General features: G+C 68.2%; 96 protein-coding genes and 1 pseudogene (1 of these 97 running past the window's edge). 49 read left to right on the plus strand and 48 right to left on the minus strand.

What is annotated here, in order from left to right; translation table 11 throughout:
- The 4 genes and pseudogenes from ACJ8AT_RS08655 to ACJ8AT_RS08670 all read left to right on the plus strand — a co-directional run.
- Positions 1–349 (plus strand): annotated as a pseudogene (locus tag ACJ8AT_RS08655) (hypothetical protein); the annotation flags it as partial.
- Between the two features lie 236 nt (positions 350–585).
- The gene (locus ACJ8AT_RS08660) at positions 586–1,602 is read left to right on the plus strand and encodes an FHA domain-containing protein (RefSeq protein ID WP_407737168.1); all 1,017 of its coding nucleotides are present in this window, start codon (positions 586–588) and stop codon (positions 1,600–1,602) included.
- Between the two features lie 169 nt (positions 1,603–1,771).
- A complete protein-coding gene (locus ACJ8AT_RS08665) occupies positions 1,772–3,610 on the plus strand; it encodes an HSP90 family protein (protein WP_407737169.1) in 1,839 nt (612 codons plus the stop codon).
- On the plus strand, positions 3,607–4,740 hold the full coding sequence (locus ACJ8AT_RS08670) for a hypothetical protein (protein ID WP_407737170.1): 1,134 nt from the start codon (positions 3,607–3,609) through the stop codon (positions 4,738–4,740). Before ACJ8AT_RS08665 ends, ACJ8AT_RS08670 begins: the two co-directional genes overlap by 4 nt.
- Here the strand turns inward: ACJ8AT_RS08670 and ACJ8AT_RS08675 are convergent.
- Positions 4,724–6,220: a serine/threonine protein kinase gene (locus tag ACJ8AT_RS08675; RefSeq protein WP_407737171.1), complete on the minus strand. Its 1,497-nt coding sequence runs from the start codon at positions 6,218–6,220 to the stop codon at positions 4,724–4,726. The genes ACJ8AT_RS08670 and ACJ8AT_RS08675 overlap by 17 nt on opposite strands.
- A 209-nt stretch (positions 6,221–6,429) precedes the next feature.
- On the opposite strand from ACJ8AT_RS08675, the gene ACJ8AT_RS08680 reads away from it, so the two are divergent.
- From ACJ8AT_RS08680 to ACJ8AT_RS08690, 3 genes are all read left to right on the plus strand, one after another.
- Entirely contained in the window at positions 6,430–6,861 is a 432-nt protein-coding gene (locus tag ACJ8AT_RS08680) for a universal stress protein (protein WP_407737172.1), read from the plus strand.
- Between the two features lie 91 nt (positions 6,862–6,952).
- A complete protein-coding gene (locus ACJ8AT_RS08685; protein WP_407737173.1) occupies positions 6,953–8,791 on the plus strand; it encodes a hypothetical protein in 1,839 nt (612 codons plus the stop codon).
- Between the two features lie 236 nt (positions 8,792–9,027).
- Positions 9,028–9,615: a hypothetical protein gene (locus ACJ8AT_RS08690; protein ID WP_407737174.1), complete on the plus strand. Its 588-nt coding sequence runs from the start codon at positions 9,028–9,030 to the stop codon at positions 9,613–9,615.
- A 25-nt stretch (positions 9,616–9,640) separates the two neighbouring features.
- Here ACJ8AT_RS08690 and gstA read toward each other — a convergent pair whose 3' ends face one another.
- From gstA to ACJ8AT_RS08735, 9 genes are all read right to left on the minus strand, one after another.
- Entirely contained in the window at positions 9,641–10,249 is a 609-nt protein-coding gene (gene gstA, locus ACJ8AT_RS08695; protein ID WP_407737175.1) for a glutathione transferase GstA, read from the minus strand.
- A 50-nt stretch (positions 10,250–10,299) separates the two neighbouring features.
- Positions 10,300–12,627 (minus strand): Tex family protein, encoded by a 2,328-nt coding sequence (locus ACJ8AT_RS08700; protein WP_407737176.1) that lies wholly within the window; start codon positions 12,625–12,627, stop codon positions 10,300–10,302.
- Between the two features lie 58 nt (positions 12,628–12,685).
- Positions 12,686–13,546: an SDR family oxidoreductase gene (locus tag ACJ8AT_RS08705; RefSeq protein ID WP_407737177.1), complete on the minus strand. Its 861-nt coding sequence runs from the start codon at positions 13,544–13,546 to the stop codon at positions 12,686–12,688.
- A 92-nt stretch (positions 13,547–13,638) separates the two neighbouring features.
- Complete coding sequence (locus ACJ8AT_RS08710) at positions 13,639–15,042, minus strand: hypothetical protein (protein WP_407737178.1); 1,404 nt, start codon at positions 15,040–15,042, stop codon at positions 13,639–13,641.
- Between the two features lie 105 nt (positions 15,043–15,147).
- Positions 15,148–15,693 carry a GNAT family N-acetyltransferase gene (locus tag ACJ8AT_RS08715; protein WP_407737179.1) on the minus strand — a complete coding sequence of 182 codons (546 nt, stop codon included), beginning with the start codon at positions 15,691–15,693 and terminating at the stop codon, positions 15,148–15,150.
- Positions 15,694–15,736: 43 nt separating this feature from the next.
- Complete coding sequence (locus tag ACJ8AT_RS08720) at positions 15,737–17,860, minus strand: alkaline phosphatase D family protein (RefSeq protein WP_407737180.1); 2,124 nt, start codon at positions 17,858–17,860, stop codon at positions 15,737–15,739.
- Positions 17,861–18,050: 190 nt separating this feature from the next.
- Entirely contained in the window at positions 18,051–19,247 is a 1,197-nt protein-coding gene (locus ACJ8AT_RS08725; protein ID WP_407737181.1) for a hypothetical protein, read from the minus strand.
- Positions 19,248–19,380: 133 nt separating this feature from the next.
- Positions 19,381–20,469, minus strand: a complete 1,089-nt coding sequence (gene recA / locus ACJ8AT_RS08730) for a recombinase RecA (RefSeq protein ID WP_407737182.1) — start codon at positions 20,467–20,469, stop codon at positions 19,381–19,383.
- 134 nt (positions 20,470–20,603) lie between these two features.
- Entirely contained in the window at positions 20,604–21,641 is a 1,038-nt protein-coding gene (locus tag ACJ8AT_RS08735; protein WP_407737183.1) for a hypothetical protein, read from the minus strand.
- 113 nt (positions 21,642–21,754) lie between these two features.
- Here ACJ8AT_RS08735 and ACJ8AT_RS08740 point away from each other — a divergent pair, with 113 nt between their 5' ends.
- The 5 genes from ACJ8AT_RS08740 to ACJ8AT_RS08760 are packed head-to-tail and all read left to right on the plus strand — an operon-like array spanning position 21,755 to position 24,541.
- Positions 21,755–22,327: an RNA polymerase sigma factor gene (locus ACJ8AT_RS08740; protein WP_407737184.1), complete on the plus strand. Its 573-nt coding sequence runs from the start codon at positions 21,755–21,757 to the stop codon at positions 22,325–22,327.
- Positions 22,324–22,794: an anti-sigma factor family protein gene (locus ACJ8AT_RS08745; protein ID WP_407737185.1), complete on the plus strand. Its 471-nt coding sequence runs from the start codon at positions 22,324–22,326 to the stop codon at positions 22,792–22,794. The genes ACJ8AT_RS08740 and ACJ8AT_RS08745 overlap by 4 nt, the downstream gene beginning before the upstream one ends.
- Positions 22,794–23,294 carry a DUF3106 domain-containing protein gene (locus tag ACJ8AT_RS08750; protein ID WP_407737186.1) on the plus strand — a complete coding sequence of 167 codons (501 nt, stop codon included), beginning with the start codon at positions 22,794–22,796 and terminating at the stop codon, positions 23,292–23,294. The genes ACJ8AT_RS08745 and ACJ8AT_RS08750 overlap by 1 nt, the downstream gene beginning before the upstream one ends.
- Entirely contained in the window at positions 23,291–23,557 is a 267-nt protein-coding gene (locus ACJ8AT_RS08755) for a hypothetical protein (RefSeq protein ID WP_407737187.1), read from the plus strand. Before ACJ8AT_RS08750 ends, ACJ8AT_RS08755 begins: the two co-directional genes overlap by 4 nt.
- A 48-nt stretch (positions 23,558–23,605) precedes the next feature.
- The gene (locus ACJ8AT_RS08760; protein WP_407737188.1) at positions 23,606–24,541 is read left to right on the plus strand and encodes a serine/threonine-protein kinase; all 936 of its coding nucleotides are present in this window, start codon (positions 23,606–23,608) and stop codon (positions 24,539–24,541) included.
- A 21-nt stretch (positions 24,542–24,562) separates the two neighbouring features.
- On the opposite strand, the gene ACJ8AT_RS08765 is transcribed toward ACJ8AT_RS08760, so the two are convergent.
- The 6 genes from ACJ8AT_RS08765 to ACJ8AT_RS08790 form a co-directional block, all read right to left on the minus strand.
- The gene (locus tag ACJ8AT_RS08765) at positions 24,563–25,567 is read right to left on the minus strand and encodes an NADP-dependent oxidoreductase (protein WP_407737189.1); all 1,005 of its coding nucleotides are present in this window, start codon (positions 25,565–25,567) and stop codon (positions 24,563–24,565) included.
- A gap of 30 nt (positions 25,568–25,597) precedes the next feature.
- The gene (locus tag ACJ8AT_RS08770; RefSeq protein WP_407737190.1) at positions 25,598–27,598 is read right to left on the minus strand and encodes a PAS domain S-box protein; all 2,001 of its coding nucleotides are present in this window, start codon (positions 27,596–27,598) and stop codon (positions 25,598–25,600) included.
- A 74-nt stretch (positions 27,599–27,672) separates the two neighbouring features.
- Complete coding sequence (locus tag ACJ8AT_RS08775) at positions 27,673–30,258, minus strand: aminotransferase class I/II-fold pyridoxal phosphate-dependent enzyme (RefSeq protein ID WP_407737191.1); 2,586 nt, start codon at positions 30,256–30,258, stop codon at positions 27,673–27,675.
- A 237-nt stretch (positions 30,259–30,495) separates the two neighbouring features.
- A complete protein-coding gene (glmS, locus tag ACJ8AT_RS08780) occupies positions 30,496–32,331 on the minus strand; it encodes a glutamine--fructose-6-phosphate transaminase (isomerizing) (RefSeq protein ID WP_407737192.1) in 1,836 nt (611 codons plus the stop codon).
- Between the two features lie 156 nt (positions 32,332–32,487).
- Entirely contained in the window at positions 32,488–33,876 is a 1,389-nt protein-coding gene (gene glmU, locus ACJ8AT_RS08785) for a bifunctional UDP-N-acetylglucosamine diphosphorylase/glucosamine-1-phosphate N-acetyltransferase GlmU (protein WP_407737193.1), read from the minus strand.
- A 33-nt stretch (positions 33,877–33,909) separates the two neighbouring features.
- Positions 33,910–34,110: a hypothetical protein gene (locus ACJ8AT_RS08790; RefSeq protein WP_407737194.1), complete on the minus strand. Its 201-nt coding sequence runs from the start codon at positions 34,108–34,110 to the stop codon at positions 33,910–33,912.
- Positions 34,111–34,455: 345 nt separating this feature from the next.
- On the opposite strand from ACJ8AT_RS08790, the gene ACJ8AT_RS08795 reads away from it, so the two are divergent.
- A complete protein-coding gene (locus ACJ8AT_RS08795) occupies positions 34,456–35,238 on the plus strand; it encodes a TatD family hydrolase (protein ID WP_407737195.1) in 783 nt (260 codons plus the stop codon).
- Between the two features lie 17 nt (positions 35,239–35,255).
- On the opposite strand, the gene ACJ8AT_RS08800 is transcribed toward ACJ8AT_RS08795, so the two are convergent.
- The gene (locus ACJ8AT_RS08800) at positions 35,256–35,852 is read right to left on the minus strand and encodes a DUF2378 family protein (RefSeq protein ID WP_407737196.1); all 597 of its coding nucleotides are present in this window, start codon (positions 35,850–35,852) and stop codon (positions 35,256–35,258) included.
- A gap of 214 nt (positions 35,853–36,066) precedes the next feature.
- On the opposite strand from ACJ8AT_RS08800, the gene ACJ8AT_RS08805 reads away from it, so the two are divergent.
- Entirely contained in the window at positions 36,067–38,154 is a 2,088-nt protein-coding gene (locus ACJ8AT_RS08805) for a M3 family metallopeptidase (RefSeq protein WP_407737197.1), read from the plus strand.
- Positions 38,155–38,264: 110 nt separating this feature from the next.
- Here ACJ8AT_RS08805 and ACJ8AT_RS08810 read toward each other — a convergent pair whose 3' ends face one another.
- On the minus strand, positions 38,265–38,534 hold the full coding sequence (locus tag ACJ8AT_RS08810; RefSeq protein WP_407737198.1) for a hypothetical protein: 270 nt from the start codon (positions 38,532–38,534) through the stop codon (positions 38,265–38,267).
- 315 nt (positions 38,535–38,849) lie between these two features.
- On the opposite strand from ACJ8AT_RS08810, the gene ACJ8AT_RS08815 reads away from it, so the two are divergent.
- From ACJ8AT_RS08815 to ACJ8AT_RS08830, 4 genes are all read left to right on the plus strand, one after another.
- A complete protein-coding gene (locus ACJ8AT_RS08815; protein WP_407737199.1) occupies positions 38,850–39,080 on the plus strand; it encodes a hypothetical protein in 231 nt (76 codons plus the stop codon).
- Between the two features lie 17 nt (positions 39,081–39,097).
- A complete protein-coding gene (locus tag ACJ8AT_RS08820; RefSeq protein WP_407737200.1) occupies positions 39,098–40,039 on the plus strand; it encodes an amidohydrolase family protein in 942 nt (313 codons plus the stop codon).
- Positions 40,040–40,169: 130 nt separating this feature from the next.
- Positions 40,170–40,547, plus strand: a complete 378-nt coding sequence (locus ACJ8AT_RS08825) for a response regulator (RefSeq protein WP_044190286.1) — start codon at positions 40,170–40,172, stop codon at positions 40,545–40,547.
- A 424-nt stretch (positions 40,548–40,971) separates the two neighbouring features.
- A complete protein-coding gene (locus ACJ8AT_RS08830) occupies positions 40,972–41,670 on the plus strand; it encodes a M23 family metallopeptidase (protein ID WP_407737201.1) in 699 nt (232 codons plus the stop codon).
- 22 nt (positions 41,671–41,692) lie between these two features.
- Here ACJ8AT_RS08830 and ACJ8AT_RS08835 read toward each other — a convergent pair whose 3' ends face one another.
- The 4 genes from ACJ8AT_RS08835 to ACJ8AT_RS08850 form a co-directional block, all read right to left on the minus strand.
- Positions 41,693–42,991: a hypothetical protein gene (locus tag ACJ8AT_RS08835; RefSeq protein WP_407737202.1), complete on the minus strand. Its 1,299-nt coding sequence runs from the start codon at positions 42,989–42,991 to the stop codon at positions 41,693–41,695.
- Positions 42,992–43,217: 226 nt separating this feature from the next.
- The gene (locus ACJ8AT_RS08840) at positions 43,218–44,777 is read right to left on the minus strand and encodes a phosphatase PAP2 family protein (protein WP_407737203.1); all 1,560 of its coding nucleotides are present in this window, start codon (positions 44,775–44,777) and stop codon (positions 43,218–43,220) included.
- 119 nt (positions 44,778–44,896) lie between these two features.
- A complete protein-coding gene (locus tag ACJ8AT_RS08845; RefSeq protein WP_407737204.1) occupies positions 44,897–46,492 on the minus strand; it encodes a GMC family oxidoreductase in 1,596 nt (531 codons plus the stop codon).
- Complete coding sequence (locus tag ACJ8AT_RS08850; RefSeq protein ID WP_407737205.1) at positions 46,476–46,901, minus strand: gluconate 2-dehydrogenase subunit 3 family protein; 426 nt, start codon at positions 46,899–46,901, stop codon at positions 46,476–46,478. The genes ACJ8AT_RS08845 and ACJ8AT_RS08850 overlap by 17 nt, the downstream gene beginning before the upstream one ends.
- A gap of 167 nt (positions 46,902–47,068) precedes the next feature.
- Here ACJ8AT_RS08850 and ACJ8AT_RS08855 point away from each other — a divergent pair, with 167 nt between their 5' ends.
- Positions 47,069–47,578 (plus strand): DUF427 domain-containing protein, encoded by a 510-nt coding sequence (locus tag ACJ8AT_RS08855; protein ID WP_407737206.1) that lies wholly within the window; start codon positions 47,069–47,071, stop codon positions 47,576–47,578.
- Positions 47,579–47,674: 96 nt separating this feature from the next.
- Here the strand turns inward: ACJ8AT_RS08855 and ACJ8AT_RS08860 are convergent, their stop codons facing one another.
- From ACJ8AT_RS08860 to ACJ8AT_RS08875, 4 genes are all read right to left on the minus strand, one after another.
- Positions 47,675–48,520, minus strand: a complete 846-nt coding sequence (locus ACJ8AT_RS08860; protein ID WP_407737207.1) for a hypothetical protein — start codon at positions 48,518–48,520, stop codon at positions 47,675–47,677.
- Positions 48,521–48,623: 103 nt separating this feature from the next.
- Positions 48,624–50,303 (minus strand): aminotransferase class I/II-fold pyridoxal phosphate-dependent enzyme, encoded by a 1,680-nt coding sequence (locus tag ACJ8AT_RS08865; protein WP_407737208.1) that lies wholly within the window; start codon positions 50,301–50,303, stop codon positions 48,624–48,626.
- Entirely contained in the window at positions 50,303–51,658 is a 1,356-nt protein-coding gene (locus ACJ8AT_RS08870; RefSeq protein ID WP_407737209.1) for an NAD(P)/FAD-dependent oxidoreductase, read from the minus strand. The genes ACJ8AT_RS08865 and ACJ8AT_RS08870 overlap by 1 nt, the downstream gene beginning before the upstream one ends.
- A gap of 90 nt (positions 51,659–51,748) precedes the next feature.
- Complete coding sequence (locus ACJ8AT_RS08875; protein ID WP_407737210.1) at positions 51,749–52,804, minus strand: type III polyketide synthase; 1,056 nt, start codon at positions 52,802–52,804, stop codon at positions 51,749–51,751.
- Positions 52,805–53,221: 417 nt separating this feature from the next.
- On the opposite strand from ACJ8AT_RS08875, the gene ACJ8AT_RS08880 reads away from it, so the two are divergent.
- From ACJ8AT_RS08880 to ACJ8AT_RS08890, 3 genes are all read left to right on the plus strand, one after another.
- Positions 53,222–53,707, plus strand: coding sequence for a DoxX family protein (locus ACJ8AT_RS08880; protein ID WP_407737211.1), 486 nt, complete (start codon positions 53,222–53,224; stop codon positions 53,705–53,707).
- Between the two features lie 123 nt (positions 53,708–53,830).
- Entirely contained in the window at positions 53,831–54,649 is an 819-nt protein-coding gene (locus ACJ8AT_RS08885; RefSeq protein WP_407737212.1) for an ABC transporter ATP-binding protein, read from the plus strand.
- Positions 54,646–56,304 carry a hypothetical protein gene (locus tag ACJ8AT_RS08890; protein WP_407737213.1) on the plus strand — a complete coding sequence of 553 codons (1,659 nt, stop codon included), beginning with the start codon at positions 54,646–54,648 and terminating at the stop codon, positions 56,302–56,304. The genes ACJ8AT_RS08885 and ACJ8AT_RS08890 overlap by 4 nt, the downstream gene beginning before the upstream one ends.
- Before the next feature lie 9 nt (positions 56,305–56,313).
- Here ACJ8AT_RS08890 and ACJ8AT_RS08895 read toward each other — a convergent pair whose 3' ends face one another.
- From ACJ8AT_RS08895 to ACJ8AT_RS08910, 4 genes are read right to left on the minus strand one after another with little or no spacing between them, the layout of a single operon-like run.
- Positions 56,314–57,450: a DUF819 family protein gene (locus ACJ8AT_RS08895; protein WP_407737214.1), complete on the minus strand. Its 1,137-nt coding sequence runs from the start codon at positions 57,448–57,450 to the stop codon at positions 56,314–56,316.
- 18 nt (positions 57,451–57,468) lie between these two features.
- Positions 57,469–58,785 (minus strand): pyridoxal phosphate-dependent decarboxylase family protein, encoded by a 1,317-nt coding sequence (locus ACJ8AT_RS08900; RefSeq protein ID WP_407737215.1) that lies wholly within the window; start codon positions 58,783–58,785, stop codon positions 57,469–57,471.
- 57 nt (positions 58,786–58,842) lie between these two features.
- Positions 58,843–59,055, minus strand: coding sequence for a hypothetical protein (locus tag ACJ8AT_RS08905; RefSeq protein WP_407737216.1), 213 nt, complete (start codon positions 59,053–59,055; stop codon positions 58,843–58,845).
- Entirely contained in the window at positions 59,052–59,327 is a 276-nt protein-coding gene (locus tag ACJ8AT_RS08910; protein ID WP_407737217.1) for a hypothetical protein, read from the minus strand. Before ACJ8AT_RS08910 ends, ACJ8AT_RS08905 begins: the two co-directional genes overlap by 4 nt.
- A 197-nt stretch (positions 59,328–59,524) precedes the next feature.
- Here ACJ8AT_RS08910 and ACJ8AT_RS08915 point away from each other — a divergent pair, with 197 nt between their 5' ends.
- The 7 genes from ACJ8AT_RS08915 (at position 59,525) to ACJ8AT_RS08945 (ending at position 68,387) form a co-directional block, all read left to right on the plus strand.
- Positions 59,525–60,013, plus strand: coding sequence for a PilZ domain-containing protein (locus ACJ8AT_RS08915; RefSeq protein ID WP_407737218.1), 489 nt, complete (start codon positions 59,525–59,527; stop codon positions 60,011–60,013).
- Between the two features lie 280 nt (positions 60,014–60,293).
- On the plus strand, positions 60,294–61,349 hold the full coding sequence (locus ACJ8AT_RS08920) for an alpha/beta fold hydrolase (protein WP_407737219.1): 1,056 nt from the start codon (positions 60,294–60,296) through the stop codon (positions 61,347–61,349).
- A gap of 18 nt (positions 61,350–61,367) precedes the next feature.
- On the plus strand, positions 61,368–62,351 hold the full coding sequence (locus ACJ8AT_RS08925) for an acetoacetate decarboxylase family protein (protein WP_407737220.1): 984 nt from the start codon (positions 61,368–61,370) through the stop codon (positions 62,349–62,351).
- Positions 62,348–62,899: a hypothetical protein gene (locus ACJ8AT_RS08930; RefSeq protein ID WP_407737221.1), complete on the plus strand. Its 552-nt coding sequence runs from the start codon at positions 62,348–62,350 to the stop codon at positions 62,897–62,899. Before ACJ8AT_RS08925 ends, ACJ8AT_RS08930 begins: the two co-directional genes overlap by 4 nt.
- Positions 62,896–64,914 (plus strand): patatin-like phospholipase family protein, encoded by a 2,019-nt coding sequence (locus ACJ8AT_RS08935; protein ID WP_407737222.1) that lies wholly within the window; start codon positions 62,896–62,898, stop codon positions 64,912–64,914. Before ACJ8AT_RS08930 ends, ACJ8AT_RS08935 begins: the two co-directional genes overlap by 4 nt.
- Positions 64,915–64,929: 15 nt before the next feature.
- Positions 64,930–66,693, plus strand: coding sequence for a GMC oxidoreductase (locus ACJ8AT_RS08940; protein WP_407737223.1), 1,764 nt, complete (start codon positions 64,930–64,932; stop codon positions 66,691–66,693).
- A gap of 80 nt (positions 66,694–66,773) precedes the next feature.
- Positions 66,774–68,387 (plus strand): hypothetical protein, encoded by a 1,614-nt coding sequence (locus ACJ8AT_RS08945; RefSeq protein WP_407737224.1) that lies wholly within the window; start codon positions 66,774–66,776, stop codon positions 68,385–68,387.
- Position 68,388: 1 nt separating this feature from the next.
- Here ACJ8AT_RS08945 and ACJ8AT_RS08950 read toward each other — a convergent pair whose 3' ends face one another.
- From ACJ8AT_RS08950 to ACJ8AT_RS08980, 7 genes are all read right to left on the minus strand, one after another.
- The gene (locus ACJ8AT_RS08950) at positions 68,389–71,088 is read right to left on the minus strand and encodes a hypothetical protein (protein WP_407737225.1); all 2,700 of its coding nucleotides are present in this window, start codon (positions 71,086–71,088) and stop codon (positions 68,389–68,391) included.
- A gap of 145 nt (positions 71,089–71,233) precedes the next feature.
- Positions 71,234–72,310: a hypothetical protein gene (locus ACJ8AT_RS08955; RefSeq protein WP_407737226.1), complete on the minus strand. Its 1,077-nt coding sequence runs from the start codon at positions 72,308–72,310 to the stop codon at positions 71,234–71,236.
- Entirely contained in the window at positions 72,208–73,515 is a 1,308-nt protein-coding gene (locus tag ACJ8AT_RS08960) for a DUF763 domain-containing protein (RefSeq protein WP_407737227.1), read from the minus strand. The genes ACJ8AT_RS08955 and ACJ8AT_RS08960 overlap by 103 nt, the downstream gene beginning before the upstream one ends.
- A 129-nt stretch (positions 73,516–73,644) precedes the next feature.
- Positions 73,645–76,044 carry a glutamine--tRNA ligase/YqeY domain fusion protein gene (locus tag ACJ8AT_RS08965; RefSeq protein ID WP_407737228.1) on the minus strand — a complete coding sequence of 800 codons (2,400 nt, stop codon included), beginning with the start codon at positions 76,042–76,044 and terminating at the stop codon, positions 73,645–73,647.
- A gap of 100 nt (positions 76,045–76,144) precedes the next feature.
- Entirely contained in the window at positions 76,145–76,747 is a 603-nt protein-coding gene (gene def / locus ACJ8AT_RS08970) for a peptide deformylase (protein WP_407737279.1), read from the minus strand.
- A gap of 10 nt (positions 76,748–76,757) precedes the next feature.
- Complete coding sequence (locus ACJ8AT_RS08975) at positions 76,758–76,919, minus strand: hypothetical protein (RefSeq protein WP_407737229.1); 162 nt, start codon at positions 76,917–76,919, stop codon at positions 76,758–76,760.
- 92 nt (positions 76,920–77,011) lie between these two features.
- Complete coding sequence (locus ACJ8AT_RS08980; RefSeq protein ID WP_407737230.1) at positions 77,012–78,226, minus strand: VWA domain-containing protein; 1,215 nt, start codon at positions 78,224–78,226, stop codon at positions 77,012–77,014.
- A 215-nt stretch (positions 78,227–78,441) separates the two neighbouring features.
- Between ACJ8AT_RS08980 and ACJ8AT_RS08985 the strand changes: the two genes are divergently transcribed.
- Together ACJ8AT_RS08985 and ACJ8AT_RS08990 are read left to right on the plus strand one after the other, a co-directional pair.
- Positions 78,442–79,686: an AAA family ATPase gene (locus tag ACJ8AT_RS08985; protein WP_407737231.1), complete on the plus strand. Its 1,245-nt coding sequence runs from the start codon at positions 78,442–78,444 to the stop codon at positions 79,684–79,686.
- Between the two features lie 7 nt (positions 79,687–79,693).
- Positions 79,694–80,335: a hypothetical protein gene (locus ACJ8AT_RS08990; RefSeq protein ID WP_407737232.1), complete on the plus strand. Its 642-nt coding sequence runs from the start codon at positions 79,694–79,696 to the stop codon at positions 80,333–80,335.
- A 34-nt stretch (positions 80,336–80,369) separates the two neighbouring features.
- On the opposite strand, the gene ACJ8AT_RS08995 is transcribed toward ACJ8AT_RS08990, so the two are convergent.
- Positions 80,370–81,065 (minus strand): pirin family protein, encoded by a 696-nt coding sequence (locus tag ACJ8AT_RS08995; protein WP_407737233.1) that lies wholly within the window; start codon positions 81,063–81,065, stop codon positions 80,370–80,372.
- A 361-nt stretch (positions 81,066–81,426) separates the two neighbouring features.
- On the opposite strand from ACJ8AT_RS08995, the gene ACJ8AT_RS09000 reads away from it, so the two are divergent.
- The 14 genes from ACJ8AT_RS09000 (at position 81,427) to ACJ8AT_RS09065 (ending at position 97,151) form a co-directional block, all read left to right on the plus strand.
- Positions 81,427–82,473: an NAD(P)-dependent alcohol dehydrogenase gene (locus ACJ8AT_RS09000; protein WP_407737234.1), complete on the plus strand. Its 1,047-nt coding sequence runs from the start codon at positions 81,427–81,429 to the stop codon at positions 82,471–82,473.
- Between the two features lie 102 nt (positions 82,474–82,575).
- The gene (locus ACJ8AT_RS09005; protein ID WP_407737235.1) at positions 82,576–82,992 is read left to right on the plus strand and encodes a group I truncated hemoglobin; all 417 of its coding nucleotides are present in this window, start codon (positions 82,576–82,578) and stop codon (positions 82,990–82,992) included.
- A gap of 144 nt (positions 82,993–83,136) precedes the next feature.
- Positions 83,137–83,514 (plus strand): peptide chain release factor-like protein, encoded by a 378-nt coding sequence (locus tag ACJ8AT_RS09010; protein ID WP_407737236.1) that lies wholly within the window; start codon positions 83,137–83,139, stop codon positions 83,512–83,514.
- A 44-nt stretch (positions 83,515–83,558) separates the two neighbouring features.
- A complete protein-coding gene (locus tag ACJ8AT_RS09015) occupies positions 83,559–83,981 on the plus strand; it encodes a GTP pyrophosphokinase (protein ID WP_407737237.1) in 423 nt (140 codons plus the stop codon).
- Between the two features lie 114 nt (positions 83,982–84,095).
- Positions 84,096–85,499, plus strand: coding sequence for an asparagine--tRNA ligase (gene asnS / locus ACJ8AT_RS09020; RefSeq protein ID WP_407737238.1), 1,404 nt, complete (start codon positions 84,096–84,098; stop codon positions 85,497–85,499).
- A gap of 76 nt (positions 85,500–85,575) precedes the next feature.
- Positions 85,576–88,278, plus strand: a complete 2,703-nt coding sequence (locus ACJ8AT_RS09025; protein WP_407737239.1) for a type VI secretion system Vgr family protein — start codon at positions 85,576–85,578, stop codon at positions 88,276–88,278.
- Positions 88,279–88,293: 15 nt separating this feature from the next.
- The gene (locus ACJ8AT_RS09030) at positions 88,294–88,863 is read left to right on the plus strand and encodes a hypothetical protein (protein ID WP_407737240.1); all 570 of its coding nucleotides are present in this window, start codon (positions 88,294–88,296) and stop codon (positions 88,861–88,863) included.
- A 19-nt stretch (positions 88,864–88,882) separates the two neighbouring features.
- Positions 88,883–91,156, plus strand: a complete 2,274-nt coding sequence (locus tag ACJ8AT_RS09035; protein WP_407737241.1) for a type VI secretion system Vgr family protein — start codon at positions 88,883–88,885, stop codon at positions 91,154–91,156.
- 76 nt (positions 91,157–91,232) lie between these two features.
- Positions 91,233–91,691, plus strand: coding sequence for a DUF6484 domain-containing protein (locus tag ACJ8AT_RS09040; RefSeq protein ID WP_407737280.1), 459 nt, complete (start codon positions 91,233–91,235; stop codon positions 91,689–91,691).
- A gap of 19 nt (positions 91,692–91,710) precedes the next feature.
- Positions 91,711–92,754: a DUF2169 domain-containing protein gene (locus ACJ8AT_RS09045; RefSeq protein ID WP_407737242.1), complete on the plus strand. Its 1,044-nt coding sequence runs from the start codon at positions 91,711–91,713 to the stop codon at positions 92,752–92,754.
- Complete coding sequence (locus ACJ8AT_RS09050) at positions 92,751–93,818, plus strand: 3-oxoacyl-ACP synthase (RefSeq protein ID WP_407737243.1); 1,068 nt, start codon at positions 92,751–92,753, stop codon at positions 93,816–93,818. The genes ACJ8AT_RS09045 and ACJ8AT_RS09050 overlap by 4 nt, the downstream gene beginning before the upstream one ends.
- Positions 93,815–95,056, plus strand: a complete 1,242-nt coding sequence (locus ACJ8AT_RS09055) for a DUF4150 domain-containing protein (RefSeq protein WP_407737244.1) — start codon at positions 93,815–93,817, stop codon at positions 95,054–95,056. The genes ACJ8AT_RS09050 and ACJ8AT_RS09055 overlap by 4 nt, the downstream gene beginning before the upstream one ends.
- Before the next feature lie 11 nt (positions 95,057–95,067).
- Entirely contained in the window at positions 95,068–95,811 is a 744-nt protein-coding gene (locus ACJ8AT_RS09060; protein WP_407737245.1) for an SMI1/KNR4 family protein, read from the plus strand.
- Positions 95,812–95,966: 155 nt separating this feature from the next.
- Complete coding sequence (locus ACJ8AT_RS09065; RefSeq protein ID WP_407737246.1) at positions 95,967–97,151, plus strand: HEAT repeat domain-containing protein; 1,185 nt, start codon at positions 95,967–95,969, stop codon at positions 97,149–97,151.
- A gap of 71 nt (positions 97,152–97,222) precedes the next feature.
- Here the strand turns inward: ACJ8AT_RS09065 and acnA are convergent, their stop codons facing one another.
- From acnA to ACJ8AT_RS09090, 5 genes are all read right to left on the minus strand, one after another.
- Positions 97,223–99,955 (minus strand): aconitate hydratase AcnA, encoded by a 2,733-nt coding sequence (gene acnA / locus ACJ8AT_RS09070; RefSeq protein ID WP_407737247.1) that lies wholly within the window; start codon positions 99,953–99,955, stop codon positions 97,223–97,225.
- Between the two features lie 158 nt (positions 99,956–100,113).
- Positions 100,114–101,430, minus strand: a complete 1,317-nt coding sequence (locus ACJ8AT_RS09075) for a phospholipase D-like domain-containing protein (RefSeq protein WP_407737248.1) — start codon at positions 101,428–101,430, stop codon at positions 100,114–100,116.
- Positions 101,431–101,529: 99 nt separating this feature from the next.
- Positions 101,530–103,143 carry an FHA domain-containing protein gene (locus tag ACJ8AT_RS09080; RefSeq protein WP_407737249.1) on the minus strand — a complete coding sequence of 538 codons (1,614 nt, stop codon included), beginning with the start codon at positions 103,141–103,143 and terminating at the stop codon, positions 101,530–101,532.
- A 7-nt stretch (positions 103,144–103,150) separates the two neighbouring features.
- Positions 103,151–104,074: a WYL domain-containing protein gene (locus tag ACJ8AT_RS09085; RefSeq protein WP_407737250.1), complete on the minus strand. Its 924-nt coding sequence runs from the start codon at positions 104,072–104,074 to the stop codon at positions 103,151–103,153.
- On the minus strand, positions 104,071–105,090 hold the full coding sequence (locus ACJ8AT_RS09090; RefSeq protein WP_407737251.1) for a helix-turn-helix transcriptional regulator: 1,020 nt from the start codon (positions 105,088–105,090) through the stop codon (positions 104,071–104,073). Before ACJ8AT_RS09090 ends, ACJ8AT_RS09085 begins: the two co-directional genes overlap by 4 nt.
- 314 nt (positions 105,091–105,404) lie before the next feature.
- Between ACJ8AT_RS09090 and ACJ8AT_RS09095 the strand changes: the two genes are divergently transcribed.
- On the plus strand, positions 105,405–105,872 hold the full coding sequence (locus ACJ8AT_RS09095; RefSeq protein WP_407737252.1) for a hypothetical protein: 468 nt from the start codon (positions 105,405–105,407) through the stop codon (positions 105,870–105,872).
- 93 nt (positions 105,873–105,965) lie between these two features.
- On the opposite strand, the gene proB is transcribed toward ACJ8AT_RS09095, so the two are convergent.
- Entirely contained in the window at positions 105,966–107,093 is a 1,128-nt protein-coding gene (proB, locus tag ACJ8AT_RS09100; protein ID WP_407737253.1) for a glutamate 5-kinase, read from the minus strand.
- Positions 107,094–107,245: 152 nt separating this feature from the next.
- Between proB and hflX the strand changes: the two genes are divergently transcribed.
- The gene (gene hflX / locus ACJ8AT_RS09105; RefSeq protein ID WP_407737254.1) at positions 107,246–108,910 is read left to right on the plus strand and encodes a GTPase HflX; all 1,665 of its coding nucleotides are present in this window, start codon (positions 107,246–107,248) and stop codon (positions 108,908–108,910) included.
- Positions 108,911–108,912: 2 nt separating this feature from the next.
- On the opposite strand, the gene ACJ8AT_RS09110 is transcribed toward hflX, so the two are convergent.
- Positions 108,913–109,695 (minus strand): S-adenosyl-l-methionine hydroxide adenosyltransferase family protein, encoded by a 783-nt coding sequence (locus tag ACJ8AT_RS09110; RefSeq protein WP_407737255.1) that lies wholly within the window; start codon positions 109,693–109,695, stop codon positions 108,913–108,915.
- 96 nt (positions 109,696–109,791) lie between these two features.
- Between ACJ8AT_RS09110 and ACJ8AT_RS09115 the strand changes: the two genes are divergently transcribed.
- Positions 109,792–110,262, plus strand: coding sequence for a hypothetical protein (locus ACJ8AT_RS09115; protein WP_407737256.1), 471 nt, complete (start codon positions 109,792–109,794; stop codon positions 110,260–110,262).
- Here the strand turns inward: ACJ8AT_RS09115 and ACJ8AT_RS09120 are convergent.
- From ACJ8AT_RS09120 to ACJ8AT_RS09130, 3 genes are read right to left on the minus strand one after another with little or no spacing between them, the layout of a single operon-like run.
- Positions 110,259–112,277: a PAS domain S-box protein gene (locus ACJ8AT_RS09120; protein WP_407737257.1), complete on the minus strand. Its 2,019-nt coding sequence runs from the start codon at positions 112,275–112,277 to the stop codon at positions 110,259–110,261. The genes ACJ8AT_RS09115 and ACJ8AT_RS09120 overlap by 4 nt on opposite strands.
- A 51-nt stretch (positions 112,278–112,328) precedes the next feature.
- The gene (locus tag ACJ8AT_RS09125; RefSeq protein WP_407737258.1) at positions 112,329–113,336 is read right to left on the minus strand and encodes an NAD(P)H-dependent glycerol-3-phosphate dehydrogenase; all 1,008 of its coding nucleotides are present in this window, start codon (positions 113,334–113,336) and stop codon (positions 112,329–112,331) included.
- A gap of 36 nt (positions 113,337–113,372) precedes the next feature.
- Entirely contained in the window at positions 113,373–114,218 is an 846-nt protein-coding gene (locus tag ACJ8AT_RS09130) for a hypothetical protein (protein ID WP_407737259.1), read from the minus strand.
- A gap of 277 nt (positions 114,219–114,495) precedes the next feature.
- Between ACJ8AT_RS09130 and ACJ8AT_RS09135 the strand changes: the two genes are divergently transcribed.
- Positions 114,496–114,521 carry the 5' portion of a hypothetical protein gene (locus tag ACJ8AT_RS09135; protein WP_407737260.1) on the plus strand. It continues 532 nt past the right edge of the window, so only the first 26 of its 558 coding nucleotides appear in the window; its start codon is at positions 114,496–114,498; its stop codon lies off the right edge, out of view.

The following is a 114,521-nucleotide window of genomic DNA, read 5'->3' on the forward strand; positions in this document are numbered from 1 at the left end:
CGGTCCCAACGCCCAGTGCAAGCCGGGCTCCGTCTTCTTCCTGTCGAACGATCACGGCTTCAACACCAGCATCAACCTGGGGGCCGCGGCTCCGCGAGGAAGCGACATCGGAGATCCCGACGCGTACCCGGATCCAGACGCTGAAGACGACTATGGCGATTACGGCGACGGCGATTCCGGCCTCTATGGGTTCGCGATGGGGACGTGCCCGTGCGACGGCGGTGTCTGTATGCCGCCGGATGCCGGCACTCCGCCGTCACCCGATGCCGGCACTCCTCCCCCACCGTGGCCCGATGCTGGCACCGCCCTCTCCTCGCCCGCTAATCCAGACGAAGCCTGGCTCCAATAGGAGCGCTGCTTGCCTCTGCTTGAGGTGGACCCCATCGGCGCGCCGCGCGAGTTGCTGGGCCGGGCTGGCTTGCTGCAACCTCGCCCTGCTTGAAATCTCGCCCACCCTAGCAGCGGCACTGCGGCGCGGCGTGTGAGGCCGGACAGCCCTCCGCCTCCTCGTGAGGACAACAGCCTCGGCTTCTGCGCTATCATCGCGGGTGGAAGCGCGTAGGCCCTTCGAGCAGGGGGAACAACTTGGGCTCATCTGATGAGACTCGCATCGTCCGGCTCCCTGATGGCGCCTCGCGCAAGGAGGCGGTCAATGAAGGCACCCGTGTGGCCAACCTGGCCCACCTCCTGAAGGACAGCGCCGAAGAGGTGTTCAACTCCCTTCACCCGCAGATGGCGGCCATTCATTCCAAGATTGATCGCCCAGGCGTCATCATCTTCGCCGCGTCCGCGCGGGGGCTGGATGGACACCTGTGGCTCGAGGCCGGACCGGAGCTGCGCGCGGGGAGTATCGGGCGTCACGGCGCCGCGGACCTCTACCTGCCAGGGGATGAGCAGCTCTCCCTGCGCCATCTGGTGGTGACAACGCGCGCCTCCGAGCGCGGTGTGCACACCCGCATCATCGATCTCCGGACCCCTGCCGGCTTCACTGATGATCACCACAAGCCCCTGAGAGCCATCGAGGCGGACGGCTGGGTGGTCGTGGGGATGGCCTCCTACTGGTTGTTCGTCTTCGTCACGGGCCAGCCGCTGCCCTGGGACACCTCGACCCGCAAGCCCTGGCGCACGCTGCCCCAGCGCGTCTACGTGGAGACCCAGAAAGCCCGGCGCCGCGCCCCGGAGGCCGCATCGCGTCTCCCGCGCTCCAACACGGAGATCACCAATATCACGAGCGTGCCAGGCCCGGTGGACACCAGCATCGAGCCGCTCCTGCTCCCGGGCGAGCCTGTCGCCGCGCGCCTCATGATCCATGCGCGAGGACCAGGGCAGCATCCGCTTGCCATCAGCGCGGCCTCATTGGCGAGAGGTGTGATCCTCGGACGCTACTCACGCTGCGATGGAAGCGCGCTGTTCACGGAAAGCACCGTGTCCCGAGTCCACGCGCTGATCATCACCGATGAAGACGACATGTACCTCATCGACGTGGGCTCTACCTGCGGGACGTGGGATGGGGAGCAACGGCTGCGCGCGCAACTCCTCACCACGGGGCGAGAACTCCGCCTGGGCGAGGCCGTGCGCCTCTCGTGGAATCCGGCTCACTGAGCGCGCCGGGAGTCGGCCGTGCTCCCACGCAGCAGTGTCGCACCGCACGTGGAGTGCAGCCTTCCAGGGGCTCCGGGGCCTGAGCCCCTCCTCGCTCGCGGGAATCTGTACTCCGGCCCGCACCTGACCCGCCAGTCAGGAGACGGGGTGCGCTACGCTGGCCCCGCACGTGGACCACCGATTCCAGATCAATCTCCGCGGGGTCATCGACCTCCTGTCGCACCACCTCTACAGCTCGCCCGACGTCTACGTGCGGGAACTGCTGCAGAACGCCACGGATGCCATCCGCGCCCGGCAGCTCCTGGAACCCGCCCACGAAGGCACCGTGCGCGTGGAGCTCATCGAGAAGCAGGACGGAGGCCCACCCACCCTGCTCTTCAGCGACGACGGGATCGGCCTGACGGAGGAGGAGATCCACCGCTTCCTGGCCACCATCGGCGAGAGCTCCAAGCGGGAAGCCCTCGCCGCGCGCCGCAACGACTTCATCGGCCAGTTCGGCATCGGCCTGCTCTCGTGCTTCATGGTGTGCGACGAGCTGCTCGTGGTGACACGCTCGGTGAAGGGCGATGGCCAGACCATGGAGTGGCGGGGACGGCATGACGGCACCTACTCCGTGCGGGCCTCCGCTCACCCGCTCGATCGCCCGGGGACTCAGGTCTTCCTCGTGGCCCGGCCGGATGCCGCCGAGCTCTTCACCGCCGAGCGCGTCCGCCAGCTCGCCCTCCACTATGGCGGGCTGCTGCCCTTCCCCATCCTGCTGACGGCGCAGGGCCACACCGCGCGCATCAACACCGAGGGAGCCCCCTGGCGCCGCAAGTACGAGAGCGCCAGCGAACGGCGAGCGGCCCTGCTGTCCTACGGGCGCGAGGTGTTCGGCTCGGACTTCATCGACTGCATCCCGCTGAAGTCCCCCGCCGGAGATGTGGAGGGTGTGGCCTTCGTGCTGCCCTTCAGCCCTCACTACAACGCCAAGCAGAAGCACCGCGTGTACCTGAAGAACATGCTCTTGTCCGAGAGCGCGGAGAACCTGCTCCCGGACTGGGCCTTCTTCGTCAAGTGCGTGGTGAACGCCAACGAGCTGCGCCCCACCGCCAGCCGCGAGTCCTTCTACGAGAACGACACCCTGGCCAAGGCCCGCGAGGCGCTCGGCCAGGCGCTGCGGCGCTACCTGATGGACCTGGCCAAAGACGACCCGCGCGCCCTGCAGCGCCTCATCTCCCTGCACGGCCTGTCGGTGAAGGCGCTGGCGCTGGATGACGATGACTTCTACCGGCTCGTCATCGGCTGGCTGCCCTTCGAGACCTCGCTCGGGGTGATGACGCTGCTGGACTACCGCCGCTCCAACCCCACCGTGCGCTACGTCTCCACGCTGGATGACTTCCGGCAGGTGGCGCGCGTGGCCGCCGCCCAGGGCCTGTGCGTGGTGAATGCCGCGTACACCTATGACTCGGACCTGATCGAGAAGCTGCCGCGCATCTTCCCGGACGCGCACGTGGAGCCCTTCTCCGCGGCGGAGCTGCCCCAGAGCTTCGAGGAGCTCACCCTGGACGAGCGCGAGGCCGTCTTCCCGCTCCTGCGGATGGCCGAGCTGGCGCTCCAGCCGTTCCGCTGCGACGTGGCGGTGAAGAAGTTCCGCCCCAAGGAGGTGCCCACCCTCTACAGCTCGGAGGCGGAGGGCGCCTTCCGGCGCGACGTGGAGCGCACCCGCGACGAGAGCGATGATCTGTACGGCGCCATGATGGACAACATGCTCGCCGGCGCGCAGGGCAATGACCGGCCGCTGCTGACCTTCAACTTCCTCAACCCCGTGGTGCGCAAGCTGGCGGGGGTGGCCGATCGCACCCTGATGAAGCTCTCGGTGGAGATGCTGTACGTGCAGGCGCTGCTGCTCGGCCACCGGCCGCTGAGCGCGAAGGAGATGGCGCTGCTCAACCAGGGGCTGCTGGGGCTCATCGCCGGGCGGCTGGAGGGCGGCGGTGAGGACTCGGGCTCGGGAGGCATGCATTGAGCTCGCGGGACTGGCGTGAGCAGCTCGACGAGCTGCGCGATCGCGCCGAGCGCCTGCGCCACGGCGAGGCCAAGGTCATGGCGCTCGAGGAGGCCGTGCGGCTGGCCGACACCCATGGCGATCTCGATCTCGCCTTCGAGGTGCGGGACGAGCTCATCGACGCGGCCACCTTCGGCGGCTTCCCGGACAAGGCGCTGGTGGCCTTCGCCTGGTGCCGCGCGCAGGCGAAGAAGAACCCGGAGCGCTTCGACTCGGACCAGCTCCTGTGGAAGCAGAAGTGGGTGGTGGGCCGGCTGGATGACTTCCCTCACATCACCCTCAAGCAGATCCGCGATGCGCTGGACGACATCGAGCAGACCTACGCGAAGGTGGATGCCGGCAAGCGGGCCGTCCTCAAGCTGCGCTACCAGACGGCCAGGGATCTGGGCGATGAGCGCTCGGCCCAGCTGTACTGGGATCAGTGGGTGGCCGCCCCGCGAGATCACCTCACCGACTGCCGCGCGTGCGACCTGGACGACGAGATCGACCACCACATCGACCTGGGCGAGTACGCGAAGGCGCTGGAGAAGGCCCGCCCCATCCTCGAGGGCCGCAGCGGCTGCGCGGAGATCCCCCACCTGACCTACGGCAGCGTGCTCTACCCGCTGCTCAAGCTCGGGCGGCTGGAGGAGGCTCGGGACTGTCACCTGCGCGGCTACCCGATGATCTCTCGCAACCGGGACTTCCTGGCCTGCGTGGGCGAGCACCTGGAGTTCCTGGTGCTCACCGACAACCTGGCCCGAGGCCTGTCGCTGTTCGAGCAGCACCTCGGCTGGGCGCTGGATCATTCGAGCTGGCGCGACCGGTTCACCTTCCACGTGGCGGCGGAGTTCCTGCTGTCCCGGCTGCTGGCCACGGGCCGCGACTCGGTGAGCCTGCGACTGCCCAAGGCCTTCCCCCTGCACCAGCGCCAGGACACCTACGACCCGCGGGAGCTGCACGGCTGGGTGGAGACCCAGGCAAAGGAGATCGCCGCGCGCTTCGACACGCGCAACGGCACCGATCGCTTCCAGAAGCTGCTGGAGCGCACGCGGGCGCTGGAGAAGGACGTGGTGCCCTTCCCCATCGAGGTGCCTACTCGTCCGAGGTAGGCCCGCGCGGCTTGGAGAGGACGGGGACATAGCAGCCGCCCCTCCACTCGTAAGCAATGTCTGGGCAGTCCGGAGGGCGGGCATCCTGCTTCATCCAGCACCCGCCTTGAATCTCGAGCTCTCCCGGACACGGTGGGCGCTGCTGGCCCGGCAAGGGGGTCTGAGGAAGCTCAGAACCGTACTGTCCCCGGTCACTCATGAGGGGGCCAACGGTCTCTGAAGAGGTGAGGACGCCGCCGCCCAAATCCACGGTGCCGACATCTCCCCTGCCCTCTTCGAACATCTCCTCGCGCGCCAGCTGCGGGGGATCGATGGGCTCCCAGGCACCGGACTCGAACCGGGGTGACTTCAAGGCCAACGGCATCACCACGGCGATGATGGCCAGGGTGAGCCCCAACCACCGCTTGTGCTCCGGTGGAGCAGGCGTGCTCTGCGGGGTGAGCTGCTGGGTGCGCGCCAGGGCGCGGCGCTGTTCCTCCAGCATCAATCGATCCAGCCGGATCCCCTCGCCTATCTCTCGCGGCACTTCGGCGTGGAGCTTCTCCATGTCCCGGCCGAACAGGGGCGCGCTGGCTTCCGGGCCCGCGCGCTCCGCGGCCTGCTCCAGCGCCTCGGCCATCTCTCGGGCCGTGCCGCGGACCTTGGGGTCCACGGAGAGCATCCGCAGGATCAGCGCGTCGAGCTGAGGGGCGACCCGCGGATTGAGCTCCCGGGGAGACTCCAGCTCCTCGCCCTCCACGTGCCACACCTCAGAGCCTTCCATGCTGGGCTCCGTCGGAGGCGGATACCGCTCCGTCACCCACCGGTAGGCCGTCACCCCCAACGCGAACAGATCATCCGCGGGCTGGGCGGTACCGTGTGCCTTCGGCTGGCGCCCATGACGGTGGGCGAATAGCCACGCCTCGGGACTGCGGTAGGCGGGCGTGCCCGGAGGCAGGGCGAACGGGGCCATCCTCTCGGCCCCCGTATGGTGGCCCGCGCCAAAGTCCGTCAGTACGGCGCGCTCTCCGTCCTTCTTCACCAGCAGGTTGTCTCCCTTGACGTCCCGGTGGACTCCACCCGCCGCGTGCGTGGCCGCGAGCGCCCCCGCCACCTGCGCCAGCAACCGGAGCACCTGTCTCGAGGAAGGGTTGCGCGTGGTTCCCCACTCGTAGAGGGGCACGCCCTCCACCCACTCCATGACGATGTACGGATAGACGCGGCCCCCGGGGGACCTCCAGAGCCCGTGGCCTCTCGGACGGGGGACGCTCGGGTGGTGGATGCGAGACAGCAGCTCCAGCTCGCGCTCGCAGCGCTCATCCCACTCCATCACCGCGATCTTCAGGGCCACCAGCCCCTCCGGCTCTCCGCCGTCCTTCACGGCACGGTAGATGACGCCATAGGTGCCTCGGCCTCGCCGACTCACCACACGCCAGGGCCCCACGGGCATTCCTGGCAGGAGGAAGGCGGGGTGCAGATCCGGTGCGTGGGGGAACTCCATCAGGTGCGAACTCTCAAGGAGAGGAGATCGGCCCCTTCGAGCCGGTGAGCACCCTACCCCATCAGTAGGCTCAAGTCAGCCCTCCTCGTTAGGTGGTCCTCCTGGGAGCCATCTGTCCAGTCGCGGAGACAGCGCCGCGGCCTCCCCTCGGGACACTTGCCAGCCTCCCTGGCCCCCCCTACGTAGGAGCCCCCTCGGAAGGAGCAGACGTGATCGGACACATCCTCGTCGCCATCGATGGCTCGGAGCACTCGCGCAGGGCGGCTCGCTTCGCCCATGATCTGGCGCAGCAGACCCGCGCCCGCATCACCCTGCTCTACGTGCTCGAGCCCCCGCGGGTGCTGCCCATCGCCTTCATGGAATCGGCGGCCTTCACCTCGCCCCACACGGACCCGAAGGACATGGAGAACGTGCAGCGGCTGCTCGAACAAGTGGCCGCGGACCTCCCCAAGGCCCAGGTGGAGAAGCAGGTGGAGCTGGGGCCACCGGCGGACACCATCGTGGCCGTGAGCCAGCGGCTCGCGGTGGACCTCATCGTCGTGGGCTCGCGCGGCCTTTCACTGGGAGGAAAGTGGCTGCTGGGCTCGGTGAGCGATCGGGTGGTGCAGCACGCTGGCCGCCCCGTCACCGTGGTGCACTGAGCCCCCGGGGGCTTCCCGTCCGGTGACGCACTGCGCCGGCTTCCCCTCCGGCCTGATCAGGTAGACTCCTTCCATACTCTTGGGAGGCGAGATGACGAAGAGCTGGGCATGGGTCTGGATCGCTGCGCTGGTGGTATCGGCGTGCGTGGCGCACGAGAAGGTCGGCGACCAGGCCGCGGCAGTGGGTGACTGGAAGTCCGCGTTGAACGAGTACGGGGAGGCGCTCTCCAAGGAGCCGGACTCGCCCGAGCTGAAGCAGAAGTTCGAGAACGCCAAGCGCCAGGCCATCGACAGCTCCTTCAAGAAGGCCCAGGCCTGCGCCACCACCGGAGACTGGGGCTGCGCGGTGGGCGAGGCGGACTTCGCCCTCCAGGTCGACAGCGGCAATCAGGAGATCGCCGCGTTCCGCGCCACCGCGGCCCGCTCGCTGGCGCTGCAGCAGATCGCCCAGTCGCACGATGTGGCCATGAAGGGTGATTTCCGAGGCGCGCTCCAGCTCATCGAGCGCTCCCAGGCCCTGTCCAGCGACGCCACCGTGGCCCAGGAGGCGGCGAAGGCTCGCACGGGCCTTGCCGCCATGGCGGACACCGAGGCGGAGCGCCTGCGCCAGAGCAAGTCCTACCCCCAGGCGGTGGAGGCCCTCTCCGTCGCCGTGTCCATTGACAGCTCCAAGCGGGGCAAGCTCGAGGCGCTGCAGCGCGAGTACGACACGTTCCGCGCCGCCGAGTACGAGCGGCTCGCCCAGCAGGGAGACCAGGCCCTGGCGCGCAGGGACTGGGCCGGGGCCGAGGCCAGCTACGTGGAAGCCCTGAAGATGAACCCGGGTGGCCGGGCCGAGCCGCTCGCGCGCTATGCGGGCGGAGTGGGCGCCGCCGAGACCGCGCTCGCCCGCCAGGACTACTTCACCGCGGCGAACGCCTACCGTCAGGCCATCGCCTCCGGCCAGGACACCAGCGGCTACGCCGCGGGACAGCTCGAGCTCGTGGAGGTGCGGCCCTATACGGTGCGGATCCGCTCGGTGCTGGCCCGGCCGATGCGCTCTGATGGCCGGCCCTGGGTGGGCAACATGAACCCGTACATGAGCCGGCTGCTCAACATGTTCACCGGGGATTACATGGACCCGCGGGGCCGGGGCGTCAACCGCCGCCTCATCGAGGCCGCCAGGAGCCTGCCTCCCGAGAACCGCCCGAATCTCTCCGTCCGGGTCTCCCTGCCGGATGGGACGCTGCTGTCCACGCCCTCCGTCAATGGCCTGTACGTGGCCTATGACTCGGAGTTCGTCGTGGCCACCAACTCCTTCGACGAGCGGAAGCTGAGCCTGCGCGTCGTCCACCAGAACGGCCAGTTCGCCGAGGACGTGGGCGTGGTGGAGTTCGCCCTGGGCGAGATCGTCCGCCGCCACGAGGCCCAGCTCAGCGGGCAGTCGGTCGCGGCGATTGATCTGTCCATCGAGCCCGCCGTGAACCGCCCTGACGGCATGTTCGCCAACATGTTCCCGCTGAACGACGGCTCGAACCTGGCGCAGGACTACTCGATGCCCACGCCCCGGTCCGTGGGGTACCGGCTGAGGGGAGTCCGGGCCGTGGTGCCGCAGCGCGCGCTCGCGATGAAGCAGCCGAACCGGGGCGCTGGCAAGCTCGTGGTCGAGATCGTCCAGGGTGGGCGCGTCGTCTACCACAGCCCTCAGCTGGACAACGTCTACGAGGCCCAGTGGGCCGTCTCGAACGTGAACCTCTACGTGCAGCCCGGCGAGCAGCTCCGGGTCCTGGTCTGGGACATGGCCCCCAGCCAGAAGGAGCTGATGCTGGATGCCATCCTCCCCGCGACCCAGGTCAGGCCGGGCATCGCGACGGTGAGCTCCCCGAACGGCATCTCCGCCTCGTTGAACCTCGAGACCCGGCAGGCCTGGGCCGGCGGCATGGCGCCCTAGCGCCGCGGAGCGGAGGCCCGCAGCGGCGGGAAGAGCAGGCCCCCCCTTGCCCTCACCCTGAAAGAGAGCGGGCGTCGATACGCGCGGTGCCTATCTTTTTTTCGAGGCGCCCCATGCGTATGCGAGGACTTGGAATCGGATTGGTTTTGGCAGGTGCAATCGCCGGGTGCATCCCCGAGACCCAGCTTCAACCCCGGCCGGATGCACGGTCTCTCGCGGGGGAGCCGAGCGCCGCCGTGGCCGAGGCCCAGGGCGTGCGGCTCATCGCGGATGGCGCCGCGTGGAAGGGCCACCCCTCGGACCTGGAGCGCCGCCTGACGCCCGTGGAAGTCCAACTGGAGAACCACAGCGGCAGGACGCTGAGCATTCGCGCCAGCTCCTTTGATCTGCTCGGAGGGTCGCGCTTCCAGTACGCCGCGCTGGAGCCCATGAAGCTGAAGGACACCGCGGAGGCGCAGCCCCGCTGCATCGCCGACTACACGCCGGGGTACTGGAGCCTGGGCGCCGGCTGGGCCTGGGGGCCTGGCCCCTGGGGGCACTACGGCTATCCCGGGTGGTCGAGCCCCTTCTACTATCCGTTCCATGATCCGTTCTACGGCCCCACGCCCTACGTGCGGTGCGACGAGCCGCTGCCGACTCGGGACATGATGCAGCGGGCGCTGCCCGAGGGCACGCTGGCGAACGGAGGCACCATCTCTGGCTTCCTCTACTTCCAGGGGGTGGGTGAGCGCGAGCGCCAGGTCAACCTTCAGGCCCGCCTCGTGGATGCCACCACGGGCGGGCCCATCGGCCAGCTGAGCATCCCATTCCAGGTGCACAATTGAATCGCGGTGGCGCGCTCGGCGCGGGCTAGCGGGCAGCGTTCTCGGCGTCGAGCGCGGCCTTCACCGCGGGCCGGGCGGTGATGCGCTCATGGTAGCTCTTCAGGATGGGGAACCGGCTGGTGTCCACCTTGAGGGACTGGGCCCACTGGAGCATCACGAACAGGTAGGAGTCCGCCGCGGTGAACTGGTCCCCCATGAGGTACTGCTTGCCCTCGAGGTTCTTGGCGACGAACTCGAAGCGCTTGCCGAGCCTGTCGTGCACCGCCTTCTTGTCGGCCTCGGGGAGGTCAGGGTTGAAGAGCGCGCCAAAGGTCTTGTGGAGCTCGGTGCCGATGAAGCCCAGCCACTCCTGCAGGCGGTAGCGCTCGAGCGTCCCGTTCGCGGGCGCCAGCTTCTTGTCCGGCTTCTGGTCCGCGATGTACTGCGCGATCGCCGGGTTCTCGGTGAGCAGCTGGCCGTTGTCCAGCTCCAGCGCCGGCACATAGCCCTTGGGGTTGATGCTGTAGTAGTCCGCGCCCGTCGCGGTCTTGTGCGCACGCAGGTCGACCTTCACCATGTCGAACTTCAGGCCCGACTCCCTCAGCAGGATGTGCGGGTTCAGCGAGCAGGCGCCAGGAGCAAAGTAGAGCTTCATCGTGAGTCTCCAGGGTTTGGGTTTGGCGCGCGTATACAGCCGCCCTGGCTTCAGCGCTTGAGGTTGCGGAACGGATTGTTGAATGGCTCGGGGCCCTTCTTCTCCGCAGGGGCGGGTTTGCTCGCTGGCGGACGTCCGGACTGCGCCCCTCTTCCTCCCGAGGGACTCGCCGTCATGCGGCCCGCGTTCCCCGCCGGAGCCCGGCCCGGAGACGGTGCGGGCGCCCCGCCCTCCTGCACCGCTCGCACCGAGAGCGCCAGCCGCTTGCGCGGCAGATCCACGGAGAGGACCTTCACCGTGAGCCGGTCGCCCACCTTCACCACCTCGGAAGGATCCTTCACGAAGCGCGTGGCGAGCTGGGACACGTGGACGAGCCCATCCTGGTGCACGCCCACGTCCACGAAGGCGCCGAACGCGGTGACGTTGGTCACCACGCCCTGCAGCACCATGCCCTCCTTCACGTCCTCCAGCGTCTTCAAGTCCTCGCGCAGCGCGGGCGCGGAGAAGTCTCCCCGCGGATCGCGGCTGGGCTTCTCCAGCTCGGCGAGGATGTCCCGGAGCGTCAGCTCTCCCAGGTCCGGCCCGAGGTAGCGCTTCGGATCAATCTTCTTCACCAGCTCCGCGTTGCCCACCAGCGCGCCCACCTCCACGCCCAGATCCTTCGCCATGCGCTCGACGACGGCGTAGCGCTCGGGGTGGACGGCGCTCGCGTCGAGCGGCTCGGGGCCTCGCACGCGCAGGAAGCCCGCGGCCTGCTCGAAGGTCTTCGGTCCCAGGCCGCTCACCTTGAGCAGCTCGCGCCGCGTGGAGAACGCGCCCTTCTTGCTGCGGTGGGCCACCAGCTTCTTCGCCAGCGAGGGCCCCACGCCGGACACGTGCTCCAGGAGCTGCGGGGACGCGGTGTTCACGTCCACGCCCACCGCGTTCACGCACGAGTCCACCACCTCGCCCAGCTTCTTCTTGAGCAGCCCCGGATCCACGTCGTGCTGGTACTGCCCCACGCCGATGCTCTTGGGATCGATCTTCACCAGCTCGGCCAGCGGATCCTGCAGCCGGCGGCCGATGGACACCGCGCCGCGCAGGGACACGTCCAGCTCGGGGAACTCCTCGCGCGCCAGCTCGGAGGCCGAGTACACCGAGGCGCCCTGCTCGCTCACGGAGACCACGGGCACCTTCGTCCCGAGCTTCTCGAGCACCTCGCGCACGAAGCCCTCCGCCTCGCGGCTGCCGGTGCCGTTGCCCACGGCGATCAGCTCGGGGTGGTGCTTCTGGAGCACCGTGGCGAGCTGCCGGGCCGCCCGGGCGCGCTCGTCCGGGGAGCGCTCGGTGTAGAGGGTGCCCGTCTCCACCACGCTGCCGGTGGCGTCCAGCATCACCATCTTCACGCCGGTGCGCAGGCCCGGATCCAACGCCACCACGGGCCGCGTGCCCGCCGGAGGCGCCAACAGCAGGTGGCGCAGGTTCTCTCCGAACACGCCAATGGCCTGCCTGTCCGCGCGCTCCTTGAGCTCGGCGCGCAGCTCCGACTCCAGCGACGGGCCCAGCAGCCGCTCCCAGGCGTCCTCCGCCGCCGCGCGCAGCTCCGAGGCGAACAGCGCCTGCGGCTTCGTCACCACGCGGGAAGTGAGGAGCCCCTTGGCCTCGTCATCCGGGAAGAGGACCTTCACCCGGAGCACCTGCTCGGCCTCGCCTCGCAGCAGCGCCAGCACGCGGTGGGAGGGCGCCTGGGCGAGCGGCTCCTCGTGCTCGTAGTAGGACTCGAACTTGGTGGGCTCGTTCTTCTTCGCGGGGGCCACCTCCGAGTGCAGGCGCCCCTTCTGGACGCACAGCTCGCGAGCGGCCCGGCGCAGGGGAGCGTCCTCGGCGACACGCTCGGCGCAGATGTCCCGCGCGCCCGCGAGCGCCGCATCCAGGTCCGGCACGCCCTTCTCCGCGTCCACGAAGGGGCGCACGCGAGCTTCGCGGTTCTCTCCGCGGGGGAGCTCCTGCTTCCAGATGAGCTCCGCGAGCGGCTCCAGCCCGCGCTCCCGAGCAATCGCCGCGCGGGTGCGCCGCTTGGGCTTGTAGGGGAGGTACAGATCCTCCAGCTCGGTGCGCGTCTTGGCGCGCTGGATGGCCCGCGCCAGCTCCGGCGTCAGCTTCCCCTGGCCCTCGATGGTGCGGAGGATGGTGTCGCGCCGGGAGTCGAACTCGGTGCGCTCGGAGGCGCGATCGAGGATGGTCTGGATCTGCACCTCATCCAGGCCGCCGGTGGCTTCCTTGCGGTAGCGAGCGATGAAGGGGACGGTGGCACCCTCGGCATTGAGCGCGAGGGTCTTGTCCACCTGCTCGGGCTTGAGACCCAGCTCCTGGGACAGCTCGATGGCGTAGGCGTGCATGGCGAGGGGAACCTATCACCTGTTGCCCGTGGCGCCTACTTCCACCTACACCCAAGCTTCAGACGTTGAGTCCGCACAGCTCGGCGCTCACCTTCCACAGCCGAGCGGCCAGCTCCTTGTCATGGGACTGGGCCGAGGACTTCGCCGGCTTGCGCTTGACGTAATAGCCGCTGACACCCTCCATCTCCGGAGACGAGGCGAGCCACACCAGCGTGTCGGCGCCCTTCTCCGGCGTGTCCATGAGGGGGCGCATCATCCACATCGCGAAGCCGAACAAGCCACCCTGGCCCTTGCCCAGTTCCGTCTTCACTCCGCCCGGATGCATGATGGTCGCCGTGACGCCCGTGCCCTCCAGCCGCCGGGCCAGCTCGTAGGTGAACAGGAAGTTGCCCAGCTTGGACTGGGCGATCGACTTCATCGCGCTGAACTTCTTCTCTCCCTGCAGATCATCGAAGTGGATCTTCGCGATGGCCTCGATGCCGCCCGAGCCGTTGACCACGCGCGACGGCGCCCCCGCCTTCAGCGCGGGCAGCAGCAGGTTCGTCAGCAGGAAGTAGGACAGGTGGTTGACGGCGAACATCGTCTCCAGCCCGTCCGGGGTGACGACGCGCTGGTTCAGGAACAGGCCCGCCTGGTTCACCAGCACGTTCAGCTTCGGGTAGCGCGCCAGGAAGTCCGCGGCTCCCTTCTTCGTGGACTCGATGGAGGCCAGGTCCGCCACCATCAAGTCCAACGAGTTGTTGCCAGTGGCGCGGGCGATCTCCTGCTTCACCGCCTCGCCCTTCTCGCGGCTGCGGCAGCCGATGACGACGGTGGCGCCCTGCGCGGCGAGCCCGGTGGCGGTGGCCTTGCCAATCCCGGACGTGGCGCCCGTGACCAGACAAACCTTGCCCTTCATCGCTTCATTGGACGGCGGCATGGGGAACAACCTCCGAGACGCCCGGGGGGAGGAGCGCTCCCCCCGACCATCTCCCGCCACCTCCCTCCCCGTCCAGCCCTCACTCCGTTGCGCTACTGCAGGCGGAAGGAGCCCTCAGCCACCAGCAGGATGTCCACCGCCGGAGTCGCCTTCGTCCCGAACGCCGCGAGCGCCGTGGACTGGGCCTTCACCGCGGTGGCATAAGCGGCGTAGGCATCCGCGATGCCCGTGGCCAGCTTCGTGGTGTCCGTCTGGCTGCTGGTGACGGCCGCCTTCACCGCCGTGTCCAGCGCCGCATCCAGCGTGGCCGCCGCCGTCACCGTGGCCTGCACCGCCCCCGAGACGACCAGCTGGTTGGTCACGTTGACGCCCAGGTACGAGCCCAGCACCGTGCTCTTCACGTCCGCGCCCGTGGCCACGCTCGCCGAGAAGCTCTGGAACGCCTGCACCGCTGCCGCCGTAGTCGTCGAGGCGCTCACGCTGGAGTGCAGCGCCGTCGCCGCGGTCCCCGCCTGCGTGGACGTCTCGCTCGCGGCCGCGGAGGCCTGGAGGATCGCCGTGAGCGCTGCCCCCGAGGTCCTCGCCTCGGCCGACGCCGCCGCGCGCAGGGACGCGTCCACCAGCGGCTGCGCATCCTGCGCGGACAGGCGCGCCTTCACCGTCGCGCGGAAGGCCACGCTCGCCGAGCTCTCACCCTGAGCCTGCTCCTGCGCCTGGGCGCCCTGCTTCTCGGCCGCCGCGGCCAGCTCCGTGTAGAACTCCTGGTAGGCCGCCTCGACGCCGGTGCCCGCATCGAGCGCCGCGTTCAGCTTCGCCGAGGCGCTCAGCTCCGCCGAGAACAGCGCGGACTGGCTCGTCTGCACGCCGGCCTTCGAGTAGGCGCGGACCTCCGCCTCTTGAGCGGCGCGCACGGCCTCGGCCAGCGCCTTCACCCGGGCCTTGATCGTCTCGGCCGAGCTGGCGCCCTGCTTCGCCGCCGCCGCCATGTTCGCGTTGATGCGGGCGCGCAGGTCCACCGTGTCCGTCTGCGCGGCCTGGGCCCCGTCCACCACCATCTGCGTGAAGACCTCCGCCTCCAGCGAGCTCTCGCTGTCCATCGGCGGCGCGGCGGTGGAGCTGCCCACCTCTCCGCTCGCGTCGAGCAGCGCCGAGGCCACCACGGCGCCGGAGCTGTCCACCGCCTGGAGCACCAGCCGCTCCTGGCCCGCGGGCACCTCGATCGTATAGCTGCCCTGGGCGGAGACGGCCGCCTCACTCACCAGCGTCAGCGAGCCATTGGGGCCCACCGAGCTCGCGCGGACCTTCGAGGCCGCGGACACCGAGCCCGAGCCTCCCAGTCCCTCTCCGGCGAACGCCCGGACATTCTGGATGTCCTGCTTCTGGGTCCCATCCTGATCCGTCACCTTGCCACGGACCTGGACGTTGTCACTGCCACCACAAGCCGCGAGGACGAGCGTCGCCACGGCCACCCACAACTGCTTCTTCATCGCTGCCACGTCACACCTCGTTGGAGTCACGCAGGCGCCCCCGGCCAGGGCGCCCCGTGTAGAGCTTCTTGAGGGTGGCGCGGCGGATTGGATCGCCGGGCGAGCGGCTGTCTCCTACTGAACTTTCAGGGGGCGACGCGCCTCCCACTCGGGCCGCAGCAGGCCCCAGAGTTGCTGATCGATGCGCCGGCCCTGGACGACCGTGTGCTCGCGCAGCACCCCCTCCAGGACAAACCCCAGCTTGCGCGCCAGCGCCTGCGAGGGGAGGTTCTCCGCTGTCGTCGTCAGCCAGATCCGGTGCAGCCCGGGGATGGAGAAGAGGCGCTCCAGCATCAGCGTCACCGCCCGGGTGCCAATGCCGCGGCCCAGGCACTCCTCGGCCAGCATGTAGCCCACCTCGAGACGGCCCTGCACGCGGGAGAACTCACGCGCGGACACGGTGCCCACCACGCGCCCGTCCGCCTCCACCATCCACCGGAAGCTCTTGGCGCGGGGATCCGTCACGTCACTGCTCGCCTCGCGCAGCCGCTTCAGCAGCGCCTCGCGGCTGTCCTCCTCCATCGACACGAGGCGGCGCGCGGTGGCTCCCGCGCGGATGGCGATCCAGTCGTCCAGATGCTCGGGGAGCGCGGGGACGAGCCGCACTTCAAGAGTGCCCATGGGAGGCGCAGCCTACCGCCTGCGCCTCCCGGACCGGAACGGCCTAGGCGGGGGTGATGGCGCCGTTCTGGATGCGGAAGTTCTGCGTGCTGAACTGCGACTTCAGCTGCGCCTCGGCCCGCACCGAGTAGTCCTTGTGAATCTCACTGCTGGGGATGAGGTGGAAGGTGGCCAGCGCCTGATCCGCGCGCAGCTCCACCATCAGGAAGCCGTGGGCCGTCGCATTGGAGAAGACCATGCCCGGATTGCCGGCCTTGAGCGTGGCGTCCATCTCGGCGACGGCGTAGCGGTAGATGGCGCTATTCTGCGTGTAGCCCGCGCCCATCACCGCCGTGCCCGCCAGCTCCTGCACCGTGCCCGAGGAGATGGCCGGCGCCGTCAGCGTGGGGATGCCGCCCTCCACCGACGCGAACGAGGCGTGGATGTCTCCGGAGAGCACCAGCGCGTTCACGTTGCTGGCCTTCAGCGAGCCCAGCAGCTCCTTCTTCTTCGTCGGGAACCCGTCCCACTGGTCCACGTTGAAGTAGAAGCGCTGGCGCAGCGTGGGATCCGGGATGTCCATCTTGGTCCGCAAGTCCCACACCAGCGACGAGAACGACACGGAGCTGATGATCACCTTCCAGGTGTTGGTGGCCTTCACCTTCTCCTGGAACCAGGCCTCCTGCGTGGCGCCATACGCGTTCTCGCTGGCCTTGGCCGTGGTGGCGTAGTGGTACTGGGCATACAGATCGAACGTGTCCTTCACCACGACGTAGCGCGAGCCGCGGATGCCGAACAGATCCACCTTGCCCATGTGCAGGTAGGCCATGCCGTGCGGCATGCCCGCGGTGGGAAGGGCCGGCTTGCCCAGCGCGGCCAGCACCTGGTTGACATAGGCCAGCGCCAGCTTGCCCTTCACCAGGGTGGCCGCCTTCTCCGTGGCCTCTTGCTGCGTCAGCCCTGCCTTCATGGCCTGCGCCACGTAGGCCTGCTGCAGCCCACCCTTCACCGGGGCGAGCTCGGGCGCGTCCACGTCGACGTACGTGAAGGTGTCCGAGTTGAAGGCCGGCAGCGCGCCGAGCGCCGTCAGCGTCGGCTCGTCCATCACCACCGCGCCAGGGTAGGCATCCTCGGGGATGATGTGATCCGGCCGGTAGGAGCGGTAGTCCGTGGCGATGAGCCGCACGTGCTTGCCAAACTCGAAGTCCCGGTAGATGTGCGCGTTGGGGTACTTCGGCTCGGCGTCCACGTCGATGGCGCCCGCGGCCGTGCTGCCCAAGCTGTCGATGGGGATGAACTCGAAGAAGGCCTGCTCCGCGTTGCGGCGGCGATCCGGCTCGAGCTCCTGGTGGAGGCCGTCCTCGTACGTGGCGTTGGCGCCCCAGCAGTCGTCGGAGAACTCGTGGTCATCCCACACGACGATGAAGGGGTAGCGCTCGTGGACCTTCTGGATCATCGGATCCGAGCGCAGGTTCTTGTAGATGTCGCGGTAGTTGGAGAGCGCGTTGGCGGCCAGGTACTGGAACACGCCGGTCTTCTGCACGAGGGCCTTCTCGGGCTCGGAGAAGGAGACGCCGCGCAGCGTGTTGGTGGACTGGAAGGACGGATCGCCCGTGGTCTCGTAGATGTAGTCGCCGAGGAAGATGACCGCGTCCACGCTGTCATCGTTGAGCTGCAGCAGGCGCTGCCAGGCGTTGTAGTAGCGGCCCACGTAGTCCTGGCAGTTGCCGACCACGAACTTCACCGGCACGTCGTCGCCCGCGGCGGGCGCCGTCTTGGTGCGGCCCACCGGAGAGATGAACGTCTCGCCGTCATGCTGGTAGATGAAGCGGTAGTAGTACGTGGTGCGGGCCGCGAGGTTGGTCACCTTCACCTTGATGGAGTTGTCGTGCGCGGCCAGCGCGGACAACCCATCCTGCTTCAGCATGAGCTGGCCGAAGCTCTCGTCGGCGGACACCTCGAGCGACAGCGTGGCGTCCTCGCCAGCGTGCTCCTCGTTGAACACGCGCGTCCACAGCACCACGCTGTCGGGGCGCGGATCTCCGGAGGCCACGGACTGAGGGAAGTACTTGCGGCTGGCCTCCGCCTGGGTGGCGGTCGTCTCTTCCTCGCTGCAGCCAAGCGCAGTCGACGCCGCGACGGCGACGATGGACTGCAGGATGGTGCGGCGGTGCAGTTTCTGGGACAAAGAACCCTCCAATGGGCCGGGCCTTCGGGCCTGCGGCGCGCGCGGAGTCTATGGCGGCGGCCCTCGCTCGGGGAAATCATCATCTTGACGCGCCGCGCCTGAGGCCCACCGAGCGAGCAGCGACCCGCGGTCAGCGCGGCTTTCTCCCACGGTGAAGAAGGCACGAGAGACCGGAGTGGCGACGCTCCCGTCAGAGGACCAGCTCCTTCACCTGGCCGCGCAGGCAGTGGTCACTGGCCATGCTGGCGCCGTAGGCCCCGGCCGGCAGCAGGGCCAGGAAGTCCCCCTCTCGCACCTCCGGGAGCCGGCAGCCGCGGGCCCAGATGTCCACGGACTCGTTGATGTGGCCGGCCACGGTGTACTCGTGGACTGGCGGCGCCAGCGGGGTACGCAGGTGGACGATCTCGAGCGGAATGCCATAGAGCGCCGGGCAGGGATTGATGGCATGACCGGCGTCAACCCCGAGCCAGCACGTGCCTCGGCGTTCCTCTACCGTGTTCACTTGTACGAGCAGCACGCCCGCGGAGGCGGCGATGAAGGTGCCTGGCTCGCAGGCAATCGTCACGCCTAGCGGGACGAGGTGCCGCTCGAGCATCCCGCTCCACGTGGACAGCATGAGCGGCCGATCCTCGGCTCGGTAGCGGCCGCCCAGCCCGCCGCCGACGTTGACAGTCTGAAGCTCCGGCACTTGCCGGGCGACGGCGGCCAGACGCGCGAAGGCGCCCTCGATCTCCGCGGCGCTCTCCTCGGGCAGCCCCCAGCCCACGTGCATGTGGACGCTATCGACTCGCAAGCCCGCCTCGCGCGCCGCATCGAGCGCTCGCTGGCAGTCAGAGAGCTCGAAGCCGAACTTGCCGCCGCCGTACGCCGTCTTCTGCCTGCCGCCGTAAGCGTCGATGACGCCAGGATCGAAGCGCAGGCCGACCGGCGTATCCCGCGGTACGAGCGCGCCGTAGCGCCGTAGCGCGGAGAAGGTGTCCAGCGTGCAGTGCACCCCCCGCGAGGCGACCCGGGCCAGATCGCCATCGGAGAGCATCCCAGCGTTGAACGAGATCAACTCAGTGGGAAAGTCACTCTCGAGCGCAAGCTCCAGCTCGCGCGGAGAGCAGGTGTCCACCCCGATGCCCAGGACATCATGCACGGCCCGGAGGACTCCCGAGCAGCGGTTGGCCTTGACCGCATAGTAGATGCGATAGCGCTGAGTGATCGCCGCCAGCGCCGCCTGCATCCGGCCGAGCTGCCGCTGGAGCGTGGCACGGCTGTAGACATAGAGCGGCGTGCCGTGCTGCCGCGCCAGCTCATCGAGCGCGGAGCCGTCGAGGCAAACGCGCTCCTGTTGGATCCTCAGGCTCTCATGCTCCCACCAGCGGGGGTCTCGTTCTGGCATCGTGGGCTCCTTTTCCCACAGTGGGCGGACTCACGAAACCGGGCAACTCCACCACCGCCCATCCCCTGAAAACAAACGGGGCTGCCCACCTCGCGGCGAGCAGCCCCAGGACTTCCATCTCAGGCGCGGAGAGCTACTTCACGGCCTTCACGCGGGGACGCTTCTCGCCCTCCGCCGGAGCCTCGGGCTCGGCCGGAGCCGCCGCCACCGCCTGCGGCCCCTTGAGCACGCCGTACTTCTCCAGCACGCGCGTTTCGATCTCCTTGTACGTGTCCGGGTGCTCGCGCAGGTAGTCCTTCGCGTTCTCCCGGCCCTGGCCGATGCGCTCGCCCTTGAAGGCGAACCAGCTGCCGCTCTTCTCGACGATGCCGTCGTTGGAGGCCAGATCGATCAGGTCTCCCTCGCGGGAGATGCCCGTGCCGTACATGATGTCGAACTCCACCTCCTTGAAGGGAGGCGCCACCTTGTTCTTCACCACCTTCACGCGGGTGCGGCTGCCCACCACCGCCTCGCCGTTCTTGATGGCGCCAATCCGGCGGATGTCCAGACGCTGCGACGCGTAGAACTTCAGCGCGTTACCGCCCGTCGTCGTCTCCGGGTTGCCGAACATCACGCCGATCTTCATGCGGATCTGGTTGATGAAGATGACGCACGTCTGGCTCTTCGAGATGGTGCCCGTGAGCTTGCGCAGCGCCTGGCTCATCAGTCGCGCCTGCACGCCCATGTGCGCGTCGCCCATCTCGCCCTCGAGCTCGGCCTTGGGCACCAGCGCCGCCACCGAGTCCACCACCAGCACGTCGATGGCTCCGGAGCGCACCAGCATCTCGGCGATCTCCAGCCCCTGCTCGCCGGTGTCCGGCTGGCTCAAGAGCAGATCATCCGTGCGCACCCCCAGCTTGCGCGCGTAGCCCACGTCCATCGCGTGCTCCGCGTCGATGTAGCCGCAGATGCCGCCGCGCTTCTGCGCCTCGGCGACGATATGGAGGCACAGCGTCGTCTTACCGGAGGACTCCGGCCCGAAGATCTCGACGATACGCCCCTTGGGCACCCCGCCCACGCCCAACGCGATGTCGAGCGAGATCGAGCCCGTCGAAATGGCCTGGATGTCCCGGACCAGCGGCTCCTCGTTGCCGAGCCGCATGATCGAACCCTTACCGAACTGGCGCTCGACAGCGGACATCGCCAACTCGATCGCCTTTTCCTTCTCCTGATTCACGGCCATTTCTCTACTCCTCCAGTCGTATGCGGTGAGCCACCCCGGCCCACCTGAACCCGCGTTCAGAACGCGGTTCGTATTACTACGCGACGGGTAGCTCCTAGTCCACCCCTCTGACATACCTGTAGCGGCCGGGCTCCTCAGCTCCGATGGAGAGCGAACAAGAGGACAGCCAGAAGCCCCGCCAGTCCGGACACCAAGCCAGCGTAACCGCCCATGACTCCTAGGAAAAAGGAGAGCAGCGAGGCCACCAGCAGCACCGCCAGCGACACGTTGCGCAAAGCAGTGCCCGGCTTGCTGAAGAGCAGCGACACCAGGGCCAGCGCCACCAAGATGACCTCCGCCGTCAGGGTCCCCGCCACGTGCCTGGCACGCAGCAGGTTGAGGAGGACCTCCCCCAGCATCCCCCCCAGCACGACGCCCGCGCCGGTGCCCTTCAGGTTGGTCTCGCGCCGCCGGAACTTGCGCTGCTCCTGGCGCGGCTTCACCCGCTCGAGATCCTCGGGCCGGACCTCCAGCGCGTAGGGGAAGCCCATGGCGAGCAGCCCCAGCACGGCCGTCTCGTGGCAGCCGTGGCCCGCGGCATCCTCCAGCCCTTCCAGCCGGCCGCTCTCGATGAGGTGGTGGAACCAGTCCGCCACGTGCCGTGAACCTCCCTCGCGCACCATCTTGTCCAGCCAACGGTTGATGCGCCGGGAGAGTTCCTGCCGCTCCTCGCCCGAGGCCTGCTGGGCCTGATCCACCAGCACCAGCACGGGCAGCGGGCTCCCGGGGGGCGGCGTGTGGACGCCGGGAAGCGGCTGGGAGCTCTGGTGCGCGGTGAGCTGCGCCGGATCGACAATCACGGACGCGCTGGAGTCCTCCACCGAGGGCAGCGGCTCCACCGGCGCGGGCGGAGCGGGGCGCTCCAGCACCGGCACCGAGGAGAGGGCGGGGAAATCCACCAGGGAGCGCGTGCCAGGGCTCGCCTTCGCGGCAGCCACCGGCGGGCCGGCTTGCACCGGGGGAGGAACGGAAGAGGTGGCTGCTCCCTCGGGTGCCGCCGCCTGGGGCTGCTGCGCGAGGACCTGCTCCCAATCCGCCACGTCCGCGGTGGGGACATCGCTCGCGGGCTCGCCCTCCGCGGCGTGGGGAACCTCACCCTGGGTGGGTGGACGTGTGCTGGAGGTGGTCGCCACGCCGAAAACTGTACCCAGGAGTGCGGGTGCGCTTCAAAGCGCATGAGGCCCGCAACTTCTTGCAGCCAACGGGGTTCATGGCACCTGTGGACGCGGAATCGGACGCACAAATCATGCAGAGGGTGGCGGCGGGCGACCGGAAGGCCTTCGCCCTGCTGTTCGACCGCTACCACGCGAGCGTGGCGCGGTTCGCGTTCCGCTTCGTGGGAGATCAAGCCCGGGCGGAGGAGCTGACGCAGGACATCTTCGTGAAGCTCTACCGGAACGCGAAGGCCTACAAGCCGACGGCCCAGTTCAAGACGTTCCTGTTCCGGGTGGCCACCAACCACTGCCTCAACGAGGTGCGACGCGGGGAGTATCGGGTGACGCACACGACGACCTCACCCACGGAAGAGGAAGAGAGCGGAGTGGACGTAGCGGGACCTGAAGGAGAGCGCCCGGATGAAGCCGTGGCCGGGCGCGAGCTGGAGCGGGCCGTAGGCGAGGCGCTCCAGGGGTTGAGCGAGCGGGAGCGGGCGGCCTTCACCATGTGCCGCTTCGAGGGCATGGCGTACCGCGACATCGCGGACGCGCTGGAGGCCAGCGAGGCGGCGGTGAAGAGCCTCATCCACCGGGCCACGCTCGCGGTGGCGCGGAAGATCGAAGAGTTGCAGGCGGGCGGTCTGCCCGCGAGGAGCAGGGCATGAGCTGCGCGTTCGAAGAAGAGCTGACGGCGTACATCGACGGGGAGCTACCGGCCCCGCGCCGCACGGAGGTGGAGGCCCACCTGGGAACGTGCGCGGAGTGCCGGAGCACGGAGGCGCTGCTGCGGCGCACGCTGTCCCAGCTGGCGCTGCTGCCCGAGTTCAAGCCCTCGCCCGACACCCGCCGCGCGGTGCTGGCGAAGGTGGACGCGCTGCCGCCTCCGCTCCGGGAGCGGTTGAAGGCGCTGCTGCGGCCCTCGGTGCTAATGCCCTCTCTGGGGATGGTGGCGGCGGTGGGGCTGGCCGTCATCTACAGCGGCCACGAGTCGCGGGGCCTGGACGTGACGGACGCGGGAACGCTGGAGCTGGCGGCCAACCTGGAGCTGGTGGAGGACTACGACGTGGTGGGCCTGGACAGCGCCGAAGACATGGAGGTCATCGAGCACCTCCACGAGCTGGAGGTGAAGTGATGAGACGCAACCTGGCGATCATCGGCGCGGTGGTGGCGCTGCTGCTGGGAGCGCCCTCGCGGGCCCTGGCCCAAGAGGCCGAGCAGGGACAGTCGGCGGCCGAGCGCTTCGAGAAGCTCTCGCCCGAGCAGAAGGAGGCGCTGCGCGCGAAGCTGCGCGAGTTCAAGGCGCTGCCCAAGGAGGAGCAGGAGCGCATCCGGGGCAACCTGGAGCGCTTCCGGCGGCTGCCTCCCGAGGAGCGCGAGCGGCTGCGCGCCAACATGCGCGACTTCCAGCGGCTGTCGCCCGAGGAGCGGCAGCTGTTGCGAGAGCGCTTCCGTGAGTTCCGCAGCCTGGATCCAGAGCGCAAGGCGGAGCTGCGCAAGCGCATGCGCGAGTACATGCGCGCGCACCCGGAGCGCCGCGAGCAGATGATGGAGAACATGCGGCGCTGGCGGCAGATGTCGCCCGAGCAGCGGCAGGAGCTGCGCGAGCGCATGCGCGAGAGGCGGCGCCGGTGAGACGCTCCCTGCTCATCCTGCTGGCAGCGGGCCTCTGGGCGGGGACGGCCTCGGCGGCGGAGGATCGCACCCAGGCGCCTCCCCCTCCCTCTCGAAACACCGAACCCGCCCGTCCTCGCCCGGACGCCGCCAGGCTCTCCGCGGAGGACAAAGAGGTGGTGGAGAACCTCGAGCTGCTCGAGAGCATGGAAGCAGCCCAGGATCTCGACATGCTGATGGAGCTCTCCAAGGAGGACAAGGACGAGGGCTCCCCCAACCCATGAGGAGAGATGGGGTCCCACCTTCCCGATTCATGGCGTAGACTGGGGTCCTTGGAAGTCGGGGCGCCCAAGACCGTGGAAGTGCCTTCGAGGCGCTTCGGCCGCTACGTCATCCGCTCGCACCTGGGTGCGGGCGGCATGGCCGAGGTCTTCCTGGCGGACGCCCTTCCGCTCCGGGGCGACAAGTTCCCGGTGGCCCTCAAGCTGATGCGCAAGGACGCCCCGCCCGAGGCCTTCGCGGACGAGGCGGACCTGATGGGGTTGTTGGATCACCCCAACCTCGTGCGCCTGCTGGAGACAGGGCAGGCCTTCGGGCGTCCCTTCATCGCCATGGAGTTCCTCCTCGGCGGGGATCTCCGGCGGCTGATGGAGGCCCACGAGACGCTGAAGCGGCGCATCCCGCTGGGCACGGCGGTCTACGTCTGCATCGAGGTGCTGCGAGGGCTGGCCTACTTCCACCAGGCCCGCACGCGCAGCGGGCGCCCGCTGGAGCTGGTGCATGGAGACGTGAACCCCTCCAACATCTTCTTCTCGGGCGACGCGGACGTGAAGCTCGGGGACTTCGGGGTGGCGAAGGCGCGCGGGGTGGACATCGGCCCCCAGGACGGCATCGCCGCCGGGAAGCTGCACTACCTCTCGCCGGAGCAGACGCGCGGAGAGACGCTCACGCCCGCGTCGGATCTCTTCTCCCTGGGCATCGTCCTGCTCGAGCTGGTGGACACCCACCCCTTCCTTCGCGAGGAGACGGACGCCCAGGTGGTGATGGAGGCCATCCGTGCCGCCAGGGTGAACCTGCCGGACTCGGTGGATCCGGCGCTGGGGCAGATCATCCGCAAGGCGCTCGCGGCCGATCCGGACAGCCGCTACCAGACGGCGGGAGCGTTCGCCGGAGCGCTGCTGGCCTGGGCGCTGGACTCCGGCCACAGCCCCACGCGCCACAACGTGCAGAGCTGGCTGATGAAGACCCTGAGCTACGCCGGGCTGTGAGCGCCGCGCCCGGCCCGAGGCTCAGGGCACCTGCTGCACCACCACCTTGCCGCGGGCCTTGCCACTCTCGGCGTAGGCCAGCGCCTCTCGCGTCTGGGAGAACGGGAACACCTTGTCCACGTGAGGCCGGAGCACGCCCTGCTCCACCAGCGAGGTGAGGTGCCGGAGCTGCTCGCCATCCGCGCGCATGAACCAGTAGCGGTACCGGGCGCCGTGGCGTCGAGCCGCGCGGTTCGGCTTCGCGCCCAGCAGCCAGAACGCCGGCCAGAGCAGCGGCTTCACTCCATACTCGCGGGCGAACTTCACATCCGGCCCATCCGCGATGGAGATGACGATCCCTCCCGGCCGGACGCACCGGAAGCTGCGCAGCACGTTGTCCATCCCCACCCCATCGAGGACGGCATCCACGTCCCTCACCACCTCTTCGAAGCGCTGCGAGTGGTAGTCCACCACCGTCTCCGCGCCGAACCCGCGCACCAGCTCGGCGTTCTTCGCGCTCGCGGTGGCCACCACCTTCGCCCCGAGGTGCCTGGCGAGCTGCACGGCGGCGCTCCCTACGCCCCCGGCGCCCGCGTGGACGAGCACCGTCTGCCCCGGCTTGAGCTGCGCCACCTCCGTGAGTGTCTGCCACGCGGTGAGCCCCACCAGGGGCAGCGAGGCGGCCTCCACGTGAGACAGGCGCGCCGGCTTGGGAGCCACCACCGCCTCGGCCGCCACCACCTCCTCCGCGAAGGCACCAATCCGGTCCTTCCCGAGCCGGGTGTACACCGCATCCCCAGGCTTGAACGCCTTCACCTCGGCGCCCACCTCGCGCACCACGCCCGAGCCGTCATTGCCGAGCACGAGCGGGAAGCGATAGGGCAGCAGCGCGCGCGCCTTGCCCTCGCGGATCTTCCAGTCCACCGGGTTGATGCTCGCCGCGTGGAGGGTGATGCGGACATCCCGAGGCCCCAGCGGAGGAGGCGGCAGCTCCCCTTCCTCGAGCCGCTCGGGCCCACCGTACCGACGGATGAAAAAGGCGCGCATCAGGCTCTCCTCGCTCCAGAGCCTCGCGTTCTATAGCAATGCGCGGACCTTGGCCGGATCAAACGGCTTGTCGATGCGCCGCAGGGTGCCGCGCTCGATGAACGCGATGGCGCGCGGGGTGAAGGCGCCCGCGGACATGAAGACCATGCGATCGAGCAGCTCCGGGCGCTTCGCCGCGACGATGTCGTGCAGATCCATGCCAGTGAGGTCCGGCATCATCAGATCGCAGAAGATGACGTCGTAGTCCTGGTTCGGATCCAGCAACCGCTGCTGCGCCTCGCGCGCCGTATCAGCCAGCTCGATCCGGTGCGGCGAGCCGATGATGCGCGCCAGCGCCAGACGCACCTCGGGGTCATCATCGATGACGAGCACCCGCCGTGGGGTGAGGGACCGCGGCGCGGACGCCTGAGCCTCTTCCTCGGTCTGGGCCGACATCGCCGCGGTGGGCAGACGGACCCGGAACGTGGTCCCCCGGCCCAGCGTGCTCTCCACCTCGATCTGCCCGCCCAGCCCGGTGATGATTCCATGGCACACCGAGAGCCCCAGCCCCGTGCCCACTCCCAGCGGCTTGGTGGTGAAGAACGGCTCGAAGATGTGCGGCAGATGCTCGGCGGCGATCCCACTGCCCGTGTCGCTCACCTCGACGGTGACCCACCCCGGCTCGCCTTCGAGCAGGGCCACCGTCACCGAGTTCTGGGCCACCCGGCCCTCGGGAATGGCCTGCGCCGCGTTGACCAGGAGGTTGAGGAACACCTGCCCCAGCCGGGACTCGTTGCCCAGCGCCGGAGAGGCCGGCTCGTACTTGCGCACCAGCTGGGCCCGCTGCCTCAGCTGCGGCGTGGCCATGGAGATGGAGAACTCCAGCGTCGCCTTGACGTCCACCGGCCCGATGGTGTCGGGGTTGCCACGGGCGAAGGTGCGCAAGTCCCGGACGATGTCGCGGATGCGCTCGGCCCCGAGCTGCGCCTGCACCAGCGCCTTCTGGACCTCCTGCAGATCCACGCCCGGCGTGGGCCCCTTCACCCGGGCCAGCTCCTCCACGGCGTAGGTCTGGTTGGCCAGCACATAGGACAGCGGGTTGTTGATCTCGTGGCCCACGCCCGCCGCGAGCTGGCCCGCGGTGGCCAGGCGCTCGGCCTGGATGAGCGCGCTGCGGGCCGCATCCAGCTCGGCCGAGCGCCGCTGCACCAGCTCCTCCGCCTCCGTGCGCGCCTGCTGCTCCCGCGCGAGCAGGGCGTCGCGCTCCAGCTCGGCGCGGTGGCGCCGGGAGATGTCCTCCACGACGCCGATCAAATAGTCCGGCGTGCCGTCCGGCTTGCGCACCAGGGACACCGTGAGGTTGCACCAGATCAGCTCGCCGGAGCCCTTCACGTAGCGCTTCTCCAGCGAGTACGTGGAGATGATGCCCGCGACGACGCTCATGCCCAGATCCCAGTCCCGCTGGATGTCATCCGGGTGGGTGATGTCCGCGAACTTCCGCTTCACCAGCTCTTGAAACGAGTAGCCGAAGATCTCACACAGCTTCGCGTTGGCGCGCAGGATCCGCCCATCCGTCGCGACGTGCGCGATGCCCACGGCCGCCTGCTCGAACGTGGCCTTGAAGCGGCGCTCGCTCTCCTCCAGCCGGGCGAGCGCGCTCTCGCGCTCCGTCACATCCAGCGCCTGGGTGAGGATGCACAGCAGCCTCCCCGAGGCGTCGCGGATCGAGGTGCAGTACCACATGCAGTAGACGACCGAGCCGTCCTTGCGGTGGCTCCTGAACTGGAGGACCAGCCAGGGCACCTCCCCCGCGGAGAACCGGCTCAGGCTCTGGCGGACGCGGGGCTCGTCCTCCGGGTGGATGAAGGCAAGCTCCTGCAGCCGCTTTCCGCGGACCTCGTCCTCCGTCCATCCGAAGAGCTCCACGGCGCGCTGGCTCCACTGGGAGACCTTGAACTCGGCGTTCCACTCGATGATGGCCAGCGGCGAGTTCTCCGCGAGATCGCTCGCGGAGAAGGTCCAGTGAGGGCGTTCAAGCTTGGAAGCGTTCAAGGGAAGCACGGATCCACACGGGGAGAGCCCCCTTGAGTCTACGCGCCGGGAGGTGGTGGCTGCCACCCATCCGCCTAAGCGGAACGTACAATCAGCGGACTCTCGGTAGGCACCTTGACGCCGCCGAGGCTGGCCTCTGCCGCAATCTCCCGCAGCAGGGCTCCGCCGAAGTGATCTCTCGCCTGCATGTAGATGCACGTGCGCTGCACCGCCGTCCCGAACCGGAGCTTTTCCAGGTTTGCCGTCATTCCCATGTGAACCGTCTTCATGCCCAGCTCCATGGCGCGGCGGACGATCTGAAACAACACCTGGCGGTACGCGCCGTGCTGATACACGTAGTCATAATCGACACCACACAGGAAGGCGCCGTAGTGCCCACCCTGCTTGTGGCCGGCGTAGAAGGCCACGGGGCGCCCATCCGCCGGGCCGCCGTGGGCCGGATCCAACCGGAGCGTCACCAGCTCCCACGCTGGCGTCTCATGCATGGCGGCCAGCAGGCGCAGGGGCAAATCATAGATGTTGAAGCGCAGGGCCTTCTTGGCCACGTTGAGGTAGAGCGAGTGCAGGTACTCCAGCTCCTCGAGCGTGAGCGCCTCGCCCACCCCCACGCCGTGCACCCGCCGCTCGTAGAAGCGGGACTGCTCGATGCGCTCGCGCACGTGCTCTCGCTTGCGGCGCGTGAGCTTGGACAGGTACTCCTCCTCGTTCCACCAGGAGATGTTCAGCAGGTGCGAGTCGAGCATGGGCACCTTGACCAGCCCATGGTGGAGCATCTCCTGGTCCATCTCGGGATCCTCGGCGGACAAGTCCCGCAGCGTCATCACCGCGCACCCGGCGCGATCGAACTCCTCGCGCGCCGCCTCCATCAGGAGGGAGAGCGCGGCGCGCCACGGCCCCGAGCGATCCAGGTACAGGTGGTTGCCCTCGGAGACCAGGGTGCCGAGCAGCAGCACGCGGGAGGACAGGAAGTAGGGATCGCTCTTGCGCCGCTCCTCGACGGCCTGGGACACCTCCTCGCGCATGAGCATGTCGTCCTTGCACAGCGCCACCGTGAAGGGCGCCGCCGCCAGCACCCGGCCAGACGGATCTCTCACCAGCACGTAGAGGAACTCCCAGGAGTGCTCACGCTCGGCGGTGTCCGTGAAGACCTGCTCCTGCATCATCAGCGAGTCCCAGCTGATGAACCCCACGGTGCCCAGCATCGAGTTCCACAGCGCCTTGTCGATCTGCCAGATGGACCTGTAGCGCTCGACGACGAGCTCCGTCGCGGGCTCCAGGGGACGCCGGACGGCGGGCAAGGGAGCGGCGAAAGTGGCCTCCACGGGCTCGGGCTGCTGCTCGGCGATGAGCCGCTGGATCAGCTCCTGGAGCGGAGGACGGCCCCGCCCGCCGACCCGGGCCTTGCCCGGCAGCGCGTGCCGGAACTCCTCGTCCAGGTTGTCCATGCTCCACCCCTCCTCGGCGAGCACGGTGGGGATGTGCTTGGCCAGGCGGTGGATGACGCGGGTGACGTCCTCGGCGGTGTGGTTGGCCGTGAGCGACAGGCGGATGCCCCCGCGGCGCATGGGCACGGTGGGGTACACGGACGGGGTGACGTAGATGCCCTCGTCCATCATCCGGCGAGCGACCTTGAAGGCCAGCCGCGGCAGCCCCAGGCGCAAGAAAAGAATGGGCGTCTCGTTCTCCACGAGCAGCGGCAGGCCCGCCTCCTGGATCAGCCGGTTGGCCAGCCGGACGCGCTCCTGCAGCACCTCCTGCAGCTCGTAGATCTCCGGCGACAGGTGCAGCTTCGCGGAGGCGATGGCCGCGCCCAGCATGGGCGGCTGCATGGGGCCGGAGAAGAAGAGCGGGCCGCCCGTCTTGCGGACGAACTGGCGCTCCTTGTCGTTGGCGAACAGCAGGCACGCGCCGCCCGCCGCGAAGGCCTTGGCGAACGAGGTGGCCAGGACAATCCGCTCGTTGAAGCCAAACCGGGTCAGGAAGCTGCCCCGGCCGTGCTTGCCCACCCAGCTCAAGCCGTGCGCGTCATCCACGTACAGCCGCACGTTGGGGGCGATCTTCAGCGCCTCCCGGAGCAGCTCCACGGGCACCAGGTCCCCATACATGCTGTAGACGCCATCCACGGCGAACCACACCGTCTTGCGCACCGCCGCGAGCCGCTGGATGACCTCCAGCGCGCGCTCCAGCTCGCCGTGCTTGACGATCTCCACCTGGCACCCGGAGGTGCGCGACAGCTGCGCCGCCTGCTGAATGCTGTAGTGCGCCTGGTGATCCAGGACGATGGCGTCCTTCTCGGTGGCCAGCACTCCCAGCGCGGACTGGTGCCCCAGCGACGTGCTCGAGCAGACCAGCGCGTGGCCTCCGAGCATCTCGGAGATCAACGCCTCCAGCTCCGGGTACGGCGGGGCCGAGACGAAGCCGCGCGTGGCCGAGAACTGGGTGCCGTAGCGCCGCACCGCGCGGATGACGCCCTCGACGAGCTGGGGGTGGTGCTCCAGCCCCAGGTACGAGCACGAGGCGAAGGACAACAGCTCCTGGCCGTTCAGGTTGAAGGTGCGCCCGTTCAGCGCCTGATCATCCGGGTTGAGGAAGTAGATCCCGTGCTGGATGGCCTCCTGATGGATGGAGTCCACCGTGGCACTGCGCTCCGATGCTTCCATGGAATGCCTCTGGATGTACGTGCTGAGGGAGAGGGTGTGCCCCACGGTGAGTCGCAAGGCCCCTGCACGTCATGAGATTCCACAGGTAGCGTAGAATTTCCATCAGGGCAATACCTGTCAGGTTGCCCTCCAGGGCAGTTTGAGTGTGCACTGTAGGCCTGAAAGCGACAAAGCCCGAGCACCTCCCACGAAGGAGGTACCCGGGCTTCGGTCATCCGCCCATGGGAGGCGGAGGGGCTACTCGACAGTCACGCTCTTGGCGAGGTTGCGGGGCTGATCCACGTCGTTCCCGCGCATCTCGGCCACGTGGTAGGCGAGCAGCTGCAGCGGGATGGTGGCCACCACCGGCGCCAGCAGCGCGCAGGCCGGCGGAATCCGGATGACGTGGTCGGCCAGCGAGGCCACGTGCGCGTCATCCTCGTCGATGATGGCGATCACCTTGCCGCCGCGGGCGCGCACCTCCTCGATGTTGCCGATGATCTTCTCGTAGGCCACGTGCGGCTGCTTGGGAGCAATCACTACCACCGGCATCTTCTCGTCGATGAGGGCGATGGGGCCGTGCTTCATCTCGCCGCCGGCGTAGCCCTCGGCGTGGATGTAGGAGATCTCCTTGAGCTTCAGCGCGCCCTCGAGCGCCACCGGGTGCATGGGCCCGCGGCCGAGGAAGAGGAAGTCCTGCGAGTTCATGAACTCGCGGGCCACGCGCTTCACGGAGGCCTCGCACTTGAGCACGTCCTCGATCATCTTGGGGATCTCGGTGAGGTGCGTCAGGTGCTCCTGGGCCTGCTTGACGCTGAGGGTGCCGCGCATGCGGCCCAGCTTCACGGCCAGCATGTAGAGGCCCACCAGCTGCGTGGTGAACGCCTTGGTGGACGCCACGCCGATCTCCGGGCCGGCGTTGGTGAGCACCGAGAAGTCCGCCTCGCGCGTCATCGCGCTGCCCATCACATTGCAGAGGGCCATGGACGTGGCGCCGCGGGCCTTGGCCTCCTTGAAGGCCGCCAGCGTGTCCGCCGTCTCGCCCGACTGGCTGATGGCGATGGCCAGGTGCGAGGAGTCGACGATGGGATCGCGGTAGCGGAACTCACTGGCCAGCTCCACCTCGACGGGGATGCGCGCCAGCGTCTCGATCATGTGCTTGCCGGCGATGCCCGAGTGCCACGAGGTGCCGCACGCGAGGATGGTCACCTTGGTGAGCGCGCGCACCTTCTCCGGCGAGAGGTTCCAGCCCTCGAAGTGGATGTCGCCCTCGGACAGGAGCATCCGGCCGCGCAGCGTGTCCGCCACGGCGCGGGGCTGCTCCCAGATCTCCTTGTGCATGAAGTGCTTGTGGCCACCCTTCTCGGCCATCATCGGCGTCCAGTCGATGCGGCGGGTGGGCCGGTTCACCAGCTGGCCCTGGCGGTTGAAGATGTCGATGCGCTGGGCGGTGACGACCGCGAGATCCCCCTCCTCCATGTAGACGAAGTCGCGGGTGTGCTCCAGCAGCGCCGGCACGTCACTGGCCACGAAGTTCTGCCCCTCACCCAGGCCCAGCACCATGGGCGAGGAGTCCTTGGTGGCGACGATACGGTGGGGATCCGAGGAGCACACCACCGCCAGCGCGTAGGTGCCCTTCACCTGCTTGATGGCCAGGCGCACGGCGTCCACCAGATCCACGCCGCGCTCCAGCTCGTCGGAGATCAGGTGCGCGAACACCTCGGTGTCCGTCTCCGAGGAGAAGACGTGGCCCTTGGCGCGCAGCTCCTCCTTGAGCGACAGGTGGTTCTCGATGATGCCGTTGTGCACCACCGCCACGCCCTTGTACGAGTGCGGGTGGGCGTTCTCGTCCGAGGGCCGGCCGTGGGTGGCCCACCGCGTGTGGCCGATGCCGATGGTGCCCTTGGGCACCTCCTGGGACACGCGATTCTCCAGGTTCTTCAGCTTGCCGGTGGCGCGCACCACGTTGAGCTGGTTGCGGCTGACCACCGCCACACCCGCCGAGTCATAGCCCCGGTACTCCAGCTTCTTCAGACCGGACACCAGAATGGGAGCAGACTCCTTGTCACCGACGTAACCAACAATCCCGCACATGATCAGACCTCTCTCTCACGCCCTTGCCCGCCGGAGTTCTCCGCGGGATTCCCGAGCCACTCTGTCTAGCTGTCTTCTGGTTTTCTCACTGAGCAAGAGCCGCGCCATCGTATCGCGGCGGGGGCGGTTCTCGGAAACCGCCCGATCTTCAAGGGGTTAGCCTCGCCTGGCCTTCTTGCGAGCCACCCAGCCTTCCTTGATCATCTGCGGCACCCTGGACACGGCAAGACTCCCCGGCGGAACATTTTTCGTCACGGTTGTCCCCGCACCGACATAGGCGCCGTCGCCTACGCTCACCGGCGCCACCAGTTGTGTGTCCGAGCCGATGAAGACGCCATCGCCCAACTCGGTGACGTGCTTGTTCACTCCGTCATAGTTGCAGGTGATGGTGCCCGCGCCGACGTTCACCCCGGAGCCGATCTTCGCGTCCCCGAGGTACGACAGGTGGTTGGCCTTGGAGCCCTTGCCGATCCGGGCCTTCTTCGTCTCCACGAAGTTGCCCAGATGCACCTCCTCGGCCAGCTCGGTGCCCGGCCGCAGGCGAGCAAACGGGCCAATGATGCACCGCTCGCCCACCTTGGCCTCCTCGAAGACCGAGTAGGGCTTGATGGAGGTGCCCTCCGCAACGGTGGAGGCCGTGAGCACGCTGCCCTGGCCGATGGTGACGTTGCGCCCCACCACCGTGCCGGCCGCCAGCGACACCTGCGGGCCGAGCTCCGTGTCGGGGCCGATGGTGACGTCATCCTCGATGAAGGTGCTGGAAGGATCCGTGAAGGTGACGCCGGCGCGCATGTGGCGCTCGTTGATGCGCTGCTGCATCACCCGGGCGCGCGCCGCCAGCTCCACGCGATCATTCACGCCCGCGGTCTCCGTGGCGTCCGCCTCCACCGAGGCCACCGGCCCCAGCCGCGCCGCCATCTCGACGAGATCCGTCAGGTAGTACTCGCCCTGGGCGTTCTGCGGCCGGATCTCCGCCAGCGCCCGCCACAGGAACGAGGACTCCACCAGGTAGATGCCGGCGTTGCACTCGCGCACCTTGCGCTGCTCCGGGGTGCAGTCCTTGTGCTCGACGATGCGCGCCACCTTGCCACCCTCGCGGATGACGCGGCCGTAGCCCGTGGGGTCCTCCAGCATGGTGGACACCATGGACAGGGTGGCCTTGCCGGCCTCGTGCGCGGAGACCAGGGCCTCCAGCGTCTCGCGGCGCAAGAGCGGCACATCGCCATAGAGGATGAGCACGCGCCCGGAGAAATCCTTGAGCGCCTCTTCCGCCGAGCGGACCGCGTCCGCGGTGCCGCGCTGCTCCTTCTGGAGCGCGAAGCGCAGCGAGGCCGAGGGGAACTGCGCGCGGATGGCCTTCTCCACCTCAGCGGCCTGGTGGCCCACCACCGGCACCAACGGAGAGGCGCCCAGCTCGAGCGCGCGCTTCAAGGGATATGCACAAAGGGGGCGTCCCAGGATGGGGTGAAGGACCTTGGCCTTCTCCGACTTCATCCGGGTGCCCTTGCCGGCACACAACACCACCGCCGCGAGGGGAGAGGACATGCGGCGGAGAAATAGGGACCTGCGGTGGGATCGTCAACCGCGCTTCGGGCCGTCCCCATCCTTGCGTGGTAGCGCGCTGACATCCACGGAGAGGCCTCCACTCTCGGCACGGATGCCGAAGCGCGGCTTGAAGAACACTTTCACCTCCGGTTGCGCAGGAGGTGGTTGCTGCATGGGCTTCGCGGTGGTGCTCAAGACAGCCCCCGGTTGGCGACTCATGGCTTTTTCCATCATGTACGGATTCTTACAGTCGCACAAGTTAAATTCTGAAACCATGCTGGAATACCCTACCGGGTGCGAGTTCAGCTCCGCACGGCGGCAGGGTCGGGGATCCTGATGAACCACATCCCCCCCAAAGACGGCGCCTAAGAACCTCAAAGCGATCCGCGATTCAAGAGGGAAAGAGGACACGGTCCACTGGCCACGGTTACGGGCCCTATGAGTTTCGGGAAAGCGACAGGGGTGCGGGGGGCCGTCGTGCACCAACGAACCCTCGAGGCTCGGGCTGCCGTTGCGCGCTCCTGAGAACAGCGCGGAGTCAGGTTATAGAAGGCAGTCCTCCGCTGTCCGAGAGTCCCCTTGGCCGAGCTGCCTCCCCTGTTCGACGCGCACCTGCACCCCGAGGCCCTGAGTGATCAGGACCTCGAGTCGATGCGCTTCTTCGGAGTGGAGCGGGTGCTGGTGGTGGCGCACCACTTCGCGGAGCCCACCTCCAAGGCGCTGCTGAACCACTTCGATGATCTGGTGGGCCGGCAGCTCCCGAGGCTGGAGCGGCTGGGCATCCGAGCGTATGCGGCGCTCGGGGTGCACCCGCGCTGCATCCCTCGGCGGGGGCTGTCCGAGGTGCTCTCCCGGCTGCCGGATTACTTCCACGGCGGGCGCGTGGTGGCGCTGGGAGAGACGGGGCTGCATGCGGGTGGCGAGGAGGAGGAAGAGGCCTTCTTGGAGCAGCTCGCGCTGGCGCGGCGGCTGAAGCTGCGAGTGGTGGTGCACACGCCCACGCAGGACAAGGAGCGCCATACCCGGCGGCTGCTCACGCTGCTGCGGGGCTCGGGGGTGGTGGCCTCGCGGGTGCTGGTGGACCACGCCACGGGGAGGACGGTGGGGACGATCCTGGGCTGCGGACACTGGGCTGGGCTGACGCTGCACCCCGAGGCGCTGAAGGCCGAGCGGGCGGTGGCGCTGGTGCGCAAGCTGGGCAGTGAGCGGCTGGTGCTCAACTCCGACGCGGGCGATGGGGCGGGAGACATCCTCGGGCTGGCTCGGCTGGCCCGGCTGCTGGCCAAGGCGAACCTGTCGGATCGAATCGTGCGGCGCGTGGCCTACGAGAACGCCGAGCGCTTCTTCCAGATCGCGGACTGAGGCTCAGGCACCCGGGCTCAGAAGAACACGTGGAAGGTGGAGGAGCCGCGCGTCTCGTCGTGGTCCACCAGCTCCATGTGGGCTCCGCCCCACGCCGCCTCGAACGAGCGGGTGAGCACACCCCGGAGGAAGTGCGGCGGATCCATCCGGAGCCACTTCGACGTGGCGAACTCCGGGAGCGGGCGAGTGATGAGCTCCCAGCCGTTGCCGCCGGGCAGCGCTCGCACCGTGGCGTCGGTGAAGTTGTTGTTCGTCCGCAGGTTGCGCGCCGTGCGCCGCAACGTCCGCTCCGGGCCGACCACCCGGGCATGCGCGTTCATCGCCGAGCCGATCCGCGAGCGCAGCGCCCGCTCACCGTAGCGCTGGCCCAACAGGAACTCCGCCCGGGCCGAGCCCACGTCCGCCGAGAGCGCTCGCACGAGGATATCGAGCGCCTCCGCCCACACCTCGCACGGGTAGGCCACCTCGAGGGGATACGACGGGCCCAGCTCCAGCCGCTCCAAGGTACCGAGCATGTGAGGCGCGACCACCTCCGCCTCCGCGACCAGCGTCTCCAGCGCGTGTCCGAACACCACTGGCTCGCGTCCGAACTCCCGGCTCGTCTCCACCAACATGATGGCTCCCCGTCGAGGGCGCCGGCCGCGCCCGTCATCAGCGGCGCCAGGACATACGAGCCGGGTTGGCGCTCGATTGCCGTTCCATGAAGAAATATTTCGCGGCCCGAGTCGCCCTGTAACCTGACTGCCCGGTCAGGGGACGGGCATGGGAATGCCCCTCCTGGTACCGGGTTGAAGAGAACCATCTCACCCTCTGGAGGGGTCCCACCCCGTGCGTCGTCTCACTCTCGCTCTCGTCGCCGCCTCTGCGCTTGCAGGGTGCGCCAGTTCCACCGCCAACACCCCGGAAGCCCACCCCACCGCCCAGCCCACGCCTGCACCGGCGGCTGCTGCGCCGGAGGCCGCTGCCCGCCCCGCTCCGCTCGTCCCCGACGCGGCGCATTATCTGACGGGCACCGCCGCGGAGTTCCGAGCCTCGTGCCAGCAGGACATCCAGAAGGCCCGAGAGGGCATCGCCCGCTTCAAGGCCCTGCCCGCGCCTCGGGACACCGTCGCGGCGCTCGAGATCTACGACGATGCCAGCGCCCTGCTCGCGAACGCCGCCGGGCGCTCGGCGATCGCCACCAACTCGCACCCGGACGAGGCCGTGCGCAACGCCTCCCAGGACTGCGAGTCCGCGGTGGAGAAGGCCACCACCGAGATCAACCTGGATCGCGGCGTCTATGACGTGCTCACCAGCCTCGACTTGAGCCAGCAGGATGATGCGACGCGGCACTACGTGGCCCACGAGCTGCGCAACTTCCGCCGCGCTGGCGTGGACCGCGACGAGGCCACGCGCGCCAAGGTTGTCGCGCTCAACGGGGAGCTCACCCGCATTGGCCAGGACTTTGGCCGCAACATCCGCGAGGACGTGCGCTTCGTGGAGCTGGACCCCAAGGAGCTCGCGGGCCTGCCCCAGGACTACGTCCAGGCCCACAAGCCCGGCCCCAACGGCAAGGTGAAGATCACCACCGACTATCCGGACTACGTGCCCTTCCTGGCGTACGCCCAGAGCGCCAAGGCGCGCGAGGCCCTCTGGCGCGTCTACCGCCAGCGCGGCTACCCGAAGAACCTGGACACCCTCTCGCGCCTCATCTCCAAGCGCCACGAGCTGGCCACGCTGCTCGGCTACCCGAGCTGGGCCGCCTACACCACCGAGGACAAGATGATCCGCAGCGAGAAGGCCGCCGCGGAGTTCATCGAGAAGATCACCACCGCCTCGGCCGCCCGCGCCAAGAGCGACTACGAGGCGCTGCTCGCGCGCAAGCGCAAGGACGACCCCAAGGCCACCGTCGTCAACCCGTGGGATCAGTCGTACCTGGAGGACCGGATCAAAGCCGAGCAGTACAGCTTCGACTCGCAGGCGGTGCGCCCCTATTTCGAGTACACGCGCGTGCGCGACGGCGTGCTGGGCATCACCTCGCGCATGTTCGGCATCACCTTCAAGGCCGTGCCAGACGCCAAGGTGTGGGCCCCGGACATCGAGACGTATGACGTCTACGAGGGCGCCACGCTCCTGGGCCGCATCTTCCTGGACATGCACCCGCGCGAGAACAAGTACAAGCACGCGGCGCAGTGGGACATGGCCAGCGGCAAGGCCGGCAAGACGCTCCCCGAGGGCGTGCTGATGTGCAACTTCCCCAAGCCCGGCGCCGAGCCCGCGCTCATGCAGCACAGCGACGTGCAGACCTTCTTCCACGAGTTCGGCCACCTGCTGCACCACATCCTCGGCGGCCGCGCGCGCTGGGCGGGCCTGTCCGGCACTCGCACCGAGCTGGACTTCGTCGAGGCGCCCTCGCAGATGCTCGAGGAATGGGCCTGGGCCCCCGAGTCGCTCCAGCTCTTCGCCAAGCACTACCAGAGCAACGAGCCGCTCCCCACGGACGTCATCCACCGCATGAAGAAGGCGGACGAGTTCGGCAAGGGCCTCTGGGTGCGCCAGCAGATGTTCTACGCGGCCACCAGCCTCAACTTCTACAACCGCGACCCCCAGGGCCTGGACACCACCGCCCTGGTGAAGCAGCTCCAGGAGCGCTACACGCCCTTCAAGTACGCCCCGGACACGTACTTCCAGCTGTCCTTTGGACACCTGGATGGGTACTCGGCCGCCTACTACACCTATATGTGGTCGCTGGTGATCGCGAAGGACCTGTTCACCCGCTTCCAGGCCGAGGGGCTGATGAACCCCGCGCCCGCGCTGAGCTACCGCCGCGCCGTGCTCGAGCCCGGAGGCACCAAGGACGCCGCGCTGCTGGTGAAGGACTTCCTGGGCCGCGACTACGGCTTCGACGCCTACGAGCACTGGCTGAACGGCACCTGAGCCTCAGCCGCGCCGCGTCGTAAAAAAGTGGGGCCCCGCACCTGCTTCGGTACGGGGCCCCAGCATTGTGAAATCGTGAACAGAGGCTCGCCCACCAGAGGGCGAGACCCTCAGTGAAGGTTGGCCGAAGCCTGCTCCGGCTGCAGCGTGACGCCCTGGACCTCGTCCATGCGCACCTGCACCGGGATGCCCTGCCGCCGGTACTGGGCCAGCGAGTCCGACACCGCGTCCAGCATCCGCTGGTAGCGCTCCTCGAGCTCCACCGCGATCAGCAGCATCGTCTCGCCCGCGTCCTCGACGCCAGGCCGGTACACCCGGCACCGCTGGAACCGCGCCCAGCGACCGTTCTCCATCTTCACAAGCTCGCCGTCGTAAGCCATCGCGCAGTCCCCCGTTGAAAAGTGGGTCTCAGGTGGGAACCACTGTAAGCACTTATTAACTCGGCGTCACCCCCCCCTTGAAAATTCGTTAAAACCCCATGATTTCGAGCGATTGGGATCCACCCTGGGGCTTTCCCGAACCCCTCTCCGGCCGCCTGGGACGAATGTTGTAAATTTGCCAGTTTGTAAACCTGTTGATGGTCTCCCCCTCGTGTCAAGTGAACGAACGTCCGATCAGGCGCTCCCCGCCCCCGTTTTGCGCGCTCCTCCCTCCGAGCGATAGCACCGGGGCGGGGCTTCCCTTAGATTGAGCCAATGAAGTTGCCACTGCCGTTCCGCCGCGACAGGAGCGTCCTCAAGCGGCCGGACGCCCAGGATCAGGTGGAGAAGCTGCTCGCGGACTCCCTGCGGACGCTCGGGCAGGTGTGCGCCAAGGTCGCGGACCTCATCGAGGCCCAGCGCCTGCAACGCCAGGGCTACTCGCAGCAGAACAACTTCCTCCGGCGCGTGGATCAGCCGCCCGGCCCCGAGCCGAAGAAGGAGTAGCGGAGCGCCCGCCCGGTATGCACCCGCATGATGCTCCGGCGTGTCTGGGCGCCATCTCCGCCTGGCTGGATCCCAGCCGCTCCGTGCCGCTGCCCGCGGTGAATGACGAGGAAGGCCCCCGGCTCCCCGAGGGCCTGCCGCCGGTGGTGGATGCCCACGTGCACCTGTTTCCGGATCGCGTCTTCGAGGCCACCTGGCGCTGGTTCGAGCAGTACGGCTGGCCCATCCGCTACAAGCTGCACACCCCCGAGGTGGTGTCCTTCCTGCTCTCGCGCGGGGTGAGCCGGGTGGTGGCGCTGGCCTACTCGCACAAGCCGGGCATGGCGCGCTTCCTCAACCAGTACATGGCCGAGGTGGTCCGCGCCGAGCCGCGCGTGCTGGGGCTCGCCACGGTGCTGCCCGGCGAGGAGGGCGCCACGGAGATCCTCTCGGAGGCCTTCGCCGCGGGGCTCCAGGGCGTGAAGCTGCACTGCCATGTCCAGTGCTTCTCCCCGGATGCCCCCGCGCTGCACGAGGTGTACGCCGCCTGCGCCAGGGCCGGGCGGCCCCTCGTCATGCACGCGGGCCGTGAGCCGGCCAGCCCCCACTACCCGTGCGATCCGCACGCGCTGTGCTCGGCCGAGCGCGTGGAGCGGGTGCTCCAGGATCACCCCACGCTGAAGCTGTGCGTGCCCCACATGGGGGCGGACGAGTTCGACGCCTACGCGCGCCTGCTGGAGCGCTACGACACCCTCTGGCTGGACACGACCATGGCCATGGCGGACTTCTTCCCCATCGCCCTGCCGCGCCGCGCCCTGGACGTGCGCCCCGAGCGCATCCTCTACGGCACGGACTTCCCCCAGCTGCCCTACGCGTGGGATCGCGAGCTGAAGCAGCTGCTGGCCCTGCGCCTGGGAGACGAGGTGGAGGCGGGGCTCCTGGGGCAGAACGCACTGCGTCTATTCGGCCAGGTGCCCTGAACGGAACATCCTCTGGGAATAAGTGGGTGTTCAAAATTGGATCCCCCACTTCCGCTATGAGGAGATCGATCCCATCTTGGCCCCCATAGAATCACCACACCCCCGCTGCTTGTCTCACTGAGGCCTCACCATGTCGCACATCCTGGTCGTCGACGACGACGCGAGCCACCGCACGCTCATCTGCGATGCCCTCGAAGAACTGGGCTACCGCACCGTGCAGGCCTCCAACGGCCGCGAGGCGCTGGACCTGCTCGAGGGGGACATGCCCGCCGCGGTGCTGTTGGACCTGCGGATGCCCGTCATGAGCGGCTGGGGGTTGCTGGACGCGCTGAAGAAGATGCCGCGCGCGCGCAACCTCCCCATCATCATCATCTCCGGCTACGGCTTCGAGTGGGAGGCGGAGCTGGTGGGCGCCGCCGGCTACATCTCCAAGCCGGTGGACCTGGACAAGGTGCGGATGACGGTGCAGCAGATTGTCGGTCCGCCCGAGATGTCCCTGATGCACTGAGGCCGGAGGGCTCTCAGGCAGCCGAGCCAAAGCAAGGCGTGAATGAAGCGAGCGCATGCGTGTTACTGCGCCCGCCTTGTGGATCTCCCCTCTCTTCCCTCTGCGTGCTCTCAGCTTCACGGGTTGCGCGTGCGCGCTCGGGCTCGCACTCGCCGGATGCCAGCCCGCGCCTACGGTTCAGCGGCCGGCGGAGGTCTCCTTCACATCCAGCCTCTGGGACTCCGAGCGCCGGTTCTTCAGGCCCGCCACCTCCGAGGTGGAGCCGGATCTCGATGAGCTGCAGGCCACGGCCGAAGGAGCGCGCGCGGTGTTGCAAGTACTCCCGGACGACGAACGCAACGCCATCCTCGCCCGAGCGCTCCCGCCCGTCCTGACGCCTCCCATCTCAAGTGCCCTCGCCTCCCCCGTTGCAGAGGAGCCCGACATGGTCGCCACCCTGCGCGAGCTGTACATGGCGCACGGCTCGAGGGACCTGGCGCTCGCGGCCTTCTTCATCGGTTCGGAGCCGGTGATGCGCGCGTGCCGGCGACTGCGGCTGCCTCCGGATCGCATCGGGCTGGTGACGCTCGCGAGCAAGCTCAAACGGCGAGAGGTGCATGCCCTGCGCTACGTGCGCGAGGCGCGAACGTGGGCGACGCTCTACGGGCTCGCGTGGCCCGTGGACCGGACCTGGCGGCTGACGTCCGGGTTCGGGCCGCGCATCCATCCCATCCTCGGGAGCGAGATGGAGCACCGGGGTGTCGACATCAGCGTGCCCGTGGGCACCCCCGTGCACTCCCCCTCGGACGGCGTGGTGGTCCGGGTGCGGCAGGGCCCCGTGAACGGGCTCTGGCTGGAGCTCGACCATGGGGACGGCGTGCGGACGCTCTACTGCCACCTGTCGCTCGTGGAGGTGAAGCCGGGCCAGAAGGTGAAGGCCGGCGAGTCCGTGGCGCTCTCCGGTGAGACGGGCCGCGTCACCGGACCTCACCTGCACTATCAGGTCAAACTGTCCGGGGCCTGGGTGGATCCGGTCCGGAGCCGCGCCTCTCCCCACCTCCCGGTGCAGCCGCTCGCACGGGAACCCGAGCCCCCGGCGGCCCCCACACAGTCCACGAATGCGCTGACGGCGTCAGGAGCGTGAGTCTCGTGTCCTTTCCATGGCGTCAGTCCGCGCCGGTGAGCTGCCCGTCCGGGCCGACCAGCGGCGGGGGAGCCACCCACAGCGCCGCGGGGTTCGCGTAGCCCACCTCGAAGGACTGGAGGATCGGCGGCCAGCGGTCCGTGAACACGGCCCAGTTGTACTCGGTGGCCTTGGAGGTGAGCAGCCGCCCATCCCGGTCCCGCTGCGTGGACGCGTAGTCGGTGAACTTCCACTCGGCGGGGCCCATCCGCAAGCGGACCAGCGGAGTCATCGCCTGCATCAGCTCGAGGCGGGACACCTCGTCCGGGCGGGGCGCCGGTGGCGTGAAGGCAGGCTGCACCGCGGTGAACTGCTCCTGGTACGCGAGGAAGTTGTTGGCGATGCCGATGAGCGCATCTCGCACGGCGGGGCTCGGGGACTGCCGGGCCTGCTCGTAGAGGGCGAAGCCCGCCACCACCATGCTCTCCGAGGACACCTCCGGCAGCAGGCGCGCGAAGTCCGAGGGGCGCGGCACGTCCTGAGCGTGCTCCAGCGCGAAGGTGTAGGCGCGCCGGGCTTGCTCGGTCTTGGAGCCGGGGCGGGAGAACTCCTCCAGCACCCGCGCGGCAGGGGCCGGGCCCACGGCCTGTCTCCACGTGAGGTACAAGTCCCCCGAGCCGCCAATGTCCGAGTAGATGAAGACGTTGCCCTGGTTGAGGCAGCGCTCCAGGGTGACCACCACCGTCTCGGCCTTGGCGAGCGGATTGGCTCCCGGCGCGCTCTCGTAGAGCCTGGCGAAGCGCTGCGCGGTCATGCCCAGGGTGCGCGGATCCCCCAGCGCCTCGAGGTTCAACGCGCCCTGCATCGAGGCGAGCGCGGCGGCCACATCGCGCGGCAGGCCGTACCAGTTCAGCGCGTGCGAGAGCGCCTCGAGGAGGAGCCGCTGGGGGCCGTGGATCCCGCCGCGATCCAGCGCGTGCTGGACGGACTCCGCGGGCTCGCCCTGAGCGGCGTCGATGATGCGGTGGGCCACGTCCGCGCCCAGGATGCCCTTGCCCGCCTCCTGCGAGGCGTGAGGGGCGAAGGCGAACCAGTTGGGCATCATGCGGCTGACGCCCCCGGGCCGGAAGTCTGGGTCGATGATGGCCTGCATCGCGTGGGCGATGCGCAGGTAGCCCTGGGTGATGAGCCGGTTCTGCTCCAGGGGCGAGAGCTCGGCGGGCACCGGAGAGCCGAACCCGGGCACAGGTGCGCGCAGCGTGTTGGGCGCGGAGGGTGTGGCCGCATCCGGGCTGCTCGGGGCGGACTGCGGGGCGGGGCTGGACAGTCGATTGGGCTCCATGCGGGCTCTCTTTAGCGATCGGGCGGGATACTGAACTCCAGATCCTAAAAGGAGCCAAGGCACGAGTGGAGGAGGGGCGCGGCGTCTCCGAGATGAAGTGACCGCAAGTCGACCCAACGCTCCGGCGAGGCTCCGCCCACGACAGGGCTGGCCATCTCCCCAGAGGTTCGAGCCACTGGCCGCGGGGTTGCCCCCGCGGCCCCGGCCCGTCCCTGAGCTTGAAGAGTTACTTCTTCCAGCTCCCATGCAGGCAGTACATAGACTCCGTCTCGCTGGGCTCGCCCTCCGGTGCGGGCGGACCATTCGCCAGGCTGACCTCACTCGGGTTCGCCTTCAGTCCGCCACGGAAGATCGCCTCGGCGATGTCGATCCCGAGCGGCACGCCACCGATAGCGTCGCGCGGCACCACCACGCTGTCCGCGCCGGGGACGAACCTGGCTGACGGGCCCTGGCCACCCGGATCGTAGCCGCCCGTCGTGCCATCGAACCGCCAGTGCACGCCGAGGTAGACACGGCTCACCGAGTTCTCGACGATGGCCTGGAGCAGGCTCGAGAAGCGACGGACGTGCCGGGTACGAACGCTGCCGTCAGAGTCCCGGGAGATCCCATCGAGCTCTTCCGAGACCACGTCGAAGGTGACGTCGTCGCACCCGTTGGAATCGAGCTGGGCCTTTCCGATCGACTTGAGGTAGAGGCGCGCCACGTGAAAGGCCGCGGCACCGAAGCTGGCGTGGCCCGACGGATAAGATGGGAAGCCTGGCGTGAAGCCAATCCGGTTGGGATCATTCGTCCTCGGCGCACCGAACGGCTTCCAGAACGGATCCGAGAACGGCAGCCGCGCCGCCCCAGGCTCCGCACTGGGGCCATAGGTCGGGGTGTGCTCGCGGACGCCCAAGATCGGACGCCAGAGATCGTAGCGGTACTTGTAATACCAGGCGTGGATGCCTGCGTCCGCCAGCGCCACGTTGACCAGCGTCAGCAGCCGGACGTTCTGCTCTTCGGTGAGCGCCTTGTCCTTCGCGATCGTCTTGATGATCCGGTTGTAGAATCGCGGTGGGGTTCCCAGCTTCTGCGCACCGTCATACGCCCAGAAGACACCGATGGCAGTCTCCTCCGGAGTGCGGAGCGTGGCCGGAGAAGAGGGGCTGCCGCCCCGCTCGTAGATCTCCTGGTGATGGGCCCGGTAGGCGGGATCAGTGGGATCCAGCACTCCCGCGGCATTCATCCCGGGGGGTGGAGCGAGGTAGACCGCCGCGGGCGTGGCCAGGAACGGCATCTCTCCCCAATAGGCAGAGAGGAAACCCTGGCCTGGGTTGGTCGGATCGACCCGGTGATGGCCGTAGGCGGGTGTCGCGACATGGCTCGGCCGGCTCGGATGCCGCTCATCGTAGCGATCGTCGCCCTTGCGGAGCGCGATCAGCGCCTGCGCGACAGCCGCCCCATAGGTGGCGGCGCTGGGAGTATCGCCATTCCCTCGCGGAGCCGTGGCCAGCTTCTCATCGATGAAGGCTCGGTGCTTGGGATAGAGCCAGGACAGGACCTGGGCGCAGGCGGCCGCGGCCGCGAACTGAGGCGAGGCGCCGAGGTTCGCCGCCGGAAGGGAGTTCAGGTAGGTGGTCGGCTTGCCCTGGACGCCGAAGAAGGCATCATGGAGGGCCAGCATCGCGAGCGCGCCCGCGCGTGACGTGCGGGTCGGGCCCTCTTGATCTCCCGGGTTGGGAGCCCCGGTGTGATCGCGAGCATTCAAATCATCGATAACGTCATTCCAATAGATTGCACAGTCCATATCCGTCCTCCTCCGCATAGCGGCGCGCGCCCAAACGAGCGCGCCAAGAAACAACCCTTCAAGACGATCAGATGGAGTTCCGCGGACCGTGTCTGTGATGGGGTGGCCCGTGTCGGGGCTCAAGCCCACTGGGACGCGTGCTGGGCGAGGTATCTCGCGGTCCGCAACGCCAGAGCGTGCAGCGTCAGCGTTGGAGGCACGGAGCCGCCCGTTACGAAGAGGGAGGCTCCTCCGATGAACAGGTTGTCGATGCCGTGCACCTGTCCGTGGCAGTTCGTCACGGAGGAGCTGGGATCGGTCCCCATCCGCATTGTCCCCATGGGGTGGGCTTCGAAGGCCGGCGTGTTGACGTGAACCTCCCTGGCGCCTGAGGCCCGCAGCACCTGCGCCATCTTCTCGACCGCGGTGCTGGAGACACGCAGATCGTTGTCCAGGAGCGTGTAGCTCACCCGGGCAATCGGCTGGCCGTAGGGATCCAGCCGCGAGCGATCGACCGTGATGCGATTGTTTGGAGAGGGGAGCCCCTCACTGAACGAGGCCAGCAGGAGCGACTTATTGTACTCCTTCATCCGGTCCTTCAACCCGTGGCCCGTGAAGCGGCGCAGCGGATCCACTGCCAGAATGCTGGCCGCCACTCCGTTGAGTGACAAGAGCGAGAAGCCGCCCAGGTAGGGCTGCCCGGGACCGCTCTCGCGGAAGTCCAACGACATGAGGTTGCCCATGGCGTGGCCGACAGACGTGTCCAGCTCGTCGTCCGTGATACCCAGCCCGACGCTCCCCAGGTGGCAGAAGAAGTGGCGCCCCACCTGCTCGTACGCATTGGCCAAGCCCTGGGGGTGGAAGGCATTGGCCGAGTTGAGGAAGAGCCGGGGCGTCTCGATAGGGTTGTTGCAAACGATGACGACCTTGGCGAACGCCCGATGCTCGCGATGGGTACGAAGGTCCAGCCAGCTCACCCCATCCACGCGCGTCCCGGTGTGGAGCATCTCCAACCGCGTCACCAGGGCTTCCGTGCGCAGCTCCAGCCTCCCCGTTGCCAGGGCCGGGGCGATGAGCACCTGATCCGCCTGGTACTTGGCATCCACGCGGCACCCGGAGCGGCAGTATCCGCAGTGCAAGCACTCGCCGCGCCCCTGATAGGGCCGTGAGTTGATCGCCACCGGGCCGGGAGCGGAGCGGATGCCGAGCCTCGCCATGCCGTCGCGCAGCCTCATCGATGACGGGTAGTAGCCCATGGGCGGGTTGGGGTACTCGCGCCGGGTCTCCGAGTCCCAGGGGCTTCGTTGCCCGGCCACGCCCATCTGGGCCTCGGCCTCGTCATAGTCGGGCTCGAGCTCGGCCAGGGAGAGGGGCCAGTCCTCCACGGAGCTGCCCGCGGGCTGTCCGTGGCGGCTCCTGAAGTGGAAATCCCGCTCGGAGAAGCGCGCGCTGACGGCCGTCCATGAGAGGGTACCGCCTCCCACCCCCATTCCGAGGCTGGGCGTTCGGTGGAAGCCGTTGCCCTCCACCTGGTAGTGGCTGTTGTCCCAGAGGAGCCGCCACATGCTCAGCTCGTTCTCGGTGAAGTCCTTTCGGTGATGGGCGTGGCGCGGGCCCCGCTCCAGGGCCAGCACGTGCCCCCCCGCCTTCGTCAGCTCGTAGGCGAAAACGGAGCCAGCGGCTCCAGCCCCCACGATGATGGCGTCATAGCCTCGGGCCTCATGAAGGGGAGCCATGGTCTCTCCCTGGCGGGCCGCGAGGGGGGCCGCCCTGATCGATGCTCGGTCCGGGAAGCCCGATGGAGCGGCAGACCTTGGGGATGCTGTAGAAGCGCAGCATGAGCAGCGTCCGGAACAGCTGCCAGAAGGAGACGAGCTCTGGCAGGGAGGAAAGGCTTCCAACGAGTGCCTCGCGTGACGGCGGCGGGAGCTGGGCCAGCTCGTCCCCGTAGGTGCTCCGCGCGAGCTGGTTGACGTGCGCCAGCGCGGACCTGAAGAGCTCGAATTGCTCTGGCCGGTCCTTCAACATGCCGATGACCATGGGGACCACCGGGGTATCCGCTGCCCCTGGCATGTCGTCAGAGGGCAGCAGCGTGGCAGCGATGGCATTGGCTGTCTCATAGTCCGTCGCGGAGAGGTTCTTCATAGGGCGGTTTCCATTGGCCTACAGGAGTGAGTAGGAGTTGCAGGGTTGTGAGGGAGCCTCCTGGCCGGTTGCCGCGGATACGGTGCGGCAGGCGGAAGGTGAGCCGCACCTTGAAAGGGTGGAGACCGGTTGTGAGTCATTCGTGGTCACCCCCACAGGAGGAATTCATGCCGTCTCAACACATTCAGCCAGGGCCCGGGCAGGAATCCGTATGGGATTACCCCCTGCCACCTCGGGTGGAGCCCTTCCCCGGTCACATTCAGATCCGGTTCGCGGGGGAGCTCATCGTCGACACCCGGCGCGCCTTGCGCGTGCTGGAGACGAGCCTCCCGCCCGGCTTCTACATCCCCCGGGAGGACATCCGGCCGGGAGTGCTGGTGCCCTCGGAGCGCACCTCGTTCTGCAAGTGGAAGGGAACCGCGCGCTACTTCTCTGTCGTGCTCGACGGTAGGGAAGCCCAGGATGCGGCCTGGAACTACCCAGACCCGATTCCCGAGGCCGCCATGCTGAAGGACTACGTGGCCTTCTACGTCGCGCCCATGGATGAATGCCTGGTGGATGGAGAGAAGGCCACCCCGCAGCCTCACTCCTATTTCGGTGGCTGGGTCACCTCGCGAGTGGTGGGCCCCTTCCTGGGCGAGCCGGGCGCCGAGAATGTATGCGGGTGCGAGTACTGACGGGCCCTCCGCGAGCGCCTGCTTCAACAGGACGGCCACGCTCCCAAGTTCAGGAGCGTGGCCGGCTGCGACTTCCGCGGATGGCGCGCAGAGGGGCTACATCACCGGCTGGGCCGAGACGGGGAGGTCCAGGTGGACGTGCGTCACCAGGCCCGGCGGGAACCCCGCCTTCTGGAGCTCGGGCACGGCGCCGTAGAGTGCCCCATCCGAGTGGTACACCACCTCGATGATGGCCAGCGGCACCTCTCCCGGCAGGAGCGAGAGCGGGCAGAAGTTGAGCTGGGCCGAGAACGTCCCCCGGCCGCATTCATCGGTGACGACGACGTTCGGCACTCCCCCCAGAGGCAAGGGCACGGGCCCCTGCGAGCCCACCAACACCTGCCACACGGAGTACAGGCCTCGCGGAACGAGGCCGGCGAACTCCATCTCGATGGTCGTCTCGTCCCGGCCCGCGCAGTGGAGCCGCGCTGTGCCCCGCGCCCTCAGCCACTGCTTCAGGGTGATGGGCTTTGCCGAGCCTGCCCGGCTCGGCTCGAGCTGCCCCGCCGAGAGGTGGGCCCGCACGGGCAGCCGAGTCCCATCCGTGCTGGTGATGACCCCCACATCATTGAGGCGGACGTTGAGGCGCTTGGGGTCGACGCTCCCAGGCGGAATCCCCAGCGCCGCGAGAATGGCCGGATCCACCGTGCTCGCCAGCACCGTGTCCGGATCCGAATCCGACGTCAGGGGGATCGGATCCTTGCCATGGGCGTTGAAGCCCGCGACGGTGGTGAAGCCGAGGGTCCCCAGCGCACCGAGATGATGGACCGGCTGGCCGAGCAGCCGGTTGATCCCTGTCACCACTCTGGCTTCGATGACACGCGACTCGACTCGCGGCGGGTACCGCTCGGCCTCCTGACTGCTCCCTCCGGCTGACTCCAGCTCTTCATTCATGATCTTCATGGCATTTCTCCTGATAAGCGCCCTGGGTTCACAGCTGCTGCATGTCCTACGGTCAGGGAGAGCGGAGTCCCCACCGCTGTGATGCGAGTCGTTGCGCCCGGCGTCACGCCAGCCCCGTACCGAAGGCACTGGACATGTAGGCTCGGGCGTCGTTGATGGCCCCGTCGATGATGCGGGCCGCCAGGCGGGCCTCCTCGGGGGAGTGCGCCGCCTGCACCTGCAGACGGAAGCGCGCGGACCCGACCGGCGTCACCGGGAACTCCACGAGGAAGGCCAGCACCCCTCGGTCGAACAGGAGGCGGTTGGTGATGCGCGCCAGCTTCTCGTTGCCCATCAGCAGCGGCACGATGGGCGAAGGCATGCCCATGCAGGTTCGCCCGTGCCCGATCAGTTCATCGCGGAGCGCGTGGACGGCCCGGAAGAGCCGCTCACGGAGGAGCTCTCCCTCCGGCGAGCGGACGATGCGGGCGGACTGCAGGACCACCGCGGCCTGTGTCGGTGAGAGTGCATTGGAGAAGAGGTGGCTACCAGCAAACAGTTTCACGTATTGCTTCACCGCCGGCGAGCGCGTCGCCAGGAAACCCCCGTTGGAGGCGAAGGTCTTCGAGAAGCTGCCCATCACCAGATCGACCTGGCCCAGCAGCCCCTGCATCCCCAGCACACCGCTGCCCCCGGGTCCCAGCGCCCCCAGATCGTGCGCCACATCCACCAGCAGGGTGGCGTCGTACTCCCGGCAGAGCGCCTGCAGCGCCACCAGGTCCGGCCAGTCGGCGTCCACGGAGAACAAGCCATCCGTCACCACGAGGATGCCATTGCGCGTATCACGGCCGCGGATGGCCACCAGGTGCTGCCGAACGGACTCCAGGCTGAGGTGCTCGAAGCGGAAGATGTTCCGGGTGGCCGCACGGGCGCCTTGCTGGAGACAGGCGTGCGCCAGCTTGTCGACGACGACGTAGTCCTCCTGCCGCACCAGCCCCACGATGGAGCCAAAGCCAGCCGCCCAGCCGGTGGGGAAGAGCATCACATGTTCCATGTGCAGCAGCTCGCCCAGCTCGCGCTCCAGCTCCTCGGAGTAGCGGGTGTTACCCAGGACGATGGGCGAGCCGGCGCTGTGCGGGCCGAACTCGTGCAGGGCCCGGAGGGCCGCCTCGCGGATGGCGGGGTGAGCGCTGAGGGAGAAGTAGTCCTGAGAGTTGAAGTTGATGCCCCGGGTGGAGCGCCCCGTGTCGTTGCGGATGGTGGCGATGCTTCCCGGCGCCACCTCCAGCAGGCGTGAGTACTGCCACGTCTCCGTCCTGCGGCGCGCCTCGACCCAGCCGTAGAACTCCTCGGTGCGCGCCAGCAGGTTGCTGCCTGCCGGGTGGTAGAAGTCGTTGAGGTTCTTGTCCAGCGCATACTCCTCATCCGGGTCCACGCTCCGGCGCAGGTGCGTGGGCTCGCTCAACCCCTCCAGCGCCGCCTGCACGGCGGGCAGCTCCCGCTGGAGGAAGTCCCAGATGCCGCGCAGCGCCGCCTCGTCCCGGGCCGCCACCTCGGCCTGCTGCCGGAGCGCGATGAGCCCGTCCCAGGGCACATGGGTGGCCCAGTTGCGGAGCATCTCGGAGGTCTCCTCCGCGGTGGCTCCCAGCTCCAGGGCGCAGCTTCGAAACGCCTCGCGGGCCTGGGGATCCGCGCGCACCTCATGGAAGGAGCGATCCCTCGTGTAGGGCTCCACCCGCGCCGCGGTGGCCCCAAGGCAGTGGATGAGCTCGTTGTCGTCTCGGTAGTAGTTCAAGGCTTCCATCACAGTGCTAGCTCCATGGCAGAAGGGGGACTCGCGAAGGGGTTCTGGAGGTAGGCCCGGGAGGTGGCCTCGAACCGCTCGAAGATGGCGTGATGGCTCGAGTTCTCCCTGGCCACGTCGGTGAGCAGGAAGATGTTGGAGGCCTGGAAGAAGTCAGCCACGGGCGCCACGTCACACATGGTGGCGATGAACCGGTTGGTCTCCTGCGGGTTGCTGCGCAGCGCCACGTAGAGCATCAGCTCGTCGTGGCGCGGCGGCCTCATCTCCGCCAGGGTGCAGACGAAGTCGTAGTAGGCGGAGGCCACCTGGCCGCGCCGGCGGCCCTCGTAGGTGGACTTCAGGGCCTCCTCCAGGGGCTTGCGCCCGGAAAACCCCTCGTCGAGAGCCGTGGAGAGGAGCTCGGCGTCGCGGAAGGCATGGGACATGCCGGTGGCGGTGCACTGGTCCCGGAAGCAGGCCGCGTCACCCGCCAGCACCCACCCCGGTCCGAAGAGGGGCCGCAGGTAGGCCGCCTGATCCAGCGTTCCGTAGAAGCGCTCCTCGCGCCGGCCTCGAGTGCGCATCAGCTCGCCGATCTCCGGGCTGATGAAGTCGAGCGCCTTCTGGAAGTTCCCTGGCACGTCCTGGCGGAAGGTGTTTCCCCACTCGCTCGGCCCGAACACCAGGGCCATGTGCTGGCCGAAGTTGGTGGGCACCAGGCCCAGGCCGAGCCGTCCGCGCCGGTGGATGTGCACCATGTCCAGCGGAATGCCGGAGACATAGGTCCAGTAGGCGAACGTGCACTTCAGGCGCTCATCCGACTTGGGGAGCTTCAGGGTGCGCGCGACAAAGGAGTTGCGCCCGTCCGCCCCCACCACCACCCGCGCCCGCTCCTCCACCCGAGCGCCCTCGCGGGTGCGCCCCCGAATGCCCACCACCCGTCCGTTCTCCTCGATCAGCTCGTCGACGGCAAAGCCCTCACGGACCTCGGCGCCCGCTTCCACCGCCGCGTCCACCAGGATCTTGTCCAGCACGCGCCGCCGCACCGAGCAGTAGCGCTGTACAATGCCCGAGTCATTCCCGTGGAAGAGCTGGAAATACTGGCGCAGCAGCTCCTCGGGGATGGTGCCCACCAACGGGATGCCTTCATTGACCAGGTTGACGACCGTATGCGAGGGCGTCACCTCCAGCACCCGCCCCAGCAGCCCCCAGCGATTGAGGTACGAGGCGCCATGCGGCCACAGAAAGTGCGTCGAGACGACGTCGCTGGGGAAGGTGGCCCGGTCGACGACCAGGACCTTGTATCCCTTGCGCGCGAGCAACATGCCCGTCGAGGCCCCCGCACACCGCGCACCATTCACGATGATGTCGAACATGTCTTCTCCAGAAAGAGATCAGGCCAGCCACTTCCGCTGGCTCTAAGGGGTTGAGTTCGGAGGGGTTGGTTGTGATGGCCGGGCGCGGGCTCAGAAGCGGAGCAGCGCGCCCTCCATCGTCATCCCGGGGCCGCAGGAGAAGAGCACGCCGTACTCCCCGGGCCGTGGCCGGTCTTGGGCGAGCAGCTCCTCCAGCACGAGCAGCACCGTGGCGGAGGAGCAGTTGCCGTACTCCCCCAAGATGCTCCAGGTGGCGCGGAGCTGCGAGTCGCTCAGCCTGAGCTTCTGGGCCAGCTGCTCCACGATCTTCGGCCCCCCCGGATGGAGCGCCCAATGCTGGATGTCCTGGACGCCCAGGCGCTCCGGGCCGAGGAGCGCGCCAATGAACGACTCGATGTGCTCGCCCACCAGCGCGGGCACCGCGGGCGAGAGCGTCATCCGGAACCCGTCGTCCAGCAGCTTCCAGGAGATGAGCTCGTGCGCGTCGTAAAGCTGTCGAGAGAGGGAGCGCAGCACCTGCGGCCCCGCGCCGGGCTCCTCGAGCCCCAGGACGAGCGAGATGCTGGCATCGCCGAACAGTGAGTGAATGACGGCCTGTTCGCGGGTGGGCTCGTTGCGGAGGTGGACCGAGTGGATCTCCGTGCAGTTGACGAGCACGCGATCCGCCGGGCGGGCCGCCAGGCCGTCCAGGGCCACCGAGAGCGCGTTGAGCCCCGCGCCGCTGGCCATGTTGGCAACGAAGGTGCGGCGCAGCGAGGGACGCAGCTGGAGATTACGGGCCAGCAGCAGGTCCGGCGTTGGGCTGATGGCCCCGGTGCTGCACGCCATGATGAGGCTGCCAATACGCTCGCGATCGTGCGTGCTCAGCGCCGCCTCCGCCGAGCGCGTGGCCACCTCCACCACCGCGTGCTCGTGGAGGGCCATCCGCTCTCCCACGCCCAGCCGCTCCCGGGCCATCAGCTCGCGGGGGCTCACCGCCATGCGCCGGTGCTGGACGCGGGATCTCTCCATGATGTGGCTGACCTGGGGAACGCTCTGGAACCACCCGGTCGACAGGCTCTCGCTCATCTCCTTCTGCGTCACCTTCAAGGAGGGGAAGGCCGACTCCAGACTCAAGAGGGTCGGACGGGGATGAAGGTCGGGCATGGGGCTCTCCGCCAAGGGCTGGCAGCAGCGGCCCTGTGGGCCGTGGGTCTGCCAATGGAATGGAGTCCCTCATCTTTATTTGTGACGCTTCCAGCCCCGCTCCGTGACGATGCTCACGCAAATTATTCCGCGCGCATCACACGGGACCCATGAGCACTCGGTCTGTTCAGAAGCACTGTGAATGAAAGCGAGACAGCCGATGAGCACCATCCTCCTGGTCAACGACGACCCCGAAATGCTTGGCCTCTTCCCGGTCTGGTTTGAAACGAAGGTGCTTCCATGAAATACAGATCGAGATACACCCCTGCCCTCCCTTCCTCCCTCCCCTCACGTCCCGCCGACAATCATTCGCCGCAGCGCCGCCGCACGCGCTCGGCCCCTCCCAGGCTGCGCATCCCGAAGCCGGCGGAGTCCCCGATGCGGTTCGCGCTGCGCGGGGCGGTAGGGCTCCTCTTCATCACGTTCGGCCAGATGAAGTTCTTCGACAGCATCCTCCTGGGCAACCATGCCGTATCCCTGCCCGCTGGACCGGAGGGCTTCGCCCAGTACCTCGACGCCGTCGGCATCCCCTACCCGCTCCTCAACGCCTATATGGTCTGCCTGGTGGAGATGCTCTGCGGCCTGGGGCTGCTGCTCAGCCCCTTCCTCCCCTACGCAGCCATCCTCACGCGCCTGTGTGCCCTCCCACTCATGATGGACATGGTGGTGGCCACCATCACGGTGGGCCTGCGCAATGCCCTGGGGATCCCGGTCCAGATCCACGGCGTCGCTGTCACCGCCCAGCCCTGGAGGTTGCCGCTGGAGTTCTCCCTGATGGTGCTCGCGCTGTTCTTCCTGTGGAGACCTGTCCCACGGCGTGCGCCCGCCGTAGCCGTCGCTCCTGAGGGCTCCTCCTCCGGGTGAGCTCGCGGGAGCGGTGGCGATACGCCCCCGGAGAGGGCTCTGCCCCAGGACTTCCAGGCGGTTACGCGGGCGCCGGGGTGGGGATTGTGGGATGGGGCTCAGTCGACCGAGACTAGCCCCCACATGTCGCCTCCCCCCACCGACCTGGCCGTTGACGCCCGTGGGCTCGTCAAACGCTTCGGCAGCTTCACCGCGCTCCATGGGCTCGACATTCAGATCCCCCGAGGCGCCTTCTACGCCTACCTGGGCCCCAACGGCGCCGGGAAGTCCACCTCGCTCGCCATCCTCACCGGGGTGTATGGGCCGGACGGAGGCACCATCCAGCTGCTGGGCATGGATGCCGTCAAGCAGCCCATGGAGGTGAAGCGCCGCATCGGCATGGTCCCCGAGGAGCTCAGCCTCTTCGAGCGCCTCACCGGCCGCCAGTACCTCACCTTCTGCGGCCGCATGTACGGCCTGTCCGGAGACGAGGCCGCCGCTCGCGCCGTGGAGCTGCTGGAGCTCACCGAGCTGACCTACAAGGCCGGGGCGCTCGTGGCCGAGTACTCCAAGGGCATGCGGCGGCGGCTGGCCATCGCCGCGGCGCTGATCCACGCGCCGGAGCTCATCTTCCTGGATGAGCCCTTCGAGGGCATCGACGTGCTGGCCGCGGGCGTCATCCGCGAGCTGCTCCGCGAGCTGAGCCGGCGCGGCGTCACCCTGCTGCTCACCACGCACGTGCTGGAGATCGCCGAGCGCCTGGCCAGCCACGCGGGCATCATCCGCGGCGGGCGGATGCTGGATCAGGGCACGGTGCCGGAGCTGATCAGCCGCTACGACGTGCCCTCGCTGGAGGCCGTCTTCGAGAAGCTCATCTCCGTGCCGGCCGCGCGCAACGCCCGCCTGTCCTTCTATGGCGAGGCCCCCGCCCCGGTGGTGCCCCTGCGCCGGGAGTCCGCGTGAATCCGCCTCCCGTCCCCGGCTTCTTCCGCCACCTGTGGCTCTTGTGGGGCCTGCGGCTGAACATCGGCCTCAACCGAGGCTCCGGACGCCCGAGCAAGGTGCTGGCGGTGGCCACCTTCCTGGGCTCCAGCGCTCCGGCGCTCTTCTTCGGGCTGGCCGCCTTCGGGCTCATGCGGCTGCGCCCCGTGGCCGAGAGCAATGTGTGGCCGTACTTCATCCTCAACCTGCTGTGCTTCGTCACCACCTCGGTGTGGGTGACGTGGCCGCTGCTGTCGGCGGGCGTGGATGACCACTCGGAGCTGAGCCGGTACGCGCCGTTCCCCATCTCGCCCTTCCGGCTGCTCATCTCCTCCAGCGTGGCGAGCCTCTTCGAGCCTCGCGCCCTCGTCTTCTACGCGCCCCTCACCGGCGCCGCCCTGGGCTACGCCTCTGTCAACGCGCTGCGAGCCCCCTGGCTTGCCGTCCTCAACTACGTCCTGTTCGCCCTGCTGTGTGCCGCCTGGAGCCGCGTGGCCCTGCATGCCGTCATCAACGTGCTGCGAGAGAAGCACAGCGCCGAGATCATCGGCGGCGGACTGTTCGCGTTCCTGTTCGCCGCGTCGTTCATCCCTCCCGTCGACACCTCGTGGCTCACCGCCGTGGGCGAGGCCGGCGTGGGCGCGCTGAACATGGAGCTCATCATCAACGCCGCCATCGCGCTGAGCCGCGTGCCTCCGGGCTTCTTCGGGGACTCGTTGGGGCAGCTCGCTCACGGGCGCCTGCGCCTGGCCCTGATCGAGACCTTCGGGTTGGGGATGTTCACCGCCATTGGCCTGCTGGTGGCCTACGTGCTGCTCATGCGCTTCCACCGCCAGGCGGGGCGCGCGGGGCCGGCCATGAAGGAGTCCGGAGATCGGGATCCGTTCGCTCGCACGTCGACACGGTTCCGGACCATCCTCACCCGCGAGGCGCTGGACCTGTGGCGCAACCCGCGCGCGCGTCTGCTGACCTCCGTGCCGTTCGTGCTCGCCATCCTCTTGAAGCTGCTGTCCGGGAGGGATCTGTTCGTCTACCTGCTCGGACAGTCCGCGGACGCGTGGCTGATGGGCGGGCTGTCCGTGTATGGCGCCGTGGTCATCTCCTCGACGTTCTCGCAGAACACCTTCGCCTATGACGGGCAGGGCTTCGCCATCTTCCTGGCCGCGCCCATGGAGCTGGCGGACGTGCTGCGCGCCAAGAACCTGGTGCAGGGCGTGGCCGGCCTGAGCATGGCGCTGCTGGTGGGCCTGTTCTACCGCGTCTACTTCGGCTTCGGCTCGTGGGTGGACATCCTGTGCTCCATGGCGTCGGTGGCCGCCGTGGTGCCCATGCTGCTGGCCGCCGGCAACTTCCTGTCGCTGTACTTCCCGGTGAAGTTCCACGCCAGCCTCAAGCGCCGGGACAAGCTGCCCCTCACCGCCTCCATGCTCGGCATCGTCGCCGCCAGCGTGGGGTGCATGCCCTTTGGCTGGGCGATGAAGCTGGCGGGCAAGAGCGGCCCCACGGGCCAGACGGCGGCGATGATCGCCCTGTGCGCGGCGCTCTATGCCGTGCTCTACCGGCTGATGCTGCCGCTGGCCTTGCGCGTGCTGGATCAGCGCCGGGAGATCATCCTCCGCGCGGTGACGCGGGAGTAGTCAACCGCTTCAGCCCCCCGCCAGCCAGCGCAGGCCCCACGCCGTCAGCAGCCCCAGGTAGTTACCCAAGGCGATGCCCGCGAGCCCCAGCGTCAGCCCCGGGCCTACCAGCGCCCGGTTCTTCAAGGCCGCTGCCACGGGGCCAATCTGCGCCGGCCCGTAGATGGTGGCGGTGGAGCAGATGAGCGTGCTGTCCGCATCAATGCGCAGCAGCGCCGAGAACACCGTGTGGAGCACGATGGACAGCCCCATCACCAGCCACACGTAGATGAACAGCGTCGCGCTGCCTCCGCTCAGGATCCGCGCGTCGGCCAGCGAGCCCATGGCCACGCAGAAGATGAGCAGCACATATTCACCCAGCTCGTAGGCTCCCGTGAGCGACCGCACCTGCTTGACCAGGGAGGCCACGATTCCCAGCGTGGTGATGCCGAGCAGCGCCGGGCTGGCCTCCAGCTTCCCGAACACGAGCAGCGTCGCGCCCACGGCCACCGCCGCGATGGCCACCGCCAGCCCAAAGCCGATTCCCATGTCCTTGAGGTGGTGCCGCGTCCAGACGCTGAGCGCCTCGCCCGGGTGCTCGAAGGGCTCGTGGTGGGGCGTGGCGGTGAAGGCCGGCATGAAGCGCAGGAACAGCCGCTGCGCGAAGGTGAGCAGGAAGATGAGGTAGATGCCACCTGCCACCAGATCCGCCGCGTTGAGCAGGACGAAGGTCTCGCTCCGCGCCTCCAGCACTCGCCCGATGGCGGCCATGTTGGCCGTGCCTCCCACGTACACGCCCACCAGCATGCCGGCAATCTTCCACCACTCGTCGGTCTGTCCTCGGAAGAACCAGCCGATGAGCCCCGCGCCCGCCACCGCCGCGAAGCACGCCAGCACGAACGAGATGATCAACGAGCGCGCGAGCCTCGGCCACTGGCGCACGTCCGAGGAGAAGAGCAGCAGCGGAATCGCCAGGGGCACGGCGACCTCGCTCACGTGCAGCGAGGCCTCCGAGGACAGCCGCACGCCTGGCACGTTCGCCACGATGATGCCCGCCAGGTAGCAGAGCGTCACCGGGCCGAAGAACTTCGCCACACGGTAGCGCTCGCCCGCCCAAAGGGCCGCCGCCGGAAAGAGGATGCACCACAGCACCTGGATGACCGTCATCGGCACACTCCACCCGGCTCAGCCGCGGTCGAACACTCCGTCGAGGAAGTCCAGCAGGAAGCCATCCACCTGCTGCTCGGGGATGGCTCCAACCATGCCGTACATCGCCGCGCTGCCCTCGGGCGCGGGCTCGCCCGCCGCAAGCCTCGAGGCGCAGTCTCGCAGATCCGCGAGCAGCGTGTCCGCGATGCGCTCGTGCGCGGGGGTGATCATGCAGTGCAGCGCCGGAGGGTTCTGCTGCCGATCCAGCTTCCAGCCCCGGACCTCCATCGCGTCGCCCAGCTCGTACACATTGAGCGAGTCCGAGGTGAACGCGAAGACGCCCGCGTGCGGCGTGCCCAGGACCCGCATCCCGGGAATGGCGTTGATGCCGGCGATCAGCTTGTCCGTCGTGGCGAGGATGCGCCGCGCGTGGTCCAGGTAGCCCTCCTCACCCAGGTAGTGCATCACCGCCCAGGCCGCGGCGATGGCGCCTCCGGGCCGCGTGCCCGTCATGGACGGCGAGGCGTACAGCCCTCCTGGCCAGCCAGCGTAGGTGTAGAACTGGTGCCGCCGCAGCGCTCGGTTCCGGTACAGCACCACCGAGGCGCCCTTCGCCGCATAGCCGTACTTGTGAAGGTCCGCGGACATCGACGTGACGCCCGGCACCGAGAAGTCGAACGGAGGAATGTCCCGGCCGAGCTTCTTCGCGAACGGCAGGAAGAAGCCCCCCAGGCACGCGTCCACGTGGCACAGCAGGCCCCGGGCCTGCGCCAGCGCGGCGAGCTCGGTGATGGGGTCCACCACGCCATGCGGGTACGGAGGTGCGCTGCCAATGAGCAGTGCCGTGTTGGGAGTGATGAGCCGCTCCACGTCCCGGAGATCCACCTGGAGCTCCGGCCCGGTGGCCGCATGGCGGATCTCCACATCGAAGTAGTGCGCCGCCTTCTCGAAGGCGGGGTGGACCGAGAGCGGAGCAATGATCTCCGGGCGGGCGATGCCCTTCTCATGGCGGGCCCACTCGCGCGCCGCCTTCACCGCCATCATGATGCTCTCGGTGCCGCCCGTGGTCATCGTGCCGGCCACGTCGTCATCCCCGTGGAAGAGCTCCACGGCCATGGACACCACCTCGGCCTCCATGCGGCGCAGCGAGGGGAAGGCCAGGGGCGACAGGCCGTTCTCGGCCATGAACTCGCCGTAGGCCTCCTTGAGCAGCCGCGAGTGCTCGTCGTCCACGTAGTACACGAGGCTGAAGGTGCGGCCTTCCTTCCACCGCGCGTCCTCGGAGCGCATCCCGCGCAGCTCCGCGAGCACGTCTTCCTTCGTGCGCCTCGTCTTCGGCAGCGACTTCGACATCCGAGCCTCCCGCGTGGGCAGGCTCACGCCCCGCGCGAGAGCCGAATACCATCAGCCCTAGGGAAGCACGTACGGTGTTCTCGCTTCCTCCGCTTCGCGATCGGCCCGCAGCACCCCCGTCAGGGTATCCACCACCTCGCGCAGGAACTCCGCCGGAACGGACTCCCTCAGCCACACATCGCCTGAAGAGGCCTGGAAGCCCGGCTCCCGCGGCGCCCCCGCCGCCTGGGGCTCACCGGTGAACTGGGGTTCGAGCAGGGACAGCATCATCGCTGCTCCCCCACCGCCGCGTGCGCGCCCGTCACTCGCCCGGTGCTCACCGTGGAGGCCACGAGCAAGGCCCGCCCCTGCGTCTTCTTGCGAGCGGAGGCCGGCTGCGTCACCTTCCTCGCGGTGCTGGAGACCTCGGCGCCTCGGGCGGTGGAGGCCCGGCGGTGCCTGCGCCGCAGCGAGCGGATGATGAGGCCCGCCAGCAGGGCCGCTCCCGCGCTGATGAGGAACACGGGCGGCTTGGAGTCGGGGACAATGCGCGGGATGACCATGAGGGGAGCCTCCGAAAACAGGGGACCTCCTCTGGTCTTGCACCCCGGATGCCGGGCTCCACTCACAGGAAATTCGCGGTTCTACGGCTTTGAAACCCCGAGAGTGCCCTGAAATGGGGCGCCAGAATCGAGCGTGTCCCAAAGTGGTACAGCCGAGAACGTGCACTTCCCTCGCCGTGGGGCATACCATCGGCCCCATGAGCGTAAATGGATGGCTTCAGGAGTTCCGAGCACTCCACAAGCGGGCCCGGGCGAAGCAACTCAACGAGGACGAGAAGCAGCTCTACCACCAGGCCCGCGAGCAATTCGCGCGCGCGCTGACCGCGGCCCAGGGGATGACCCTCAAGCCCGGAGAGATGGCGCGCCAGACCTTCCGCGTCGCGCAGGCGATGCAGATCGAGCTCAGCCTCAACTCGGGCATCCTCCGCGCGCTGACCCTGGACATCTCCAAGGGAGGCTTCTCGGTGGTGCTCGGCAAGCCCCCCGCCGAGAACGAGATGGTGGGCTTCACGCTGAAGATGCCGGACGGGATGGATCCCATCATCGGCCGGGCCAAGCTCGTCGCCTCCAAGAAGCAGATCGGCAACTACCGGCTCTCGTTCGCGTTCCAGGGCATGTCGGAGTACGACCAGGAGCGGCTGGAGACGGTGCTGTTCGACGCGGCCCTCTCTCGCATCCCGGGCTGAGAAGGCGCCCTCTGCGGCCCGGGATTCGCTATCGCTCAGGGCGCCATGGCGCGAGCTCGCCCAGGAGCTGGGATGCCGCGCTGGCCTGCGCTGAGCAGCCGAATGGGCGCCCACCCTGATGGCATGCAGGCAGCCGGGCACCTCGCCCTGAAAATCACGCGCCGTCACATCCGCTGAAGAGGCCCTCTACCCGGACGCAAAGCCTCCGCTGACATGTGCGGTCGGGGGCAGATGGCGGGGCCGCACGGGAGTCGTGTGCCTTCGCCAAGGAGCGTGGGCCATGATGCAAGCCGAGTCATCCTCTCCTTCCGGCTACACGGAGAGCGTCGTCCCGTTCCTGGCAGGGGACGGCCGAGCCCTCAACCTGCACCACGTCCGTGGGCCTCGGGAGCCCACCCGAGGGCCGGTGGTGCTGATCCACGGCGCGGGCGTGCGAGCCAACATCTTCCGCGCGCCCGTCCACGAGACGCTCGTCGATGCGCTGGTGGCGGACGGCTACGACGTGTGGCTGGAGAACTGGCGCGCCAGCATCGACGTGGAGCCCAGCGAGTGGACGCTTGATCAGGCCGCCGTCCATGATCACCCCAAGGCCATCCAGACGATCGTCCAGGAGACCGGCTGCGAGCAGGTGAAGGCCATCATCCACTGCCAGGGCTCGACGAGCTTCATGCTGTCGGCCATGGCGGGGCTCGTCCCCCAGGTCAAGGTGATCATCAGCAACGCCGTGTCGCTGCACCCAGTGGTGCCCCGCGAGGCCCGCTGGAAGGCCCGCTATGCCGTCCCGGTGGTGGCGAGGATGACGCACTACCTGGATCCGCAGTGGGGGCTGCACGCGGAGGGCCTCACCGCCCGAGCCATCACCCTGCTGGTGAAGGCCACCCACCACGAGTGCCACAACACCGTGTGCCGGCTGGCCAGCTTCACCTACGGCACGGGGTTCCCCACGCTCTGGCGGCACGAGAACCTCAACCCCGAGACGCACGAGTGGCTGAAGCACGAGTTCGCCAAGGTGCCGCTCACCTTCTTCCAGCAGATGGCCGAGTGCCTGCGTGCCGGGCACCTCGTGCCGGTGGAGGGCTACCGGGAGTTGCCCGAGGACGTAGCCGAGCGCCCGCCCGAGACGGACGCTCGCTTCGTCTTCCTGGCCGGAGAGCGCAACCAGTGCTTCCTGCCCGAGAGCCAGCGGCGCACCTACGAGCGGCTCAACGAGCGCCGGCCCGGCTACCACGCGCTGCACGTGATTCCGGACTACGGCCACCTGGATGTCTTCATGGGCCAGGACGCGGCCCGGGATGTCTTCCCCCTCATTCTCTCCGAGCTGAACCAACCGGTGTGATGGAGCGCTGCCATGTGGATGATGCCGAGGCGAATCAAGCAGCAGACCGGACGCTTCTCGAAGGTGGACGGCATTCCCTACGAGCTGCCCATCAACTCCCGGGCATCTCCGGCCTTGATGGCCGCCTTCACCATCGACGCTCGGGAGGCCGCCGCGCTGCTGCCCGGCAACGAGGTGCACCCACTGCGGCTGTGGGGCAACAAGGGCGTGCTGTTCATCACGGTCATCGACTACCGGGACACGGACATCGGGCCGTACATCGAGTTCAGCGTCGCCATCGCGTGCACTCACGGCAAGAAGCCCGCTCCCCCGCTGCTGCCCCTGCTGTTCCAGAAGCACTACGGGCTGGGCCAGTACGTGGTGGATCTGCCGGTGAGCTCGGAGATCTCCGTGAAGGGCGGCAAGGGCATCTGGGGCATGCCCAAGCACCAGGCGAACCTGGACTTCCGCATCGCGGATCAGACCATCAGCAGCCAGTACGACCAGGACGGCAAGCTCGCGGTGCGCATCGAGATCGACCGGCCCGGCAAGGCCTGGCTGCCCCTGCGTGCCAGCGGCGCCAACTACTGCCAGTTCCGCGGGATGCTGATGAAGTCCTTCATCTACTTCCATGGGAAGTTCGCGTTCCGGCTCGGGAAGAAGGCCGCGGCGCGGCTCACCCTGGGAGACCACCCGCGCGCCGCGCCGCTCAAGAGGCTGGGCATTGCCCCCAAGCCGTTCTTCTCGGGCTTCCTCCCGGAGTCGAGCGGCGTGCTGGACGACCACTTCGAGTCCTGGTTCCTCAGCTACCCCAAGCTCCCCGCCGAGCAGCCCGAGGGACTCGAGAGCGTGGCGGGCCTCGGCTTGAGCCAGAAGTGGCTGGAGCCCCCGAGCGCGGGAGACAGGCAGCCCACGCTCAGCCCCTCCGGGCTCACCGGTGAGCCCGAGGACTCCCAGCCCGCCCGGACCGGCGATGGGCCGCAGCCTGTCTCGGATGACGCGGGCGTGGGAGCGCACCCATGAGCCGCTCGGTGCTCCACATGCTGAACGCGTGCCTGCTGTTCCTCTGTACCTCGATGTACCTGGGGACCGGCTGGTCGCTGGTGCTCTTCTCGTTCCCCATCGCCCCCCAGCTGACGGTGGACAACTACTACCTTCAGTTCGTCCCCCAGGTGACGGCCGCCACCCGGTTCTTCACCTGGATGACCCTGGTGATGCTGGTGTCCGCCGTGGTGCTGTTCCTCGCGGAGCGCCGGAGCCCGCTGCGCTGGTACCCCGTGGCCGTCTTCCTCTCCGTGGTGGCCGCCACCCTGCTCACCCGGTTCCTCATCTTCCGGTACAACGCGGAGATGGCCTCGGGGATCCGTGATCCCCAGCGCCTGCGCGAGGTGCTCGCCGCGTGGATGAGCACCAACCGCATCCGCGTGGGGCTGTGGACCGTCCAGTGGCTCGGGATGATGGGCTACTTCGCCCACCGGTTGCTGCGCGCCGAGCAGCCCTCTCGTGCCGCGACGGAGAAGCCCGCGACCGAGAGCCAGGGCGCACGCCGGTGGGTGGAGGCTCGGTCATGAGCGGGCGTGCGGAGCGCTGGCTGCGCTGGCTCCTGGTGGCCATCTCGATCGCCACGGTGGTGAGTGGCGCCGTTCAGTTGCTCGTCCCTGGCTTCGAGCTCGGGTTCCTGGGCGCTGAGTCGACTCCAACCAGCCGCCACTTCTTCGGCATCGTCGGCATGTTCATGGTCTTCTTCGGGGGCCTGCTGCTCCATGCGCTGGTCCGTCCGAAGGAGAACCCGGCGGCCTTCGTGTGGGCGGGAATCCAGAAGCTCGGCGCGTGCGCGGCGGTGAGCCTGGGAGTGATCCGAGGGATCTTCTCGCCGCTCGCGCTGGGCGTTGCCGCGTTCGATCTTGTCTCCGGCGTGCTGGTGCTGGGCTACCTCGGGCGGATGCGCCGCTCGGAGCGCCGGGTGCTGCTACCTCCGCTCAAGTCCGCGCCCGCGGCTTCTGCTGCCGCCGAGCCGCTCCCGGCTGCTTCCCCGCTCGTGGCCTCACCTGGAGCGGACGGGCCGAAGCGGGCCCTCATCCTCGCGGGCGGGGGCATGCGCGTGGCGTGGCAGGCGGGCGTGCTGCGCGCGCTTGACGAGGCGGGACTCCATTTCACGCATGGCGATGGAACCTCGGGCGGGATCATCAACCTGGCGATGCTCATGTCCGGCCAGTCCCCCGAGGAGATGGGGAACCGCTGGCGGACGCTGCGCGTGAAGGACTTCGTGTCCTTCGTCTCGCCCGAGAAGTACGTGAAGGCGTGGAACATGGAGGCGCTGGGTGACGCGGACGGCGTCGTCGAGCACGTCTTCCCGCACCTCGGCATCAACGTGGACGCCATCCGCGCCAACACCGCCATGTCCGCCACCTTCAACGTCTGCAACTTCACTCGCAAGACGAACGAGGCCATCCCCCACTCCCGAGTGGACAGGGATCTGCTCGTGGCCGGCATCTCGCTGCCCATCTTCATGCCTCCTGTCCGCAAGGATGGAGCGCTGTACCTGGACTCGGTGTGGATTCAGGACGCCAACCTGCTCGAGGCGGTGCGGCGCGGGGCCGACGAGCTGTGGGTGCTGTGGTGCATCGGCAACACGCCCACCTATGAGCGCGGCGTGTTCCACCAGTACGTCCACATGATCGAGCTCGCCGCCAATGGCGCCCTCTTCAAGCAGCTCGAGCGCATCCAGGAGATCAACGATCGCATCCGCGCGGGCGAAGTGGTCGAAGGCCACCGCCGGCCCATCGTGGTCCACCTGATCAAACCCGAGCGCCCCCTGCCGCTCGATCCGGACTTCTACGCCGGCCACATCACCGCGGGCACGCTCATCGATCTCGGGTACGCGGATGCCTACCGTTACCTCGGGATGCGCAGCGCACAAGGCCTCCCGCTCACCCCGGAGATCACCCAGATGAACGCACCTGCTCCAGACCTCACCTTCCGCGAGACCATGTCCGGTCCGCTGGCGCTCGACGAGACCGATCCCACCGCTGGCGCAGGCAAGGGCCGCCACACGCCCTTCACCTTCCACGCCACCATCAGCGTGGATGACATGGAGGCGTTCATCCGAGACCCACAGCACGCCGCCCGGCTCGTGGCCCACGTCTCCTATCCGCCCTTCGGGGAAGACATTCCCGTGAAGCGCGGGAGCTTCAACCTCTTCAAGTCCGGCGACGAGCCGAACACCCGGCTGATGACTTATGGCATGGCCTTCGAGCACCAAGGCCGCGACTACTACCTGGAGGGCACCAAGGCCATCCACGACGACAAGGGACCGGACCTGTGGCGAGACACCACCCGGCTCTTCTGCCGCCTCCATGACGGCTCGGACGAGCGCGGCCCGGTGGTGGGCGCGGGCGTGCTCAAGCTGGGGCTTGGCGATCTGCTCAAGCTCGTCTCCAGCATGCGCTCGGCGCGGGAGGGGCTCGAGGGGACCCACGCGGTGATGCGCTTCGGTCAGTTCTTCCTCGGCACGCTCTGGGACGTCTACGCCCCCATGGCCCGCGAGCCGGACGCCGTGGAGCGCGAGGCCCTCTCTCCTCCGTGAACCAGGAGCCCCACCATGAACCCGCGACGTGAACACTTTGACGCCATCATCGTCGGCTCCGGCTTCGGCGGCTCGGTGATGGCCTGGCGGCTGGCCGAGGCGGGCCTGCGCGTCTGCGTGCTGGAGCGGGGCAAGGCCTACCCGCCCGGCTCCTTCCCGCGCAGCCCCTACTCCATGCGCCGCAACTTCTGGGATCCCAGCGAGGGCCTCCACGGCCTGTTTGATCTGTGGTCCTTCAAGGGGATTGGCGGGGTGGTGTCGAGCGGGCTCGGCGGCGGCTCGCTCATCTACGCCAACGTGTTGCTGCGCAAGGACGAGCGGACCTTCGTCCACGAGGACCTGCAGGACGGTGGCTACGAATACTGGCCCGTCACCCGCGAGGACCTGGAGCCCCACTACGACACCGTGGAGAAGATGCTCGGGGCCCAGCGCTACCCCTTCGAGCACGAGCCCTACCGCCACACCGCGAAGACGATCGCCATGAAGGTGGCCGCCGAGCGGATGGGCCTCCAGGACGACTGGCAGCTCCCGCCGCTGGCGGTGACGTTCGCCAATCCCGGGCAGCCTCCCATTCCGGGCGAGCCCATTGTGGAGCGCTACCCGAACCTGCACGGCCGGACGCGGCTGACATGCCGGCTGTGCGGCGAGTGCGACATCGGCTGCAACTACGGCAGCAAGAACACGCTCGATTACACGGCCCTGTCGGCGGCGAAGCGGCTCGGGGCGGACCTTCGCGTGCGGTGCGAGGTGAAGTCCTTCTGGCCCGAGGATGGCGAGTACGTCGTCGAGTACGTGGACCACTCGGAGGCCCGGGAGGGCGAGCGGCCCGAGGTGCCCACGTCCATGTTGCCGCGCACGGTCATCTCGGCGGACAAGCTCGTCCTGGCGGCGGGGACGTTCGGGACCACGTACCTGCTGCTCAAGAACCGCGAGGCGTTCCCGGGGCTCAGCGAGGAGCTCGGCACGCGGTTCTGCGGCAATGGCGACTTGCTGGGGTTCCTCTTCAAGTGCACGGACCGCAGCAAGGGCGCACGGAAGCCGCGCATCCTCGATGGAGGCCACGGCCCGGTCATCACCAGCGCGCTCCACATCCGCGACGCCACCGAGGGCGGCACCGGCCGCGGCTACTACGTCGAGGACGCGGGCTACCCGGAGTTCGTCAACTGGCTCTACGAGAGCGGCGATCAGCTCGCCGTGCTGAGCCGCTTCCTTCGCCTGGGACGCCGGATCGTCAAGGGCTGGCTCGGCCTCAGCCGGGATACGGACGTGAGCGCGGAGATCGCCGAGGTGCTCGGGGACTGCGTGGGCTCGGCCAGCTCGCTGCCACTGCTGGCCATGGGCCGGGACATTCCGGATGGCCGGATGACGCTGAACCGCGACGGGCTGCTGGACGTGGACTGGCGGCTCAAACACTCGTCCAGCTACTTCAAGCGCGTGCGCCAGACCATGGCGGAGATGGCGGACGCGCTCGAGGGAAAGCTGCTCCAGAACCCGCTGAGCTACCTGAGCCGCGTCATCACCGTGCACCCGCTCGGCGGCTGCCCCATGGGCCGTACCGCCACGGAGGGCGTGGTGGACTCGTACGGCGAGGCCTTCAACCACCCAGGCCTCTATGTGGCGGATGGCGCGGTGATGCCGGGCCCCACCGGCCCCAACCCCAGCCTCACCATCGCCGCGCTGGCCGATCGCTTCGCCGAGCACCTCATTGATCGCTCCCGCCGTATCACTCCTTCTCCCTCCCCCAACCAGGAGGCCCCATGGTCTCAACCACCGATGTGATGACCGCCCCAGCGCCCTCGCCAGCTCGGCGGCCCAAGCGTCCGCCGGCAAGGCCGATGGTGTCGTGGCTCGATCCTCTCATGCTCGCCCAGACGGGCGTGCGGGCCGCCATCTCCTCCATCATCGGCAAGCAGGCCGACCGCAGGCTCCTCGATGCACTGGCCGCTCCCAAGGTGGAGCCTTTTGACTTCTCCCTCGACGCCGAGGGCAAGCCTCGGAAGGAGCTCTGGCTCGACTACGTGGCGGATCTGGGCGACGGCTGGGACTCCACCTACGCGGTGGCCCAGACGGTGTCGCGGCCCACCCTCACGCTCCGAGACGAGACAGGCGCCGCCTACGACACGCTCGGCGGAGAGGTGCTCGTGTTCGGCGGGGACGAGGTGTACCCGACCGCGAGCGTGAAGGAGTACCAGGCGCGGACCCTCCAGCCGTGGAGCTCGGCCATGCGCGGACAGCGCCCACCGCCCCACCTGTTCGCCATCCCGGGCAACCATGACTGGTACGACGGGCTCGTCTCGTTCATCCGCCTGTTCTGCCAGGGGCGCAACCCCGATGGGTGGCAGACGCACCAGCGGCGCAGCTACTTCGCCGTGAAGCTGCCGCAAGGGTGGTGGCTGCTCGGCACGGACATGCAGCTCGAGTCGGACCTCGACCAGCCCCAGGTCACCTACTTCCAGGAGATCGCCAAGCGGATACGCGCTGAGGACCGCGTCATCCTCTGTCTGGCCGAGCCCGCGTGGCTGATGGCCCAGGTCCGCCCGCCCGACAGCAGAGCGTACCTGGAGAACAACCTCACCTTCCTCGAGGACGAGGTGCTCGGAAAGAAGATCAGCGTCTTCCTCGCGGGAGATCTCCACCACTACCGGCGCCACGCCAACGACGAGGGGCGGCAGAAGATCATCGCGGGCGGAGGGGGCGCCTTCCTGCACCCGACCCACGTGCCCCGCAAGGAGGTGGCCCTACCGGATGGGTTCACCGCGCGCAAGTGCTTCCCCAGCACCCAGGAGTCCCGGCGGCTGTGCTGGCGCAACCTGGGGCTCGCGGTGAGCAGTCCGCGCTTCGGCGTCCTCACCGGGCTGCTCTACGTGCTGCTGGCCTGGGCGCTCTCGGTGAATATCGGCACGGCGAGCGTGCCGAAGGCCCTGGCGCTCGTGGTGGGCACGGCACTGGCCAGTCCGGGCATCGTGCTCATCTCCGCGCTCGTCATCCTTGGGCTGATCGCCTTCGCGGATGCGCGCTTTGGCCGCTGGCGGTGGGTGGTAGGGGTGCTGCACGGGGTGGTGCACCTGGTGGCGGCGTTCCTGATCGCCTGGGGCGTGGCCCACCTCATGGGCTCGGCCCTGGGCCTGTCGTTCCGCAACCCCGTCAGGGAGCTGCTCGCCGCGGTGCTCATCTTCGCCGGTGGCTTCGTGGCCGGGCCGACGATCATGGGGCTCTACCTGCTCGTGTCGCTCAACGGCTTCGGGACCCACGCGAACGAGGCGTTCTCGTCCCTGTCCATCCCGGACTGGAAGAACTTCCTCCGGCTGCACATCACCCCTGACGGACACCTGTGGCTCTTCCCTATTGGCATCCGCCGGGTGCCTCGCGCCTGGAAGCCCGGAGAGACGGCGCGAGAGCCCGAGTGGGTGGCGGATCCCAAGGACACCCGGGCCACGCCCCCCACGCTCATCGAGCCGCCCATCGTCGTCTGAGTCAGAGGGGCGCCGGTGGCATCAGGTACTCGAGCAAGGTCCAGGCCTTGCTCCAGTCCGGGGCCCGCTGGGCGATCATGTGGTGGAGCCACTGGACGACGGACGGGGGCGGCGGAGCGCCCCGGTTCTCCAGTGCGGCCTTCGCGCTGGTCAGCAGGCGCGGAATGCACGAGGCAGGCGCGCCCCAGGCCTGGAGCAGCCCCTTGTCCCACTGCCCCTGACGGAACAGGGCGTCGATCTCCTCGCAGAAGACCTCGGGCATGCGCTGCCAGAGGATCTTGCGCGTCGGGTGGTCGTGGCCGTCCGGGCGCCCGGCGCGAATCGCCTGCCGGACATGCTCGGGGGGGATCTGCTGCCAGAGCGAGTGCACCGGCTCGAGGCCCCACGGCTCGGACTGCTGGATCCACACCCGGATGAAGGCATCCCAGTGCTCCTGCCCGAAGAACCGGAAGATGTTTTTCTCCACCAGCAGAGAGCGGTAGCGCCTGCCGGCCAACACCTGGACCGCCGACGGCGGCAGGAATTGCCAGAAGATCGCGGCGTGGCCTTCCTCGGGATGGAGGAACTGCGGAAGCTCTGCGGCGCCCGAGGCGAGCCACGCGGACCAGATCTTCCGGGCCCCCAGCTCCCAGTCCACGCCGCGCCGCCGCGCGTACTCCGGCAGCATCGCGCCCAGCGCATGCCAGGAGACGCTCTGGTTCAGCTCGCTCAAGGAGAGGGTGGGTTGCAGGAGCTGCCGGAGCAGGCGCTCGGGCTGGAGCAGCAACGGAATGGCCGCGGAAGGCGTGGCGAGCGGGCCCAACCCCTCCAGCAGCCGGCCGCCCAGGAGCAGCAGCGGCATCAGCCACTGCTCGGGCATGCGCCGCTCGTGCGTGGAGCGATAGGAGGCCATGTACACCAGCCACCGCCGGGCCTCGGCGGAGGGCTTCGTGCACCAGGAGTCCAGCCCGAGATCCGTCCCTGGCGGGAGCTCCTCCGACAGCGCGAGCAGCGCGGCGTACCAGATGCGGTGATCCACCAGCAGGGACTCGCGCATGGGAGTCACCTCGTAGGCGATGCGCGGCCCGGGAAGGCCCGAGGCATCCGGCACGACCAGCGCCCGCTGCAACCGGAGCGCGCTCAGGCGCAGCTCGTCCGGCACGGGCTTGCCCTCGAGCACCACCAGGCCGAGCACGCGGAAGGTAGCCTCCAGCGCGGCGACCCAGGCGGGAGAGCGCACCTCGGGCGCCTGGAGGACGCCGCTCACCAGTGAGAAGTCGCCGTTCCGGCAGCGCTCCAGCAGGCACTCGAAGACCGCCGCCGAGTGCTCGTGGCGCAGCAGCAACTCACCCCAGGCAGTGGGACCCTGCTCGAGCGTCTCGAGAATGCACTGCGCGAGCACCCCCTCCAGAACCCACGAGGGTTGGAAGGCATACTGCTGTGGCTGGCGCTCGCGCAGCAGCTCGAGATCCTTCAGGGTCCTCACCACCCGGAAGGCGTCCGGAGGCAGGCGGCCCCGGAGCTTCTCCAGGCTGGGGCGATCCAGCTTCAGCCCCTTGCGCTCCATCTCCTCCAGCCACTCGAAGTCCGCATCGTCCGGCCGCATGTGCACGAGCGCGTGCCAGGCGTCGAGCGGACGGGCCTCGAACCACGGCAGCTCGCTCTCCAGGAGCAGGCGCCGGCCCAGGTGCTGGAGCCGCTTCCAGAGCGCCTCCTGGGACAGCTCCACGCCCTCCGTCTGCTGAATCCGCATGCGGAGGAAGAGCCGCACCATGTCCGCCGAGCTCCGCACCTTGGCCAGCGGCCCCGTGGCATCCCCTCGCCGGGTGAAGGTGGCGTACAGGCCGATGAGCCCCAGCGCCGTGCCGGGGTTCTCGACCATGGCGAGCACTCCTGGCGTCTCCAGCAACCACCGCTGGCAGGCCTCCACGTCGAACCCGTCAGCCGTGACACGCTCGGCCACCCACTCCACCAGCTCCCGCAGCCACGAGCCGATCTCCGGGCTCTTCACCACGTGCCAGGGCGAGGCAGCTCGCCGGTTCACCGGGCTCTCGGACAGCTCGCGCAGGCCTCGGTGGCCGCGCTCCGCCTCGGGCTCCGGCGCTCGCGGGGGAGCCGCCTCGGAGGCCACACAGATCTTCAGCTCGGGCGGCCACGTGGCCCGGAAGGGAGCGTCCTCCGCGGAGGCCAGCTTGATGAAGACAGCGCCCCGCTCGGGGAACTGGCTCTCGGCCTCGGCCCACGACCGGGCCTGGATGAACACCGCCAGCCCTCGGGCCTCGAGCCACTGGCCCACCAGCGTCCGCCCCGAGCCGATCGGCGCATGCCACCAGAGCGGCCACGTGGAGGGATCGCGCACCTGCGCCGGGATTCCCGGCGGCAGCGGCTCACGCCGGAGATCAATGGAGCGGGTGGGGACATCCCGGAGCTTGATGCGAGAGCCGCTCGGGGGACGCGGAGGTTGGAGCTGCGTGAGCTGGGCGTCGACCTCCTCCCGAGGCATCTCCAGCACCTCCGCGAGCGCCTGACGGGCGCCCGGGCGCTGGTCGAGCCACTCCAGGGCCTCGCCCGCGTCGAACTTCCCCAGGTAGGTCGCGAGCGAGGTCTCCTTGATCCGCTCCGTCCGAGGCCACGACCGGGCCTTCCTCAACAGCTGAGCCAGCTCGACAAAGCTTTGCACGGGTGCCTCCAGCTCCTCCATCCGGTCGCGAATCCAGCCCATGTGGAGCTCCTCCCCGGTGAGCAATATACCCAAGTGTTCGCCAATTGAGAATCAATTGACCCCGGGTTGGGGCCAATCCTGACGCACGCTTCCTGGCGGAGGGCGGATCAGCGTCCGGTCCGTCCAGTGCTTCCGGGGGTTTGGCTCAGAGGGCGGAGCTGTTGATGCCGGCGCGGAAGGCGGCCTTCATGGCCAGGAGGAGCCGGTTGGAGAGCTCCTCGTACACCTGGGCGTCTGGTCCATCGAAGCCCAGATCATTCCACGAGCCCATCCCCCCGAACACATCCGCCGCCATCGCGGCGCTCACGAGCTGGATGGCCGGTACGGGCAACCCGTTGAGCAGGAGCAACTCGAGGACGTCCTCCAGGGGCTGGGGCTCCAGGGACAACCGCAGCAGGCAACGGCGGAAGTGCTTGCTCCAGTACTTCAGGTCCTGCCGCTCGGCGAACCCGCGCACCGCCTCCAGCGCGCTCGCGAGCCGCGCCCGGCAGGAGGTGAGATCCCGCTCGGCCGAGGCGGCTTGCCCCGGGTCCACGGGCACGTACTCAAAGGAGAGGCTCGAGGAGCCCGGCGCGGGGGTGAAGAACGTGTTCCACTTCACCGACTCCTCGGGGTCCGGCTCGTCCCCCTCTCCCACGGGCTCCACGTCGACGCACAGGGGCATGGTGCGCTGGATGATCTCCTGCATGTCATCGAGCGAGCGGGACTCGAGGAAGGCCCGGAGGCTACGCCCCTGGAGCTCGGGTCCCAGCTCACGGGTGAGCGCCTCCTCCCACGCCTTGGCCCGCTTGCGGCTCCGCAGGAAGCCGTAGAGCTGGGGGCCGGTGATCTCATAGAGGCGCGGCCGAACCTCCCCGGGCATGAACCGCTCGACGCGCTGCCCGTGCGTGAAGAGGAGGAGCCCCAGTCCACCGCCTCCCATGAAGCCCTCGCGAATGTGGATGGGCAGCTCCCTCGGCGCCTCCTCCGGGTTCGTCTCCCAGGGGCCGGGGGCGAACCACAGGCGAGCCTCCGGTGAGGCCCGGGCCGCGAGCCACTCCTGGAACGGCAGCCTCCCGCCCCGCTCGTCCACCATCGTCACGCGCGAGTACAGGCGGCTGTCCGCGCGCAGGCCCATGCTCATGAAGTCCTCGATGTCCTCCCAGCGGAGCTCGCGGGGATGGCGCAGCGCTCGGTTGCCGGTGGTGACGAGGAGGGTGGTGCAGACGTCGATGGGGCGCATGGAGACAGGTTAGCCGGAAGGGGCTCTTCCCCGGAGTCCCACCCCGCGGCGACGAGGGCCTCGAAGGAGGGGCCGGTGGCTGTGGCTTCGAGCAACCGGGCTTGGCGATCCAGCTCTCGGATGGCGGACAGCTTCTCGTCATTGCCGAGCTTCGCCGCATCCACCGCCGAGCGCAGCACCTGCAGCGTCGAGTCGTAGACGTCGAGCCTCACCGGGTAGGGGTGCCGATCCTTCCCACCCTGGGCGAAGGAGAAGCGCGCGGGATCCGAGAACCGATAGGGCGCGCCGTGGAGGACCTCTGCCACGCTCGCGAGCGCCACCACGGTCTTCGCCCCCACGCCCGGGGTGAGCAGCAGCTCCGCGAAGTCCTTGGGGCCTCGCTCGGCCGCGGCGGCCAGCGTCCCGTGGAGCCGGCGGAGGATCACATCGTCCCGGCTCACCCCGTGCTGCTTGGACATTCGCAGGTGCGGCAGGGCGAGCTGAGGGGAGGGCTCGGCTTCCCCCTCGCGCAGCTTCCGGAGCGTGCCCAGCACTTGGTCTGGCCCCTCGGTGACGAGTTCCACCTGGGCCTCCCGGGCTCGCCGGGCCCGAGCGTCCGTGAGGTTGACGATGACGCCCTGGGGCAGTCCATCGATTGCCGCGTGAGGCGTATCCACAAAGCTGGTGAGCCCCTCGGAGAGCCAGTGGTAGCGCCGGGCCTCGCGCGTCTCCACGTTCATCCCCTGCTGGACCACCGTCCACGCGCCCTCGTCCGAGACGATGAAGCCATGCATGTAGATCTCGAACCCATCCTGGACCGCCGCGCTGTCCACCTTGGCCGTGAGCCGACTGGCGCGGACGAGGCGCTCGGCCTCCAGCCCGAAGCGGTGGCCCAGGGCCTCGAGCTCGGCGGGAGTGCGGCGGGACTCGGCGCCCTTGCCACCGCAGAGGTGAAGGCCTAGCTCCCGCTCCACCGGCGCCAGCCCGCGCTTGAGCGCGCCGAACACCGTGGTGGTGACACCCGAGGAGTGCCAGTCCATGCCCATCACGCACCCGAGGGCCTGGAACCAGAATGGGTGCGCGAGCCGGCGCAGCACCTCCTGCCGGCCGTAGTGGTACACGAGCGCCTCCACCATCACGCGCCCGAGACGGGCCATGCGCGAGGAGAGCCACGGAGGCACTTTCCCAGAGTGGAGCGGGAGGATGGCACTACCTGTACGGTTCATAGCCGTACATCTAACCCTGTACGGCGTCCCGTGCTGACCCAAGCGGGAGAGAGAGCGAGCTCCCGGCCCGCAGTTCGTACAGTGGGCTACGAAGAAACGAGCGGCAGGGTCCGGCCGTCCGGTCAGGCCCTACCCCAGCATCTCGCCCAGCAGCTTCGCGACGGTCTTCGGGTCCGCCTGGCCATTCGTGGCGCGCATGACCTGGCCCGTGAAGAACCCGGTCAGGCCCTTCTTCCCTCCTCGGTACTCCGCGACCTTCCCCGGGTTCTCATCCATCACGCGCTGGATGGCGGCGCGCAGCTGCCCCTCGTCACTGACGACGCGCAGGCCCTTGCGCTCCACAATGGCCGCCGGTGCCTCACCGGACGCCTGAGCCTCAGCGAGCACCTCCCTGGCGCTGCGCAGGCTGATGCTCCCATTCGCGACGAGGGCCACCAGCGCCGAGAGCGCCTCGACGCTCACTCGGTTGGTGCCCTCACGGATGGAGGAGGCGAGATCATTCACCACCCATGGCGCGAGGCTCGAGAGCTGCTTGTCCGCCACGCTGCCCAGGTATGCGACGAGCTGCGGCTCGCGGGCCAGCATGTATGCATCGTTCTCCGAGACACCCTGCTTGTGGAGGCGTTGGAACACGGCCTCCTGCCCGCTCTCGAGCGTCGGACGTGCCATGGGCGCCGCTGCTGCCGCCTTCTCCCTCTTCTCGGGCCTGGGCTTGCCCTCCGCCTTCGGCTCCAGGGCCTCTGTCTTCTGGGCCCAGGTGTCCCTCAGCGTGATGATGCGGTTGAACACGAGTGCGTCTTCGCGGCTATCCACCGGATCCCGCCAGAAGTACCCGGCACGCTCGAACTGGTAGCGGGCGCTGGCCGGATCACGCGCGACGCTCGGCTCCACCACCCCGCGCGTCACCACCAGGCTGTTCGGGTTCACGAAGCTCATGAAGTCCGTGTTGAGCGGCTTCGAGTCGTCCTCGTGGCCGGGCTGCTCCGGATCGAACTGCTGCGCCTCGCTGTCGGGCTCCGGCACGGTGAACAGCCGGTCGAACAGGCGGAACTCGGCGCTGACGCCACGCGTGGCGCTCACCCATTGAATGACGCCGCCCGCCTTCGCGTCCTCGCCGAGCAGCGTGACGCGCAGTTCGACCGGCTCGCCGTCCGCACCCTTGATGACCTCGTCGCAGCGGATGATCCCCGCGCCGCGCAGCCGCACCGTTCCGCCCGGCGTGAGCCGCTTGAAGCCCTTGGGCGGGTCCGCGCTGAAGTCCTCCTGCTCGATGAAGAGCTCGCGAGTGAGCGGCACCTCCCGCACCGCCTGCTCGGGCGACATGCGCTCCCCGCTCGGCAGCGGCACCCGCCCGTCCGGAATGTCCATCACGATGTCCGCCGGCCAGTATGGGAGGCTCAGCATGCGCTCCCCGCCCAGGTTCTGGATCGTCACCTTCAGCGGGCGCGTCACGGCCATCACCCGGGGGGCGCGGGTGTTCAGATCATCGCGGACCGCGTTCTCGAAGAGCGCGAGATCCACGGTGCGGTTCGTGCGGCTCACGCCGATCTTCGCCGCGAAGGCCCGCACCGCCTCGGGCGTCACGCCGCGCCGGCGCATCGAGCTGATGGTCGGCATGCGCGGATCGTCCCAGCCGCGGACGCTGCCCTCCTTGACCAGGCGGCGCAGCTTGCGCTTGCTGACGACCGTGTACTCCATGCTGCGGCGGCCAAACTCGTACTGACGCGGTGGCGTCCGGCCCGTCTTCTCCACCGGGAACAGGTGGTCCATCAGCCAGTCGTAGATGGCGCGGTTATCCACGAACTCCAGGCTGCACATGCTGTGCGTGATGCCCTCGATGGCGTCACTGATTGGGTGCGCGAAGTCGTACATCGGGTAGATGCACCACGTGTCCCCGGTCCGGTAGTGGGTCGCGTGCAGGATGCGGTACAGCACCGGGTCGCGCAGCTTGAAGTTCGGGCTGGCCAGATCGATCTTCGCGCGCAGGGCGTGCTCGCCGTTCTTGAACTCTCCGGCGCGCATGCGGCGGAACAGGTCCAGGTTCTCCTCGACGCCGCGGTTGCGGTACGGGCTGGGCGTGCCCGGCTGATCCACGGTGCCGCGCAGGCGCGCCATCTCCTCGCCGCTCACGCTCTCCACGTACGCCAAGCCCCTGCGGATGAGCTCCACCGCGTACTCGTACAGTTGCTCGTAGTAGTCCGAGGCGTAGAAGAGGCGCGACGTGTCCCACCCCACCCACTGCATGTCCCGGATGATGCTGTCCGCGTACTCCTGCGTCTCCCCCTCGGGGTTGGTGTCATCCATGCGCAGGTGGCAGACGCCGCCGTAGTCCTGCGCGGTCATGAAGTCCAGGTAGCTGGCGAACGCGTGCCCCAGGTGCGCGTAGCCGTTCGGCTCTGGAGGAAAGCGCGTGACGACACGGGTGTGGCGCCCCGACCGCAGGTCCTCGTCGATCACTTCCGTGATGAAGTTCTGAGGCACCCGGCGCGCATCGGGTGCGGGAATCAGGTCTACTGGCGACTTGCTCATGAGGCCCCTTTATACCGTCCCTGTCGGCATATCGGAGCGAAAGTGAGGAACTGGAGGGGAGCCTGTTTCGGGACGGACTCAGCGAATCACGTCGCGGCGGTCAGCCCTGGCGCTCGGGCAGACCGAGCGCCTTGCGCACCTCCGCCGTGGAGCGGCCCGCCCAGTGACGGCGGTAGTTCTCCATGGTGGCGAGGCTCCGCGTCTCCATCCGGTCCAGGTAGAGCGTGCCCTCCAGGTGATCCACCTCGTGCTGGAGGATGCGCGCGTACCAGCCCCGGGCGGAGATGCTCACCGGTGAGCCCTTCTCATCCAGCGCCTCCACGCGCACGCCGCGGGCCCGGGCCACCAGCGCCGTGTAGCCGCTGACGCTCAGGCAGCCCTCGTGGAACTCCGCGGGCGTCGCATCCTCCACCACCAACCGCGGGTTGATGAGGACGTGGAAGTCCACCGGCTTGCGCTCGCGCGCGGCCAGGTCCTCCGCCGAGAGCCCGGCCTGGTACTCGGGGCGATCCTCCACCACGATGACGCGCAGCCCCACGCCCACCTGGGGCGCCGCCAGCCCCACGCCCGGGGAGTCTCGCATCGTCTCGCGCATCAGCACGATGAGCGACTTCACCTCGGGGCTGGTGATCTCCTCGGGCATCAGCTCCCTGGCCCGCTGCCGCAGCACCGGGTCTCCTGCCTGGACGATCTTGAGCACCATGCCCGGCATCTCAGCGCCTCCGCGTGTATGTGGCCGTCATCATCTCCGTCCCTGCGCCGTAGCTGACCTTGCTCGCGTGTGCAATGGCCGTCATCCGGGCGCCGCCCACGCCGCCAGCCTCACCCATCCCGAGCTGCTCAACTCCCACCTGCTCGAGTTCCTCCGCGCTCACGCGTGAGCGGAGGGAAGCACGAAGGGGAGGGGCCCACCCTTGAGTGGACGCCCTCCCCTGGCCCCAGCCCTCTGCGAGTGCGCGGGGCGTGCTCAGTAGGCCACGCCGATCTTCGCGGCCTGGACCTTCACACTCTTCATGACGTTGGCGTCGAAGCTGTCCGCCTTCTCCGCCACGTTCTTCGCGCGCCACTCGTCACGTTCCGACGCAAGCTTCGCCGCCTTCACCTCCAGCGCCTTGCGATCCTCGGCGAGCTGCTTCACCTTCGCCGCCTGCTCCTCCTTCTTCAGGCCCTGCAGCTCCGCCGGCAGCTCCGTGGCCTTCACTCCGGCCAGCGCCTCGGGCTTCTCCACCAGATCCACCGCCCCGCCCACCGCCACTGGGGCGCTGCTCGCGGCCGGAGCCGCCATGCCGCTCCCTGCGGACCGCGCCTTCTTCATGTAGCTGATGCGCTCGGCGGCGGCCTCGGGCGCCAGCGTGGCCATCTGCGTCGCCCGGCCCCGGTTCTCCGCCTGCACCGCCGCCGTGCCCGTGTAGAGCGTCTTCTTCGCGATCTCCGCGTTCACCTTCGCCAGCTCCGCGTCATACGGAGTGGCCACCGCCACCATCCCGCCCGTCTGGCCGATCGTGTCGAACGTCCCGTCCGTCAGCTTCGACGCGAACTTCCACGCCGTCGCCGTCTCCTCGTCCCCGCCGCAGCGCACCGTGTTCACCACGATGTGGTGCTCACTCGCCTGCTTCGCCCAGGTCTTGAAGTCCCACTGAGGCTCGCGTTGCGCCGGCGGCGCGTCGCCCACCAGGAAGATGACCTTCATCGTCTCGCGGTTGTCGCTCCAGGACATCTTCGACACCGCCTCGCCGAGCCCGCGGCCCACGTGCTCGGGCGTGTCCCCACCTCCATCCGCGCGGAACTGGCGCAGGTGGGTGAACACCGTGTCCAGGTCCTCACTCAAGTCGTAGCGCTTCGTCACGTACTCGTCGCCCACGTCCCGGTAGGCCACCAACCCCACCTTCAACCGCGGCGTCGGCTTACCCGTGGCGATGCGCGAGGCGATGGAGAAGATCTTCTGCTTGGCACCCTCGATCAGTCCGCTCATCGAGCCCGTGGTGTCCAGCACGAAGACCACCTCGATTTGCGGCCGGGACTCCTTCTGCGCGGCCTCCTGTGAGGGCTTCTCCTGGGCCGGCTGCTCCTGCTTGGGAGCGCTCGGGGGAGTGGGGGCCTCGGCGAAGGCCAGGGGAGCAGCGAGCGTAACGGTGGCGAGCGCAGCGGCCAGCACAGGCCGCGTGAGGAACTTCAGGGACATGGAAGGCTCCAGGGGCGGAAAAGAGAGGTGATTTCGCGCGCGTGTTCCCCTGTAACGGGCCATGCCGCGAAAAAGATCTGTCGAGGTGATTTTCCGCTCGAACCTCCGAGGGACTCAGGCACTCTGCGCGACGTGGAGACAAGGGCCTCCAGCGCGACCTTTTCTGGTAGGAGCCGCCTGGCCGACGTAGGGTGTCAGTCCCGATAGGTGCATCGATGCTTGGCAGCATCACCATCCGAGGCTTCAAATCCATTGTCGAAGCCGAGATCGAACTCGGACGCTTGAACGTCTTCATTGGAGCCAACGGCTCTGGGAAGAGCGTCGTGCTGGAAGCCATCGGCGTACTCGGAGCAGCCGCAGACGGTCGGGTAGACGATGCCTCTCTGTTGCGCCGTGGCGTCCGCCCGGGTGTCCCGGCGCTGTACAAGAACGCCTTCGCCCACCACGACATCCCACGCGTCATCACCTTCAACGCGCGCTCCAACGAGGCGGTCCCTGTTGTCTACGACGTCTCGCTCGACAATCCGATTGAGCACGGGGGCACTCCTTGGCGCTTCACCCACGAGTTGCTGGCCGTGGGCACCGGGAAGCGAACACGCAAGTACGTGTCGCGAGGTCCCGGCGGAGCCAAGCTCTGGGGGGCTCGGGGCAAGACCCAGTCTTTCAAGCCCAAGGACCCCACTCGAAGCGTCGCGGATACTCCCAACCCTCTCGGGGAGCCACCGGATGCGGTCCGCCGGTTCATGGATCGCCTCATGAACTACGCGATCTACGATCCGCAGACGCCCATCCTCCGCGGCATCGTCACCGAAGAGAATCCCCTCCACCCGCTGGGCCTGGGGGGAGGCCGCCTCACCGACGCCCTGTTCAGCCTGCTCATGGGTGAGTCCCCTGGGATCGATGCCGTGCAGGCGGCCTTCCACAACCTCATTGGATGGGCTCAGGACGTCAACCTCGGATGGACCCAGGACGTCAACCTCGGGGCAGTTCTTCCTCCTGCAACGCCGCAGCCGAAGCTTCTCGTTCACTTTGTAGACCGGTTCATGAGAAAGGGCCGCAATACTCTCTCAGCGAATGATGCGAGCGAGGGCGCGCTGTATGTGCTGTTCGCGCTCATTCTGCTCCACCATGAGCTGGCACCTCGTACCTTTGCCATAGAGAACATCGACCACGCGCTCCATCCCCGCCTCGCCAGGAAGCTCGTCGAGGTCATCTCTTCCCAGCTCAAGGAGCATGACCGGCAGGTTCTCTTGACGACGCACAACCCGCTCGTGCTGGATGCCTTGGATCTGCGTGACGATGACGTGCGCCTCTTCACTGTTGATCGCGACAAGCACGGCCCTACCGTTATCCGCCGACTTGCCTTCACAGAGGCGCTCAGGAAGGCGCAGGAGTCCGGTCTGACGCTCTCGCAGATGTGGACGCGTGGCCTCATCGGAGCGGTGCCGAACATCCTCTGAGGTCGCCATGCGCGTGGGCATCATCTGCGAGGGCTCAACGGACTTCGCCGTCATCGAGGCGCTGGCACTCGACCTGCTCCCTGCGGACGAGTGTGTCCAACTCCATCCCGACTTCGACAGGCTCCGGTCCACGGGAGACCCAGCCCATGCTCCGGGCTGGCAGGGCGTCAGAACCTTCCTGCAGACCTCGGGCCCTGCCCTGGCCCTCCCCGTCTATGACGTCATCGTGATCCAAATCGATGCCAGCATCCGCAAGCTCAAGGAGCTGCGTCTTCCCCGCACTGACGACGTCGGGCCCGTGTCGCTTGAGCCCCTCTACGAACACGTCGCGAGTTGGGCTACTGGAGGGCTCCCAGCGAGCGCTGTCATCACGCTCCCTCGCGAAGAACTCGAAGCCTGGCTCGTCGCGGCGAACACGAATGTGAAAGACGTTGAGGCGCTCGAAGATCCGGCGGGTGAGCTCGTTTCCCATGGCCTCATCGGCATCAGGAAGAACAAGCCCGACAAAGATGCCCAGATCTATCGGAAGCTGGTGGTTCCGCTCGTGAGGCTTGCCCGCGACCCGAAGAAGGTCCGGAAGGTCCCGGAACTCGAACGGTTCGTTGGCAAGCTCCGTATCCGAGCGCGAGAAGTCCGCAGCGAGAAGTGACGCGGGAGGCCCAGAGAGCCCCCCGCGCGATGAATCACGCCAGGTCGAAGAGCAGCGCTTCCACCGGCTCGTTCGCCGTGAGCACCAGGGTGCTCTCGTTCGAGACGGCGGCCCCGTCCCCAGCCTTGAGCGCCACGCCGTTCAGCGTGGCCGAGCCCCGCGCGAGCTGCACCCACGCGTGCCGTCCCGGCGTCAGCGTGTACTCGGCCTTCTCTCCCTTGCCGAGCAACGCGCTGTGCAGCGTCACATCCTGGTGCACCGTGACCGAGCCTTCACGCCCGTCCGGCGAGGCCACCACCCGGAACTGGCCCTGGCGCTCCTTCTCGGAGAACGCCTTCTGCTCGTAGCTCGGCTCCAGGCCGCGCCGCTCGGGGAGGATCCAGATCTGCAGCAGGTGCAGCTCCTGATCGAAGCGGTTCGTCTCACTGTGCAGCACTCCCGTGCCCGCACTCATCCGCTGCACCTCGCCGGGCCGGATGACATCATGGGTGCCCATGCTGTCCTTGTGCTCCACCTGCCCGCCCAGCACGTAGGTGATGATCTCCATGTCCCGGTGCGGGTGCGTGCCAAACCCCATGCGCGGCGCCACGCGGTCCTCGTTGATGACGCGCAGGCTGCGGAAGCCCATGTGGTCCAGATCGTAGTAATCCGCGAACGAGAACGAGTGGTACGTGTCGAGCCACCCGTGGTTGGCGTGGCCGCGAGCTTCAGCGGGTCGAAGGGTGATCATGGTGTACTCCTTTCTGTTACCTGACTGAGATGCCTTCACTGCTTCTGGCGTTGCGGGCCTTGGCAGGCTCAGGCATATCGCCAGGTACGAGAGCAAGCTCTCTGCCACCCCTCAACCCTTTGTAATCATTTACAAATCTGCCCGGGGACAGGGCTATACTCTCATCTTGAGAGCCAGAACTCATCCAGAATGAGAGCCCTATGCCCTCCAGGCAAGCAAGGAGGGCCCCGGGTGGAGTGCATCGAAAGTGTCCCGACCGGGTTCATCACGAACGGGGCCTGCCCTGGAGGGCCATGCCCCGCAGGGCCAGTCTCATTGCAGCATTGAACAGCAGAGCGCCATCCCAGGCGCGGGGGGATTCATGAAGACGAAGGCGTATCAACTCGTGGAGTGGCAACAACCACCGGAGCTGCGCGAGGTGGACGTTCGCGAGCCCGGTCCAGGCGAGGTGCTCCTCAAGGTCGGAGGCGCCGGGGCTTGCCACTCGGACCTGACCATCATGGGGATGCCGCCCGGCTTCATGCCCTACACGCTGCCCTTCACGCTCGGCCATGAAGCGGCGGGGTGGGTGGAAGCGGTGGGCGCCGGCGTTACGGGCTTCGAGCGAGGGCAGCCCGTGCTCGTCTATGGCCCATGGGGCTGCGGGCGGTGCAAGCCGTGCCGGCAGGGAGGAGAGAACCACTGCGAGCGAGTGATCGAGCTGCGCTCGCACGGTGGCGGGCTGGGGCGGGACGGGAGCATGGCCCACTACCTGCTCGTGCCGTCATCGCGGCTGCTGGTGCCGCTGGGCTCGCTGGATCCCCGAGACTGGGCGCCCTTGGTGGATGCGGCCCTGACGCCGTACCACGCCATCAAGCGAGCCCTGCCGCTGTTGGTGCCGGGCTCGACGGCGGTGGTCATCGGCGTGGGGGGGCTGGGACAGATGGCGGTGCAGTTGCTGCGCGCGTTGAGCCCCGCGCGGATCATCGCGGTGGATACCTCGGCGGACAAGCTGGCACGAGCGAAGGAGCTCGGCGCGGATGACGTCGTGCGCACCGATGAGCGAGCGGCGGAGCACATCCGCCAGCTGACGCACGGTCTGGGCGCGGAGCTGGTGCTGGACATTGTAGGGGTGGACTCGACGCTGAAGCTGGCGGCGGGGGTGGCCCGGGCGCGCGGACAGCTCACGCTGATTGGGCTTGGAGGCGGCGTGCTGCCCTTCCACTTCTTTGGCGTCCCCACGGAGTGCCAGGTGGTGGCCCCGTACTGGGGGACGATCCCCGAGCTGATGGAGGTGCTGGAGCTGGCCCAGGCGGGGCGCCTTCGTATGACGGTAGAGCGCTTCCCTCTGGAGCAGGTGGACGAGGCCTACAGGCGCATGCGCGAGGGGACGCTGAAAGGGCGAGCCATCATCACGCCTCACGGGTGAGCGGGGCCGAGGGGCCAGGAGCAAGCCCAATTGCTTCTGGCATATCCTCCACGCGCCCAGGAGACAGACTCCCGGGCACTTGGCCCCTTGGAGTTCCCGCACATGAGTACCCCCAGCAACGCCTCCCTGTACGATCGACTGGGTGGCGTCTACGCCATTGCCGCCGTGGTGGACACGTTCATCGAACGCATCATGGTGGACCCTGTCCTGAACGCGAACCCGCTGGTGGACGAGGCGCACCACCGCGTGCCGAAGGCGGGTTTCAAGTACCTGGTCACGGAGATGGTGTGCATGGCCACGGGCGGTCCGCAGCGGTACACGGGCAAGGGGATGAAGGAGTCGCACCAGCACCTGAAAATCACCCCAGCCGAGTGGGACGTATTCGCCGGTCACTTCAAGGCGGTGCTGGACCAGTACAAGGTGCCCGCGGCCGAGCAGAAGGAGCTGTTCGAGATCGTCGGCACTACGCGAGGGGACATCGTGGTGGAGAGAGCCCCCGCCTCCCGCAAGGCCAGCTGAGTGGGTGAAATGAAAACGGCAGGGAGGGCGCCTGAGCTGAACACCCTCCCCGCCGGGAGCCGTGCCATCGTGGGCCTCGCCCCTGCCCTACGGACTGTCTCACCGGTGCGCAGCGCCTCCTCAAAGGCTAGGGTGGAGCCCGCCATGAGCATCTCCCCCACCCGCCGACAGGCCGCACTGGCAGCCCTGGCGCTCGACGACGAGGCGCTGCTGAAGGCCTGCGAAGTGGAGTACTTCATCGCCTCCGGCCCGGGCGGCCAGCACCGCAACAAGACCGAGAGCGGCGTGCGCCTCACCCACCCGCCCACCGAGCTGTCCGTCTCCGCCACCGAGCGCCGCAGCCAGATTCAGAACAAGGGCGTGGCCCTGGAGCGGCTGCGCGAGGGCCTCAAGGCCCTCACCTTCGTGCCCAAGGTGCGCCGCGCCACCAAGCCCTCGAAGGGCTCGCAGAAGCGGCGCCTGGAGGGCAAGAAGCGCACCGGTGAGAAGAAGGCCCTGCGCGGCAAGAAGGACCTCTGGTGAGCCGCCGCCCGGCGAGGGATGTTCTCCGCCCGGAGGTTTCCCCCATGCCTACCCTGGAAGACGCCATCGCCCTCGCCGTGGAGGCCCACCGGGGCCAACGCGACAAGGCCGGGCAGACCTACATCCTCCACCCCCTGCGCGTCATGATGCGCCTGGACACGGACGCCGAGCGGATGGCCGCCATCCTCCATGACGTGGTGGAGGACACGCCCTACACCCTCGAGCGCCTGCGCGAGCTGGGCTACCCGGAGGAGGTGCTCGGCGCCCTGGACTGCCTGACCAAGCGCGACGGCGAGACGTACGAGGCCTTCATCGAGCGCGTCCGCCCCCACCCTCTGGCACGGCGCGTAAAGCTGGCGGACCTGGAGGACAACATGGACATCCGCCGGCTGCCCACGGTGGGACCCAAGGAGGCCGAGCGCCTGGCCCGCTACCGCGCCGCCTGGACCCGGCTCAAGCAGGCCTGAGCGCCCAAAGCGCCCCCGCAGCCCCTTCCCAGGCCTCGGGCCTCAACACCGCTCTTGTCCTTCGGCCCGAGCACGGCTAACTCGCTGGCCCGACTTGGAGCAAGGGAGAGCGCCATGCAGGTCGTCAGTGTGAAGAAGGCCCTCGCGGGCTCGGTGCCCGCGGGCTCGAAGGTGGAGATCCGCGGCTGGGTGCGCACGCGCCGCGACTCGAAGGCCGGCATCAGCTTCGTCAACGTCAGCGATGGCTCGGTCTTCGATCCCATTCAGGTGGTCGCGCCCAACTCGCTGCCCAACTACGAGAAGGAGATCCTCCACCTCACCGCCGGAGCCTCCGTCATCGCCCGCGGCACGCTCGTGCAGTCCCAGGGCAAGGGCCAGGCCTTTGAGATCCAGGCGGACGAGGTGCAGGTGCTCGGGCTGGTAGATGATCCTGAGACGTACCCCATCCAACCCAAGCAGCACACGCTGGAGTTCCTCCGCGAGGTGGCCCACCTGCGCGTGCGCACCAACACCTTCGGTGCCATCACCCGTGTGCGGCACTCGGCGATGCAGGCCATCCACCGCTTCTTCCACGAGGAGGGCTTCTTCTGGGTGAACACCCCCATCATCACCGCCAGCGACGCCGAGGGCGCCGGGCAGATGTTCCGCGTCTCCACGCTGGACGTCGTCAACCCGCCGCGCACCCAGGAGGGGAAGATCGACTGGCACCAGGACTTCTTCGGCAAGGAGGCCTACCTCACCGTCTCCGGCCAGCTCAACGTGGAGGCCTACTGCCTGGCCATGTCCAAGGTGTACACGTTCGGGCCCACCTTCCGAGCGGAGAACTCGAACACCACGCGCCACCTGGCCGAGTTCTGGATGATCGAGCCGGAGATCGCCTTCGCCAACCTCAACGACGACGCGGACCTGGCCGAGCGCTTCCTCAAGTCTGTCTTCAAGGCCGTGCTCAACGAGTGCGGCCCGGACATGAAGTTCTTCGAGGAGCGCGTGCAGAAGGGCGTCACCGAGCGCCTGGAGAAGTTCATCAACTCCAGCTTCGAGCGCATCGACTACACGAAGGCCATCGAAATCCTCAAGGGCGCCAAGAACAAGAAGTGGGACTACGCGCCCGAGTGGGGCAATGACTTGCAGACCGAGCACGAGCGCTACCTCACCGAGGAGCACGTGGGCCGGCCCGTGGTGGTGATGAACTACCCGGAGAAGATCAAGGCCTTCTACATGCGCATCAACGAGGACGGCAAAACCGTGGCGGCCATGGACGTGCTGGCCCCGGGCATTGGTGAAATCATCGGCGGCAGCCAGCGCGAGGAGCGCCTGGACGTGCTGGACAAGCGCATGGCGCAGTTCGGCCTCAAGCCCGAGCACTACCAGTGGTACCGCGATTTGCGCCGCTACGGCACGGTGCCGCACGCGGGCTTCGGGCTCGGGTTCGAGCGGCTCATCGTCTACATCTGCGGGCTGCAGAACATCCGCGACGCAATCCCCTACCCGCGCGTCCCGGGCTGGGCGCAGTTCTGAGTCCCCCTGCGGATGGCGGGGTGTAGTATCCCCCACGCTGGAGCTGGAATTCCGCTCCGAGCGCGTGGGGGGAGATGTGGCTCGCGACCATCGGCTTGTCTTCGAATTGCAGGCAGGCCCCTTCGCGGTGGCAGACCTCGTGGCCACCCGGCTGGCTGGCGACGAGGCGCTCTCCGAGCTCTTCGATTTCCAGATCGACTTCTTCCCTCGCTCCCAGGAGCCGCTGGACACCCGAGAGCTGCTCGGCACACAGGCGGCGTTCTCGGTGCGAACCCCGGAGGGCGCCGAGCGCTTCGTCCATGGGTGGGTGGAGGAGGTGGCGGATCTCGGCGCGAGGCATGGCCGGCCCGAGTACCGCGCCCGGCTCACCCCCAACCTGAGGCAACTCCACCACATCCGCCGCAGCCGCATCTTCCAGAGCCTCTCCGTTCCGGACATCGTCGCGAAGGTGCTGAAGGCGGGGCACGTGGATCACCGCCTGGCGCTCTCGGGCAGCTACCCCCAGCGTGAGTACTGCGTACAGTACCGCGAGTCGGATCTCGACTTCGTTCGCCGGCTGCTCGAGTCCGAGGGCATCTTCTTCTTCTTCGAGCACGGGCCCGACTCGCACGTGATGGTGCTGGGAGACTCGGCCAGCGCGCACGAGCCGCTCACCGGTGAGTCCACCCTGCTCTTCCGCGCGGAGACGGGCCAGGCGCCCACCGTGGGCGAGCACATCACCCGGGTGGCACGCACGCACCGGCTGCTGCCAGGGAAGGTGGCGCTCCGGGACTTCGACTTCGAGCGCCCCACGATGGACCTCACCACCCAGGCCACCGAGAGCCAGGGGGTCCAGTCGTTGGAGATCTACGACTATCCCGGCGACTACGCGCAGCCCGGCGAGGGCAAGCGGCTGAGCAAGGTACGCCTGGAGGAGCTGCGCTTCGGTGTGCGGACGTTGGCCTGCGCGGGGACGTGCCACCGGCTGCTGCCGGGCGCCACCTTCTCGCTGGCGGAGCACCCCACCGCGGAGCTCAACGGTGAGCTTCTGGTGATTCGCGTGCGCCACCAGGGTCAGCGCCAGGAGATCCTTGGAGACGTGGAGGCAGTCGAAGGCTCCTACCACAATGAGTTCGAGACGCTGCCAGCGGGTGCTCCCTACCGGCCCCGCCGCGACACGCCTCGGCCCGTCATTGCTGGCATCCAGACGGCCACGGTGGTGGGACCCGCGGGCGAGGAGCTGCAGCCGGACTCGCACCACCGCATCAAGGTCCAATTCCACTGGGACCGCGAAGGGCAGCGCAACGAGCACAGCTCATGCTGGGTGCGCGTGGGGCAGTCCTGGGCAGGCGAGGGCTGGGGAGCGAGCTTCATTCCGCGCGTAGGACAGGAGGTCATCGTCCGCTTCCTGGAGGGCAACCCGGACCGGCCGCTGGTGGTGGGCGCCGTCTACAACGGGAGCAACCCGCCGCCGGTGCCCCTGCCGGGCGAGAAGACGAAGAGTACCCAGCGCACGGACTCCACCCCGGGAGGCGGAGGCTTCAACGAGGTGAGCATCGAGGACGCCGCGGGCCAGGAGGAGGTCTACCTCCACGCCCAGAAGGACAAGAACCTCGAGACGCTCAACGACAAGACCCAGATCATCCGTGGGAACGAGACCCTCCTGGTGGAGAAGGACCGCTCCCGGCAGGTGAACGGCAACCAGGTGCTCGCGGTAAAGCTGGAGGACGAGTCCACCATCGAGGGCAGCCAGTCCCTGACGGTGACGGGCAACCGCGACACGCGCGTCAAGGAGAGCCACTCCGAGGAGGTGGAGGGCCACCAGAACATCACCGTGGCCATGGCCCACACCCTGAATGTGAAGGAGGCCGTCGCGGTCAACGTGGGCGCGGCGGCGGCGCTCACCATTGGAGCCGCCTACTCGGTGAACGTGGCCCTGGCCTTCAACAAGGCGGTGGGCGGCGCCCGGCTGGAGCAGATCGCCGGCCTGAAGAGCGAGGACGTGGGGGCCGAGCGCACGGAGACCATTGGCGGCAACCGCAGCAGCGACGTGCTCGGCGAGGTGGAGGAGGTGGTGAAGGGCAAGCTGCTCCAGGAGGCCGGCCAGGACCGCAAGGACGAGTCCGGCCGCCACACCTTCACTGAGGTGACGCAGGAGACGGCCTTTGGCGCGAAGGACATGAAGTTCAAGGCGGACGAGGCCGCCGTCGTCGTGGGCGGCGAGCTGGCGCTGCTCATCGACAAGTCCGGGACGGTGAAGCTCTGGGCCAAGGAGCTCACCGTCGACGGCTCGCAGATCAAGCTCAAGGGCAGCTCCATCGACAAGAAGTCCGGCGGCAGTGGCCAGAGCAAGTCCTTCCAGGAGGTGCTGGATCCCTCCGTGGCGGAGGAGAAAAAAACCTATACCCCCGCGAAAAAGGGTCCGCTCTCGCCTGCGGACGCCGAGGCCTTCAAAGACGGCCACTACACGGAGAAGGTGCTCCTCAAGGACGTGCAGGTAGAGCGCCTCCACGGTGGAGGCGCCTTCCCCCAGGGCCGCTGGGTCACCGGCGGCTCACGGCCGCTCGGGCTCGAAGGGAAGATCCGCATGGCGCTGCGCCCGGAGTGGGGAAACGCCGCTTCCCAGTCCAGCACCCTCACCCTCAAGGCTGGAACCAAGGTCTACGAGGGCATCGTCGCGGGCCAGGGCACGGGCTACGCCGGAGGCGCGACGCAGATCCTCATCGACGTGCCCGAGGCCATTCTCGAAAAAGGAGGCGCCGCGACGGGCGCTTACCTCAAGACCATGGTGTTTCTCTAGATAAGGCGGACAGTCATGGGATTGCTTCCCAAACGCTCCATCCTTGCCAAGCTGCACTCGGGCAAGCAGTTCGAGTCCCTCGATGAGCATCAGGAGTTCCAGCTAAGACTGGCAGCTGAGTTGGAAAAAGGCTCCGTCGAACGCATTCCCGTAGGGAAACTCTTCTCTTACGTTACTCCCGAGGAATGGTACCGCGAGAAGGACTCTGGAATCGTCTACCGCTATATCCCCCCTGAGTTCCCCCTCAAGGGGCATTGGTTGCGCGTGAAAGATCCCGAGGAGCGCTCGTACTTCGGACAACTCCACCATGGAGATCGCCCCACTCCTGAGGAATACACCGCCCTCAGTGCCAAGCTGGAAGAACTCTGGCTTCGTGGAGAGGTGGAACGCGCTCCAGACGTGGACACGCCCGTCAAGGGCGTTCTGATCTACCACCACCCTCCCTCGGACGAGACCTTCGAATTGCAGCCTCCGGACAGAGCCACGAAGTGCGGCACGTGGCGAAAGATCTTCCGCTCTCACCAGGACGGCAGCTGGCCCGGAGAGCTGAAGCGAGACATTCCCCCGGCCCGGCGCGGGGCCTGAGCAGCAAAGGAGACGAACCATGGCGATTGCCACTGCGCCGCTGGCGGCGAACCAGGCGGAGTTCGAGTTCGAGTGCGGCCCCCACCCCGCCGGCGAGCTGGCCGTGCTCGGCTTCACGGTGGAGGAGTCACTCTCGGCGCTCTACCAGGCGGAGATCGATCTGGTGCCCGGTCCGGACATCGAGGTGGACGGCGCGGAGCTGCTCGGACAGAACGCGCTGCTCACGATGCAGCTCGGGGACGGCTCGGCGCGCTTCGTCCACGGCATCATCGGCCACGTGCGGTGCTGGGACGAGGGCACGGGCCCCGAGCGCAAGCGCTGCCAGGTGCGCGTGGTGCCCAAGCTGTGGACCCAGCGCCACGTGCGCCGCAGCCGCATCTTCCAGGAGATGACCACGCCGGACATCGTGAAGAAGCTCCTCGGTGAGGCGGGCGTGGAGCACCGGCTGGCGCTCTCGGGCAGCTATCCCAAGCGCGAGTACTGCGTGCAGTACCGCGAGTCCAACCTGGACTTCATCTCCCGGCTGCTCGAGGAGGAGGGCATCCTCTACTTCTTCGAGCACGAGCAGGGCACCCACACGCTGGTGTTGGGGGACTCGCCCTCCGCGCACGAGCCGCTCACCGGTGAGCCCCGGCTGGTCTTCCGGGACAAGAGCCAGATGGTGGCGGCCTCGGAGGCCGTGAACGAGTTCGCCGCGCACCTCGCGGTGCAACCCGGCGCCGTCATGTTGCGCGACTACAACTTCCTGCGGCCCACGAGCGACTTGAGCGCGGACGCCTCGGCGGACGGCGCCGACGCGGTGCTGGAGGTGTACGACTACCCCGGGCGCTATGACGACGTGGGCGCCGGGCGCAACTACTCGAAGATCCGCCTGGAGGAGCTGCGCGCCCGGGCGGAGACGGCCGCGGGCTCGAGCGTCTCCCGCAGGCTGACGCCGGGCTACACGTTCGAGCTGGCCGAGCACCCGACGGGCGCCTACGACGGCGAGTACCTGGTGGTGTCCATCACCCACCGGGGTTCCCAGCCGGAGGTGCTGCCGGGCACCCAGGTCCGGCGCTCCGGGGAGCAGCCCGAGGCCTACCGCAACCACTTCACCTGTCTGCGCAAGGCGGTGCCCTTCCGGCCCGAGCGGAGGACCGCGCGCCCCTGGCTGCCGGGACCGCAGACGGCGGTGGTGGTGGGCCCGGCCGGCGAGGAGATCCACACCGACGAGCACGGCCGCATCAAGGTGCAGTTCCACTGGGACCGGGAGGGCAAGGGAGACGACAAGAGCTCGTGCTGGATCCGGGTGAGCCAGGCGTGGGCGGGGCCGGGCTGGGGCGCGCTGTACCTGCCACGCATCGGCCAGGAGGTGGTGGTGGAGTTCCTGGAGGGGGATCCGGACCGGCCGCTGGTGACGGGCAGCGTGTACAACGGGCACCACCCACCGCCGTTGGAGCTTCCCGGTGAGAAGACGAAGAGCACGCTGCGCTCGAACTCGAGCCCCGGCGGTGGAGGCTTCAACGAGCTGCGCTTCGAGGATGCGGCGGGCTCGGAGGAGGTGTTCTTCCACGCGCAGAAGGACTTCAACATCGTCGTGGAGAACGACAAGGCCCAGCAGGTGGGCGGCAACGAGAAGCTGCTGGTGGAGAAGGACCGGAGCCGGGAGGTGCACGGCAACCAATCCCTGCAGGTGAAGAAGGACGACTCCTCGGTCATCGGCGGCAACCAGTCCTTGGACGTGACGAAGAACCGCTCGACGACAGTGGGGGGCAACCACACCGAGTCGGTGGGGGGCAACCAGTCCGTCACGGTGGGCGGAGCGCAGAGCGTGTCGGTGGCGCTGGCCTCGGCGGAGAACATCGGTCTGGGCAAGGCGGTGAACATTGGCGGCGGCTACGCGGTGACGGTGGGCGGCGCGATGAACGAGCTGGTGGGCGGGCTGAAGTCCGAGCAGGTGGGCGGCGCGAAGGTGGAGCTGGTGGGCGCCAAGAAGTCCGAGACGGTGAAGGGCAACCGCACCTTGAGCGTGGGCGGGGACTACTCGGAGACGGTGAAGAAGAAGCGCAACCTGAAGGTGGATCAGGATCACCTGCTCAACGTGGGGGGCAAGTACCAGGTGCTCGCCAAGGAGAGCTACGCCATCCAAGGCAAGGAGCTGGTGCTGTCGGCGGAGAACTCGTTCACGCTCCAGGTGGGCAGTGCCACCATCCAGGTGAAGAAGGACGGCAAGGTCGTCATCAAGGGCGGGAAGATTGAAGTCACCGCGTCGGGTGACATGGTGCTGAAGGCCTCGAAGATCGAAGAGAACTGAGATGACAGCCAAGAACACGCAGACGAGGACCCACTCCGAGCCTCAGGAGCGGCAAGAGTCGAGCTCGGAGCCTCTGCTGGGATCCCGCGTAGGGTGGCTCACTCCAAGCCCACCGGGCTCTCTCCTCGTGGACTTCGAAGGCAACCGTCTCGGGCCCCTGCCCGCGCGGACCACGGTGCCCTTGACGCCTGAGCAACTCCGGCACGCCATCGCTTCCAGGCAAGGCGTGGTGCTCATGTTCGAGAATGGAGATCCTTCCCTGCCCCTCATCATGGGGTTGGTGCAGGCGATAAGCGCGACCCCCCTCGTGGATGCCATCCTCGAGAACCTGCCTGCCCCAGCCCCCATGGAGGCGACGGTCGACGGCAAGCCGCGAGTCGTCGAGCTCGAGGCTCAGGACGAGCTCGTCCTGCGCTGCGGCCAGGCCTCCATCACCTTGCGGCGCAACGGGAAGATCCTCATCCGCGGCGTCCAGGTGGAGACCCGCGCCTCGGGGACGAACCGAATCAAGGGTGGCTCGGTGCAGATCAACTAGCGGTGGCTCGCCGTACACCATGCCGAACCTCGAGAACCTCACCCGCTTCCACGCCGTGGACCTGCCCTCCATGAACAAGGAGGGCGAGGAGTTGCTGGTCATCTGCGTGGCCGGCCGCTTCGACTTGCCCCCAGCGGGCCGCCCCTCGAATGAGCCGCCCAAGCCCAGTGACGAGCAGCGTCCTCCCGTGATGGAGGACGTCTACTGGGGCGAGCCTGGAGCCTCCAGCCTGCGCTACGAGGGGCAGACTGCGTATACGCGGCCGGGAACAGACATCTATGTCCTGGGTCAGGCCTGGGCCCCGGGAGGCAAGCCCGTGCCAGAGATGCTCGCGGCCGTGAAGGTGGGCCCCTGTCAGAAGGGCATTCGCGTGTTCGGAACCCGCGTGTGGTACCGGGGCGCATTGGGGCTCAAGGCCTCGGCGCCGAGGCCCTTCGAGTCCATGCCCCTGCGCTACGAGCGCAGCTTCGGCGGAGTGGCTGCGGCCACGGGCAAGGAGCCTCCCGCCTACGAGCCGCGCAATCCCGTGGGAATAGGCCTGTATGGCTCAGCGAAGGAAGCCATCGAGCAGCCGTTGCCCAACTTGGAGGATCCGCTCCACCTGCTGAGCAGCCCGACGGATCGTCCCTCTCCCTCAGGCTTCGGCCCAATCGCGAGGAGTTGGCAGCCGCGCCTCGGCTTCGCCGGCACGTATGATGAGGCATGGGTGGAGAAACGCGCTCCCTTGTGGCCTCGCGATTTTGATCTGCGCTTCTTCCACGCCGCATCGCCGGGGCTCATCGCCGCACCGGGACTGAAGGGGGGAGAGCCTGTGGTGCTTGCGGGATTCTCGCCGGACGGGCAGTTTGCCTTCCGGCTCCCGCGCCACCGGTTGATGGTGAAGAGCCTCTTCCGTCACCGGGTCGACCGGCGAGAGCTGGCCCTGGACGCAGTGCAGTTCGAACCCGACGAGAAAGCCCTCACGATCATCTGGCGCGCGGCCATTCCGGCTCACAGGGAGTTGGCCCAGCACGAGTACAGCCTCGTCCGGGAGTTGGAACACTGGGAGGAGTTGTCTTCATGAACGCGCGCCGGCGGGGAGCGGACGCGATGGCCATCATCGGGTTGGGGCTGTGCACCCCGCTCGGGCTGACTGCTCGCGCCACTCAGGTCGAGATGGCGGCGGGGACGGTCCGCTTCTTCGAGACGGAGGTGCTGGACAGCGCGGGAGAGCCCATCCGTGCTTCGGTGCTGCCCCTGCTGGAGCCAGAACTCACCCGCACGGAGCGGATGGCGGCACTGGCCGTGACAGCTCTGCAAGAGGCCCTGAAAGGCACGGCCTCACTTGGAATCGAGCGCCTGCCGCTCCTGCTCGCGCTCCCCGAAGCGGGCAGCGGTGCGTCTTTCGATCTGAAGGCCCTGCTGAAAGCACTCAACGACGCCTCAGGCCCGGTCCGCCTGGAATCCTCGGAGAGCACGCTCATCTCCGAGGGCCGCGCAGGCTTCTTCCGAGCGTTGACCGAGGCCTCCCGCTTCCTGAGCTCGCGAAAGGCCTCCTGGGTCCTGGTGGGCGGAGTGGATTCGATGTGCGACCGTGACTCGCTGGCCCACCACGCACACATGGGCCGAAGCCTGGGCCCAAGTACCCGGGATGGCACCCTGCCGGGAGAAGGAGCTGGCTTCTTGCTGCTCGCCTCCCCTCTCACACAAGGTCAACGAGGGTTGGCTCCTCTGGGCTGGATTGTCGGCTACAGCCTCTCGCACGAACCCCACTGCTTTCTGCAGCGGAAGCCCAACCTGGCAGAAGGCCTGTCGGATGCGTTCCGCCAGCTGCGCACTCATCCTGTGGTGGGGGCTCGGCGGGTAGACCATGTTCTGTCGTGCCAGACCGGGGAGAACTTCTGGGCACAGGAGTTCAACTACTCCTACCTGCGCAACGCGCCCCTGATGCCCGAACCTCTGACGATGGCGCTGATAGCCGCAAGCCTGGGTGATGTGGGAGCGGCGGCAGGGCCCATTCAGGCCGGCAGCGCACTGCACCACTTGAAGAGGCAAGCGCCCGCAGAAGAGGACCCCACGCGAGTGCTGGTATACGGATGTGCCGACGCAGGCCAGGTGGGAGCCTGCGTCATCGAGGGGGACTCATGAGCAAGGTCTACGCCAATGGCAGAACCGTGGTGCATCAGGGAGATGGCCTGGTCAACACAGATGCCCTGCCCGACGTGTGCAAGACCCCCTCCCCTGGCGGCCCGGTTCCCATCCCCTACGTCAACGTCGCACGAGATGGCGATCTGGCGAATGGGAGCACCTCCGTCAGCATCGAGGGCAGTTCCGTAGCCCTCAAGGATTCGAACCTGAGCACGAGCAGCGGGGATGAACCCGGCACGGCGGGCGGCGGGATCATCTCCTCCAAAACGAAGGGGAAGATGACGTGGGCCAACGCCAGCTTCGACGTGAAGATCGAGGGCCAGGGCGTCGTCCGTTTCCTTGAACCCACGCAGCACAACGGCAACACCTTCAACAGCACATTCACCCAGCAGGGTGGCACCGGGCTCGGCTATGGCGACGATCCTCTTGATCACGGTAAGTGCCCCCGCTGCGAGCAGGACAAGCCCACTCACGTCATACTGGAGACTCCCGAAAGCCTCTCCATGGCCATGGCCCTCTTTGGCAAGCTCGAATGGGTGCGCGCCAATAGGAGCCATCTCCAGACGCTCAAACCTGGCAAAAGAGGCTATATGATTGGCGTTCTCTTCTGCAAAGGCATCCCCAGCGGACAAGGGAAGATCTTCGCAGCCAAGTCCGGAAGCGAGAACGATCCCCCCGGCTTCAAGAGAGCCGTCCGCCTCTTGAACAAAGAAGACTCCAGGTGGACTCGCTGTGGGCAGGACGTGCCCGGAGATGAGCATGATCTCGATGATGGGGTGACCCAGAAGAAGCCAAAGGAAAAGCCCCCAGAGCTCGAAGATGATGGCTCGGGGACCATTGATTTCAACCGTGTCCGCAATAGCCTTGGGCCCATTCCGGGTGGCCAAGCCTATTTCGAAGCACTCTACGCGAGAGTCCCGCTGATCCCGGATCCCACCAACCCAGGCAAGTTCCTATCCCGGAATGAGCCGGGAGTCTGTGCCGCTCCCAAGCTCATCCAGAAGGCTCTCGACGAGGGACACCACCCGCTCAACATGACAGAGATCTGGTATAGCCCTGCCGCTTCCATTGCCGTCAAAACAGTCGTCTTCGATATGAGCCCTCAGGCCACCGCCTCCCCCCAGGCGGCCCCACAGATTCAAGCGTTTGGCTCCGGCCAGTCAGTCCCATCCTGCCTGACCTGCCAGGTGCAACTGACTCCCATGCTCTGTGGCAGCGCGGATGCCACCTGCCCCTAGGAAAAGCCGCCATGATGCCGGAACTCATCCGTTTCGCCAGCCAGTATGATCCCGCCTTTCCCCAAAAGATTCGGGGTGCGGCCCCAGAAGAGATTGCTCATCTGGAATCCTTGGCCGGGCGAAAATTCCCGGCCGTGTATCGAGAATTCTTGACTCGCATGGGCAAGAGCATGGGGGATGTCGGCTACTCAGATGTCAATTTCAGCATGGGCGCCATGGCCAGGCTCCACAAGAACGAAGACCAGGAGCTCAACTGGCCCAGCCAGTTTCTTGTCATCGCCGAGCACGAGCAGGACCCCTACTTCAACTACTTCCTCGATCTCAACAGCATGAAGGAAGGAGATTGCCGGGTCGTTCGCTTCGACATTTCACTGAGCACAGAGGGATACAATCCCAAGCACATACGTCCAGAGGCACCCAGCTTCACGACGCTCCTCTTCGAGATGGTCTTTCTCAGCAAGCATCTGGCACGCTTCCCTCAGCACGCCTCAGCCACCTTCTCGTTCCCCAAGCTGAGCACCCAAAGCCCAGAGCCGGCCAGAGTCATTGAGGTTTTCGAAAAGGCGGCGACCCTCCTGGGATTTCGGAAGTGCTCTTATTCAAGACCAGAGCACTCCATGCTCGAGCGCGAGAACGCAGCCATTTATGGGCGAGGCTCTCGGCTCGGTGAGGTGAGCGTCAACATATCCGCTCAAGATGCACGTGAACTTTTGCGCCTCCGTGAAACCCTCACTGACTACGCAGCCCTGCACTGAGTTGTCGCTGCGGCAACACCGCTCGGATGAAAAGAATCCCTACTCTACTCCACCATCCTCAAGCACAAGAATTCCTCCAAGGCTTTCAAGAGGAACACTGCTCTGAAATCGAATTTCTACTGGAACAGCGCAAGCGATACTTGCGCGCCGCTGCGATGCCATGGCCCAAGCTCGGAGACCTGGAGCAGAGAATTGACGCCCATGTCGACGCGATGCGCGCGGGTGGAACCGTTGCTCTGGAGCTGGCTCGGGAAGCCATGGCGGGGGGTGACGACGCGCAAGCCATGGCAGGGCTCCACGTCGTGGCCTCGTTCCAGGAGGCCGAGGGGACCGATGGGCTCGGAGAGCTCCTCCATGCTCTCGAGGAGGCTGCTTCGGACCTGCTCCACATCTGGGAGGAGGTCCTCGTGCTCTCGGAGCATCCCCGGGTCGCGGAGCGGACTGCTCCTTTGCTGGCATCCCCGCGTCCCGAGGTGCGCGCCCTGGCTGCTCGCATCCTGGGCCGGCGACATGAGGGCAAGGCGGAGCGACTCCTCCCGCTGCTGGATGATGCTTCTGCCGAGGTCCGCAGCGCCGCCGTCATGGCCCTGGCCCGGCTCGACTACCGTCCCGCGGTTACCGCCATCGAGAACCTGCTCCAGTACGTCCCCGTCTCCGAGTGGGAGCCGTTGACCTTCGCGGCCCTCTGCCTGGGCTCTCCCCGGGCATTGCGGCACTGCCGTCAGGCCTGCCAGGCGGGAGGAGACATCCCCTCTGGGTTTCCCCGGCTGCTGGCCATGGCCGGTGAGGAGCGGGACCTGCCTCTCCTCCAGAAGCTCTGCTCACACCCAAAGCTGGCCCCCCGGGCCATCGCGGCCCTGGGCATCCTGGGCGTCCCCTCCTCCGTGCCCTTCCTCATCGAGCAGCTCGCCTCGGACGCGCTCGAGGTCCGCCTGGCGGCGGGGACGGCGCTCAACCTGCTCACCGGTGCGAACCTCTCCGTCACGGCTCGTGTCCGTGAGGAGGGGGACGAGCCTGATGAGCCCGGCCGCGAGGTCCGTTTCCCCAACACGGACGCTACCGTCTGGACTGACTGGTGGGATGGCCACGCGCCCCGCTTCTCGGGCTCGCGGCGCTTCCGGCGCGGCAAGCCTCTCTCCTTGGGCCTCTGCGTCGAGGAGCTCGCGGACCCCCACAGCCCGTTCGAGATCCGCGAGCGCGCTGCCCAGGAGCTTCGCATCCACTCCGGACAGGCCATCGGCTTCGAGCCGGACTGGCCCATCCGCCGCCAACGGGCCGCCGTGGACCGGTGGCAGGAATGGTGGACGGACCACCGCGGCTCCCGCCCGTTCCGAAGGTAGCCCTCCAAATGAAACGGCCCGGTGCGCCGCTGAGGCACACCGGGCCGTGGTGCTTCAAGCCGCGGGCGGCGCTACGCCTTGGCCAGCTGGCGCAGCACGAACTGGAGAATCCCGCCGTGGCGGTAGTAGTCGAGCTCGTTCGGCGTGTCGATGCGGCACAGCGCCTTGAACTCCTTGGTGCCGTTCTCGCCCTCGGCCTTCACCGTGAGCATCTTCTGCGGCGCCAGCCCGTCCGCGATGCCCGTGATGGTGAACTTCTCGTGGCCGGTGAGCCCCAGCGACTGCGCGTCCTGGCCCGCCTCGAACTGCAGCGGCAGCACGCCCATGCCCACCAGGTTCGAGCGGTGGATGCGCTCGAAGCTCTTGGCAATCACCGCCTTCACGCCCAGCAGCTGCGTGCCCTTGGCCGCCCAGTCACGGCTGGAGCCCGTGCCGTACTCGGCCCCCGCCAGCACCACCAGCGGCGTGCCCTCCTGCTGGTACTTCATGGACGCGTCGTAGATGGTCATCCGCTCGCGCGTGGGGATGTGCACGGTGACGCCACCCTCCACGCCCGGCACCAGCAGGTTCTTCAGGCGGATGTTGGCGAACGTGCCGCGCACCATCACCTCGTGGTTGCCGCGCCGCGCGCCGTACGAGTTGAAGTCCTTGGGCTCCACGCCCTCGGCCATCAGGTACTTCGCCGCTGGGCTGTTCTTGGCAATATTGCCCGCCGGAGAGATGTGGTCGGTGGTCACCGAGTCTCCCAGCACCGCCAGCACCCGCGCACCCGTAATGTCCTTGGTGGGGCCTGGCTCCTTCGGGAGGTTCTCGAAGAAGGGCGGCTTGCGCACGTAGGTGGACTTGGGCTCCCACTGGAAGGTGTTGCCCTTGCTCACCTGGAGCTGCTGCCAGAGCGTGTCGCCCTCCATGGCGTGCGCGTACTGCCGGCGGAACTGCTCCGGCTTCACCGAGGTGCGGATCAGCTCCTTGATCTCCTCGTTCGTCGGCCAGAGGTCCTTCAGGAACACCGGCTTGCCGTTGCGATCATGGCCCACCGGATCCGTGTCCAGGTTGCGGTTCACGTCCCCGGCCAGCGCGTACGCCACCACCAGCGGCGGCGAGGCCAGGTAGTTCATGCGCACGTGCGGGTTGATGCGGCCCTCGAAGTTGCGGTTGCCCGAGAGCACCGCCGCCACCACCAGATCGCCCTCCGTCACGGCGTTGGCCACCGGATCCGGCAGCGGGCCCGAGTTGCCGATGCACGTGGTGCACCCGTAGCCCACCACGTGGAAACCCACGCCCTCCAGGTACGGCAGCAGGCCCGCCTCCTTGAGGTACTCAGTCACCACGCGGCTGCCCGGCGCCAGGCTTGTCTTCACCCACGGCTTGGCCGTCAGCCCGTGCTCCACCGCCTTCTTGGCGAGAATGCCCGCGCCAATCAGCACCGCCGGGTTCGAGGTGTTGGTGCACGAGGTGATGGCGGCGATCACCACCGCGCCGTGGCCCACCTTGTAGCTCTGGTTGCCGGCCGTCACCGTGGACGTCTGCGCCAGCCGCTCGGGAGCCACGGGCGCCGCGGGAGCCTTCGCCTTGCCGCCGCCCTCGTCGTCCTCGCCCTTGCTCTTGCCCGCCGCCAGCATCTCCACCAGCGACTTGTCGTACGCGCCCTTCATCTCCTTCAGGGGCACGCGGTCCTGCGGACGCTTCGGGCCCGCCAGGCTCGGCACCACCGTGGAGAGGTCCAGCTCCAGCGTGTCGCTGAACATAGGCTCGGGCGCGCCGGCCGTGAGGAACAAGCCCTGCTCCTTGCAGTACGCCTCGGTGAGCGCCACCACCTCGTCCGGACGGCCGGTGAAGCGCAGGTAGGCCAGGCTCTCCTCATCCACCGGGAAGAAGCCGATGGTGGCCCCGTACTCGGGCGCCATGTTGGCGATGGTGGCCCGGTCCGGCAGCGACAGGCTCTTCAGCCCGTTGCCGTAGAACTCGACGAACTTGCCCACCACGCCCTTCTTGCGAAGCATCTGCGTCACGGTGAGCACCAGATCCGTCGCCGTGGCGCCCGCTGGCAATTGCCCCGTGAGCTTGAAGCCCACCACCTGCGGAATGAGCATGGTAATCGGCTGGCCCAGCAGCGCCGCCTCGGCCTCGATGCCGCCCACGCCCCAGCCCACCACGCCGATGCCGTTGATCATGGTGGTATGGCTGTCGGTGCCCACCAGCGTGTCCGGGCAGGCCACGTTGCCGTTGCGGAACGTCACCTGCGCCAGGTACTCCAGGTTCACCTGGTGGCAGATGCCGATGTCCGGCGGCACCACGCGGAAGCCCTTGAACGCGCTCTGCCCCCAGCGCAGGAAGGCGTAGCGCTCGCGGTTGCGATCAAACTCCAGCTCCGCGTTCTCCTTGTACGCCGCCGTGGTGGCGAACGTGTCCACCTGCACCGAGTGATCAATCACCAGATCAGCCGGGTTGCGCGGGTTGATCTTCGCCGCATCCCCGCCCATGGCCGCCAGGGCCTCGCGCATGGCCGCCAGGTCCACCACCGCGGGCACACCGGTGAAGTCCTGCAGCAGCACGCGCGCCGGGTGGAAGGAGATCTCCGTCTCCGGCGTGGCCTTGGGATCCCACGCGAGCATCTTCTCGATGTGCTCACGCTTCACCACGCGCCCATCCTCGTGGCGCAGCAGATTCTCCAGCAGCACCTTCAGCGAGAGCGGCAGCCGGTTCACCGCCGCGTTCGCCTTGGCCAGCTTGCTCAGGCTGAAGTAGTCGTACGTCGCCGAGCCCACCTTCAGCTGGCTCTTCGTGCCGAAACTGTCCGTCATGTGCGTTCGCCGTCCTTCCCGTACGGATTCGCGGGTCTTCTAGGCCCGCGACGGGCGGCTTGCAAAGAGTTCGTACGCGCGCATTCCAAGGGCGGACGATTGCCCCTATCAGCCGCGCAAGCTCTGGATGTTGCTGGGCTTTCCCGGCTCGGCGGCGCTCAGAGGATCTTCCGGAAGAAGTACAACACGCGCTCCAGCACCTTCTTCCACAGGGGCCGGCGGCGGAACTCCTCCAGGAGCACCTCGTGGCAGCTGCCGCAGTCGCTGCGGAACGACTCCTCCACGGCCCGTCCCAGCTGCGGATCGGCGAACACGGCATTCACCTCGTGGTTGAAGGCCATGCTCAGCCGCTCGAGGTTGAACGAGCCCAATGTGCCCCACACCCCGTCCACCACCGCCGTCTTCGCGTGCAGCACGCCGCGCTGCCACTCGAAGATGCGGACGCCCGCGCTCAAGAGCCGCTCGTAGAAGGCGTGCGCGCAGTGCTCCAGGAAGGGGTGATCGCTGCGGCCGTTGAGCAGCAGGCTCACCTCCACCCCGCGCTGGGCTGCCTCGCGCAGCGCCGCCATCATCCGCCGATCCGGCACGAAGTAGGCCGCGGCGATCAGCACGCTGCGCCGCGCCCGGGAGATGGCGTGCAGGTACGCCCGGTGGATGCTGCGGCGGCTGGAGAGCACCGTCAGGCACACGCGGCCCTTGTGCGGCAGCGGGCCCCTCAGCCGGCGCAGCCGCCTCAGCCAGTTCAGCCGGTGGCGCAGCCGCCCCACCCGGTCCTGGAAGGCCATGCGCCAGGTGGCCAGGAAGCGGCGCTCCAGTTCGTGCACCGCCGGGCCTTCAATCCGCAGCACGTCGTCGCGCCAGCCCGCGCCCTTGTGCTCGCCCACCGGCGCCCAGTGCGCGGAGATGTTCACCCCGCCCACGAAGGCCACCTCGCCGTCCGCCACGAGGATCTTCCGGTGATCCCTCCGCAGCAGGTAGCGCAGCCCTCGGCTCAGGCTCAGAGGCTTGAAGGGGCGGATGTCCACCCCGCGCTGGCGCAGTGACTCGAAGAAGCCGCGACGGCTCGTCCACGAGCCCATCGCGTCATAGAGCACCTTCACATGGACGCCGCGCTCGGCCGCCTCGGCCAGCGCCTGGCCGAACAGCTCGCCCACCGCGTCGCTGATGAACATGTACGTCTCGAGCCGCACGTACCGGCGCGCATTCCGGATGGCCTCGAGCATGGCCGGGTACGCCTCCACGCCGTCCCGCAGGAGCGTGCAGGCGTTGCCCTGCATGATTGAGTGGCTGCGGGGCAGGTAGTAGCGCGCCAGCAGCCTGTTGGGGACGCCTGGGCTCCAGACGACCCCATGTTGCGGCACAGGCCCGTGGGGCCCGTGGGACAACCCGCCCGCGCCGAGTGACTCCGTCCGAGCCGACCGATCGTCGATCCGCGCCAGCCCCGCCTCCTCGCTCCCCACCCCCTGCTCGTACATGGCAAAGGTAGGGTGCGAATCATCGGGCGGACCGGCAACCCACCGGCAGCCTTGCTGGGCCTACATGGGGGCTGTGCCGTCCACTGCCCGACGAAGGGGCTACAACCCATACTCCGCGCGCTTGTTCTCCGCGTGCGTGGCGCACGGCTGATCAAACTCGGGGAAGTACTCGCGGATGTACTCCAGCGTGTGCTTGGCCGCCTTGTAGTTGCGCTGGTTGTAATAGCCCTCGGCCTCCAGCAGCAGCTTGGCGCACGTCTTGTCCAGCTCCTGCTGGGCGTCCTTCATCCGGTCCCTCGCCTCGAGGTACAGGTCCGGCTTCGGATCCGGGTGGGCCTCCAGCGTCAGCCACGCCTCGCGGAAGGACTTCCACGCCTCGTAGCGGTTGCGGGCGCCCACGTCCGCGCGCTCGAAGTTCTGCTGGCCGCGCGAGTAGGCCTCTTTGGCCTTCTCCATGAGCTGCTCGGGCGGCAGCTCCGGCAGCAGCGCCTTCTCCACCCACACGTTCCAGATGCGCCACTCATCCTCGCCGGGCGGGTTCTTGGTGTTGTCGAAGGTGATGCGGTTGACCTCGCCCTTCTTGAGCAGGTTGGGCGGGATCATCAGCTCCAGCGAGCGATCCCGGCTGGCCAGCGTGTCGGCGGGCACGGTGCCCACGTCCACGCCGTTCACCGTCACCACCACCTCGCCCTGGGAGATGCCTTGCGCCTGGAAGTGGACGATGACCACCGCGCGCGTGGCGGCGGCGTACTCCCAGGTGAACGTCTTCAGGTCCGAGCGCTGCCAGGTGACTCCCGGCCCCAGGCCGAACGAGTCCCCAATGGGCTGCGTGGACAGCGCCACCGGCTCGGTGCCACCGCCGGTGCCCAGGCCCGTGCCCTGGTTGATCACATACCAGTACGCCCCGCCCACCGCCCCGAGCCCCATCAGCAAGAAGACGCCGATCACGGCGCGGCGCACGCCCGCGCTGGCTTCGATCCAGAAGAGCTTGATCTGGGCGATGCCGCCGGGAGACTCGCGCTTGATGCGGGCGCGCTCGGCCGCGGACAGGCCGCCCCCCTTGGCCGGTGCCGCGCGCTCCACCGCGTTGCTGCTGGCGGTGGACATGCGGCGCGGCGCGGGCGAGGACGGCGCGGCGCGCTCAATGGCGGCGGAGGAGCCACTGGTGCGCGGGTTGCTCGCCGACGTCCCTCGCGACGTGCGGATCGCCGGCAGGGCGCGGGTGGAGGAGCGCTGCAGGTTGGCCAGGTTCTCCGGATCGGCCTCCTCGCCCTCGGGCTTGAGGGCCTCGCCCCTGTTCTTCACGCGCGGCTTCACCTGGGACGGATCGACGATGCGCGTGCTGTTGTCCGGAGCGCTGCCCTTGGGCGGCAGGGTCGCGCCCGCCGAGTCGGTGCCGGGCTCCTGGCCTGGATCCTCCGCCAGCGCGCCGTAGACGAACACCACCGGCCCCAGGGTGATCTGATCGCCGTCCGCCAGCGCCTGCTTCTTGGTGATGGCCGAGCCATTCACCTTGGTGCCGTTGGAGCTGCCCATGTCCTCGATGAGGACGCGGTTGCCCTCACTGAAGATGCGGCAGTGCTTCCGCGACACACCAGCGTCGTAGAGGATGACGTTGCACTCGGGGTTGCGGCCGATGACGACGGAGTCCTGATCGAACTCGAACTCCTTGCCCGCGTCCTTACCCTCGGCGATCTTCAGCTGGAAGCCCATGGAATTCCTAGAATCCTAGCGAGGCTTGGGCGGCGCGAGCAACGGCTGCGCGCGCAGAGGCCGGCTCAACCACTTCAGCCTCTCCTCCGAAGGACAGGATCCATTGTGTCAGCCAGCGCTCGCTGTCGCCAGCAACGCGCACCTCGACTCCTCCGTCGGCGAGCGGGCGGGCATCCGAGCCGAAGCGCTCGGTGACGTAGGGCGCCACGAGCTTGGAGAAGCGCACGCGCACGCCCGCGTCGGTGCGCGCCGGGTTGGGCACGGCGGCGCGAGCGTCCGCCGGAGGCTGGAAGGAGGTGTCCGTGAGCCCCAGGTTCTCCATGCGATCCAGGCGGAACAGGCGCGCGTCCTGCCGGGTGTGGCAGTAGCCCTGGAGGTACCACTGCCCGCGGTGGCTGAGCAGCTCGTAGGGGCGCACCCGGCGCGGCTCGGAGGTACGGCCCGGGCTGGCGTAGTCGAACGTCACCTCGCGCCGCTCGAGGATGGCGCGCGTCAGCGGCCCCAGCGACTGCGGGGCCTCCGACGAGGCGTCGATCTTCCGGTACATCTCCCGGTAGCGCTCGCGGGCCCCGGCGGGGAGGATGCGCTCCAGCTTCTGGAGGGCGCTCTGCAGCGCGTCCCCGGCGGCCGGGCGCAGCAGCTCCGCGGCGGCGGCCAGGGCCGCGGCCTCACCGGCTGTCAGGCTCGGCGGGCGTGACAGGCGCTGATCCAGGTCCACGTAGACGCGATCATTGTCCACGTAGATGTCGACGTAGTCGTCCGGGTTGAAGGGCGGCCGACCCACGCAGGTGAGCAGATCCAGCTCCTCCAGCAGATCCTCGCGCTTGACGTTGAGGGCCTTGGACAAGTCGTCCACCGAGACACCGGGGTGCTTGGAGACGTAGGGCACGAGGAACAGCAGGCGGCGCAGCCGCTCGTGAACGGTGCTCATGCGGTCACCTTCTTCTCTTCGGTGGCGGCGTGGCGCTCGAGGATGCGCGAGCCCATCTCGCGCACCCGGCTCACGGCGGGCTCGGGAGACTCCACGCGGCAGTCGGGCCCGAGCGCCAGGCAGAAGCGCAGCAGCCCATCCAGCGAGGTGACGCTCAGCCTGGCGCGCACGCCGCCCTCCACCTGCTCCACGGTGGCGCCGGGGAAGAGGCTCGACACGCGCTGGGCCGGATCGCCGCGCAGCCGCAGCGCCACCTCCATGGGCTCATGGAAGCGGTGCTGCCACGGGTAGTAGGCCACGTGCGCGTCCAGCGAGAAGTCCGCAGGCACCTCGAAGTCCGGCGTGCGCGGCTTGGCGGTGTTCACCTTCAGCTCGCGGATGCGGTGCACGTGGAAGGTGCGCAGGCCCTGGCGCAGGTGGCAGTAGCCCACCAGCGTCCAGACGCCTCGGCGCAGCGCCAGCCCGTACGGGTCCACCTTGCGCTCCGTCACCTCCGAGCGCTTGGGCGAGGCATAGGAGATCTGCACCCACTTTCGAGCGGCGCACGCCTCCCAGAGCTGCTCCAGCCGGGCCGAGAGCTCGGGGTCGGCCTGCGCCGAGCCCAGCTCCATGCGCACGCGCGGCGTGGGCAGCGCGTCCCCGGCGAAGAAGCCGATCTTCCGCAGCGCGTGCGCCAGGTCATCCCTCCCGGGGAAGGCCCCCGAGGCGAGCGCGGCGCTGCCCGCGGCGTACAGCACGGCCAGCTCCTCCTTGGTGAGGTTGGCCTCGGGCAGGTAGTACGCGCCCCGGTCGACGATGTACCCATCCTTCAGGTCGTCGTCGCCCTGGATATAGGTGAGCGGCAGGCCCAGCTCGAGCAGCTCCGCCTTGTCGCGCTCGAACTTGCGCTCGGCGGCATCATCCGAGATGCCTCCGTAATCGGCGGGGAAGTGCTCACGCAGCTCGGCCCACGAGATGGGCTCTCGCGCGTCGAGCAACAGGGCAACCAGATCCAGGAGGCGTTCCGTGCGGTCCATGTCAGGAGGCCGGCGACGATGGCGAATCCGGGTACGTGGGGTCAAGGCGGGCATGGGCATCGGTCGAGTGGACGGCGGGTGGGGTGGGTCTGGATCGGATATCCACACCCCACTGAACGTGCAAGCAGGTAAATGCCGGTAGTCAGAACACCCACAGTTAGCAAGCAACCAATGGGGCGCGGTGGGGCAAGAGAGACTCGCTCTGGCGGCGCGACTGGGTTATTCCTTACAAAAAGCAATCGAACGTGCCCCATGGAGTAGGACGTCGGGAATAGGGCCGGATTGGCGCGAAGGTTGCTTTGCGAGGACTCACCGTGAACCGCACCTCCCTTGTCAGAAGTGTGATTGTCGGGCTGGCGTTGGTGGGCCTCACCAGTTCCCTGGCACCGGCAACGGCGCAGGCCGAGCCGCTCTATTTCGCGCTGGAGGTGCGGCGCGAGGGCCACCTGGTGGCCCAACCCAAGCTGTTGGGTGAAACCGGCCGCACCCTGCGGGCCGAGCGCCGCAAGCCGGGCGCCGCCCAGCCGGACTACCAGCTCATCCTCACCCCCATCGTCGAGGGAGGCACCTACCACCTCTCGCTGGAGCTGATGCTGCCGGACATCCGAGGCAAATCGGAGCTGGCGCTGCTCCACGGTCAGCAGCACAAGCTGCAGCTCGGCAAGACGCCGGGCGAGCTGGAGGTCTCCCTCCTGCTCATGAAGGTGGACTCCCCTGAGTTCCGGGCGCTGATGGACCTCGCCGCGGACAGCGAGGGGCACACCGGTTCCCGGCCCATCTGACGTCCCACTTTCGGAACGCCCAATCCCAAGGCTGGGATTCTGGCAGGCGTCTGTCCGCTCCCCTGCCCCCGGACTTTCTGTCCCGCCGGGGCGCTAGAGCACCGCCAGATCGTCCCGGTGTACGGCCTCGTCGATGTACCGGTAGCCGAGGATGGACTCGATGTCGGCGCTCCGGCGGCCGGCGATGCGCCGCAGCTCGGTGTCCTCGTAGGCGCTGAGCCCCCGCGCGAAGACAGTGCCCTGGTCATCCACCAGGTCCACCGGATCGCCCCGGCCGAAGTCTCCCTGCACCTGCTTCACTCCCGAGGGCAGCAAGCTGCGCTTGCCGGTGACGATGGCCTCGCGCGCCCCAGCGTCCACCAAGAGCCGGCCCTTGGGACGCAGGGCGTGGGCGATCCAGGCCGTGCGCGCGCTGCGGCGGTTCTCGCCCGCCTCGAAGAGCGTTCCCACCGGCTCCCCCTGGAGCACCGAGCGCAGCCGGCCCGGCACCGCGCCCGAGGTAATCACACAGCGAATGCCCCGCTCGGCCACGAGGGCGGCGGCGCGAATCTTCGTGGCCATGCCGCCGGTGCCCACCGCGCTGCCGCTGCCGCCCGCCAGCGCGAGCAGCTCCGGCGTCACCGCGTCCACCTGACCCACCAGCTTCGCCTGGGGATCCTTGCGCGGATCCGCCGTGTAGAGGCCCTCCACGTCCGAGAGCACCACGAGCACCTCCGCCTCGACGACGCTCGAGACGAGGCTGGCCAGGGTGTCGTTGTCGCCGAACTTCAGCTCGTCCACGGACACGGTGTCGTTCTCGTTGATGACGGGCACCACGCCCACCTCCAGCAGCCGCTCCAGGGCGTGCTTCACGTTGAGGTAGCGCCGCCGGTCCTGCACGTCCTCGTGGGTGAGCAGCACCTGGGCCACGTGCCGATCCGCCCCGCCGAAGGCCTCCTCATACGCTCGCATGAGGCGGCTCTGGCCCACCGCCGCGCATGCCTGCTTGCCGGGAATGTCCTTGGGACGTGCCGGCAGACCCATCCGCTCCACGCCCAGGGCAATGGCGCCGCTGGACACCACCACCAGCTCCCGGCCCTCGGCGGCCCAGAGCAGATCCTCGCTCAGCGCCTGGAAGTGCGCACGGTTGAAGCGCCCGGTGGCGTTCGTCAACGCGTTGGTTCCAATCTTCACCACCACGCGGCGGGCCGCACGCACCGCTTCTCGTCCAGAAGTGCTCACCCCCCAAGATTAAGACGGAAGTTCATGCCCTGCGCGTGTGTTTCCACCAGTCCCCCTTTTCGGGCTCGGGGCCGTGAATCCGAGCTGACAAGCCCTTAAAGTGAGGGGGAAGGCATTGGACGCGGGCCTGTTCCGCGCGGGAGAAAAAAGAGTTGAAGGAAATCTACGGCAACACCCTTGGCCTCAAGCCGAGCGAGCAACAGCGCCTGCGCAACACCTACCGCCGCCGCGTGGCTCCGTACGAGATTGTCTCTCCGGAGCTCGCTCGCCACCTCACCGAGCTCTCGAGTGAGACCAACCGGCAGGTCGGCGTGCTCATCAACCGCAAGGGCGAAATCGAGTACGTCGTGGTGGGCAACGCCCACAAGCTCGAGCTGCCGGACATCGGCCGCGCTCGCGCCGGGCAAGTGCGTCTGCGTGGCCTGCGCCTGGTGCACACGCACCTCAAGAGCGAGCCGCTCACCAAGGATGACTTGACGGACCTGGCGCTGCTGCGCCTGGACATGGTGGCCGCCGTGGGCGTGGGCCGCGAGGGGCTGCCCGGGGTGCTCCACTACGCGCACCTGGTGCCCGAGAACGGCGCCAACGAGTTCTGGAGCGTCTCCACGCTGCCCAGCGTCCACCAGGATCAGCCGGATCTGGTGTCCACGCTGGAGGCGCTGGAGCAGGAGTTCAACCGCAAGGCCGCCGCGCGCGCGGTGGGCGGACGGGAGAAGGCCATCTTGGTGGCGGTGTGCCTGGACGGCAACCGCGCCTCGGCCGAGTCGAGCCTGGCCGAGCTCAAGGAGCTGGCGCGCACCGCCGGCGTCGAGGTGCTCGACAGCGTGCTGCAGATGCGGCGCGAGGCGGATCCTCGCTACCTCATCGGCCGCGGCAAGCTGGAGGACCTCAACCTGCGCTCCATGCAGTCCATGGTGGACCTGCTCATCTTCGACAAGGATTTGACGCCCTCGCAGGGCCGCCACATCGCCGAGGCCACCAGCCTCAAGGTGCTGGACCGCACCCAGCTCATCCTCGACATCTTCGCCCAGCGCGCGCAGAGCGCGGAGGGCAAGCTGCAGGTGGAGTTGGCGCAGCTGAAGTACCGGCTGCCGCGGCTGGTGCAGAGCGATGACTCGCTCAGCCGGCTCGCCGGTGGTATCGGCGGCCGAGGCCCCGGTGAGACGAAGCTCGAGATCGATCGCCGCCGGGTGCGCGAGCGCATTACGCACCTGGAGAAGCGCATCGACGCCATTTCGCGCGAGCGCAGCGTGCGGCGGGCCCAGCGCAACCGGCGCGAGCTGCCCGTCATCTCGATTGTCGGCTACACGAACGCGGGCAAGTCCACGCTGCTCAACGCCATCACCAACGCCCAGGTGCTGGCCGAGAACAAGCTGTTCGCCACGTTGGATCCCACCAGCCGCCGCCTGCGCTTCCCGCAGGAGCGCGAGGTCATCATCACCGACACGGTGGGTTTCATCCGCGACTTGCCCAAGGACCTGGTGGCCGCCTTCCGCGCCACGCTCGAGGAGCTGTACGACGCGAGCCTGCTGCTCCACGTGGTGGATGCGGCGGACCCCGCGCGCGACGAGCAGGTGGAGGCGGTAGAGGGCATCCTCGGCTCGCTGGGGCTGATGGAGAAGCCGCGCCTGATGGTGTGGAACAAGGCGGACCTGCTGGCGGCCGAGGACGTGGAGGCCCTGCTGCGCTCGAAGGGCGGTGTGGCCATCAGCGCCGAGGAGCGCGAGGGGCTGGCAACCCTGCTGGCCAAGGCGGACACCACCCTGTTCGCCGAGGGCGCCTCAGAGGCGCTCGGGGCCGTGTCGACGACGGTCTGAGCTCATTCGGGCTCGATGTGGACGCGCTCTCCGCGCTCGGCTCCGAGCACGGAGGCCGCGCTCCCGTCCCGAGCGGAGATCTCCAGCAGTCCGGAGCTGCCCACCAGCGCGAGCAGCTCCCCGGGCGCCACCGCCTGGTAATGCGGGTGGGGCGCGCCCTCCACCACCGTGAGCCCCACCCTCACCCGGAAGCGGGCAGGGAGCTGGGCGCCCGGTAGGTTGGTGATGAGGTTCCCATAGGTGTCCACGTGGACCACCTCGCCCACCGGCAGCCCTTCCTCCACCTCGGGCAAGGGGATACGGAAGGGCGCCTCCAGCCGCTCCAGCAAGCGGCCCACCCGCTCCAGGGCTACCCCCGCCGCGAGGTGCCCCACCACCGGCGCGAACAAGTCTCTCCCGTGGAAGGTGCTCGAGCGCAGCGACCCCCAGTAGGTGGAGTCGGTCAGCTCGACGGCGGCGCTCGGGCCCCCGAGCTGCTCCAGCGCGGGAAGCAGCAACCCGTTGTCCGGCCCCACCAGCACATCTCCCCGCCGGGAGCGCACCGCCACGGCTCGACGGCGGGAGCCCACCCCCGGGTCCACGACGGCCAGGTGCAGGGAGCCCGGAGGGAAGGCCTCCACCGCCGTCCAGAGCAGGAAGGCCCCCGCGCGGACGTCCTGGGCGGGCACGGCGTGCGTGAGGTCCACCAGGGTGGCGGCCGGCGCGACGCGGAGAATGGCCGCCTTCATCTGCCCTACATAGGTATCGATGGCACCAAAGTCGGTGAGCAGGCTGACGAGGGGCATGGTCCGGGTGGCAGGCTACCGCACCTGATGAATGAGAGACGGCTGTCCCGAGGAGAGTTGCGGGGTTGCCCCCAGCTTCTCTAGATTGGCCCCACCGTGCTGACCCTGCTCCTCAGCCTCCTGCTGCGCCTGATCCAGATCGATGGCCTCCCCGAGGGGATGCCTGGACAGGACAACACACCCCACTACGTCAAGCCCGCCTCGTCGATGGCGCCGAAGTACTTCGACATGCTGGAGCAGAACAGCCACATCGTCTATCCGGGGCTGGCGGTCCTCACGCTCCTGCTCGTGCTGGTCGGCATCTTCCAGGCCTGGAAGAGTCAGGACATGGACGGCCTGACGAAGAACGAGTTCAAGCGCGCCATCGTCAACGAGCTGCGCCGCAACCTCAGCGGGCTGCCCGGTGACATGATCGCCCGCGCCGTCGGGTTGGATCGCCTGAAGACCGTGCGCCTGCTGGAGCAGATGCAGCAGGAGGGCATGGTCAACTCGTACATGAGCTCCAACCAGATGATGATGTGGCGCATCCGCGGCGCTGGCCCCGAGAAGAAGGACAAGCGCTACTAGAGGAACGAGCGCACGCGGGCCGGATCAAACGGCTTGTCGATGCGCCGGTCGGCCACCCGCTGCAGGAACTCGGTGGCGCGCGCCGTGAAGGTCCCCGCACTCATGTACACCATGCGCCCGAGCAGCTCCGAGCGCTGCGCCGCCAGCACATCATGCAGGTCCATGCCCGTGACATCGGGCATCATCAAGTCGCAGAAGATGACGTCGTAGTGCTCGCGCCGGGTCAGCAGCCGCTCCTGCGCCTCGCGGGCCGTCTGCGCCTGCTCGACGACGTGCGGCGAGCCGATGATGCGGGCAAGCGCCGCGCAGACCTCCGGGTCGTCATCAATCACCAGCACCCGGCGAGCCGTCTCCGCCCTAGGGGCTACCGGCTTCACCACCGAGCTGAGCGCGCGGGAGAACTCCGGCTCTACGGGCAGGCTCACCCGGAAGGTGGTTCCCCGGCCGAGCTGGCTCTCTACTTCGATTCGGCCCCCCAGCCCCTTCACGATTCCGTGGCACACCGAGAGCCCCAACCCCGTGCCCACGCCCACCGGCTTGGTGGTGAAGAACGGCTCGAAGATGTGCGGGAGGTGCTCGGGGGCGATGCCCTGGCCCGTGTCGCTTACCTCGACCATGACCCAGCCCTCCTCCGCCGAGCGCGTGGCCACCGTCACCTGATGGGAGTCCACGGCGCCCTCGGGGATGGCCTGGGCGGCGTTGAGCAGCAGGTTGAGGAACACCTGCCCCAGCCGGGACTCGTTGGCCCGGACGTAGGGCACATCCCCGTACTGGCGGACGAACTGGGCGCGCTGGCGGATCTCATGGGCCGCCATGGCGGTGGAGAAATCCAGCGCCGCGTGCACATCCACCGGCCCGATGGCCTCCGGATCGCCTCGGGCGAAGATGCGCAGATCCCGGACGATGTCGCGGATGCGCTCGGCACCGAGATGGGTCTGCACCAGCGCCTTGAGGATCTCCTCCAGATCCACCCCCGGCACGGGCGCCTTGATACGGCCCAGCTCCTCCACCGCGAACATGACGTTGGCGAGCACATAGGCCAGGGGGTTGTTGATCTCATGGCCCACGCCTGCCGCCAGCTGGCCAGCGGTGGCCAGACGCTCAGCCTGGACGAGCGCGCTGCGCGTGGCCGCCAGCTCGGCGGAGCGGCTCCGGACCAGATCCTCCGCCTCCGTGCGGGCCTGGTGCTCGCGCGCCAGCAGCTCATCCCGCTCCTGCTCCGCGCGGTGGCGCCGGGAGATGTCCTCGATGACGCTGATGAAGTAGTCCGGCTTGCCATCCGGCTTGCGCACCAGCGACACGGTGAGGTTGCACCAGATGTGCTCGCCGGACTTGCGGATGTAGCGCTTCTCCATGGTGTACATGGGGAGCTCACCGCCGAGCACCTTGCGCACCAGTTCCATGTCCGGAGCAATGTCCTCCGGGTGCGTCACATCCTGGAACGTCAGCCTCAAAATCTCCTGGGGCGAGTAGCCGAGGATCTCGCACAGGCGCGTGTTGGCACGCAGCCAGCGGCCCTCCACGCTCACGTGCGCAATGCCCACGGCGGCCAGCTCGAAGGTGGCCTTGAAGCGCCGCTCGCTCTCCTCCAGCAGCTGCAGCGTTTGATCCCTCGCCGTCACATCCACGACTTGCGAGAGGATGCAGAGCAGCTGCCCCGAGGCATCTCGGAGCGTGTAGCTGTACCACTCGCAGTGGATGATCGTTCCGTCGCGGCGGTAGTTCCGGTTGCGGCTGAGGGTCCACTGCTCCTGGCCCGTCCTCAACCGCTGCACCGCCTGCCGGGCGGCTTCGGCGTCCTCCTCGTAGGCGAAGGGCCGGGAGCCCCTTTCATCCAGGTAGCTCCCCAGCACCTCCTCCTTGCGCCAGCCGAACATCTCCTCTGCGCGCGGGTTCCAGTAGCGAACCCGCATGTCTGGATCCCATTCGATGATGGCGATGGGCGAGTTTTCGGTGAGATCCAGCGCGGAGAAGCTCCACGCGGGAGCGAGGGGTCTGGAGGACTGGGAAGACATTCCGGACATGAAGCTACAGCGGCGGGGAGAGCCGGACCCTACCAAAGAGGCTCAGCCGCCGCTCAGCTCGGACTTCGGCTGACGGGTCATCAGCTCCACCACCGCGCTCCGGGCATTCTTGCCCTCATAAGCAATCGCGTAGACCTGCTGGCAGATGGGCAGCTCCACCCCCGTCTTCAGCGCCAAATCCCGGGCGCTCTTGGCCGTCTTCACGCCCTCGGCCACTTGCTTCATCTCCGCGAGGATGTCCGAGAGCTGCCGGCCCTTGCCCAGCTCCATGCCCACCCGCCGGTTGCGGCTGAGCTCGCCCGTGCACGTGAGCACCAGATCCCCCATGCCCGACAGCCCCGAGAGCGTCAGCGGGTTGCCGCCCTTGCGCACCGCCAGGCGCGTAATCTCCGCCAGCCCTCGGGTGATGATGGCCGCCCGAGCGTTGTGGCCCATGCCCAGCCCGTCGGCGATGCCCGCCGCGATGGCGATCACGTTCTTCAGCGCTCCGCCGTACTGCACGCCCACCACGTCATTCGAGGTGTACGAGCGGAAGGACTCCGTCTGCAGCGCCTTCTGGCACCGCACCGCCACCTTCTCCCAGTGGGAGGCAATGGTCACCACCGTGGGGCTGCGCAGCGCCAGCTCCTTGGCGAAGCTGGGCCCCGAGAGCACGGCGATATAGGGGTGGAACTCCTCCGGCAGGCACTCCTCCAGCAGCTCCGTCATCGTCAGGAGCGACTCGTTCTCAATGCCCTTGGCCACCGTGACGAGGGGCACGTGGCGCGGCAGGTATTCAATCGCCCGGGAGACGATGTCCCTCGTGGCGTGGCTGGGCGTGGCCAGCACCACCAGCTCCGCGCCCTCCAGCGCCTCCTTCAGCTCCAGGGTGGCGCGCACGCGCGAAGACAGCGGGATGCCCGGCAGGTAGGTGAAGTTCTCGTGGCGGGTGTTGATGGCCTCGGCGAGCGCGGCGTCCCTCCCCCAGAGGCGGACCTCCTCGCAGTTGATGGCCAGCGTGTTGGCGAGCGCCGTACCGAAGGAACCAGAGCCGATGACACTGCTACGCATGAAGAGCCTCGGGAGGGGAAAGGAGCACGCGCCGCCTCAGAATCCCGCCACCAGGCCGACTGCGATCATCGGCATGAAGGCGGCATCCTCCTTGCGCCCGTGGATGTTGCCCCCCACAGAGACGACGTAGGACGTCCGCTCGGAGAAGGGCACCTCGAGCCCTCCACGGAAGAGGAAGTTGCCGCCCACCTGCACACCCTGCGGAATGCCGCCGAGCGGGTCGCTCTGGAAGGGCTGGGTGTCGAAGGCGAGCAGGTAGCGCAGATCCACGAAGCCCCGCGTCCGCCGGCCCAGCAACATGGAGCCCACGAACCCGGGCGCCAGGTTCCAGTTGCGCCGGCCGGTGAAGTAGCGCGCCCCGAACTGCTCCTGGCTCGGCGAGTGGATGAAGAAGGCGCGGCCCGCTTCCACGGAGAAGGCAACGTCCGCGGAGTCCGTCGACACCAGCCCGAAGCGGGCGTAGACGCGCGCCTCGTTCATGATGCCGTACATGCTGTCCACGCCCAGCCCCACGTCCAACCGGGGCAGCACCCCCATCACGGCCCTCGCCGAGGCGAGCGGGAAGCCAAGCGTCATGCCCGCCGCCACCTTCCCCGGCTCCAGGACATGAGCCCCGTAGAGGCTCACCCGGCTGAGCTTGAGAGGCTCCGCTGGAGCCCGCCCCCCGGGAGTCCGCAGCTCGGGAGCCCGCTCCGAGCCCACGGGGAGCAGCGGCGGCGCCGGCATGGTGTCCGGAGGAGGCGCCGGGGCCTCGGGCCCTGGGTAGCTCAGCCAGGACTCGTCGGGCGAGGGGTTGGACGCCGGCGGCTCCTGAGGAGCCTGCGCCAGGGCCGGAAGCCCCAGGCCGACAACGAGCAGCGACGGGAGTAGGAAGGCGCGCATGGGCAGAAACCCGCCGCAGTGTAGACCACGCTCCGCCGGGGAACGAGAGCCGCCTGGATGGAGGCCCTGGCCGACGCCTCGGACGTCCGGCAGAGAGCACCTGCCGCGCAATGCCGTGGCCGCAAGGGGCCTGTCCCGGTCTACCATCCACGACTTGCCGCAGTGGCCGCAGGAGGAGTGAGACGGGATGAGGGGCGGACGGGGTGTGGGATTGGTGCTGGCACTGATGCTCGGCGCATGCCGGGCGAGTGCTCCCGGTGCGTCTGGAGACGCGGGCGTGCCCGGGCCTGCCGACGCCAGCAT

This window comes from Hyalangium sp. (assembly GCF_045802625.1).
In the GTDB taxonomy this organism is placed as follows: domain Bacteria; phylum Myxococcota; class Myxococcia; order Myxococcales; family Myxococcaceae; genus Hyalangium.

Coding starts and splice junctions, on each gene's coding strand:
- ACJ8AT_RS08895 (WP_407737214.1), bottom strand. CDS start 57,450: ATGACGGTCATCCAGGTGCTGTGGTGCATCCTCTTTCCGGCGGCGGCC.
- ACJ8AT_RS08980 (WP_407737230.1), bottom strand. CDS start 78,226: ATGTCCCTGAAGTTCCTCACGCGGCCTGTGCTGGCCGCTGCGCTCGCC.
- ACJ8AT_RS08750 (WP_407737186.1), top strand. CDS start 22,794: ATGAGACGCAACCTGGCGATCATCGGCGCGGTGGTGGCGCTGCTGCTG.
- ACJ8AT_RS08815 (WP_407737199.1), top strand. CDS start 38,850: ATGAAGTTGCCACTGCCGTTCCGCCGCGACAGGAGCGTCCTCAAGCGG.
- ACJ8AT_RS08865 (WP_407737208.1), bottom strand. CDS start 50,303: ATGGAAGCCTTGAACTACTACCGAGACGACAACGAGCTCATCCACTGC.
- ACJ8AT_RS08860 (WP_407737207.1), bottom strand. CDS start 48,520: ATGAAGATCATGAATGAAGAGCTGGAGTCAGCCGGAGGGAGCAGTCAG.
- ACJ8AT_RS09120 (WP_407737257.1), bottom strand. CDS start 112,277: ATGTCTTCCCAGTCCTCCAGACCCCTCGCTCCCGCGTGGAGCTTCTCC.
- recA (WP_407737182.1), bottom strand. CDS start 20,469: ATGGCCGTGAATCAGGAGAAGGAAAAGGCGATCGAGTTGGCGATGTCC.
- ACJ8AT_RS08845 (WP_407737204.1), bottom strand. CDS start 46,492: ATGGCTCCCCTTCATGAGGCCCGAGGCTATGACGCCATCATCGTGGGG.
- ACJ8AT_RS08835 (WP_407737202.1), bottom strand. CDS start 42,991: ATGGAGCCCAATCGACTGTCCAGCCCCGCCCCGCAGTCCGCCCCGAGC.
- ACJ8AT_RS09010 (WP_407737236.1), top strand. CDS start 83,137: ATGAGCATCTCCCCCACCCGCCGACAGGCCGCACTGGCAGCCCTGGCG.
- ACJ8AT_RS08880 (WP_407737211.1), top strand. CDS start 53,222: ATGCGGTTCGCGCTGCGCGGGGCGGTAGGGCTCCTCTTCATCACGTTC.
- ACJ8AT_RS08675 (WP_407737171.1), bottom strand. CDS start 6,220: ATGGAGTTCCCCCACGCACCGGATCTGCACCCCGCCTTCCTCCTGCCA.
- ACJ8AT_RS09065 (WP_407737246.1), top strand. CDS start 95,967: ATGCCATGGCCCAAGCTCGGAGACCTGGAGCAGAGAATTGACGCCCAT.
- ACJ8AT_RS08705 (WP_407737177.1), bottom strand. CDS start 13,546: ATGCCGCCGTCCAATGAAGCGATGAAGGGCAAGGTTTGTCTGGTCACG.
- ACJ8AT_RS09030 (WP_407737240.1), top strand. CDS start 88,294: ATGGGATTGCTTCCCAAACGCTCCATCCTTGCCAAGCTGCACTCGGGC.
- ACJ8AT_RS09125 (WP_407737258.1), bottom strand. CDS start 113,336: ATGCGTAGCAGTGTCATCGGCTCTGGTTCCTTCGGTACGGCGCTCGCC.
- ACJ8AT_RS09035 (WP_407737241.1), top strand. CDS start 88,883: ATGGCGATTGCCACTGCGCCGCTGGCGGCGAACCAGGCGGAGTTCGAG.
- ACJ8AT_RS08740 (WP_407737184.1), top strand. CDS start 21,755: ATGCAGAGGGTGGCGGCGGGCGACCGGAAGGCCTTCGCCCTGCTGTTC.
- ACJ8AT_RS08745 (WP_407737185.1), top strand. CDS start 22,324: ATGAGCTGCGCGTTCGAAGAAGAGCTGACGGCGTACATCGACGGGGAG.
- ACJ8AT_RS09075 (WP_407737248.1), bottom strand. CDS start 101,430: ATGTACGAGCAGGGGGTGGGGAGCGAGGAGGCGGGGCTGGCGCGGATC.
- ACJ8AT_RS09110 (WP_407737255.1), bottom strand. CDS start 109,695: ATGCCCCTCGTCAGCCTGCTCACCGACTTTGGTGCCATCGATACCTAT.
- ACJ8AT_RS08920 (WP_407737219.1), top strand. CDS start 60,294: ATGATGCAAGCCGAGTCATCCTCTCCTTCCGGCTACACGGAGAGCGTC.
- ACJ8AT_RS08825 (WP_044190286.1), top strand. CDS start 40,170: ATGTCGCACATCCTGGTCGTCGACGACGACGCGAGCCACCGCACGCTC.
- ACJ8AT_RS09050 (WP_407737243.1), top strand. CDS start 92,751: ATGAACGCGCGCCGGCGGGGAGCGGACGCGATGGCCATCATCGGGTTG.
- ACJ8AT_RS09045 (WP_407737242.1), top strand. CDS start 91,711: ATGCCGAACCTCGAGAACCTCACCCGCTTCCACGCCGTGGACCTGCCC.
- ACJ8AT_RS08820 (WP_407737200.1), top strand. CDS start 39,098: ATGCACCCGCATGATGCTCCGGCGTGTCTGGGCGCCATCTCCGCCTGG.
- ACJ8AT_RS09005 (WP_407737235.1), top strand. CDS start 82,576: ATGAGTACCCCCAGCAACGCCTCCCTGTACGATCGACTGGGTGGCGTC.
- ACJ8AT_RS08925 (WP_407737220.1), top strand. CDS start 61,368: ATGATGCCGAGGCGAATCAAGCAGCAGACCGGACGCTTCTCGAAGGTG.
- ACJ8AT_RS08940 (WP_407737223.1), top strand. CDS start 64,930: ATGAACCCGCGACGTGAACACTTTGACGCCATCATCGTCGGCTCCGGC.
- ACJ8AT_RS08700 (WP_407737176.1), bottom strand. CDS start 12,627: ATGCACGCCTACGCCATCGAGCTGTCCCAGGAGCTGGGTCTCAAGCCC.
- ACJ8AT_RS09085 (WP_407737250.1), bottom strand. CDS start 104,074: ATGAGCACCGTTCACGAGCGGCTGCGCCGCCTGCTGTTCCTCGTGCCC.
- ACJ8AT_RS09000 (WP_407737234.1), top strand. CDS start 81,427: ATGAAGACGAAGGCGTATCAACTCGTGGAGTGGCAACAACCACCGGAG.
- ACJ8AT_RS08885 (WP_407737212.1), top strand. CDS start 53,831: ATGTCGCCTCCCCCCACCGACCTGGCCGTTGACGCCCGTGGGCTCGTC.
- glmS (WP_407737192.1), bottom strand. CDS start 32,331: ATGTGCGGGATTGTTGGTTACGTCGGTGACAAGGAGTCTGCTCCCATT.
- ACJ8AT_RS08830 (WP_407737201.1), top strand. CDS start 40,972: ATGGTCGCCACCCTGCGCGAGCTGTACATGGCGCACGGCTCGAGGGAC.
- ACJ8AT_RS09015 (WP_407737237.1), top strand. CDS start 83,559: ATGCCTACCCTGGAAGACGCCATCGCCCTCGCCGTGGAGGCCCACCGG.
- ACJ8AT_RS08990 (WP_407737232.1), top strand. CDS start 79,694: ATGCGCGTGGGCATCATCTGCGAGGGCTCAACGGACTTCGCCGTCATC.
- ACJ8AT_RS08800 (WP_407737196.1), bottom strand. CDS start 35,852: ATGTTGGTGGAGACGAGCCGGGAGTTCGGACGCGAGCCAGTGGTGTTC.
- ACJ8AT_RS08790 (WP_407737194.1), bottom strand. CDS start 34,110: ATGATGGAAAAAGCCATGAGTCGCCAACCGGGGGCTGTCTTGAGCACC.
- ACJ8AT_RS08945 (WP_407737224.1), top strand. CDS start 66,774: ATGCTCGCCCAGACGGGCGTGCGGGCCGCCATCTCCTCCATCATCGGC.
- ACJ8AT_RS08930 (WP_407737221.1), top strand. CDS start 62,348: ATGAGCCGCTCGGTGCTCCACATGCTGAACGCGTGCCTGCTGTTCCTC.
- ACJ8AT_RS08810 (WP_407737198.1), bottom strand. CDS start 38,534: ATGGCTTACGACGGCGAGCTTGTGAAGATGGAGAACGGTCGCTGGGCG.
- acnA (WP_407737247.1), bottom strand. CDS start 99,955: ATGACGGACAGTTTCGGCACGAAGAGCCAGCTGAAGGTGGGCTCGGCG.
- ACJ8AT_RS09090 (WP_407737251.1), bottom strand. CDS start 105,090: ATGGACCGCACGGAACGCCTCCTGGATCTGGTTGCCCTGTTGCTCGAC.
- glmU (WP_407737193.1), bottom strand. CDS start 33,876: ATGTCCTCTCCCCTCGCGGCGGTGGTGTTGTGTGCCGGCAAGGGCACC.
- ACJ8AT_RS08855 (WP_407737206.1), top strand. CDS start 47,069: ATGCCGTCTCAACACATTCAGCCAGGGCCCGGGCAGGAATCCGTATGG.
- ACJ8AT_RS08960 (WP_407737227.1), bottom strand. CDS start 73,515: ATGAACCGTACAGGTAGTGCCATCCTCCCGCTCCACTCTGGGAAAGTG.
- ACJ8AT_RS08715 (WP_407737179.1), bottom strand. CDS start 15,693: ATGGGCACTCTTGAAGTGCGGCTCGTCCCCGCGCTCCCCGAGCATCTG.
- ACJ8AT_RS08985 (WP_407737231.1), top strand. CDS start 78,442: ATGCTTGGCAGCATCACCATCCGAGGCTTCAAATCCATTGTCGAAGCC.
- ACJ8AT_RS08870 (WP_407737209.1), bottom strand. CDS start 51,658: ATGTTCGACATCATCGTGAATGGTGCGCGGTGTGCGGGGGCCTCGACG.
- ACJ8AT_RS08935 (WP_407737222.1), top strand. CDS start 62,896: ATGAGCGGGCGTGCGGAGCGCTGGCTGCGCTGGCTCCTGGTGGCCATC.
- ACJ8AT_RS09060 (WP_407737245.1), top strand. CDS start 95,068: ATGATGCCGGAACTCATCCGTTTCGCCAGCCAGTATGATCCCGCCTTT.
- ACJ8AT_RS08965 (WP_407737228.1), bottom strand. CDS start 76,044: ATGAGCAAGTCGCCAGTAGACCTGATTCCCGCACCCGATGCGCGCCGG.
- ACJ8AT_RS08910 (WP_407737217.1), bottom strand. CDS start 59,327: ATGGTCATCCCGCGCATTGTCCCCGACTCCAAGCCGCCCGTGTTCCTC.
- ACJ8AT_RS08875 (WP_407737210.1), bottom strand. CDS start 52,804: ATGCCCGACCTTCATCCCCGTCCGACCCTCTTGAGTCTGGAGTCGGCC.
- def (WP_407737279.1), bottom strand. CDS start 76,747: ATGGTGCTCAAGATCGTCCAGGCAGGAGACCCGGTGCTGCGGCAGCGG.
- ACJ8AT_RS08900 (WP_407737215.1), bottom strand. CDS start 58,785: ATGTCGAAGTCGCTGCCGAAGACGAGGCGCACGAAGGAAGACGTGCTC.
- ACJ8AT_RS08950 (WP_407737225.1), bottom strand. CDS start 71,088: ATGGGCTGGATTCGCGACCGGATGGAGGAGCTGGAGGCACCCGTGCAA.
- ACJ8AT_RS08765 (WP_407737189.1), bottom strand. CDS start 25,567: ATGCGCGCCTTTTTCATCCGTCGGTACGGTGGGCCCGAGCGGCTCGAG.
- ACJ8AT_RS08685 (WP_407737173.1), top strand. CDS start 6,953: ATGACGAAGAGCTGGGCATGGGTCTGGATCGCTGCGCTGGTGGTATCG.
- ACJ8AT_RS09080 (WP_407737249.1), bottom strand. CDS start 103,143: ATGGGCTTCCAGCTGAAGATCGCCGAGGGTAAGGACGCGGGCAAGGAG.
- ACJ8AT_RS08915 (WP_407737218.1), top strand. CDS start 59,525: ATGAGCGTAAATGGATGGCTTCAGGAGTTCCGAGCACTCCACAAGCGG.
- ACJ8AT_RS08995 (WP_407737233.1), bottom strand. CDS start 81,065: ATGATCACCCTTCGACCCGCTGAAGCTCGCGGCCACGCCAACCACGGG.
- ACJ8AT_RS09055 (WP_407737244.1), top strand. CDS start 93,815: ATGAGCAAGGTCTACGCCAATGGCAGAACCGTGGTGCATCAGGGAGAT.
- ACJ8AT_RS08840 (WP_407737203.1), bottom strand. CDS start 44,777: ATGGACTGTGCAATCTATTGGAATGACGTTATCGATGATTTGAATGCT.
- ACJ8AT_RS08725 (WP_407737181.1), bottom strand. CDS start 19,247: ATGCCAGAACGAGACCCCCGCTGGTGGGAGCATGAGAGCCTGAGGATC.
- ACJ8AT_RS08905 (WP_407737216.1), bottom strand. CDS start 59,055: ATGATGCTGTCCCTGCTCGAACCCCAGTTCACCGGTGAGCCCCAGGCG.
- gstA (WP_407737175.1), bottom strand. CDS start 10,249: ATGAAGCTCTACTTTGCTCCTGGCGCCTGCTCGCTGAACCCGCACATC.
- ACJ8AT_RS09130 (WP_407737259.1), bottom strand. CDS start 114,218: ATGCGCGCCTTCCTACTCCCGTCGCTGCTCGTTGTCGGCCTGGGGCTT.
- ACJ8AT_RS08775 (WP_407737191.1), bottom strand. CDS start 30,258: ATGGAAGCATCGGAGCGCAGTGCCACGGTGGACTCCATCCATCAGGAG.
- asnS (WP_407737238.1), top strand. CDS start 84,096: ATGCAGGTCGTCAGTGTGAAGAAGGCCCTCGCGGGCTCGGTGCCCGCG.
- ACJ8AT_RS08850 (WP_407737205.1), bottom strand. CDS start 46,901: ATGAAGAACCTCTCCGCGACGGACTATGAGACAGCCAATGCCATCGCT.
- ACJ8AT_RS08955 (WP_407737226.1), bottom strand. CDS start 72,310: ATGCGCCCCATCGACGTCTGCACCACCCTCCTCGTCACCACCGGCAAC.